The sequence below is a fragment of the Nitrospirota bacterium genome (assembly GCA_016235245.1).
GTDB lineage: Bacteria > Nitrospirota > Thermodesulfovibrionia > Thermodesulfovibrionales > UBA6898 > UBA6898.
Genome location: JACRLO010000032.1, coordinates 3,413 through 98,038, shown reverse-complemented (window position 1 = coordinate 98,038; position 94,626 = coordinate 3,413). Strand labels below are relative to the sequence as shown.

At 50.7% G+C, this 94,626-nt stretch carries 84 protein-coding genes and 2 pseudogenes; 61 read left to right on the top strand and 25 right to left on the bottom strand.

Features of this window, described 5'->3' with window-relative positions; genetic code table 11:
• Positions 1-87: 87 nt before the first annotated feature.
• The 4 genes from HZB31_13415 to HZB31_13400 form a co-directional block, all read right to left on the bottom strand.
• Positions 88-2,778: a PAS domain S-box protein gene (locus HZB31_13415; protein ID MBI5848918.1), complete on the bottom strand. Its 2,691-nt coding sequence runs from the start codon at positions 2,776-2,778 to the stop codon at positions 88-90.
• 153 nt (positions 2,779-2,931) lie between these two features.
• Positions 2,932-6,744 (bottom strand): PAS domain S-box protein, encoded by a 3,813-nt coding sequence (locus HZB31_13410; protein ID MBI5848917.1) that lies wholly within the window; start codon positions 6,742-6,744, stop codon positions 2,932-2,934.
• Positions 6,745-6,883: 139 nt separating this feature from the next.
• Complete coding sequence (locus HZB31_13405) at positions 6,884-7,564, bottom strand: response regulator (GenBank protein ID MBI5848916.1); 681 nt, start codon at positions 7,562-7,564, stop codon at positions 6,884-6,886.
• A gap of 23 nt (positions 7,565-7,587) precedes the next feature.
• Positions 7,588-10,332: a PAS domain S-box protein gene (locus tag HZB31_13400; GenBank protein MBI5848915.1), complete on the bottom strand. Its 2,745-nt coding sequence runs from the start codon at positions 10,330-10,332 to the stop codon at positions 7,588-7,590.
• Between the two features lie 99 nt (positions 10,333-10,431).
• Between HZB31_13400 and HZB31_13395 the strand changes: the two genes are divergently transcribed.
• Positions 10,432-11,472 (top strand): hypothetical protein, encoded by a 1,041-nt coding sequence (locus HZB31_13395; GenBank protein MBI5848914.1) that lies wholly within the window; start codon positions 10,432-10,434, stop codon positions 11,470-11,472.
• Positions 11,473-11,481: 9 nt separating this feature from the next.
• Positions 11,482-12,603 (top strand): FAD-dependent oxidoreductase, encoded by a 1,122-nt coding sequence (locus tag HZB31_13390; protein MBI5848913.1) that lies wholly within the window; start codon positions 11,482-11,484, stop codon positions 12,601-12,603.
• A 46-nt stretch (positions 12,604-12,649) separates the two neighbouring features.
• Here HZB31_13390 and HZB31_13385 read toward each other — a convergent pair whose 3' ends face one another.
• The 5 genes from HZB31_13385 to HZB31_13365 form a co-directional block, all read right to left on the bottom strand.
• Positions 12,650-13,639, bottom strand: a complete 990-nt coding sequence (locus tag HZB31_13385) for a HAMP domain-containing protein (protein ID MBI5848912.1) — start codon at positions 13,637-13,639, stop codon at positions 12,650-12,652.
• 7 nt (positions 13,640-13,646) lie between these two features.
• A complete protein-coding gene (phnD, locus tag HZB31_13380; protein ID MBI5848911.1) occupies positions 13,647-14,570 on the bottom strand; it encodes a phosphate/phosphite/phosphonate ABC transporter substrate-binding protein in 924 nt (307 codons plus the stop codon).
• 131 nt (positions 14,571-14,701) lie between these two features.
• Positions 14,702-15,304, bottom strand: a complete 603-nt coding sequence (locus HZB31_13375) for a TIGR04282 family arsenosugar biosynthesis glycosyltransferase (GenBank protein MBI5848910.1) — start codon at positions 15,302-15,304, stop codon at positions 14,702-14,704.
• Positions 15,301-15,975: a TIGR04283 family arsenosugar biosynthesis glycosyltransferase gene (locus HZB31_13370; protein MBI5848909.1), complete on the bottom strand. Its 675-nt coding sequence runs from the start codon at positions 15,973-15,975 to the stop codon at positions 15,301-15,303. The genes HZB31_13375 and HZB31_13370 overlap by 4 nt, the downstream gene beginning before the upstream one ends.
• Positions 15,972-16,772 (bottom strand): sterol desaturase family protein, encoded by an 801-nt coding sequence (locus HZB31_13365; protein MBI5848908.1) that lies wholly within the window; start codon positions 16,770-16,772, stop codon positions 15,972-15,974. Before HZB31_13365 ends, HZB31_13370 begins: the two co-directional genes overlap by 4 nt.
• 96 nt (positions 16,773-16,868) lie before the next feature.
• Between HZB31_13365 and arsS the strand changes: the two genes are divergently transcribed.
• Both arsS and HZB31_13355 read left to right on the top strand, forming a co-directional pair.
• On the top strand, positions 16,869-17,804 hold the full coding sequence (arsS, locus tag HZB31_13360) for an arsenosugar biosynthesis radical SAM protein ArsS (protein ID MBI5848907.1): 936 nt from the start codon (positions 16,869-16,871) through the stop codon (positions 17,802-17,804).
• Positions 17,805-17,879: 75 nt separating this feature from the next.
• Positions 17,880-18,584 (top strand): TVP38/TMEM64 family protein, encoded by a 705-nt coding sequence (locus tag HZB31_13355; GenBank protein ID MBI5848906.1) that lies wholly within the window; start codon positions 17,880-17,882, stop codon positions 18,582-18,584.
• A gap of 81 nt (positions 18,585-18,665) precedes the next feature.
• On the opposite strand, the gene HZB31_13350 is transcribed toward HZB31_13355, so the two are convergent.
• From HZB31_13350 to HZB31_13325, 6 genes are all read right to left on the bottom strand, one after another.
• The gene (locus HZB31_13350) at positions 18,666-20,186 is read right to left on the bottom strand and encodes a response regulator (protein MBI5848905.1); all 1,521 of its coding nucleotides are present in this window, start codon (positions 20,184-20,186) and stop codon (positions 18,666-18,668) included.
• Between the two features lie 33 nt (positions 20,187-20,219).
• Positions 20,220-21,428: a response regulator gene (locus tag HZB31_13345; GenBank protein MBI5848904.1), complete on the bottom strand. Its 1,209-nt coding sequence runs from the start codon at positions 21,426-21,428 to the stop codon at positions 20,220-20,222.
• A gap of 75 nt (positions 21,429-21,503) precedes the next feature.
• Positions 21,504-23,702, bottom strand: coding sequence for a PAS domain S-box protein (locus tag HZB31_13340; GenBank protein MBI5848903.1), 2,199 nt, complete (start codon positions 23,700-23,702; stop codon positions 21,504-21,506).
• Between the two features lie 254 nt (positions 23,703-23,956).
• The gene (locus tag HZB31_13335; GenBank protein ID MBI5848902.1) at positions 23,957-24,301 is read right to left on the bottom strand and encodes a response regulator; all 345 of its coding nucleotides are present in this window, start codon (positions 24,299-24,301) and stop codon (positions 23,957-23,959) included.
• Positions 24,302-24,303: 2 nt separating this feature from the next.
• Entirely contained in the window at positions 24,304-24,681 is a 378-nt protein-coding gene (locus HZB31_13330) for a response regulator (GenBank protein ID MBI5848901.1), read from the bottom strand.
• The gene (locus HZB31_13325) at positions 24,659-26,899 is read right to left on the bottom strand and encodes a PAS domain S-box protein (protein MBI5848900.1); all 2,241 of its coding nucleotides are present in this window, start codon (positions 26,897-26,899) and stop codon (positions 24,659-24,661) included. The genes HZB31_13330 and HZB31_13325 overlap by 23 nt, the downstream gene beginning before the upstream one ends.
• Before the next feature lie 250 nt (positions 26,900-27,149).
• Here HZB31_13325 and HZB31_13320 point away from each other — a divergent pair, with 250 nt between their 5' ends.
• From HZB31_13320 to HZB31_13290, 7 genes are all read left to right on the top strand, one after another.
• On the top strand, positions 27,150-28,598 hold the full coding sequence (locus HZB31_13320) for an FAD-dependent oxidoreductase (GenBank protein ID MBI5848899.1): 1,449 nt from the start codon (positions 27,150-27,152) through the stop codon (positions 28,596-28,598).
• Positions 28,599-28,796: 198 nt separating this feature from the next.
• Positions 28,797-29,660 carry a hypothetical protein gene (locus tag HZB31_13315; GenBank protein ID MBI5848898.1) on the top strand — a complete coding sequence of 288 codons (864 nt, stop codon included), beginning with the start codon at positions 28,797-28,799 and terminating at the stop codon, positions 29,658-29,660.
• Positions 29,661-29,781: 121 nt separating this feature from the next.
• A complete protein-coding gene (locus HZB31_13310) occupies positions 29,782-31,269 on the top strand; it encodes an RNB domain-containing ribonuclease (GenBank protein ID MBI5848897.1) in 1,488 nt (495 codons plus the stop codon).
• Between the two features lie 3 nt (positions 31,270-31,272).
• The gene (gene pgi / locus HZB31_13305) at positions 31,273-32,934 is read left to right on the top strand and encodes a glucose-6-phosphate isomerase (GenBank protein ID MBI5848896.1); all 1,662 of its coding nucleotides are present in this window, start codon (positions 31,273-31,275) and stop codon (positions 32,932-32,934) included.
• Positions 32,935-33,427: 493 nt separating this feature from the next.
• Positions 33,428-33,805 (top strand): hypothetical protein, encoded by a 378-nt coding sequence (locus tag HZB31_13300; GenBank protein ID MBI5848895.1) that lies wholly within the window; start codon positions 33,428-33,430, stop codon positions 33,803-33,805.
• 647 nt (positions 33,806-34,452) lie between these two features.
• Complete coding sequence (locus HZB31_13295; GenBank protein MBI5848894.1) at positions 34,453-34,953, top strand: hypothetical protein; 501 nt, start codon at positions 34,453-34,455, stop codon at positions 34,951-34,953.
• Positions 34,954-35,034: 81 nt separating this feature from the next.
• Positions 35,035-35,502: a stage II sporulation protein M gene (locus HZB31_13290; GenBank protein ID MBI5848893.1), complete on the top strand. Its 468-nt coding sequence runs from the start codon at positions 35,035-35,037 to the stop codon at positions 35,500-35,502.
• A 215-nt stretch (positions 35,503-35,717) separates the two neighbouring features.
• On the opposite strand, the gene HZB31_13285 is transcribed toward HZB31_13290, so the two are convergent.
• Positions 35,718-36,299, bottom strand: coding sequence for a hypothetical protein (locus HZB31_13285; GenBank protein MBI5848892.1), 582 nt, complete (start codon positions 36,297-36,299; stop codon positions 35,718-35,720).
• A 352-nt stretch (positions 36,300-36,651) separates the two neighbouring features.
• Between HZB31_13285 and HZB31_13280 the strand changes: the two genes are divergently transcribed.
• The 3 genes and pseudogenes from HZB31_13280 (at position 36,652) to HZB31_13270 (ending at position 37,656) form a co-directional block, all read left to right on the top strand.
• Entirely contained in the window at positions 36,652-36,930 is a 279-nt protein-coding gene (locus HZB31_13280; GenBank protein ID MBI5848891.1) for a DUF4258 domain-containing protein, read from the top strand.
• Entirely contained in the window at positions 36,927-37,202 is a 276-nt protein-coding gene (locus HZB31_13275; protein MBI5848890.1) for an antitoxin, read from the top strand. Before HZB31_13280 ends, HZB31_13275 begins: the two co-directional genes overlap by 4 nt.
• 119 nt (positions 37,203-37,321) lie before the next feature.
• Positions 37,322-37,656, top strand: a pseudogene (locus HZB31_13270) (type II toxin-antitoxin system HicB family antitoxin).
• A 118-nt stretch (positions 37,657-37,774) separates the two neighbouring features.
• On the opposite strand, the gene HZB31_13265 reads toward HZB31_13270, so the two are convergent.
• From HZB31_13265 to HZB31_13250, 4 genes are read right to left on the bottom strand one after another with little or no spacing between them, the layout of a single operon-like run.
• Entirely contained in the window at positions 37,775-38,797 is a 1,023-nt protein-coding gene (locus HZB31_13265) for an HlyD family secretion protein (GenBank protein MBI5848889.1), read from the bottom strand.
• Positions 38,794-39,468, bottom strand: coding sequence for an ABC transporter ATP-binding protein (locus HZB31_13260; protein MBI5848888.1), 675 nt, complete (start codon positions 39,466-39,468; stop codon positions 38,794-38,796). Before HZB31_13260 ends, HZB31_13265 begins: the two co-directional genes overlap by 4 nt.
• Before the next feature lies 1 nt (position 39,469).
• Entirely contained in the window at positions 39,470-40,600 is a 1,131-nt protein-coding gene (locus HZB31_13255; protein MBI5848887.1) for an ABC transporter permease, read from the bottom strand.
• Positions 40,600-41,253, bottom strand: a complete 654-nt coding sequence (locus HZB31_13250; protein ID MBI5848886.1) for a TetR/AcrR family transcriptional regulator — start codon at positions 41,251-41,253, stop codon at positions 40,600-40,602. The genes HZB31_13255 and HZB31_13250 overlap by 1 nt, the downstream gene beginning before the upstream one ends.
• 274 nt (positions 41,254-41,527) lie before the next feature.
• On the opposite strand from HZB31_13250, the gene HZB31_13245 reads away from it, so the two are divergent.
• The 4 genes and pseudogenes from HZB31_13245 (at position 41,528) to HZB31_13230 (ending at position 43,658) form a co-directional block, all read left to right on the top strand.
• Positions 41,528-42,304 carry a methyltransferase domain-containing protein gene (locus HZB31_13245; GenBank protein ID MBI5848885.1) on the top strand — a complete coding sequence of 259 codons (777 nt, stop codon included), beginning with the start codon at positions 41,528-41,530 and terminating at the stop codon, positions 42,302-42,304.
• A 5-nt stretch (positions 42,305-42,309) separates the two neighbouring features.
• Positions 42,310-43,032: a class I SAM-dependent methyltransferase gene (locus HZB31_13240; protein ID MBI5848884.1), complete on the top strand. Its 723-nt coding sequence runs from the start codon at positions 42,310-42,312 to the stop codon at positions 43,030-43,032.
• Positions 43,029-43,313 (top strand): annotated as a pseudogene (locus HZB31_13235) (chorismate mutase). Before HZB31_13240 ends, HZB31_13235 begins: the two are co-directional and overlap by 4 nt.
• Positions 43,314-43,658 carry a cupin domain-containing protein gene (locus HZB31_13230; protein ID MBI5848883.1) on the top strand — a complete coding sequence of 115 codons (345 nt, stop codon included), beginning with the start codon at positions 43,314-43,316 and terminating at the stop codon, positions 43,656-43,658.
• Here HZB31_13230 and HZB31_13225 read toward each other — a convergent pair.
• On the bottom strand, positions 43,653-43,862 hold the full coding sequence (locus HZB31_13225) for a hypothetical protein (GenBank protein MBI5848882.1): 210 nt from the start codon (positions 43,860-43,862) through the stop codon (positions 43,653-43,655). The genes HZB31_13230 and HZB31_13225 overlap by 6 nt on opposite strands.
• Before the next feature lie 280 nt (positions 43,863-44,142).
• On the opposite strand from HZB31_13225, the gene HZB31_13220 reads away from it, so the two are divergent.
• The 13 genes from HZB31_13220 (at position 44,143) to HZB31_13160 (ending at position 53,475) form a co-directional block, all read left to right on the top strand.
• On the top strand, positions 44,143-45,555 hold the full coding sequence (locus HZB31_13220) for a PLP-dependent aminotransferase family protein (GenBank protein ID MBI5848881.1): 1,413 nt from the start codon (positions 44,143-44,145) through the stop codon (positions 45,553-45,555).
• A 38-nt stretch (positions 45,556-45,593) separates the two neighbouring features.
• Positions 45,594-46,301 (top strand): epoxyqueuosine reductase, encoded by a 708-nt coding sequence (locus HZB31_13215; protein ID MBI5848880.1) that lies wholly within the window; start codon positions 45,594-45,596, stop codon positions 46,299-46,301.
• 79 nt (positions 46,302-46,380) lie between these two features.
• Entirely contained in the window at positions 46,381-46,728 is a 348-nt protein-coding gene (locus HZB31_13210; protein MBI5848879.1) for a diguanylate cyclase, read from the top strand.
• 38 nt (positions 46,729-46,766) lie between these two features.
• The gene (locus tag HZB31_13205; protein MBI5848878.1) at positions 46,767-47,312 is read left to right on the top strand and encodes a DUF3786 domain-containing protein; all 546 of its coding nucleotides are present in this window, start codon (positions 46,767-46,769) and stop codon (positions 47,310-47,312) included.
• Positions 47,313-47,454: 142 nt separating this feature from the next.
• A complete protein-coding gene (locus tag HZB31_13200) occupies positions 47,455-47,937 on the top strand; it encodes a hypothetical protein (protein ID MBI5848877.1) in 483 nt (160 codons plus the stop codon).
• A gap of 13 nt (positions 47,938-47,950) precedes the next feature.
• On the top strand, positions 47,951-48,307 hold the full coding sequence (locus HZB31_13195; GenBank protein MBI5848876.1) for a GIY-YIG nuclease family protein: 357 nt from the start codon (positions 47,951-47,953) through the stop codon (positions 48,305-48,307).
• A gap of 82 nt (positions 48,308-48,389) precedes the next feature.
• Positions 48,390-48,845, top strand: a complete 456-nt coding sequence (locus tag HZB31_13190; protein ID MBI5848875.1) for a YiiD C-terminal domain-containing protein — start codon at positions 48,390-48,392, stop codon at positions 48,843-48,845.
• A gap of 45 nt (positions 48,846-48,890) precedes the next feature.
• A complete protein-coding gene (locus HZB31_13185; protein ID MBI5848874.1) occupies positions 48,891-49,697 on the top strand; it encodes a methyltransferase domain-containing protein in 807 nt (268 codons plus the stop codon).
• Positions 49,698-49,702: 5 nt separating this feature from the next.
• Entirely contained in the window at positions 49,703-50,095 is a 393-nt protein-coding gene (locus tag HZB31_13180; protein ID MBI5848873.1) for a carboxymuconolactone decarboxylase family protein, read from the top strand.
• A 13-nt stretch (positions 50,096-50,108) separates the two neighbouring features.
• Positions 50,109-51,245, top strand: coding sequence for an AlkZ family DNA glycosylase (locus HZB31_13175; protein MBI5848872.1), 1,137 nt, complete (start codon positions 50,109-50,111; stop codon positions 51,243-51,245).
• A 1-nt stretch (position 51,246) separates the two neighbouring features.
• Positions 51,247-51,669 carry a GNAT family N-acetyltransferase gene (locus tag HZB31_13170; protein MBI5848871.1) on the top strand — a complete coding sequence of 141 codons (423 nt, stop codon included), beginning with the start codon at positions 51,247-51,249 and terminating at the stop codon, positions 51,667-51,669.
• A gap of 36 nt (positions 51,670-51,705) precedes the next feature.
• Positions 51,706-52,530 (top strand): methyltransferase domain-containing protein, encoded by an 825-nt coding sequence (locus HZB31_13165; GenBank protein ID MBI5848870.1) that lies wholly within the window; start codon positions 51,706-51,708, stop codon positions 52,528-52,530.
• 21 nt (positions 52,531-52,551) lie between these two features.
• Complete coding sequence (locus HZB31_13160) at positions 52,552-53,475, top strand: MBL fold metallo-hydrolase (GenBank protein ID MBI5848869.1); 924 nt, start codon at positions 52,552-52,554, stop codon at positions 53,473-53,475.
• A gap of 92 nt (positions 53,476-53,567) precedes the next feature.
• Here HZB31_13160 and HZB31_13155 read toward each other — a convergent pair whose 3' ends face one another.
• The 3 genes from HZB31_13155 to HZB31_13145 form a co-directional block, all read right to left on the bottom strand.
• The gene (locus HZB31_13155) at positions 53,568-54,011 is read right to left on the bottom strand and encodes a hypothetical protein (protein ID MBI5848868.1); all 444 of its coding nucleotides are present in this window, start codon (positions 54,009-54,011) and stop codon (positions 53,568-53,570) included.
• A gap of 36 nt (positions 54,012-54,047) precedes the next feature.
• Complete coding sequence (locus tag HZB31_13150; protein ID MBI5848867.1) at positions 54,048-56,183, bottom strand: PDZ domain-containing protein; 2,136 nt, start codon at positions 56,181-56,183, stop codon at positions 54,048-54,050.
• 79 nt (positions 56,184-56,262) lie between these two features.
• Positions 56,263-57,201: an RluA family pseudouridine synthase gene (locus tag HZB31_13145; protein ID MBI5848866.1), complete on the bottom strand. Its 939-nt coding sequence runs from the start codon at positions 57,199-57,201 to the stop codon at positions 56,263-56,265.
• A 118-nt stretch (positions 57,202-57,319) separates the two neighbouring features.
• On the opposite strand from HZB31_13145, the gene HZB31_13140 reads away from it, so the two are divergent.
• From HZB31_13140 to HZB31_13105, 8 genes are all read left to right on the top strand, one after another.
• Positions 57,320-57,859 carry a hypothetical protein gene (locus tag HZB31_13140; GenBank protein MBI5848865.1) on the top strand — a complete coding sequence of 180 codons (540 nt, stop codon included), beginning with the start codon at positions 57,320-57,322 and terminating at the stop codon, positions 57,857-57,859.
• A gap of 182 nt (positions 57,860-58,041) precedes the next feature.
• On the top strand, positions 58,042-58,461 hold the full coding sequence (locus HZB31_13135; GenBank protein ID MBI5848864.1) for a winged helix-turn-helix transcriptional regulator: 420 nt from the start codon (positions 58,042-58,044) through the stop codon (positions 58,459-58,461).
• A gap of 1 nt (position 58,462) precedes the next feature.
• Positions 58,463-59,809, top strand: coding sequence for a TolC family protein (locus tag HZB31_13130; protein ID MBI5848863.1), 1,347 nt, complete (start codon positions 58,463-58,465; stop codon positions 59,807-59,809).
• A gap of 11 nt (positions 59,810-59,820) precedes the next feature.
• On the top strand, positions 59,821-60,894 hold the full coding sequence (locus tag HZB31_13125; GenBank protein ID MBI5848862.1) for an efflux RND transporter periplasmic adaptor subunit: 1,074 nt from the start codon (positions 59,821-59,823) through the stop codon (positions 60,892-60,894).
• 37 nt (positions 60,895-60,931) lie between these two features.
• Entirely contained in the window at positions 60,932-64,183 is a 3,252-nt protein-coding gene (locus tag HZB31_13120; GenBank protein ID MBI5848861.1) for an efflux RND transporter permease subunit, read from the top strand.
• Between the two features lie 85 nt (positions 64,184-64,268).
• Positions 64,269-64,673, top strand: coding sequence for a thioredoxin family protein (locus HZB31_13115; GenBank protein MBI5848860.1), 405 nt, complete (start codon positions 64,269-64,271; stop codon positions 64,671-64,673).
• Complete coding sequence (locus HZB31_13110; protein MBI5848859.1) at positions 64,673-65,317, top strand: cytochrome c biogenesis protein CcdA; 645 nt, start codon at positions 64,673-64,675, stop codon at positions 65,315-65,317. The genes HZB31_13115 and HZB31_13110 overlap by 1 nt, the downstream gene beginning before the upstream one ends.
• A gap of 101 nt (positions 65,318-65,418) precedes the next feature.
• Positions 65,419-65,607 carry a hypothetical protein gene (locus tag HZB31_13105; protein ID MBI5848858.1) on the top strand — a complete coding sequence of 63 codons (189 nt, stop codon included), beginning with the start codon at positions 65,419-65,421 and terminating at the stop codon, positions 65,605-65,607.
• A gap of 84 nt (positions 65,608-65,691) precedes the next feature.
• Here HZB31_13105 and HZB31_13100 read toward each other — a convergent pair whose 3' ends face one another.
• Entirely contained in the window at positions 65,692-65,877 is a 186-nt protein-coding gene (locus HZB31_13100; protein MBI5848857.1) for a hypothetical protein, read from the bottom strand.
• 183 nt (positions 65,878-66,060) lie between these two features.
• Here HZB31_13100 and HZB31_13095 point away from each other — a divergent pair, with 183 nt between their 5' ends.
• From HZB31_13095 to HZB31_12990, 22 genes are all read left to right on the top strand, one after another.
• The gene (locus HZB31_13095; GenBank protein MBI5848856.1) at positions 66,061-66,789 is read left to right on the top strand and encodes a hypothetical protein; all 729 of its coding nucleotides are present in this window, start codon (positions 66,061-66,063) and stop codon (positions 66,787-66,789) included.
• Between the two features lie 85 nt (positions 66,790-66,874).
• Positions 66,875-67,435, top strand: a complete 561-nt coding sequence (locus HZB31_13090; GenBank protein MBI5848855.1) for a hypothetical protein — start codon at positions 66,875-66,877, stop codon at positions 67,433-67,435.
• Between the two features lie 332 nt (positions 67,436-67,767).
• Positions 67,768-67,917, top strand: coding sequence for a hypothetical protein (locus HZB31_13085; GenBank protein ID MBI5848854.1), 150 nt, complete (start codon positions 67,768-67,770; stop codon positions 67,915-67,917).
• Positions 67,910-68,440 carry a hypothetical protein gene (locus tag HZB31_13080; GenBank protein MBI5848853.1) on the top strand — a complete coding sequence of 177 codons (531 nt, stop codon included), beginning with the start codon at positions 67,910-67,912 and terminating at the stop codon, positions 68,438-68,440. Before HZB31_13085 ends, HZB31_13080 begins: the two co-directional genes overlap by 8 nt.
• Positions 68,441-68,499: 59 nt before the next feature.
• A complete protein-coding gene (locus HZB31_13075) occupies positions 68,500-69,960 on the top strand; it encodes a hypothetical protein (GenBank protein ID MBI5848852.1) in 1,461 nt (486 codons plus the stop codon).
• Positions 69,961-70,256: 296 nt separating this feature from the next.
• The gene (locus HZB31_13070; protein ID MBI5848851.1) at positions 70,257-70,571 is read left to right on the top strand and encodes a type II toxin-antitoxin system RelE/ParE family toxin; all 315 of its coding nucleotides are present in this window, start codon (positions 70,257-70,259) and stop codon (positions 70,569-70,571) included.
• A 4-nt stretch (positions 70,572-70,575) separates the two neighbouring features.
• Positions 70,576-70,860: an XRE family transcriptional regulator gene (locus HZB31_13065; GenBank protein MBI5848850.1), complete on the top strand. Its 285-nt coding sequence runs from the start codon at positions 70,576-70,578 to the stop codon at positions 70,858-70,860.
• 281 nt (positions 70,861-71,141) lie between these two features.
• The gene (locus tag HZB31_13060) at positions 71,142-72,011 is read left to right on the top strand and encodes a hypothetical protein (protein MBI5848849.1); all 870 of its coding nucleotides are present in this window, start codon (positions 71,142-71,144) and stop codon (positions 72,009-72,011) included.
• Between the two features lie 161 nt (positions 72,012-72,172).
• Complete coding sequence (locus HZB31_13055; GenBank protein ID MBI5848848.1) at positions 72,173-72,763, top strand: hypothetical protein; 591 nt, start codon at positions 72,173-72,175, stop codon at positions 72,761-72,763.
• A gap of 20 nt (positions 72,764-72,783) precedes the next feature.
• The gene (locus HZB31_13050; protein ID MBI5848847.1) at positions 72,784-75,888 is read left to right on the top strand and encodes a UvrD-helicase domain-containing protein; all 3,105 of its coding nucleotides are present in this window, start codon (positions 72,784-72,786) and stop codon (positions 75,886-75,888) included.
• Positions 75,885-78,728 carry a PD-(D/E)XK nuclease family protein gene (locus HZB31_13045; protein ID MBI5848846.1) on the top strand — a complete coding sequence of 948 codons (2,844 nt, stop codon included), beginning with the start codon at positions 75,885-75,887 and terminating at the stop codon, positions 78,726-78,728. The genes HZB31_13050 and HZB31_13045 overlap by 4 nt, the downstream gene beginning before the upstream one ends.
• Positions 78,729-78,839: 111 nt before the next feature.
• Entirely contained in the window at positions 78,840-79,757 is a 918-nt protein-coding gene (locus HZB31_13040; GenBank protein ID MBI5848845.1) for a phosphate/phosphite/phosphonate ABC transporter substrate-binding protein, read from the top strand.
• Positions 79,681-81,441, top strand: coding sequence for a PAS domain-containing protein (locus HZB31_13035; GenBank protein MBI5848844.1), 1,761 nt, complete (start codon positions 79,681-79,683; stop codon positions 81,439-81,441). Before HZB31_13040 ends, HZB31_13035 begins: the two co-directional genes overlap by 77 nt.
• Positions 81,438-82,754, top strand: a complete 1,317-nt coding sequence (locus HZB31_13030; protein MBI5848843.1) for a DUF4445 domain-containing protein — start codon at positions 81,438-81,440, stop codon at positions 82,752-82,754. Before HZB31_13035 ends, HZB31_13030 begins: the two co-directional genes overlap by 4 nt.
• Before the next feature lie 14 nt (positions 82,755-82,768).
• The gene (locus HZB31_13025; GenBank protein ID MBI5848842.1) at positions 82,769-83,434 is read left to right on the top strand and encodes a cobalamin B12-binding domain-containing protein; all 666 of its coding nucleotides are present in this window, start codon (positions 82,769-82,771) and stop codon (positions 83,432-83,434) included.
• Entirely contained in the window at positions 83,431-84,468 is a 1,038-nt protein-coding gene (locus HZB31_13020; protein MBI5848841.1) for a uroporphyrinogen decarboxylase family protein, read from the top strand. The genes HZB31_13025 and HZB31_13020 overlap by 4 nt, the downstream gene beginning before the upstream one ends.
• A 9-nt stretch (positions 84,469-84,477) precedes the next feature.
• The gene (locus tag HZB31_13015; protein ID MBI5848840.1) at positions 84,478-86,514 is read left to right on the top strand and encodes a PAS domain S-box protein; all 2,037 of its coding nucleotides are present in this window, start codon (positions 84,478-84,480) and stop codon (positions 86,512-86,514) included.
• Complete coding sequence (locus HZB31_13010; GenBank protein ID MBI5848839.1) at positions 86,511-88,598, top strand: TonB-dependent receptor; 2,088 nt, start codon at positions 86,511-86,513, stop codon at positions 88,596-88,598. Before HZB31_13015 ends, HZB31_13010 begins: the two co-directional genes overlap by 4 nt.
• 46 nt (positions 88,599-88,644) lie before the next feature.
• Positions 88,645-89,532 carry a hypothetical protein gene (locus HZB31_13005; protein ID MBI5848838.1) on the top strand — a complete coding sequence of 296 codons (888 nt, stop codon included), beginning with the start codon at positions 88,645-88,647 and terminating at the stop codon, positions 89,530-89,532.
• Complete coding sequence (locus HZB31_13000) at positions 89,529-90,722, top strand: HAMP domain-containing protein (protein MBI5848837.1); 1,194 nt, start codon at positions 89,529-89,531, stop codon at positions 90,720-90,722. The genes HZB31_13005 and HZB31_13000 overlap by 4 nt, the downstream gene beginning before the upstream one ends.
• Before the next feature lie 38 nt (positions 90,723-90,760).
• Positions 90,761-94,408, top strand: a complete 3,648-nt coding sequence (locus HZB31_12995; GenBank protein MBI5848836.1) for a response regulator — start codon at positions 90,761-90,763, stop codon at positions 94,406-94,408.
• Positions 94,409-94,430: 22 nt separating this feature from the next.
• Positions 94,431-94,626, top strand: a 196-nt coding sequence (locus HZB31_12990) for a response regulator (protein MBI5848835.1), incomplete at its 3' end; no start/stop codon positions are given.

The window sequence follows — 94,626 nt, the reverse complement described above, 5'->3', positions numbered from 1 at the left end:
CATCTCTAAGACTTCTGATTGGCGCGACATGCAGGGGAAGTTTGACCGTCGGGTCCTAGTGGAAATTCTCAAGCAACCGAAAAAATATCACCTTGAAGAATTCGAATATGAATTGGGGCTGCTGTCATCCTCAGCCAGAAGGATTGTTTCTGTTCCCCCTGTGATCGTGACGGATTCCTCCGCGATCTCCCCGGTCTCAGCGCTGCCTGCTGACAGCGGCAGATGTATCATAAAGGCAGTACCCCTGCCGGGCTCGCTATAAACGTCGATAAATCCTTCATGCTGCCTGATGATGCCGTAGACCATTGCGAGTCCAAGGCCAGTGCCTCTGCCCTGCTCCTTGGTCGTGAAAAAGGGCTCAAAAATCTTCTCGCGGGTCTTTGCATCCATGCCGTCACCCGTGTCAGAAACAGACAGAAGACCATACCTTCCGGTTTTGCCGTATCCGTGGTCATCAATGAACTTGCTGTCCATGAGTACTGCCTCGGTTTTGATCTCAATCCGTCCGCCTGTCGGCATGGCATCCCGGGCATTCGTAACAAGATTCATAAGCACCTGCTCGATCTGGCCGGCATCAGCAAAGACGGTCAAACCCTCCGGTGCATAGATTGTCGTAATATGAATATCTTCCCGGATAAGTCTTATCAGGAGTTTTTCGAGTTTTTTTACAATTTCGTTCAGGTTAACCGGCTTGGGGTTAATGATCTGTTTTCTGCTGAAGGCCAGAAGGCTCTGGGTAAGGGCAGTGGCCTTGTCCGAAGCCTGAAGTATCTGCTCCAGATTGATTCTGAGCGGTTCGTCCTGCGGCATCTTCATCAGTGTCAAATGGGCATAGCCTACAATGGCCGTAAGGATATTGTTAAAGTCATGAGCTACGCCGCCTGCAAGCTGCCCGATCGCCTCTATTTTCTGTGCCTGAAGGAGCTGCTCCTCCAGCCGTTTTTCTTCGGTAATATCCTGCAGTGTTTCGATAGACGCAATCAGTCTTCCGCTGTTATTAAAGATCGGTGAAGCCTCAAATGCGATGTAGCGGTCTTTGCCGCCCAGGTTTTTATACCAGCCCTCCGCCTTGATCGCGAGGGGGTTCAGTTTCGAACGGGAATAATGCTGGTACAGTTCAGCAAGATCGTCTGCCCTGTTGTCGATAATAATATCAGCGACTGTAGGTCTCTGTTCCGCGTAAAACGGTTTCCATTGGTTATCCGTCCCGATCATCTCTGCTGCGCTGCAGCCGGTAAGCTCTTCACATGCCTTATTCCAGAGCATTATGGTATGGCCGCTGTCCAGAACAAAGGTGGCTACAGTCAGGTTGTCAATAAGGTTGGAGGCGAAGTCCTGCTGCTCAGACAGGGCCTGTTCTGCTTTTTTTCTTTCCGTTATGTCCCGCACGATATGGATCACGCCGATCAATGCTCCGGATCTGTCAGCGCGGGGGAGCGCCTTAATCTCAAGATACTTGTTCAGATACGGCTCGAACAGCTCAATGACGGAAGGAGTGCCGTTTTGAAGGGTGAGGCAGCTGGGGCAGGCGTCGGGTGCCACGTCAGTTCCGTGGTATGATCTGAAACATTTCGAACCGACAATTTCCGCGGCGCTCTTTCCGAGCAGACGTTCTGCGGCCCGGTTTGTGCGAATGATATTGAAATTCCTGTCATGTATGGTGATGGCGTCGTTGATCGTATTGAAGGTGTCTTCCCAGTCGTCCTTTGCCTGACGAATGAGGTCATCAACCCGGCGGCGTTCGGTGATATCGTCAAAAGCGACGATGATCTTGTCGGCTGCCCTGGCAAACCTGAGTTCAAGTTCCTTGACGCTTCCGTCTTTGCAGACGATCTGCCGCTCCACATTTGGCATCCACTCTCCGCGAAAAAGACGGTCGGTCATGTTCTGCCATTGGCGCGCAACGCTCTGGCGAACCTCAGCATCAGGATATGCCAGAGACCACCAACGCTCAAGGGTAGGGATATCCTCCTGTGCATAACCCATAATCTCGGCATGTTTCGCGTTCACATACTCGATTGCGCCCTCTTTCGTGATCATGGAAATGGCAAGAGGGGCATCGTCCGCAATGTGGCGAAAGATCTCCTGGCTTTCGATCAGCTTCTCCTCGGCTTTTTCGCGGTCATGCACCTCCTGCTCAAGATGCATGATCGTAAGAGACAATTGATGCGTGCGGTCCCTGATCTGATCTTCAAGACCTGCCTTATACTGCTCGACGTCAAACTGGAGTTCAAACTCGTGCAAGAGCCTCCTGTTGGCAAAATATCGTATGATCAGCATGGCGCTTATGCAGGCGAATATGAGAATGCTCTCTGACGCAAAGTAGGGAACATTTATTATAGAGTCATACAGCAGGATCGGTATCAAATAACATGAATATACGATCAGTGACGAGATGAGACATATTCCGAAGTACAGGGGAATGATGCCGCTCACAAAAACACCGACCAGAATGAAGCCCGCTGCATAGGGTGACTGGTGACCGCCGAAGCGTGCGATCATCAGGGCAAGCATGGTTGAAACAGCGACTGCCGCCACGATGACAAAAAAATTCATGCGCCTCCTGGTCGAAGTCCGCCGGTTGAGAAGGTACAGCATAAAGAGAAATGCCGCCGTGCAGAGACGATAGGTAAGGAAGGCAGTAAAATTGCCCGGGGTTGCAAGATAATCGAGCGGTATGAGGGACAAAACGATGATCGGCCCGAAACCAAGTCCGATGCTTGTCCAATAGTGAAGATAGTCTTCGTAGCGTGAATTAATATACTGCTCTTTGGTCATTCTTATGATAAGGCCGGGATGTCCCCTTCCTCAGCCCAGATTGTCAATCAGATGTAAAAACATCGTATCACCTTTTGGATAATGCCGCAACCGTGATTTGTAGTTTCCGGAGTCTAAAAAATGCAGCTACGATAAGAGCTGAACGATGTACCCCTACTTAATGAAATCCCTCAGCAGTCTGTTCAGGCTCTCTACCTTGTATGGTTTTTTTAGAAATGCCTTAAAGCCCTTCGACTGGCAGTCAGACATGCTCGCATCATCAGAGTACCCGCTTGAAACCACTGCCGTTACCTCCGGGTCGATTTCCCGCAGTTTCTGCACGGTCTCGTGTCCTCCCATACCGCCCTTGATCGTCAGATCGAGAATCACCATATCAAATGGTCTGCCCCCGGCCATTGCTTCGCGGTACTGTCTGATTGCCGCCTCGCCATGTTCGGCAAACGCTACCTCATGACCGAGCGAAGAGATGAGTGCCCCGGCCACTTCCCTCACCATCTTTTCATCGTCCATAACCAGTATCCGACCTTTCCGAATATCAGCCTGCACCGGGAATTGCGAAGCCTTTTCCGCAGAGGCGGCGGCGGAGGCCGGAATATATATGGTAAAGGTAGAACCTTTTCCGAGCTCCGAGGAGACCTGTATCGTGCCGCCATGATTTCTGATAATAGAATATGAAGTCGCAAGACCGAGACCGCTGCCCTGTTTCTTTGTGGTGAAATACGGATCGAAAATTCGGCCGATATGTTCCGGCGGGATGCCGATACCCGGGTCCTGAACCGCTATGGCAACAAAATCTCCATACTCGCTGTTAATCAGCGGGGGGATGTCCGACCGATGCGCATTGCGTACGGCTATTGTTATCCGGCCTCCAAGCGCCATGGACTGTTCGGCATTCAGCACAATGTTCTGGATTACCTGGGATATCTGCCCCTCATCTCCATCGACCGGCCGGATGTCGTCATCGACCAGGAGAATGTGGTCAACGCTCGATCCGCTGAGAGAGAATCGTATGGCATTTTCGAGCACCGGGTGCAGGTTGAAAACCTTCTTTACCGGCTTGCCGCCTTTTGAGAAGGTGAGGAGCTGCGTTGTAAGATTTACGGATTGATGCAGCGCCTTCTCGGCCTCTTCAAGCATGGCCAGTGCCTTGTCTTTCTGCTCAATGGACATCTTTGCCAGGGATATATAGCCGAAGATCCCCTGAAGCAGATTGTTGAAGTCATGGGCAATACCTCCTGCCAGTGTGCCGACAGACTCGAGTTTCTGGGTCTTGATCAGCTCCTGCTCCAGTCTCTTTCTCTCCGAGATGTCCCTGATGATCGCCAGCGCATGCCATTTCCCTCCGATGTTCATTGCCGAGGTAGAGACCTCGATGGGGAACTCTGTCCCATCCTTTTTTATCGCATCCATCTCAACTGACCTGTTGATCACCGGGCCCTCTCCGGTAGCGACAAAATGAGAAAATCCTTTTCGATAGGCTTGCTGCAGTCTCGGAGGGGCGAGGAAAGCGTGGAGATCTCTGCCTACAGCCTCCTCAGAGGAGTACCCGAAGATCCGCTCAGCCGCAGGGTTCCAATTAACGATTTTCCCCAGATCATCCATAACCATGATCGCATCGGAGGCGGTCATGGTTATCGCTCTGAAGCGTTCTTCGCTTGCGCGCAGCGCAACATCAGCCTGCTTGCGCTCGGTGATGTCTCTCACGAGCGCAAGGGCATGCTTCCCTCCCCCGGCCAGCACGATGAGCGAAGTTGTTATTTCAACAGGGAACTCAGTGCCGTCTTTTCGCCTGTGTGCGGACTCAAACGATATCGGACTACCCACCTCCATCGATTGTAACGTCATGGTGAATCTGGCACTATCGAGCTTCGGATCGATATCGAATATTTTCATGCCGAGCAGTTCTTCCCGGGAATACCCCAGCTGTCTGCAGGAGGCACTGTTTACGTCAACAAACCGTCCCTCATCACTCAGCAGTTCAAACCCGTCGCCAGCCTGTTCAATGAGCGTTTTGAACCTTTTTTCGCTCTCTATCAGGGTTTCCTCAGTCTGTTTACGTGCCGTGATGTCGCGGGTCACGCCGAGCAGTGCGATAATCTCATCGTTTTCGTTGCGCAGGGGGACCGCATGGGTCTCAAGCCACAGCTGTCGACCCAGCATGCCGACCATTTGAAATTCCAGGCTGCCTGACCTCCCCTGGAAGACCTCTTTGGTGAGATCCATAAATTCTTGCCGGTGATCAGGAGCGACAAGAGGACAGACGAATTGTCCTTTGACCTGTTCCAGTGAGTCTGCCTGAATCATGTTGAGGCCGGCACGGTTCATCAAAATAAGCCTCGACTCCTCATCGATGACCTTGATGCAGTCCGGTTCCGTGTCGATAATCGTCTGGAGCATATGCTCACTCTTCTGCAGGGTCAGCTCAATCCGCTTTCGGTCGGTAATATCCTGGATAACCGCCTGTGAGTGGACAACGCTTCCGGCAGCATCCCGTTCGCCCGTGGCCGAAAGAAGCACATCAACCACATCCCCGTTTTTCTTGACGAACTGATACGACACATCTTTGACCACGCCGTCGCGAAAGAATGCGGGCTGAACAATCTCAAGGGCATATTTTTTCGATGCATCCGTATAGAAGTCGGTCACTTTTTTGCCGATGACCTCGTTCCGTTCATATCCCATGATTTTGAACCAGTAATCATTGGCCTCGACCACGACCCCGTTGCGGTCTATGGAATGCAGCAGGATGGGAGTTTCATTATAGAGCCGCCGGTATTTTGCTTCACTCTTTTGCAATGCCAATTCCGACTGTTTTCGCTCGGTTATATCAAAGCCTACAACCGCAATCCTCGAGACCTCTCCGCTGCTGTCGAGGATTGGCGCAATGAGCGAATCGTTCCATCTGCCCCCGCGTTCATCTTCGTAACGGACCATCTTCTTATCTTTCAGGACCTGCTCAAAATGTGCCCTTCGTCTCTCTGCAACCTCAGGAGGGAAAAGGTCCCAGACGACGAGCCCGATGACATCCGTCCGCGTTTTGCCGAACCGCTGGGCGAATGTTTCGTTTGCATCAAGGCATTTTCCATCCCGGTCAAGCAGGAACGCTGCCGCCACAGGAATATCCAGAAGCGTGCGTGCTGTCGCTTCGCTCTCTCGCAGCGCGGTTTCCGTCATCTTGCGCATAGTGATGTCAGTTATGACGCCGATCAGGCCGAGTTCATTGCCCCGGACATCATGAAAACGCCTGCCTGCAAGGTGTCCCCAGAACTCGGCCCCATCCTTTTTCAGGTAAAGGCGTTCGAGATCAACGGACGGTATTTTGCTCGCCAGCAACGCCAGCATTTTCTGCCTGCCAATCTCGCGCTCAAGCGGATGAACATGATCAACATATTCGCTTCCGATAAGCTCTTCCATCGGGCAGCCGAACATGTCTGCCATGCGGTTATTGGCAGTTGTGATATGGCCGGTCTTGTCTATGAGAAAGATCGCGACACTTGCCGTGTCCATAATCTGTCTCAACATGGCCTCACGTTCGGCAATTTCTTCTGCAGCCTTCGTGCGCTCCGAGATATCCCTGAGGATTACCAGCGTGTGGTTTTCACCATGTTCCGGGTAGAGCGAAACGCTCACCTCCATATCGAACTCTGTGCCGTCTGCCCGCAGCCCTCGCGTCTCATAAAGAGAGGTGACCGTTTCGCCATGAGAGCGGCGACGGATGTAATCGCTGATTTGAGCACGGCTGGCCGGAGCGATCAGGTCCAGGACCGGTCTGCCGGTGATATCGTAATCCCGGGGAAAACCGAACAGATCAAGATATGCATTATTCACCAGCAGATGAATTCCGGCTTTTGACACCCCGACAGCATCCCGTGAACTATCGAAGAGCGCGCGGTACATGGCTGTTCCGTCAAAAGATAATTTCTCGGTTTTCCGGAGGCCTTCAGGGTCTTTTTGTCTATCGTCCATGCCTCTAATTTTACGTTATGACAAGGCGAATGACAAATCAAATTTATGACAGCGAGTTGCGCCTGCAGCAGGAACATTGGGATCCGTTCCTCTGAATATGATGAGGTTGGAGATACCTGCGCGCTGACAAGACTGCAGACTACGAAAAGAATGGGTCCAGGCAGTTCTTCAGGGAATCAATCCTGTAGGGTTTGTTCAGAACCGCTGAAAAACCATAGGCAGGAAAGTCGGCTACGATAGGACTGTCTGCATATCCGCTCGATACAACTGCCTTGACCTCAGGGGCAATCTCCCGGATCTTTGCGATCGCCTCTTCTCCTCCCATCCCGCCCTTTACCGTAAGATCCAGGATCACCAGATCAAAGGGTCTGCCGGCATCCCTCGCCTGCCGGAACAGCTCTATCGCCCTCATACCGTCTTCTGCCCCTTCCACCTCATGGCCAAGGGCTGCGATCATCTCCCTTGCAACATTTCGCACCAGCTCTTCGTCGTCCATCAGCAGTACCCTGCCCTTCCTTGTCCCCGCAGCTGCTGTAGTGGCCGCTGCCGTTCCAATCTCTGTGCCCCTGGACGCCGGAAGATAAATGGTGAAGGTGGTGCCCCGGTTCACCTCTGATTTTACCTCAATAACTCCACCGTGGTTCTTTATGATCGAATACGATGTCGCCAGCCCCAGGCCGCTGCCTTTCTGCTTGGTCGTAAAGTAAGGATCGAAGATCTTTGCCAGGTTCGGCTCTGGTATGCCTGTGCCGGTGTCCTCGATAGCTATCCGCACAAACTGCCCTCCATCAGGCAGCAGCAGGTTGGCCCTTGAGGGCATCTCAACATTGCTGATTGCGATCGTTATCGTGCACTGCCTGCCATTGCCTCATTGGCATTGAGCACAATGTTCTGTATCACCTGCGCAAGCTGCCCTGCATCCGCCTCCACTGTCCAAAGATCGGAAAGTATGTCCAGCCGAAAGTCTGTATGGGAACCGCTCAGAGCGAACTTCACCGCATTTTCAATTACCGGCGCGATCCTGATCAGCTTCTTCAGCGGCTTGCCGCCCTTGGAAAACGTAAGCAGCTGGGTCGTGAGATTGACCGACAAATGAAGGGCTTCTTCTGCCTGATCGAGCATGGCAAGTGACTTTTCCTTCTGATCATGGGTGATCTTTGCCATCGAGATATACCCAAACACACCCTGAAGCAGATTATTACAGTCATGGGCTATGCCGCCGGCAAGCGTGCCGATCGATTCGAGCTTCTGGGTCCTGAGCCGCTCTTCTTCAAGCAGGTATTTTTCAGTGATGTTGTTGATTACCTCAATGACAGAGGTGACGTTGCCTTCTGTGTCTTTGATCGGAAAGGCCTTGGTCTCCACGTAGAGGATATTGCCGCCGGCATCTTTGTGGCGGTGCAGGGCTGTGTGGGGTATTCCTTTTTCAAATGCATGGCGTGCTGCACATTCTTCGCCCTCTTCGAAGCAGGGACGTTCAGTTTTATGCGATATCTCGTAACAGTGTCTGCCGATAATCTTCTCGTCGCATCCGCCCACCTGACTGCAATAGGCCTTGTTGGCCGTAAGTATACGGTAGTCCCGGTCGAGGACGATGAACCCTTCGTCCACGGTGTCGAGGATGCTCCTGATGAACTGCTCGCTCCGGCTGATCTTCTCCTCTGCCGCTTTCCGGGCAGTAACATCGCGCGTTACGCCCAGCGCAGCAAAGATCTCATTGCTATCGTTCAACAGAGGCACGGCATGGGTTTCCATCCAGAGGTGACGGCCCTTCAGACCTGTGATCTCAAACAGAAGCTTTCCGGCCTCTCCCTGAAAGACTCGCCTGGTCAGATCCATGAACGGCTGCCGGTATTCGGCCGTGATCAGGGGGGAGACGCTTTGACCTTTTACCTGTTCTAATGAGTCGGCCTCTATCATCTCAAGGCCCGCCCGGTTCATCATGATGAGGTTGGCATCCTTGTCGAGCAGCTTCACGCATTCCGGCTCGGTGTCAATGATCGTTTGGAGCATTCGCTCGCTCGCCCGCAGGGCATCTACCGCCCGCCTGCGGTCCGTGATGTCCTGCCAGATAGTGTGGAAGAACATTTGACCGGACAACTCCAAAGTCTGGATTATGACAAATACGTCCCGTATATCACCCTGTTTTGTTCTATGCTTCACTTCAAATCGGTCTTTTCCGTCCCTGAAAACTTTCTCAAAACGTAAACTGATGTCGGCCTGGCTTTCTACAGGGTCGATGTCCGCTATCTGCAGCGTGGAAAATTCCTCACGGGTGTATCCCAGCTGCTCGCAAACCGCATCGTTGAAACTGACTATTTCACCCTTTGCGTTCATCAGTAAGACGCCATCAGGCGATTGGTCGAAAAAGATCCTGTACCGTCGTTCGCTCTCACGCAGGGCTGCCTCGGTCTTTTTGCGCCTGGTAATGTCAACATGTGTTCCGATCAGACGGACGGGTTTGCCGCCATCGTCACGTACAAGGATGGCACGGGACAGGATATCAAGATAGTGGCCGCCCTTATGCTGCATGCGAAACTCGACCTCAAACTTGTCCATATGACCTTCAACGACTTCACCAACCAGCGCAAGGGTGGTATCCTGATCAACAGGGCTGACCAGCCGCTTCCAGGTGTCAAGGGTATTATCAAGCTCGTCCTCTGCATAGCCGAGCATCGATTTCCAGCGGGGAGAATAGTACACTTCGTCGGTCAGCAGATTCCAATCCCATAACCCGTCGTTTGCGCCCTGCATGGCTAACCGAAAACGCTCTTCGCTCTTTAAAAGCTTCTCCTCTGTCCTTCTCTGCTGAGTAATATCGCGGAAACTCCACACCCTGCCGACCGGACAGCCATTGATTTTCTGTGGTTGTGAATATCGTTCAAAGGTGCGGCCATCCTTAAATTCCAAAATATCAAAACTATTTGCTTCAGGTGTAGCGTACAAGGCCTTTACCTTGGCGACGAACTTGTCCGGATATTTCAATTGATCGAGTACAAAATCCAGGGCCTTCTGGTCGTCATGCGGGTCGAGGACCGTCTTGGGGATCTTCCACAGTCTGGCGAACTGTTCGTTGAAGCCGACAATTTTGCCATCCCTGTTTACAATGAGGATCCCGTCAGCTGTCGATTCGAGAGCCGCAGTCAGAAGGGACAGAGAATGGTTGAGTTGATCCTCTGTCTTCCTGCGGTCGGTGACATCCTGTGCAGTTCCCGTATAAGCGATCGGCTTTGCGTCACGGTCAGAATGAACCCTGACCTCCTCGTGAACGTATTTAACCGAGCCGTCAGGCAGGAGGATGCGGTAATCGGACCGGTAGGGCAGGCCGGATTCAATCTGTTTTTTCAGCTCCTCCCTGTCCTCAGGATGGACCCGGCCTAAAAAACGTTCCATAGTGACCGGGCCGTCCTCGCTGCGCAGGTCAAACATCCGGTAGAGTTCATCAGACCACCAGAGGCTTTCGCTTGAAACGTCATACCGCCAGCTTCCGATCTTTGCCAGCCTTTGAGCGTCTCTCAATTGCTCTTCACGTATTTTAAGCGCATCTTCAGTCAGGGCGCCCGATCGATCTTTCTGTAATTCATCCATGTCATTCTCATTTTACGCTACGATTTTGCAAATGACAAATATCGTCATTCGTTTCATACATCCTTTTGCAATTTTTAGACCGTGACGTTACGATACAGAATGGACGGCCGAAACCGGACAAAAACAATCCTTCAGGGTGAACGAAGTGACCGCATATGCTCTGCCCTGTTTGGTGGAGGACTCTGGTCGTACCGCCAGGCAGGGCTGCGGATCGAAGACATTGTTAAGGCGCCTGATGCGTTTGCCGAAGGACTTGCCGCTGTTTTTGGGGACCTGAAGACGGATATTGTCTTTGCAGGCTCCGGCCTGAACTCCTTTCCTGCCGAAGCGATCGGAGGCCATCTGGCCTTCCGTGGGGAGCAGGCCCCGCTTCTGTCGTTTCCCCTCATCCAGAGTGTTGAAGACGCCAGATACTTTGCCGACATCGATATTGCCCACTCGCCCCACAGCCTTGCTTTGGTGGAGATGATCGGAGGTCTGCGGTCCAGGCTTCCTGACCGGTACATCTGCGCTACCTCATGGGGACCCTTTACCTGGGCCATGATCCTCTGCGACTGGCATCTGTTGCAGGAAAAAGTGCTGAGCGACAGGGCGTTTGTCATGGAGGTCTGCGACCTGGGCGTCCGTCTTTCATTTGCACTCTATGAGCCTCTTATCGATCGGGGTCTCATTGACGGTATTTCGGTCCCTGACGGCGCTGTTTCGCTCATATCGGAGGATCTTTACCGGGAGGCTGTTATTCCGTATGAAAAAAAACTCTTTGAGCTGGTCAGGGCCCGCGGTGCCGGCTGTTTTCTTCATCAGTGCGGCAATATCAGTCAGCAGATTGCGCTCTATCCGGAGTCCGGGGCGGACTGTATAACAGTCGATGCGGGAGTCCCGATCGGCGATGTGTACCGTCTTTATCGCGATTGTCTTGTGACTGCAGGAAATGTAGATGTGATCAATACCATTTACGGAGGGGGGCAGGACAGTATCTGCCGCGCGGTTGCGCAATGCGTTGCAGGCATATCCGATCCGCTGTACCGCTATATCCTGATGCCGTCCTGCGATCCGCCTCCCGACACCGACCTGCAAAGAGTGCAGGAGTTCCTCTCCTGTGCAGAGCATATTGATGTATCGGGCTGCGAAAAACGGTAAAATATCAGCATGAAAAAAGATCTTGTTTTTGTCGGCGGCGGCCATGCGCATCTGACCGCTCTTTTCAAACTAAGGGATTACGTTGATCGGGGCCACAGGGTAACCGTAATCAGTTCTTCGGCATATCAATACTATTCAGGTATGGGGCCGGGCATGTTGTCCGGCATATACCGGCCGCAGGAGATACGCTTTAACATAAAAAAAATGACCGAAGACCGCGGCGGAGTCTTTATGGAAGACAGGGTATCCGGCATACAGCCCCAGACGAAGTCGCTTTCTCTGGTTTCGGGAACGAGTATTGGCTATGATGTGGTCTCTTTCAATACAGGCAGTGAGGTTTCATTGTCATCGACTGCAGGCCCTTCAGCCCGTATCTTCACGGTCAAACCTATTGGTAATCTGCTTAAGGCGAAGAAGGAGATCGAAGCGGGTGCAGGTCAAAAGACCCTTCGCATCACGGTTGTTGGCGGCGGCCCTGCCGGGGTTGAAATCACAGGCAATGTATGGCGGCTGCTACGGGGTCTGGACGGTAAGGCTGAGATTACCCTCGTTGCCGGAAGCAGGATGCTTCATGCCCTTCCGGATCGTGTGCGAAGGCTTGCAAGGGAATCATTTCTTGCAAGGGGTATCAGCGTAATGGAGGGCAGGCGTGTAAAGGCTGTCGAAGAGGATAGGGTGGTTTTCGATGACAACACTTCCCAGGGCTTTGATATTGCCCTGATCGCCACGGGGGTAAGGCCGTCAGCACTCTTCAGGGATTCCGGGTTGCCGGTCGGTCCTGACAACGGCCTCCTGGTGAACAGCCATCTTCAGAGTATTGCGTATCCCGGGATATTCGGCGGCGGCGATTGTATCAGTCTTGAAGGTCACAAACTGGCAAAGGTGGGTGTCTATGCGGTCCGGGAGAATATGGTCCTCTTCAACAATCTTATGGCATCCCTTGAAGGCGGCGAGTTGGAGACGTTCATACCGCAGCAGCAGTATATGCTTATCTTTAATCTTGGAAACGGCAGAGGGGTACTCTGGCGCGGGAAGTTCGTCTGGCATGGCAGAATTCCCTTTCTTCTGAAGGACTACATTGACCGAAGGTTCATGCGGACGTTTCAGGTATCGGGAGAGCAGCTTGAATAGGAATGGAACGCCCTATCAGCGCCGGCTATTCATGATGCAGTAATCATCAGTCGCATTCATGTATTGAAGAGTCCTCGGCGCATTTCTTCTCGTCTTCAAGTCGTTCATACGTTTCGGGGCTCACCTTTTTAAGGCATTCGGGACAGATGCCATGGGAGAATTCTGCGTCTGAATGCTCAGACACATAGACATCGAGCATTTTCCAGTAGCCCTTGTCATCGCGGATCTTTTTGCACCACGCACAGACCGGCAAGAGGCCGCTCAGTGTTTTAATCTCCTTCAGAGCTGTTTGCAGTTGGGTGATTATTAATTCCCTTTCGTCCTCTATCTGCTTACGGGCAGCTATCATAGTATTGAACGTGCGGGCAAGATGCCCGATTTCATCATCTGAAGATGAGTCAAAATTGAGGTTAAAATTGCCCTGCGATGCCTGTTCAGCAGTCTTTGCGAGCCCTAACAGAGGTTTTGTGATGATACGTGCAAGGACCGTGAAGACGACTCCTGCAAGGACCATGGTTGCCGAGATCAGCCAGGTGATCGACCAGATAATACTTCTCGTCTCCTTCTGTATTGATGTTTCCGAGAGGCCGATATGGAGCTGTCCGATCTCTCCCCTGAGAAGCGGAATGGAGATATCAATGAGCGAAGACTTCCCTGTCGAGAAACGCATAGTGGCATAGTTCTTTCCGGCCGGAACCGGATTTATACCCTTCAACTCTGTAGGAAATCCATTCTCAAAGGTATGGGCAATAACACTGCCGCTCTTATTGCTGACAAAGGCATATTCGATATCCTGTTCGTCACCGAGACGGTCCTTGAGCATCAGCTCAAGAGCAAGGAAATTTTCGGTAAGAACCCGGTTGATAACCTCAGGCGCCATCAGGTTTGCAATGGTGACGCCGCGAAGCTGAAGCCGTGCTTCAAGTTTATGGTAGACCGAGGTCATATTGAACGCAAGCAGTATTGCCCCCGAAACGATAAGAATGCCGAAGACAGCGATAAGCAGTTTTGATCGTATCGTGAGACGGATTTTCATTATGAGGCTATTTCACCCCTTTTTGTTTATCAATCCAGACCTTCATCTCCCGGATTGAATCATAGGCCTTATCCTCGATGGTGACAAAGCGGTCGATATGCATCTTCCTGAGAATTTCGGCCCCCTTCGGATCGGTATGGGATTCAAGAAAAATCTTGCGGAGCTGCTCTTTAAGCCCGGCGTTCAGTCCTTTTGGAACGACAACCGGAGGTATCCCATACGGCGGCGATTTCAGGATGATCCGCGTCTTTGACGTGAATTTGGGTGACGTCCTGTTTGCATATTCCCAGATAAGACTGTCAACGGCAGCGCCATCGACCACTCCCTCGGCAACGGCCTGAATTGCCTTGTCATGGGAGCCGAGATAGGAATATTTGCCGAAGAAAGAATCAGGTGTTTCCTGCATCTTTGCAAGCATGTATGTCGGCACCAGTTTTCCCGAATTGGAGAGCGGGTCGGTAAAGGCAAAGCGTTTCCCCCTGAGATCGTTCAGCTGCTGAAAAGGACTGTTCCTGTTGACGATGATATACGAGTAGTAAACCGTTTCACCGTAGGCGACCGGCGCAGCAAGGAGTTCCATATCAAACTCTTTCTTGCCGTCCACATAGGGGCCGCCGCAGACAAAGGCCAGATCAACCTGCCCAGTTGCGACCAGTTTGTTGATCTCGGCATAATCTTCGCGGTCCACAAATTCGACCGGTTTTTCCATCTTTTCGCCTATGTAATCAAGAAACTGCCGGTAATAGGCAAAACCCTCACGCGGGGTTATCATACCCCCTACCGCAATTCGTATTGCCTTGCCATTCTTTTTTTCAGCTACTACTGCCTTGCGTTTTTCCAGATTGATCTTTTGCGGGGGATTCTGGTTACAGCCGGCGATTAGCTGCAGCATAACGAAGATAAGAAGACATCTGAACAGGGACGGCAAGATCATGGTATCCTCCTTATGGCGTCTGCGCGCATCTCTGGTTATTACTTCGACAAATTCCGGTGAAAACTTTAGACTTATTGAAGCTCCCATCGATGAATATGCTCCTTTGACTTTTGATAGCTGACTGCCTGTCACGGACGAGGGAAATGTGCCAGGTCTTCGACCCTGTCCGTATCGGCGAGAACAGGCGTGTATGCAACAGTCAGGTGCAGCTCTTCTATTACCCCGACTGTCTGCTCAAGAACTTCTGCCGTGCTCCACGTAATATTTAGGAATATCTCCGGATGCGGCTTTTTCATGCCGATCAAATAATATCCGCCGTCTTTGGCCGGGCCGATCACGAGGTCCGCATGATCGAGTGCGGTAAAGGCACCGGCTATAACATCCGAGTTCAGGCCGGGAATATCGGCCCCGGTCAGGACAGCCCTTTCAGCGCCGTGGGTCAGCAATTCCCTGATCGCGTTGTCCATCCTTTCGCCAATGTCATTGCCCTGCTGCAGGACGAAATGATTCCCCGGCAGCCATTGTTCGAAGTCACCAAGCCGCTCCGGCGGATCGTAAAGAATGATACGTCTATAGTTCTGCCCGACCGGCAACGTGTTTATTATGACCAGCTCAGTGATATCCCGATAGATCTCCGCGGCCTTTTTATGGCCGACATCTCTTGCCAGACGCGTTTTCACCCGGCCCGGCTCAGGATATTTGATCATAATGCCGTACACATTCCTGTTCATCGGTAATAGAACCTCGCGAGCCGTTCTGGGCTGACGCCAAGCTGATAGAGCAGCATGGTAATCTGGTTTATGAGCGCGGTTTTCACCAGACCTTTGCCGATCCACCTGCGTCCTGACGTGACTGCCCTGCAACTGAGCAGGGCGATTTCTCCATTTGATTTCATGCGTTTGATTATATCAACATCCTCCATGAGCGGTATCTCCTTATACCCGCCGAGTTTCTGAAAGACGCTCTTTCTGATAAAGATCGCCTGATCGCCGTAGGGAAGCCGGAAGACCCGGCAGCGCATCCTGACCCATGCTTCAACAAACCGATATTTCGGAGAAGGATCATCTATGCTGAAGCTGAACGCCCCTCCGATGACGGATGGATCATCAAAAGCAGAACAGACCTCTTTTGACCAACCCTGTTCAAGAAGGGTATCAGCATGAAGAAAGAGAAGAAAGTCACCCGCTGCGACTGCACTGCCGGCGTTCATCTGAACCCCGCGTCCTTTCCCGGATTCCACCCATTGAACCCCGTGGCACTTCTCTGCGATCTCTTTTGACCTGTCCGTGCTGCCGCCATCGGCGACAATGAGCTCACCTGAAAAGGCCTCTTGCCTGAGGGATTCCATGCAGCGTGCGAGATGCATCTCTTCATTGAGCACCGGAATGATTACGGAGATCATCGCGCGCTACGGGTAAAGGGCATGAGAAGAAGGCTGAGTAGTCCAAGGCCCTCTGGCGTGCGGTATGAACCGAGACCGATCACGATCCCTTCCTGGGGTACATCGTGCCGCAGAGTTCCGAGAATCCGGTCCCAGATCGAGAGGATCGTACCGTAGTTCGTATTGCGCTCCGGAATCACGACCGAGTGATGGATCCGGTGCATGGATGGCGGCACAAAGAAAAGCCAGAAGAACTTCTCGAACCATAGCGGAACTTTGACGCTGCTGTGCTGGAACTGTGCCGTCAGTCCCAGGAGGCTTTCGAAGAGGATGACGCTCGCCACGTTTGCACCGATAAGATAGATCAGGCCGATCTTGATGCCGGAAGAAAGCGCAAGTTCACCGATATGAAAGCGGCTCGCGGTTGACACATCCATATTCAGATCACTGTGATGCACGCGGTGAAAACGCCAAAGGATAGGGAGCCGGTGATTTAAAATATGCCAGAAGTAAAATACGAAGTCCATGAATATGACCGCCAGAAAAACCCTCTGCCAGAAAGGCAGATTGAAGTTGTTCAATATGCCGATATGGTTTGCTGAGACATCAAGAGAGATATTGATCGTCGCCGTGGCAAAAAGAAGGCTGAGGACTACGCTGTTTAATATGGTGAGTGAGATGTTGGTTAAAAGCCTTTCGGTCTTCGGCACTGATGAGGGGCGATAGGGCCGCAAATACTCAAAACACAGAAAAACAAAAAAGCCTCCCCATGAGGCCAGTCCGCGAAAAAGGGCAATCGTTCTTATCGATAGTTCCATAGTCTGTTACTTAGTCAGCCTTATTATAAAAATTGTAGCAGAAAAATTGATAATGGCAGGATATTATTTCGGTTATGAACTTGGTAAGATAGAGCCATGAGGTTTCAGGATAAGGTCAGTGCACTCCAGTCAGGACCGCTCAGGGCAGTTTCCGTATCTACGCTCCAGATCAACCTCGGCTATGTCTGCAATATGACCTGCAGCCACTGTCATGTCGATGCCGGGCCGCTGCGCAGCGAAGCGATGAAGAGAGAGACCGCTGAAATGGTGCTCTCGGTTTTGAGGGATACTACGATCAGCATACTTGACATCACCGGCGGTGCTCCTGAGCTGAACCCGAACTTTATGTTTTTGGTTGAGGAGAGCAGGAGGCTCGGCAGGCAGGTGATTATCCGCAGCAATCTCACCGTGCTCGCTGACCCGCGTTATGAATATCTCTTTGACCTGTTTGGCCGCCATGATCTGGAGATTACCGGTTCCCTGCCCTGCTATACCGAGGGGAATGTGGACAGCATGCGGGGCAAGGGTGCCTTCCGACGGAGCGTTCAAGTCCTGAAGCGGCTGAACGCGATCGGATATGGAACAGGGAATTCAGCAAAACGGCTCCATCTGGCGTACAACCCTGGAGGGGCGTTTCTCCCTGCATCGCAGGCTCAGCTCGAAGGAGACTACAAAAGGGTTCTCATGGAGGAACACGGCATATCCTTCGATCATCTTTTCATGTTTGCCAACGTGGCTGTCGGCAGGTTCTCGAAGGTCCTTGAGGAGGCAGGCAAGGAAGAGCAGTATCACGATCTCCTAAAATGTTCCTTTAACGCAAATGCCCTGCCAGGGCTCATGTGCAGATACATGATCAGTGTGGGTTGGGATGGCAGGCTCTATGACTGCGATTTTAACCAGGTGCTGGATATCCCTCTTGATGAAACCTGTCCGCAGCATGTACGCACCTTTGACCTTGGCGCTCTCTCCGGGCGCGCTATTGCGGTGGGCGATCATTGTTTCGCATGCACTGCCGGCAAAGGATTCACGTGAGCAGGCTCGATTCGATAGCAGGCAGTTGGCCTGTTCAAAAGAGGCGAGAGCCTGTCATGGCGTCAGCTCTGTGATATGAGCCGCGATGCAGTCAGAAAAGTGGTGCTCGCGGCGCTGCTCATTGCGGTGGCAATGGTTCTGAGGATCTATGTCCTTGGTGATCTCCTGAGCCTTGCATTTGTGAAGGAATCCCAGCAGCGTTTTGTTTCACTCTATGCAGATCATGGCGTTGCGGTTATTGCCGCCTATATGGCGATGTATATCTCTGTCACTGCCCTTTCCCTGCCCGGCGCTACGGTTATGAGCCTTGCAGGCGGAGCCATTTTCGGTCTCTGGAGGGGCACCGTAATCATCTCGTTTGCAAGCAGCATCGGCGCAACCCTCGCCTGCTTCGGTTCTCGCTATATCCTGCGGGACTGGGTACAGAAGAAGTTCGGAGACCGGCTCTCTGTCATAGACAGGGGGATTGCGGAGGAGGGTGCCTTCTACCTTTTTACACTCCGACTGATACCGGTCTTTCCTTTCTTTATGATAAACCTTCTGATGGGTCTCACAAAGATACCGCTCAGGACCTTTTACTGGGTATCGCAGCTTGGCATGCTTGCCGGCACTATCGTCTATGTCAACGCCGGCCAGGAACTCGGCAAGATCGATTCTCTCAGTGGCATTCTCTCGCCGGGGTTGATCATCTCGTTCACCCTGCTGGGGCTCTTCCCTGTCTGTACAAAGAAGTTGTTTGACTGGTATCGAAAAAAACGGCAGAGGCAGAAAGCTGTCTGATATTCAGTAGATCGCTCAGCCGAGATGTTTCCTGATTGTTTTCGGGAGTTCCCATATCTCGAAATTTTCCTTGTCATGATATTATTCCTGCATTTTCCCGTATATCTCCTCAAAGCGCGAGGCTGTCTCCCTGAAGGCCTGTAGTATGGGGGGGTCAAAATGTGAAGGTAGTGTCCTGCCATCGCCTTCGGTGATTATCCTGTATGTTGTCTCGTGGTCAAAGGCCGGCTTGTATACCCTCTTGTTCCGGAGTGCATCGTATATATCGGCGATATTCAGGATACGACCGGTGAAAGGTATCTGGTTTCCTTGTAATCCATTTGGGTAGCCGCTTCCATCCCAGCGTTCATGGTGAGAAAGCGCAATCTCCTTTGCCATGGTAAGCCTGACGTGGTCGCCGATAATTTTGGCGCCATATAGCGGATGCTGCTTGACCAGTTCGAATTCCTCCTGCGTAAGTCTGCCCGGTTTTTTCAGGATTTCAGAAGGGATATGTAACTTCCCCACATCATGCATGAGGGCCTGAAGTTTAATGATGCCAGCGAACTTTTCCGGCATGCCGAGATGTTCAGCAATGAGGCCGCAGTATTCACCGACTCTCAGGATGTGATTGCCTGTATCCTCATCATTGACCTCAGATGCACGCGCCAATGCATGGACTGTATAGGCAAAGGCGTTGTCAGTATCGCTGACCTGATCTGACAGGGATTTCAGAAAAAGGCTCTGCATGACAATACTGTTTAAAATCGCAGCATCGTATTCAGTCACCTCTCTGCCATAATTAAACGCATGGATGCATATCTCCTCGCTGTGGTAACTGACCACATTCCTGACTTTTGTATACGCTGACTCGACCACGCTGATAAGTGGCCCGATGTCCGCAGCTTCAAGCTGTCCCTGATTTAAAAAGCCTGTTTGCGGTTCGCCACCTGGCGCAATAAGACAGCGCTTTAAGGGAAAGTCCAGGGAAACTCTTTTTTGCGCGTTGCCGTCAGCTTTGTACAATAACCACTGGCGTCCGTTTGTTTCATCCGAGATGCCGACGATAACCAAATCCGGCTTATCGTCATCCCCGTCAGAACGCCTGAGGATCTGACCTACAATGGCGTCTATCTTCGAAATCAGCTCAAAATTCAGCGGGTCAAAGGACGTTACCATCTCCTCTCCGAAGAATATGAGGTCATTGATATTGGCATAAGCACGATGGAGTCTGCTATGAAGCTCTCTTATCCTCAAAAGCATTCTTATTCGTGCCAATACTTCTGTATGATCAAAAGGCTTTGATATGAAATCTTCTGCTCCTGCTTCGATGCTCGCTATTCTGTCCTGCTTTGACTGCAGTGCGGTTATCATCACCACCGGGATCTCTCTGTATCGCGAATCCTCCTTGAGCATCCTGCAGACGTCAAACCCATTAAGATTCGGCATCATTACATCCAGAAGCACGAGGTCAATGGGATGTTCTTTAATCTTCTTGAGTGCCTCTGTTCCGTCAGATGCCTTAATGACTGCATACCCCCTCGGCAGCAGCATGGCCTCAAGGAGTTTGAGATTTGTCGGCTCGTCGTCAACGCATAAAATCACAGGATTTACGGGATTCATAATATCCCCTCATATATCGAAATAATGCGACCTTCAGGCATTCTTATCACCGTTATTGAGCGGTATCATGAATTTGAATTTGCTTCCCTTCCCATGCTCGCTCTCGACCCGTATCCGGCCGCCGAGTGCCTCGACAGCCATCTTGCAAAATGTCAGTCCCAGCCCCTTTGCAGCTCCTATCCCTTTTGTTTCGACCTGCATATATTTGTCGAATATCTTTTCATGATACTCCGGCAAAATGCCCAGTCCATTATCCTCAACCGTGAAAATGACGTTATCGTCAGCTTCATAAACCGACACGGTTATAATTCCTTTGCCCCTTGCGGTATAACGCAGGGCATTAGTCACAAGATTCTGGAGTATCCTCTCAATAAGCGCGCTATCTGAAGTTAATGAAATGTTGCTGCTCCTGTTTAAAACAAGACTCTTCTCTTCCAGTTCAACAGCAGCCCTGAACATATTCTCTATCCTGCCAAGCAATTCCCCGACACTGAAAGAAGTTTGTACTATGTTCATGGCGCCTTCTTCCATCCGTGAGATGTCGAGGATGGTTGATATCATGTTGGAAAGAGAGTATGCGCTGATATTTGCCTGACTCAGGTATTCAGCAACTTTATTATCACTGCCGTGCTTTAGGTCCATCGCCATCTGCAAGTAGCCCACGATGCACATAAGAGGACCTTTAAGATCGTGAACAATCATGGCAGTGAGGCTATCTTTTATCTTCTGAATCTTCTGAAGGTCATGGTTTTTTTGTTCAAGATCATCCCTGTACTGCTTCATCCTGAGCATATTTCTGCACTTAAGCAGCAGCTCCTCCTTATCCGCAGGCTTTGAAATGAAATCATCCGCGCCGGCCTCAATGCCCTTTATTCTGTCTTCTTTTGAACGTAATGCCGTGAGCATAATGATTGGGATATTTCCGTATCTTTCATCGCCTTTCATCGTCTTACAGGCATCAAAACCATTTATCTCCGGCATCATCACATCCAGGAGCACGAGATCCACACAGCTCTCCTTGATCATTTGGAGTGCCTCGGCTCCGTCAGATGCCTTTATCACCTCGTACCCCGCTGGAAGTAACATTGCCTCAAGGAGCTTGAGGTTTACCGGTTCGTCGTCGACGCAGAGAATGCAGTTGCCGTTTAACGCCTCAAGAACCTCATATCCCAGGTACTTAAGCACGTCTCGCATCAGACGCATGTTCGTAGGATTATCTTCAACAACGAGTATTTTTTTCATATTGTCCCCCTCCATAATAAGAGTTCAGGAGCCGGCATTCAGAATCCAGAATAAAGACATTATATCTTTTGCCGCTCATTCTGACTCCTGACTCCTGTATTCTGAATTCTGCTTAATCGGTATTACAAACGTAACCGTAGTTCCTTTACCTGATTCGCTCTCGATCCATACCCTGCCGCCGTGAAGCTCAATTAGCTTTTGGGCCAGCAAGAGACCGATGCCCGTGCCTTTGTATTTTTTGGTATAGACCGATTCAAGCTGCTGGAAGGACTTGAAGAGCCTTGGCATATCTTCCTGTTTGATGCCTATACCGGTGTCGGCGACAGAGATTTCGATAAAATCTCTGTCTTGTAGGGGCGAGGCGCTGCCCCGCCCTTTTTCCTGGGCGACCTGCCGGATCGCCCCTACATCAGAAATCAAAAGTGCTTGTACCCATACGCTCCCCCCTGAGGGCGTAAACTTTACGGCATTATCAAGGAGGCTGAACATGACCTGCGATAGTTTGCCTCGGTCTGCTTCTATCTGGATCTCAGACGGGAGATCTGTCTTGAGCGAAAGGGACACTCCTTTCAGATTGGCCTTCTCGTTGAACAGAAGAAGAGAAGATTTGAGAAGGTCATTAAGAAGAAACGTTTCCGTGATGACCTTCAGTTCGCCTGATTCCAGACTGGCAAACTGGAGGAGCTCACTATAGATTTCATTCAGTCTCTCTCCTCCTTGCTGGATTGCCTGCAGATATTCACGCTGTTGTTCGTTTAAAGCTCCGCTGATGTCGTCTAACATGACTTGCGAAAAGCCGATGATGGAATTCAGCGGTGTTGTCAGCTCATGGGACATGTTCGAAAGAAACTCCCCCCGTGCCTTGATGCCTGACTCAGCCATTAAAAGTGCCTGCCTCAGTTCATCTTCCTTCTGTTTCCGTTCAGTGATGTCCCGGCAGAGTGACAGTATCCGTGGCTTTCCATCCTTTATCAATACCGATGCGTTGATCTCAACCGATGTAACATTGCCTTGACTGTCAACGTAGCCGATTTCAAGATTTCTGATATAGCCATCTTTGATGCATGTTGCAACAGCCTTTTCATTCTTTTCGATTTCACAGGCTGCAGTCCATTCCACGACGCTTCTTCCGCATATTTCATCAAAATTATTGTGTCCTGAGAGCCGGATGTATATCTGATTCGCGTCAAGAACCCGGCCTTCGTGGTCAATAATTACATAACCGGTGCCTGTTGTTTCGACAAGCGAAATATACTTCTGCTCGCTTTCTTTCAGCTTCTCTTCTGTCATCTTGCGCTTGGTGATGTCCTGCCATGTGCCGACAATGTGGTCTGGTTCCCCGTTTGGTGTTCTTATGAGACGAAGGGTGTCTCCAAACCAGAGATATGTTCCCTCCGCACTTTTCCAGCGATACTCGTGATAATGTTCACCTTTCTCAAGCAATATCGGCAACACCTCGAATGCTCTCAGTTTGTCATCAGGATGGATATTGTTCGCCCAAAAGCCGGGATTGACGATAAAATCGTCCGACTGATACCCGCTGATGCGAGTTACGCTTTTGCCTATATATGTAGCGCAGAAATCTTCAGTAGCCCTGCAGGTGTAGGGGATGATCGGTAAAGAGTCCAGCATCAAGGAGATCTGATCAGTTGTCCTCGTCAGTTCGATAGTGCGCTCCTCGACCTTTTTTTCCAGCATTGCATTGTAGTTCAGCAGGGAATCCTGCGCCGTTTTTAAGTCTGACGTCATCCTGTTGAAGGATGCTGCCAATTCGCCGACCTCGTCCTTTGATCGTATATCGATAGCAACATTAAGATTTCCCTGGCCTATTTCCCGCGCGGCATTTTGCAACTGTTTGATTGGCTTTCTCACCAGGAACTCAAGGATAAGACCCGTTGTCAGAAAAAAAAGGGCCGATACAAGAGCAAGAATACTGAATAGCATGACCTGCTGCTTTCTGATTGCCATCAGCTTTTCAGTAAAACAGACTTTTACTGCAAGGTTGCCGAGATTTGCATCAAGATATCGAATATCCTGCTTAAAGGTCCTGACATCATCGTTTGTATGTCCCTTTGAAACCGTGACCTGATCCCCAGGATAAAGAAGCCTGCCTTGCGGATCGAACAGCTCTATGCCAACCCAGTTTTCATTTTTCATAAGCAGGGCGTCAAGATTGCCGTAGATTGCATCAGGCTGCCTGCTCAGAAGAAGGGGAACCAGACCTTCTGCTACGCTGTTGAGATGCGAATTGAGCGAAACCCGGTACGAATTCACGGCCCGTTCAAGAAATTGTGGCAGCCACAATGCGTATATATATAAGGCTAAGAGGAGGCCCGAAATTATCAGAGGCAGAAATATTTTTGTTCTCAGTCTCATCTCAATTATTCCTCAACCCAGAAAGTTTCACGTCTCCAATCTCACATCATGAAGAAGCCTGGAAAGATCGGTCCGCGCTATCAAGCCACAGGCAGACAGGATTTCTCTCAGCGCAGTCGCTCAAAGGTCCTGGCCGAGGAAAAAACGGATTCTCAACGCCAAATCAATACCCAGATCGGTTTTGTCAGGAACAGGCTGGTTCCGGCCTGGAGAGCAAGGTTCAGCGACTCCTTGTCGCTCAGGGCCGTAATGATGACTATTGGGATTGATGCTGTCGCAGGATCGCTCTTTAGGCTCCGGCAGACCTCAAAGCCGTCCATACCGGGCATCATTACATCAAGCAAAATGAGGTCGATCTTCTCTTTGCTGATCAGTTCAAGGGCCTCTGGGCCGTTCTCTGCTTTAATAACTTCAAACTCATTTGGCAACAGCATTGCTTCGTAGAGTTTAAGGTTTTTCGGTTCATCATCAAGGCAGAGAATTTGTGGTTTTGCAATATTCAATTAATTTCACCTGCTGCCAGCATCCTTCCCACCAGTTTTGGAAGTTCTCTCGTGTCTATCGGCTTGGAGATATAGTCGTCGGCCCCGGCTTCCAATATCCTGGCCCTGTCTCCTACCATGGCAAAGGAGGTCACGGCTATGATTTTCATGCTTTTTGTCTGCGGATTGTTTTTGAGTAACGTTATTGCAGTAAACCCGTCCATCACTGGCATCTGCATATCCATGAGGACCAGATCAGGACTTTGATCCTCCGCAAGCTTTATCCCTTGTTCGCCGTTTTCAGCCTCTATAACCTCATATTTATAAAACCGCAGAATATCCCGCAGCATCGTCCTATTATTATTATTGTCTTCAACAATCAATATCTTTTTCATCCTGTTCCCCCTTATCATTAGCCATATGCATTATCGGTATCACAAATACAAACCTGCTGCCCTTCCCGAATTCGCTCTCTATCCAGATACTGCCTCCGTGAAGTTCCACGAGTTTTTTTGTGAGCGCAAGCCCCAGGCCGGTCCCGGCATATTCCTTGGTATAGACTGATTCAAGCTGGGTGAACTCAGTGAACAATTTTGTAATATCTTCCGATTTTATGCCGATGCCGGTGTCTTCTACGGTGATTTCAATGTAATCGAAATCACTAAGTTCACAGTTATCAGTTCCGAGTTCGGAGACTTTTTCCCCTGAATTCTGGCTTCTTAATTCTGAATTCTGGCTTCGTCTCGCAGAGACCCGCACACTCCCCCCGTCAGGAGTGAACTTGATCGCGTTGCTCAGGAGGTTGAACATGATCTGCTTGAGTTTCCGTTCGTCAGTTTCGATCTCAATGTCTGCGTCCGGTTCTATATCAAGATTCAGTTTCAGGCAGTGCTTCATCGCCTTTTCCCTGAACATGGACAAGGCTGAATTGAGTGCATCCTTGAGCGGAAATGTGGACAATTCAAGCTCCAGTCTGCCTGCCTCGACTTTGGACAGGTCGAGGATGTCATTGATGAGATCCAACAGGTGCCTGCCGCTGCCAAGAATATCATTGATATATTCCTTCTGCTTGTCATTAAGATTGCCGAACATCTCGTCCTGGAGAACTTCAGAAAATCCGATGACTGAGTTTAGGGGCGTCCTGAGTTCATGAGACATGTTAGCTAAAAAGTCCGACTTTGCCTTGGTTGCAACATCTGCCTCCTGTCTCCGCAATTCGAGTTCTCTGTTGGCGGCTACAAGTTTGGCATTCATTGAATGAAGATCCTCTTCTGCCTTACGCTCCAGTGTTACATCACGAAATACAAGCACGACACCGAGGATTTCGCCGCCCTGGCCTCGAATTGGCGCAGCGCTGTCGGCTATAGGCCGCTCAGTTCCATCTCTTGAGATCAATGCCGTATGGTTCGCAAGACCCTTGATAAGTCCTGTGGCAAGAACGTCCTCAACCGGAATGACTGAGGGCCTGCGGGTCTCTTCGTTGATGATATGGAAGATTTCCTCTACTCTTTGCCCTCTGGCCTCTTCCTCTTTCCATCCGGTGAGCTGCTCTGCAATCGGGTTCAGCCGGACAATTCTCTGATCAACATCCACTACAAGAACTCCATCTCCGATTGACTTGAGCGTTACCGAGAGGTTCTCCTCTGCCGTTTTCACCGAAACCAACAGCGCTGATGCCCTATAAGCGAAAAAACCACCCAACAAAAGCATAAGTCCGGTAACAATAAAGAGTGCCAAACGTATCTTTCTTGCCGGTGCGAGAACAGCGTTAACCTGCTGTTCCACAACCACACCCCATCCCCAATTGGAAACAGGATGATAGGCGGCGATTACAGGCATTTTATGCACCGGACCTATCAATTTTTCGATGCCCTCCACACCTTTTAACACGTTCCTGACAGGCGGGAGATTCGAGAAATCTATTATTCTGTCCATAACATAATCAGGGTGATAGACGAGATTCCCCTTTTTATCCACCACATAGATATGACCCTCATGGATATGCTCTTTAAGTTCGTTGGCAATATTCAAGTTACCAATTGCATTTTTAATGAAATCTTCCCGGGGCTGCATCACGAGGCACCCTACAACATTTCCGTTATGGGTCATCGGAATTGCTATTGCAAAAAGATATCTCTGCGGCTCTGCAGTTCTCATGTAAAACTCGGACACATAGGGCGACCAATTTTTTGAGAGGCCCTTATACCAATCTCTGTGGGAGAAATCCTTGCCAATGGTTTCAGGTGTTAAGGGATAATTGTCGATCTGGACGCCTGCCGCGTCAGTTATGAATACCCGCTCAATGGTATTGGAATTTTCGATAAGGCTTAATAGATGCCTGTGCATCTCCTTTTTATCACCACGCAGCATACCTTCTAGGAAATAAGGCCTTGCTGCATACGATTTACCGAAGGATATTTCGCTCCTCAGTTTCTCCTCAATGGTGTGAGCCATGTATTGCGCAAGACGCTGGTTCTCTTTGAGCAGTCTTTCTTCAAAAACAGATGTTACTCCCGAGTAAATATATGCTGAAAGGACAAGAAGCGGTGTTGTTACAATCAATATCCCGGACAGCAGAATCCTCCATCGCTTCTGCAGCAGCCATTCCTTCATATAAGACCCCTGATCATACGGTTACCATTTTTCATATCCCCACAAAGATGCTCGCGGCCGCGTTACGTTCCCTTGAATGATTGATAATCAGGTCTGATGGTTGCGGTCCGCCATTATCCCCCTCCATTGCCGGTACTGTCTAATACATACCACCTTTCAAGCCGGATGTAAAGAGATATTAGAGTTCGTGTCGAGCCAAAGGATCGCTAATTTGCTATACTTCAGGAGAAAGCGGCATAGGGAAGGGTGCATGGCAAAATTCGATTTTGATATAGGAATTCTTGGCGGCGGCTCGGCCGGACTGACTGTTGCTGCAGGCGCAGCACAGTTCGGCGCAAAGACGCTGCTCATTGAAAAAGAAAAGGAGTTAGGCGGAGACTGTCTGCACTACGGCTGTGTGCCGTCCAAGACGCTGATCAAGACTGCCCATGTATATCATCTCATGAAGAATGCCCAACGATTCGGCCTTCCCCAGCCTGAGGTGATGCCTGTTGATTTCAAAGATGTATCGGGCAGAATCAGGTCTGTCATTGCACAGATCCAGAAGCACGATTCTGTTGAACGGTTCTGCGGTCTTGGCGCACAGGTTGAATTTGGAGATGCTGAATTTCTGGATGAACATCTGATCAGGGCAGGGGACAGAAAATTTTCAGCAAAGAACTGGGTTATCGCAACAGGATCGTCACCGGATATACCGAAGATAGAAGGGCTGGACAAGACGCCATATCGTACCAATAAAGACATCTACTATATCGAGTCACTTCCATCTTCGATGATCATCCTTGGCGGCGGACCGATTGCAATCGAGATGGCGCAGGCCTTCTGCAGGCTCGGCACAAAGGTCTCTGTAATCCAGAGGAGTGCTCAGATATTAACCCGGGAGGACAGGGACATGGCCGACGCGGTGATGCAGAACCTTGCTGCCGAAGGCGTAGCGTTTTATCTCGATCGGTCGATAATCTCAGTCCGAAATTCTGAGGCCGGGCGGGAAGTAGTGATGCGCAAAAATGACAGCAGGCAGGAAACGCTCATAGCTGATGAGATTCTGATTGCCATGGGCCGCGAGCCGAACCTGAAAGGTCTTGGCCTCGAAAACGCTGGCGTTGATTTTGACAACAGGGGGCTCACGCTCGACCACAGGCTCAGGACAACGCAGAAGCATATTTTTGGTGCAGGTGATGTGACCGGGGCATATCAGTTTACCCATGCAGCAGGGTACGAAGCCGGCGTGGTGCTTGCCAACGCTGTTCTTCATCTGCCGCGCAAGGCTGATTACACCTTCTTCCCCTGGTGCACATACACTGACCCTGAACTTGCAACCATAGGCATGAACGAAGCAGCAGCAAAAGAATCTGGCATTCAGCCTGCTGTATGGACAGAAGAGTTCAAAATGAATGACCGGGGCCTTACCGAAGGGGAGGGCTTAGGCAGGATCAAGCTGGTCCTTGATGCAAAGGAGAAGCCGCTTGGCGTGCAGATCCTCGGCCTCCATGCCGGGGAGCTGATAAGCGAATGGGTCGCTGCCCTAAACGGAGGCGTGAAGCTCTCTGCACTTGCCGGCGCAGTGCATCCCTATCCGACCCTGGCTGAGATCAATAAACGCGTTGTGGGTAATTACTTCTCCGGCAAGATATTTTCAGACAAGGTGAAGAAGACGCTCAAGTTCTTCTTTAATCTCAGGGGAAGGGCCTGCGGGTAATTATTGCATTATGAAGTCTGTCCGGAACCGCACGGTCGTCCGTTATGCAGATGTCGGATTTTTGGCTTTTATCAGCCCAAAATGGCCGGATGCGTGAAAATATTTCCGCCTCTTCAAGACCGTCAAAATCTAACCCCTTGATCTATTGGGAGTCTTATTGTGGCATAAATGATGCTGTATTATATGCGAAGGAATACCATGCAAAGACCGGTATCAGATATTAAGGCTGCACACCAGGAGGTCAGGGCACCGAAACCCCGTGCCTCTGTATCAGTCAGCAAGGGTTCATTCAGAGATCAACTTTCCGCTATCAGGAAAGATGACGCATTCCACACAGTCGTATCCCCTCTTCTTCGCAGCAAGGCTTACCACGCAGGAAAGAACCCGATGAAATTCGGCATTGTGCAGTCTACGCTTAAAGACTATGACCCTAACGGAAAGATAGCTCAGAACGTATCCGAATTGGACGAAAGCAAGGCGCAGCAAATTTACCGAATGATCTGGGAGCGGGCAGGCTGTAGCAGGCTCTCTCCTGAGCTGGCTTCTCAGCATTTTGCTGCCTATGTCAAACGGCCCAGGACAGCGAACGAGGCCCTGCAGAAATCCGGCGGAGATCCCGGGAATTACGCTGCTGCGGTCAAGGCAGCTAACAATAGAAGGCCATATGCAGATGGACACTCTATAAAACAGCCTCTGAGCGGATCTGCTGAAGTCTCAGGCTCAAATATGGATCTGCAGAAGAGCAGAGTGATAGCTTCTTTAAAGATAGCGGAGAATCCGGCAGTCAGGGAAGCAGCTATGGAAAGTTCCACAAAGAATGCAGGTACAGAGCCCGGCAGCTCCTCAAATGTTGCGCATCTCAAGCCCTTCAGGGCCTCTGAGGTTATTCAGAATATTCAATCTGATAACAGAAACGGTGCAGAGTTGCCAATCGCTGACAGTGCCATGGCAATATCGATCGAAAAGAGGGACTTTCAATCTGGAATGAATGCATACGAGCGGGCCAAATCAGGCAAGGCTCTGGCCGATGGTATGTTCGTCAAACTGAGAATACCGTTTTAACCGTATCTTCCGGGATTTCTGCTTTTTGAATCTGCAGTTTGTTCTTGACGACCCCATCTTTTGCCCATAAAATTAGAAACAGAACGTATGCTGCGTGATCGAACGCCCCAAAGGAAGGCAGATGGAACATACAGAACATTCAGAGAGGCAACACCGCATTATTCTGAAGAGGATTGCCCACCGGGTGATGCTTGAGAAGGGGCTTCTTCCTGAATTCTCGAAAGAAGCAGAAGAACAGCTTGCGGCCATCACCGCACCAGCAGCGGCTGACTATGATCAGGCCCGGAACCTCAGAGACCTTCTTTGGGCCTCTATTGACAATGACGATTCCCGTGACCTTGACCAGCTTACGGTTGCCGAAAAGATGCCGGATGGAGGCACCAAACTCCTGATCGCCGTGGCTGATGTGGACGCTATCATCAAAGTCGGCTCAGCCATTGATGCGCATGCAAAGCATAACACCACCTCTGTGTATACTGATGCCGAGATATTCCCGATGCTCCCTGAGAAGCTTTGTACTGACCTTTCCTCCCTGAACTTTCATGAGGACAGGCTTGCGATTGTGATCGAGATCACTATTTCGGGCGACGGGACACTCAAATCATCTGACCTCTATCGTGCAACGGTCAGGAACAAGGCAAAACTCGCGTATAACAGTGTTGCTGCCTGGCTGGAGGGTGACGGCCCTTTGCCTGAGGCCGCTGCAGCGGTTGAAGGTCTTGCGGAAAATCTTCAGTTGCAGGATCAGGCAGCGCAGAAGATGAAGGCATACCGGCATGAACATGGCGCATTGAACTTCGAGACCATCCAGACCCGGGCATTATTTGACAATGATGAGATACGGGACCTCGAAGAACGCAGGCGAAACCGTGCCATGGATATTATCGAAGATTTCATGGTTGCGGCAAACGGCGTAACGGCGCGGTATCTTGGCTCCAAAAAGTTTCCTTCCCTGCGGCGTGTTGTCCGTATTCCCAAGAGATGGGAGCGGATCGTTGAGGTTGCTGCTGAGCATGATTACACGCTTCCCCAAAGGCCGGATTCAAAGGCGCTTGAGCAGTTTCTGGTGAAGGCAAAGGCTGACGACCCTCTGAGGTTTCCGGACCTTTCACTCACCATCATCAAACTGATGGGTGCCGGCGAATATGTTGCCGAATTTCCCGGTCAGACTGCTCCCGGCCACTTTGGACTGGCAGTTAAGGACTATTCCCATTCTACCGCTCCCAATCGTCGTTATCCAGATCTGATAACCCACCGGCTTCTGAAGGCTGCCTTGTCAGCGGAAGCGGTCCCTTATCAGAAAGAGGATCTTGAGGCATTGGCTCAGCACTGCACAGAGCAGGAGGATGCTGCCAACAAGGTGGAGCGGCAGGTAGGCAAGTCGGCTGCCGCACTTCTGCTGGAATCAAGGGTCGGGGAAAAGTTCGATGCGATTGTGACGGGCGCTGCTGACAAGGGAACATGGGTACGCATATTCCATCCGCCTGTGGAGGGTAAGCTGATGGAGGGGTTTAAAGGCGTGGATGTAGGAGACAAGATTCGGGTGCAACTTGTGCGCACGGATGTTGACCGGGGCTTCATAGATTTCAGAAAAGTCAGGGGGAGGTAGAGCATGCTTGAAAAGCAGAACCCGGTAAAGACTGCTGCATGGAAAGAGCTGAAGGCGCATTTCAGTGTGATGAAAGACCGGCAGATGAAAGACCTGTTTGGCGAAGAACCCAACCGGTTTCAGAAGTATTCCCTTTGGTTTGAGGATATGCTCTTCGATTACTCGAAAAATATCATGAACGAGGAGACGCTGCCGCTCCTGGTTAATCTTGCCCGTGAAGCCGGCGTTACCGGCGCTGTTGAGAAGATGTTTTCAGGCGAACGGATCAACGAGACTGAAGATCGTGCGGCGCTTCATACCGCGCTTAGAAACCGCTCAAATACACCTGTTGTCATAAACAATAAAGATATCATGCCTGAGGTGAATGCTGTTTTGGGTCAGATCGAACGCTTTTCCTTGAAGGTCATTGACGGATCATGGAAGGGCTATACCAACAAGCCGGTGACCGATATCGTGAACATCGGCATCGGAGGCTCTGACCTGGGCCCGGTCATGGTTACCGAGGCGCTCATGCCGTACCGCAAGCCACATATCAGGACACACTTTGTCTCAAACATTGACGGCAGCCATATTGCTGAGACCCTGAAGGAGCTTTCCCCTGAAACGACCCTTTTTATGATCGCATCGAAGACTTTCACCACGCAGGAGACGATGACCAATGCCCACACGGCACGCAGATGGTTTCTTGAGGCTGCGAAGGATGAATCGCATATAAAAAAGCATTTCGTGGCGATCTCAACCAACGAGCCTGAAGTGCAGAAATTTGGCATAGCGCCTGAAAATATGTTTGTGTTTTGGGACTGGGTCGGCGGCAGATATTCCCTCTGGTCGGCCATCGGGCTTTCGATTGCCTGCTCAATCGGCTTCGACCATTTCCGGGAACTGCTTGAAGGCGGCCATGCCATGGACCGGCATTTCAGGGAGACACCTCTTGACCGGAACATACCGGTAATCCTCGCGCTGCTTGGCATCTGGTATAACAATTTTTTTGGCACAGAGACCCACGCGCTCCTGCCGTATGACCAGTATATGCACAGGTTCCCGGCCTATTTTCAGCAGGGAGATATGGAGAGCAGCGGCAAAAGCATCGACCGGAAGGGAAGGGAGGTATCGTATCAGACCGGGCCGGTGATCTGGGGAGAGCCCGGCACGAACGGCCAGCATGCCTTTTACCAGCTCATTCACCAGGGCACTAAAATGATACCCTGCGATTTTATTGCGCCTGCCATCAGCCATAACCCGTTGGGCGATCATCATGACATACTGCTTTCGAACTTCTTTGCCCAGACCGAGGCGCTCATGAAGGGCAAGACATACGACGAGGTGGCCGCTGAATTGGCTGCCTCAGGCAAGTCCGCAAAAGAGATTAAAAGGCTCGCGCCTTTCAGGGTTTTTAGCGGCAACCGGCCTACCAATTCGATTCTTCTGAAGAAGGTCACGCCCAGAACGCTCGGCAGCCTGATTGCGATGTACGAGCATAAGATCTTTGTTCAGGGCGTAATCTGGAACATCTTCAGCTTTGATCAGTGGGGCGTTGAACTCGGCAAGGTGCTCGCAAAGAAGATACTTGCGGAGATGCAGAGCGGTTCTGAGGTCACCTCCCACGACGCATCAACCAACGGCCTGATCAATGTCTGGAAAGAGATGAGAGGAGAGGGCAGATAGCAGGTGATTAGTTTGGAAGACATTCAATGAAACTTGACCTCAGAATATCAAGGTCAGTCTGCGAAAAGTACCCTGCTATAAGCCCATGTTTTGGCAAGTTGGCTTTTAGTCCGTAATAACAGCAAATACCTTTTGCCAGAAACATTACCCTTTGATTTTGCTTACTTTAGTCTTCCCAAGCTCAGAGGGCTATGCTATCATCTTGCGATGAGACCCAGTAAAAACCAAGTTGGTAGAGTAATTGAAGGGCGAGAGAAATAAAGATGTCCCTGCCCACAATAACAGATGATACAATGGGCAGTGACAATGAATACCAATAGGGAGGCCCCCGCCCTTCATAGGGCGCTGGGCTTGCTCCCAGCATCTCGCTGTCCGGCCTCTGATAGAGGCCGCCCATCAATCCGCTGGAGCGCACTGCTTCCTGCAGGCTACCGGACCTTCCGTCCTCCCGCCTCCGTCGCAGTCGCTCAGCGCCCTATGTTAGCGCAATAATATGAATAAAATATCACGGCATAAAACTGCAAAAATAACCTTAATCGCATTCTATTTAATGCAAGCTATATTTGCCTCAATACCAAGCTACAAGGATTTAACTTTCCGACTTTGTGGTCTCAGCGGGATATTATTGGCTACAACATTGATATTAATTCCAGCTCTAGTTGCATATGAAAAAAAGAAATATTCGGCTAGTACAGCTGCTGCCGTAGCATTATTGCCATTTGTAATATATGCAAACATTCCTGAATTTGTTTTGCCATATAGAGGTGGTGGTGCCTCCATGTCATACGTAATTGTCTTCCTTTTTGGATTGCCAATTTCCATTGTGATAGCAATTTCCTACAGCATGACAGAGAAATCTAATGAAAAATAAGACAGGCGCTAACACCAGCATCCAGCCGACCGCGAATAAGCGTGGCGCGTTTTTCATTCAAGCGTATGTGGCGCGCGTCGGCTGATGCACCTCGTTATCAGGTCGGACGAGCCCAGTCCCGAAATAGAGACAGAAGATAAATGTCAGATAATAGCGAACAAATAAAACTCCTAAAGAAGATTGGCATCATCTTGATCGGGCTTGCCGTTGTGGGATTTCTTTTTTTTGGTAATATCTGGTTGAATCCAAAGTCATGGGCATACATATTCGGTCAAAATCCTCCATCGGAGATTGCGATATGGTTCGTAACAATTAGTACAGCTTTTTATTTGATTGCGGGAATGGGAATATTGAGATTTTCGAAATGGGGTTATTTCTTGTTCAAATTTATTCTTTACACTCTTGTCCTAGCTTTTCCTGTCGGCACTATTATTTCATATAAGACTCTAAATTATTTAAAAAAACATCAGGTCAAAAAATATTTTGGCTTTGTCACAAGCTAGAAGCAGTCGATCCTAGTGTTACTAGCCCCATCCTATAAATTGAAAAGTGATAACGAATCGTTCCACGCCGACCGCTTCGCGGCGTGTGAACTCATTGTTCAGTGAATGATAACTGAAAATATTTATAATTTATGAGAGAAGCAAATGACCCTAAAAACTAAGAAAAACAAGAACGCAGTCGTTTATGGATCTTTAGGATTAATGATTTTGGGCTGGTTTTTGATTGGTGGTTTTTTTGCATTGCTTTTACTCCTCGGTATTACATTCGAGCGGAATATCCCTAATGCTTTATTCATCGGGATTCCCGCATTGGGTTGGGCACTTATTCCTATCCAGGTTTCACGATATATCAAACGACAAAATTATGGAACAAAGAAGCCGACCGCCTTGGCAAATCTGTCGGCAACTCTGTTTTCAACAGCATTTATGATATTAGCTTGTGTGATTTTACTAACTTTATTGGTCTTGTTTTTGTGGTATTCTAATGTCCTTGGGTGGTCTCCGTATGGTTATATTCCCATTGTGGTCGCCGTCATAGCATTGGTTCTTATTCCTGTGCAAGTGGTCCGATACTATCGTGGTCAAAAGGTTGGAACGCAAATAATAAATGCCACTGAACAATCAAATCAAGGCGACGGTGAATAAGCGCTTTTTAGTTTTCAATTTGGCCGGTTGCCACCTCGCCTTATCGCTGGCGTTCTGTCAATTGAAAATAATATATAGCACATGAAAAAACGTTACCAAGAATTAGGCGGCTTTATCGGACAGTCTGCAAAGTACATCTATGCTGCTATGACGCTGTTTTCAGTGGGGATCTTGATTGGATATATTAATCCCGATACATTCAAAGGCTTTTTGCTGGCTTTTGGTAAAATGGCCAAGGGGCTTCTCCATCAAAATATGTATGGCTTAATCCTCTCTATTTTTGTTAAAAATAGCATTTCTGCTTTGATTTCTATTTTGTTAGGTGCAGTGCTTGGAATTGTTCCGTCTTTGGCGGCTATTACCAATGGCATATTAATTGGAGCAACAATAGCATCTATAACTAAGCCAAATGCGGAGATAGAGCTACTGAGGCTATTGCCTCATGGCATTTTCGAATTGCCAGCCGTCTTTGCTGAAAAAATAGGGACACATCCCAATTTAGATCGAAGAAATCAGAATAAGCACTTGTTGCGGCATAGCTGGGAATAAAAACGAAACTTATTAGTTGAGATGTGTCCCTATTTTCTCTCAAGGAAGAAATCGAGTATTCATAGGCCGAGAGTGAGCGTCATCCTGGGGTTAATACAACTATCATCAAACGCCAGTTGAAGGGTCATAAGGAAGAAATCGCTATGCACTAAAAGCATCAACGTCTACAAACTCAGGCCCAGAAGGAGACAGTCAGAATTGAACCTGCATGGTGTTTACGCGCTGAGCTTTATGGGGAGCTGCTTCCACACCCGGTATCCGGCATGGAGCTGCCAAAGGCCGATCCCAGCGTAGTAGATTACGCCTGCGGCCAGCACGCGGTAGGGCTGCTCCACCCAGAGCCCTCTTTCGGCAAACCCCTGCCCCTGTATCACATCCGCAGTAATCCCCATCGCAGGCACGGGGGCATAAGTGGTCAGGAACACGGCGAAGAGATATATGACCAGACTTGCCACCCAGTTCAGAACGGCCGCCTGCATGGCATTCTCCGAAAGGGCCTGGCCGGCAAGCGTGGGCATTGACCTGTTGATCCACAGAAGCCAGAACGATATCAGCGCCGGCCACGAGCCGAAGCCAAAGCTGAACATCGAATAGACAGAGCTCATACAGATGAGAGCAATTACCTTCTTCCCCCTTCCAATATTCATGGCGATTACCCAGGCGAGGAAGACGGACGAATGGATCACGATGAATTCCTGCACCATGAGCGAGCCCGATCGATGCACCCACCGGGAGCCGTACAAAGACGGAAATAGCCATGTTGTGAGGCAGGCAAAGGCTATGAGTAAATCGGGCACGGCGCTCATGACCGAAGACACCACCGTATGTATGGCCGAACGGCTGCTGTTCGCCACTATAGCCTCGCACGAAAGAGATAATCGCTCATCCGGCATTATAAACCCTGATGTTGCACAAAATACAGATCACGGGAGACGGATATGCTGAAATAAATCCTTATATGCTTATTCCGTTGGTACATGTTTCTTTGATTTTTCCCTATCCCGCTTCTGTGAAGATACCGAAGAAATCAGCGACCTTAATAACGGCTTAATAACGGCCAGGACGAAATAACAAACAGAGACAAAAGCCTATTTGACAGGGCCATGCAGCCTTGATATTATAGGACATGAATACAAAAGGCATCCATTCATGAAATTCTTCGACTGGAATGATGAAAAGAATGAATTGCTCAAGAAAGAGCGCGGAGTTTCATTTGAACAGGTTGAGCTGGCAATTGCGTCCGGCGATTTGCTTGACCGAATGCGGCATCCCAATCCTGATAAATATCCAAATCAAAAAGTTTTTCTGGTTAGAATCGAAAATTATGTCTATTCCGTGCCGTATGTTGAAGACAGCGAAAAAATATTTTTAAAAACAATAATTCCAAACAGCAAAGAGACAAGGAAATATTTGGGAGGCAAGACATGAAAAAAACAGCACGCTTAGATAAAGATGAAATGGAATTGGAAAGATCGCTTGAAAAGGAAGAATGGGTTTCTGATCTAACTAAAAAGGACAAGAAACAATACGAGGAATACGCCCGCTATAGCCTGAACAAGCAAAAACGGATAAATATACGGATGACGGAACGAGACCTGAAAAAAATTCAGGCCAAGGCAATTGAGGAAGGACTGCCGTATCAATCTCTCATATCGATGCTGATTCATAAATTCAATGAAGGAAAATTAAGGATAAATTGAAGAAAAGACGCCTGCCAAACAGGGTCCACAACTCAACGGTTATCTTTTCTGGCACAGGTCATTAAGCAATGCTACCTGAGAGAAATTGAACAGCAGTTGAGAGACAGGGAGGTTATAAGATGAGCGATTCAATGACTTATAAAGGCTATATTGGTACGGTCCACTACAGCGAAGAGGACGAGGTTTTTCACGGCAAGATTGAAGCCATAAACGACCTTATTATGTTTGAAGGAACAAGCGTTAAGGAGCTTAAGAGGGCGTTCCATGAGGCGGTTGATGATTACCTTGAGACATGCAGGCAGATGTGCCGGGAGCCGCAGAAACCCTTTAAGGGAGTTTCAATGTAAGGATACCCACAGACCTACACAGGAAGGCAGCTGCAAAGGCTACAATGATGGGCGTTTTCCTGAATCAACTCGTACAGAAGGCACTTGAAGAAAAGGTAGCCGTCTAAGCATGGCTCCCTCATGTATCAATCTCTCATATCGATGCTGATTCATAAATTTAATGAAGGAAAATTAAGGATAAATTAAAGAAAAGAGCCTGCCAAAACAGGGGCAACAACGCAACGGTCAGCCTTTCTTTTCCGGCAGGACTTTTACATCCACGGTCATGCCGGGTTTCAGCGAGGTCTTCTCCTCAAGCCTGATCTTGACCTGCACCACCTTCATGTCGAGATTTTTTGCCTGGTCATTCGGTTTTACCTTTCTGATGCCTGCATAATCCGATATCTCCTCTACCCTGCCTCTGAAAACCTCGCCGGCAAAGGTATCTGATCTGACTTCTGCCCTATCTCCAATATGGACCATGCCGATATCGGTTTCATCCACCTCGGCGTTGATCCGCAGCTGCGCAATATCAGCGACCGCGGCAAGGGCCTTGTCCTTGGTGACGCTTTCGCCTTCCTGAAAATATTTTCTGATAACCTTGCCTGCAATCGGAGCGGTGATATAGGTTTTCTCGAGAAGCTTGCGATAATACTGCGCTGCCGCTCCGGCCCTGCCAATTTCTTCCTCATAGAACCTGAGCGTCTCTTTCTTCGGCCCCTTCTCAAGCAGGGTCTTGGTCTCTTCGGCCTTCTTAACGGCGGCTAACGCTACCTTGAGATTCTTCTCCTTTTCGTCGAGCAGTTCTCTGTGGACATACCCCTTGGCAAAGAGTTCCCTGTGACGGTCACGGCTTGCCTTTTCAAATTCCATGGCAGCCTTTGCGCTTTCCAAAGACGCGGCAGCCTCCCTGATCTCTTCCTCGCGTGCGCCAGAGGCAATCTCCTTCAACTTTGATCCGGCCACAGATAGTTCTGCCTCTGACTCCCGGAGTTTTGCCTTGATGTCACTGTTGGCCATCATGGCGATGAGATCACCTTTACGGACATTATCACCTTCTCTGAGCGGAAACGACTCTATTCTCCCTTCCAGTTCACTGCTGAGCTCCACCTCGAAGCCCGGTAATACCTCTACCTTGCCTTCGGCAGCGGCGTACCGCTCAAGCGGTCGCTTCACTTCTTCTTTCCTGGCATCGGACCCTGATAAAAAAAGATATCCCATACCGGCTATTACAACCATCGCAATGATAAATGCCAATCTGCGCTTCATTCTTTTATCCTCCCGTCTTCAAGAAATATTACCCTGTCAGCAGCAGCCTCTGCCTTGGGGTCATGGCTGACGACAGCTACGGCCCTGTTCTGCTCTGCAGCATGTCTTTTAAGCAGCTCAAGGACTTCCCTGCCCCGTTTTGAATCAAGGTTTGCGGTCGGCTCATCGGTGAGTATAATCGGCGGGTCTCCCACAAGAGCCCGGGCAAAGGCGATCCGCTGCTTCTGTCCGCCGCTGAGGTCTGCAGGATAAAAATCTGTCCGGTTTGAGAGCCCGACCTTTTCAAGCAGTCTCAGTGCCTCGGCCCTGAGCCCCTTCTTTTCATAGCCCTTCATCCTCAGCAGAAGTTCGATATTCTCTGCAGCGGTAAGGGAGGGGAAGAGATTGAACGATTGAAAGACAAAGCCGAAATGCTTTTTCCGGATATCAGGCAGTGTGGCCTCCTGGAGATGGTCTACGACTGCACCGTCTATCCTTATCTCGCCAGCAGTAGGGCGCAGGATGCAGCCCATCATCGAAAGAAGCGTGGTCTTGCCCGAGCCGGAAGGCCCCATCAAAAGCAGCAGCTCTCCCCTTCGAAGATCAAGAGAGACCGACTCAACCGCCGGCACTTCGTTTTTTCCCTCGCGATAGGTTTTGCTTACGCTGCGCAGTTGAAGGATTGTTCCCATCTTACCCCCTGAAGACCATTACCGGGTCAAGGGTCTTGATCTTTCTTACCGAGAAGTAGGCCGAAAACAGGCAGCTTGCGCAGATAATAATAAAGAGAGCTGCGATAAGCAGCGGGCTCAGCAACATCGGAACGCCAGCCGCCTCTATGGAGTGGCGCGACATCAGCATGACTGCCGTCCCCAGCGAGTAACCGACTGCCGCACTGATGAGCGCCTGACTGAAGATGGTCTTATAGATCTCCTCATTCCTTGCTCCCATTGCCTTGAGTGTCCCGTATTCCTTCATATGCTGGATGGTATTTGCGTAGATCGTCTGGCCCACGATGGCCCCGCCGATCATCAGGCCAAGAAGGGCGGTAAGAAAAAAGCTCATGCCTATGCCTGTCTGGATCGTCCAGTATTTGACTGTCCGCATCACAAATTCCTCTTTTGTCATTACATCGTTGTCTTTAAGAAGTACTCTGAGGGCCTTTACAATTTCGTCCTTTTTTGTTCCATCTTTGAGCTTTGCAAGGATATAGGAAGTGAGGCCGGGCTTAATCCATCCGATCGGCAGGTCCTGCGCCTGCGCATAGGACATGAAGAGTACTGGCGCGGTCGTAAAGCTCCTTATGTCCTGGGACACCCCAACCAGCCTGAACCTCGACTGGCTTAACTCCCACAGAGAGCCGGGCTTCAGGCTGCCGAGCCGCTTCTCCGATGTTCTATCCAGCACCATATACCTTCCGCCTTTTACATCCGAGGCTTGCCCCTCAATCATCAACCATGGCGCGCCGATGCCCTTGTCAGGATTAAAGCCCACGATCTGCACCTGCTCCTGTCCGCCATTGGCCAGTTTTAAGAACCCCCAGGTAAGGATAAGCGGCTCTGCCCAGAGCACCTCGGCAAGTGACTCTACACGGTTTTTTCTTGATTCCGGAAAGGCGTTTGCAAAATCGAAGCTCTGGATGTTCTTTGAAGCAATCCAGATATCGGCGTCGTTATGCCGGATGATGTCGGTTGCGCTGCCCATCATCCCAAGATAGATACCTACCTCAGTAAGCACGAGGATGGTCGAGAAGACGATGCCTGCGACCGTGACAATAAATCTGCCTTTTTCATGGTACAGCGTCTTCCATGCCAGCCAGAACATTATTTCTTCAGCCTCAGACCTTCCATAGCAAGGTCGAGGCTCTGCAGCAGCATCTGCTCCAGTTCCATGCCGACGATCTCCTCGCGGTAGATCGGGTCCTGCTCATAGGCCATAATGATCCCGTTGATTGTGGCCCAGAGGATGTTGGCCACTGCCCAGGCGTCTACCTGCCGGTAGCAGCGCGCATCGATGCCCTCCTGCACGAGGTCCCGGACAATGCCGAGACACTCCAGAGCGGCTTCCATGCAACCTCTGAGTGCTTCCTCAGGTACGCGTGAGCGCATGTCAGGCTGGCTGCTGAGGAACATGATGCGGAAGTATTTTCTGTTCCTTTTGAAAAAATGATAATAGGCCATGAAGGCGCTTTCGACGAACTCCTTGCTGCCGGGGGGGCGCTTTTTGAGGACTCCGAACTCCTTCCTCAGCCTCTGCATCCCCTCAGCCATGACCGACATATAGAGCTCTTCCTTGCTTATGAAATAAAGGTATATCGTCCCTTTTGCAGGCCCGCACCGGTCGGCTATTTCATCGACCGTTGCGCTCATAAACCCTTTTGCGAAGAATACCTCACGCGCAGCCTTAACAATGGCTGTCTTTCGCGCCAACTGCTCGTTCTTCCGCCGCTCTGTCTTCTTGCTATGACCAGTATTCATTTAATGACTATTGGTCATTATAAAACTGCATGCTGTTGCTGTCAAGCGCATATCCTGAACTGAACGCCTTTCCCTTGACATGCAAAACCGAAATTATCTATACTGCCGCATGTTTTACACAGGTCTGTTGACAGCGCGAGTAATTCTTAAGAGGGCGTGGCATATCAATGCCGTGGCCGGGAGGAGTTCCTATTAGCTGTTAGCAGAAGTCATAGAGAATATCCTGAAGGCCACGGAATAAACCCCGTGGCCTTTTTGTTTTTGGAGGTGTGCAGTGAGATGGGATGCTGAAAGATATGACCGGGTAAAGGCGCCTCAGATCGAGGCCGGGAAGGAGCTGACTGTCATGGCCGGCATACGTGAAGACTATTCGGTGCTTGATATCGGCTGCGGCACCGGCAAGCTCACGCTCGAACTCTCACGCCTTGCATCCGGAGGTGAAATAGTCGGCATCGACCCTTCCGAAGAGATGCAGCGCAAGGCAGAGGAAGTATCGGCGCAAGCCGGCAATATCAGGTTCATAAAAATAGCGGCTGAGTCGATGGATTTTATCGAACAATTCGACCTTGCGTTTTCCAACTCTGCCCTCCAGTGGGTAAAGGACCAGCCGCAGGCCATTGCCAGGACTCACCGGGCGCTGAAACCAGGAGGGAGAATTGCCTTTCAGCTTCCGGCAAGGAATTTCTGCAGAGAGTTCTTTGCGTATACCGAAAAGGCAATCGCAGCTCTGAAATTTGAGCGGTTCTATGAAAATATGGAGTTGCCCTGGTATCTGCCGTCAAAAGAGGAGTATGAGCGCCTCCTGCTTGAAGCCGGCTTCGCAGCGGTCAACGTCTCTTACCGGGACTACGCGATCTCGTTTGATAGCATTGGTGAGATTATGGACTGGTGGTCTTCAGCCGGTTTGCGGCCCTATCTCGCCGTGCTGCCCGATAAAGAGCAGGGATATTTCAGCTATGCAGTCGGAATGCAGTACGAGCAGAACTGGACAGGGAAGAAATATGAGTTCAATTTTCGCAGGCTTTTTGCCTTTGCAGAAAAGGAGAAATAACCCTTATGGGAAACCTGACTTCGTTTGAACTGGACCGCATCGCCTTCATCGGGCGGACCTATGAAGAATATATGAGGATATTCTCTCTTGACGAAGCACTGCTTCGCCAGGGGAGGATTCTCGACTGCCCCGGGGGCGCATCTTCCTTTGCGGCTGAGGCACACATGAAAGAAATCCGCGTTACCGCCTGCGATCTCCTTTATGGTCTTTCAGCCGATCATCTGTGGGAGAAGGGAAAAGCAGACACGGCGCTCGTATATCAAAGGGTCAGCGAAGTGCCACATCTTTTTCACTGGGATTATTACCGGGACAGAGATGGGCTCATGGCTTATCGAGACATGGCCCTCGCATTGTTTATGGCCGACTATCAGGAGGGATGCGCGGAGGGAAGATATGTCCAGGCCCGATTGCCTCTTCTGCCTTTTGCAGACAGGGCTTTTACGCTTGTCCTGTCGAGTCACTTTCTCTTCCTCTATGGGGACCGGCTGAGTCCGGATTTCCATGTCGCAAGCCTGAGGGAAATGCTTAGGGTTTGTGCCGGAGAAGTCAGGATCTATCCCCTGCAGGGGCTTGATGCAAAACCATACCCCCCTATGGATGAGGTGCTGAGGGGCCTGGAGAAGGAAGGCATCGATGTCGAAATGGTGCCTGTGCCGTTTGAGTTTCAGCGGGGCTCAAAAAAGATGTTGAGGCTGAGACGCCGGGCATACGAAAAGGAGGCATTATGACCGATGTATGGAGGAAGGCGATGAGCCTGAGGGAAATAAGAGACGAGATTGATACCCTGGATGCTGAACTCATCGGCTTGCTTTCAAAAAGAGGCAGGCTGGTGAATAAGGCCGGCAAATTGAAAAAAGATGAAAAGGATGTAAAGGCGCCTGACCGTGTGGCAGAGGTGATTCAAAAAGTGAGAAATGGGGCGGAAGCGGCCGGTCTGGACCCTGCAATTGCTGAAACGGTTTACCGGACGATAACAGACTGTTTTATCAATCAGGAAATGCGCGAATTCATGAAAACGCATGCCCCATCGGTGAGGGCTTACCGCAAGAAAGACCTGCCTTTGCGGACTCTCCTGCCGGGCGCTGACATGTGGGCCGTAGGCCTTGAAAAGAGCATGCTGACCTATTTTGAGATGGAGGGGAATACCACCTTTCCGGAACATAGTCATGAATCTGAGCAGATCACCATGGTGCTTGAAGGTGAACTGACCTTTACTGTTGATGCCGGACATATTACGCTAAAGCCGGGCGAGGTGATTGCCATTCCTTCAAATGTCGTGCATTCCGTGTCCACGGGAACTGCCCACTGCAGGGCGGTTGATGCCTGGTCACCCGTGAGAAAGGAATACCTATGATGGCGTGGTCAGCAGGTTCAGGTGCATGTTGGTGAGCGCGGTGATTGCAACGAGCCCCTTCTTATCGATGACAAATGTTTCCCCCGGGAGCAATATGTGGTCCTCAGGGTCGCTCGGCTGCGTCAGACAACCCGTCCCTTCTGTACATAGAACCGTAATACCTCTGCCATCGCCGTCTATCAGGAGCATTGCTCCGCTGTGCATCTCGGCTGCAGCGTTGTTCCCTGCGGCTGCGTCGATTAATGCTAGTGGGGAGGACTGCGTCCCGGACCGTATACGGCATTTTCTCTGTTTCATGGTAATAGTCTATCGTTGCGTATCAGGGAAAAACAGATGCAAAATATCGCTATTGATTGCATAACAGTTCTGCATTGTGGGAACTGTTATGCCTTGCGGAGAAGGGAATTGCATCTGGTAATTGGTGCTTCGGTCATATACCATTTAGTGGTATCCGATCAAAACAGGGAGGCTGCTCATGAAAGATATGACGCTTTATGAAAAGGTGGCAAATGATATGTCACACCTGATCGATTCGGGAACCTTCAGCCCCGGAGACCGCATTCCGTCTGTGCGCAGCCTTAACAGGCAGATGCAGGTGAGCATTGCTACGGTCATGGAGGCATATCGCCTGCTGGAAGACAAGGGGCTGATTGAGTGCCGCCCCCAGTCCGGATATTATGTGCTCTCGGCGACGCCACGCAAGGGTGCTGAAATAGAATTGTCCAATCCATCATCGAGGCCGTCAACGGTGAGTGTCAGCGACCTTGTGATGATGATCCTGAAGGACAGCGGCAACCCAAAGCTTGTTCAGCTTGGCGCAGCAGTTCCCAACCCTGAGCTGCTGCCGGTTGACAGGATCAACCGGGCCATGGCTGCAGTGACCCGGCGGTACAGGATAAAGAATATTTCGTATGAATTTGCGGCCGGGTTTGAGGGGCTTAGGACACAGATTGCCAGACGCGCCCTTACCGCAGGCTATACGATCACGCCTGATGACGTTATCATCACCTCCGGATGTCAGGAGGCGATAGTCCTTGCTTTAAGGGTGATCTGCAGGCCGGGGGACACGGTGGCGGTTGAATCGCCGACCTATTATAATTTTCTCCAGGCGATTGAGATGATGGGACTGAAGGCGCTCGAAATTCCGACCCATCCGCGTGACGGGATCTCTGTGGATACGCTCAAATATGCCATTGAGCAGAACCGGATAAGCGCATGCCTCTGCATCACGAGTTTTAACAACCCTCTGGGCAGCTGCATGCCGGACGTGAAAAAGAAGGAGTTGGTTGAATTGCTTGCGTCCCATAATATTCCGCTTATCGAAGACGATATTTACGGCGATATCTCTTTTTCCGGCCAGAGGCCGAAGGCTGCCAAGGCCTTTGACAAAAAGGACAGCGTTATTTTGTGCTCGTCCTTCTCAAAGACGATTGCGCCGGGATATCGCATCGGCTGGACGGTTGCGGGCCGCTTTACGCGCGATATCGAAAGGATGAAATCAATAACCAATATGGCCACCGCTACTCCGCCACAATTGGCAATCGCCGAATTTCTGGCAAACGGAGGCTATGACCATCACCTGAGAAAAATACGGAGGATCTATGCCCGGCATGTCCATCTGATGTCTGAGGCGGTCATCAGGCATTTCCCTGAGGGCACAAAGGTCTCTCGACCCGCAGGAGGCTACGTCCTATGGGTTGAGCTCCCCAGAGGGATTGATTGCCTTGAAATGTATGAACGGGCGGTCAAAAAAGGTATAAGTTTTGCGCCTGGACCCATATTTTCACCGAGACAGAAATACCGGCACTTCCTGCGCCTGAATGCAGCGACGTGGACTGATGTTGTTCAGGATGCAATAAAGGCCTTGGGGTCATTGGCAGGCAGAAAGGGCAGATGACAACACGTATAAGATGAGCATGACTGAAAGGAGGAACGATGAGACAGACCAGAGAACTTAAGGATTTGAGCCGTGCTGAAGGAGCAAACCTTGTCGGGGTGGCCGATCTTGCAGAATTCAAAAAAGGATGGAAGGTGATCCCTGATGATCTGCTGACGCCGTATTCTTCTGCCATATCTGTTGCCGTGCATCTGAATGACGAAATCCTGAATGTGATAACTGATGGTCCCACGATCGCATATGCCCAGCATTATCGTGAGATAAACGCGCGGCTGGATGGCATTACCGCAGCGCTTGTTCATTGGATAAAGGAACAGGGCTTTGCTGCGAAAGCAGTTCCGGCATCCTTTATAACCGATGAGGTCAACCTGTTGGGGAATGTTTCACACAAGGCGGTTGCGCGCATGGCCGGAATAGGATGGCAGGGGAAAAGTCTTCTGATTGTCAGTCCTCAATACGGACCTCGCATAAGGCTTGCGACCGTTCTGACGGACATGCCGCTTGTCCCTGACGTGCCTTTGAAAAACCGGTGCGGCAAATGCACTGAATGTACGAAGGCCTGTCCTGCATCAGCGATAAAAAACGTTTTGGCAGGCGACCGGTATGAAAGCCGCGACGAAGCGTTGTACTTCAGCAGGTGCGCTGACAAGACCCTGGAATTCAAGGCCAGAGACGGAATCGGTGCCCGCATATGCGGCGTATGTGTGAAGGTCTGCCCTTTCGGAAAGGGGAAACCGCAGCAGTGATATCTTCGAACTGCCGGGAATAATAACGTTAGAATTGCCCCTTTTGGGGCATTTAGTCGACACAGGAGGATTGTTGACCATGGAAAAATCTGCATGGGTGAAAGAATTTGCAGGATCGGTTGTTGTCTGCGATCCTGAGGGCATAATACTTGAGATGAATGAGAAGGCAATAAAGACGTTTGCGAAATCAGGAGGCATAAAGCTCATCGGCTCGAATCTGCTCGACTGCCACCCTGAGCCGTCACGTACGAAGCTTCAACAACTGATGCAACTGCGTCAGACGAATATTTATACTATCGAGAAAAAAGGAATCAAGAAGTTTATTTATCAGAGCCCCTGGTATCTGAAGGGGGAGTATCGCGGTTTTATCGAGATGGTGATAGAAGTCCCGGCCTCCATGCCGCACTTTATACGGGATGCTTCTTAAGAGGGAACGAATATATCATGGGCCTTGAGGCAGCGATAATGAAAGCCTGGGACAGCCTGTTACGTTCAGGTTTGCCTGAAAACGCATCTGTGAGATTTCTTGCCGATAAATACGTTGTTGATGTAAAAGACAAGCAGGTTCTGTCTTTATCACGTAATGCTCCGGCAGAGGATTATCTGACGGTATTAATTCTGCATTACCTTACGCGAAAGATAGCGGGCTTGCCTGTATTAACGGGAGAGCGGCTTGGTTTTAGCGGACTTTCAGCTGCCGGGAGTTTTGCTGAAGAGTTCAAGAGACGCTCCACTGATCTGATCGTAAGAACATATGGGAATAATCCTGACAATATTTTATCAGTCCTGGATCGTATGCCTGGCGAAAAGATAAATCGATCAGATGTGGCAATTGTGCTTGAGGCATTTGAAGGTGCCCCTGTTTTTATTGAGCTCTGGCGGGCAGATGAAGAATTTGGCCCTGAAGCAAACCTGCTTTTTGATAAAAGCATAACGCAGATATTTTGCACCGAGGACATAGTGGTCTTGGCAGAAGCAGTTGCGATTGCAATATCGCAGGAGGTCTATTAGGGTAAAAATTGAGGGAACGTGCAGAGTTGGCTCCCCTGAATAAAATGCAATATGCTTGACATCTTCACCATTAGAATCGTAATGTATCTACTAAAGCAGTAAATTACTATATTAGTAGATACATTATAAGGAGTCTAAAATCATGAAGATACCCGTATCACTAAAGCATAAGCCGGTTATTGTTTCCGAGAATTACGAAAATATTGATGGACGATATGCCTATAGTACCGATGCCAAGGGGCTTTCCCTTGGACTGGCTCAATGGAATGATAGGGGAAAAGTTGATATCTCGGCAAAAGTCTGGAGATATACAGGCGAAAAGTGGTCGAGACAATCTGAAGAACTGCCACTTCATCGTGTGCTCGACCTCGCGATTTTTGTTTGTAGGGCAAAGCAGTATTTCTCTGCAGAGGCATATCGCCATGAAAAATTATATGATTCGGCAAAATCCGTAATTGACAGGGTAGCAATGCAGGGCGATGCAATGACTATAGCGGTATGTACTGATAACCCCAAGATAGATGAAGACATAAAATTGTTTCAGCAGGCGTTAAGTAACGATGACGAACTGCTCGGCGAACGGCTGCAAAGACTTTCGTCAATATTAAAGGAATTGGGCTACTGAGAAGAGAAAAGATATGAACAGGAAAGAAATCATAAACAAATATAAGCAGACCATTCAGCCGATGGGCATTTATCAGATAAGGAACCTGGGAAACGGCAAGATATATATTGGAAGCGCCAAAGACCTGCGCGGCAGAATAAATAGCAATAAGTTTCAATTAAGAATGGGCAGCCACTTAAATAAAGAAATGCAAAGAGATTTCAATGAAATAGGCGAAGAAGGTTTTTCTTTCGATGTGTTAGACCAGTTAAAGCCAAAAGAAGATTTGTCTTATGATTATACCGAAGATTTGAAAATACTCGAAGAAATGTGGCTGGATAAGATTCAACCGTATAATGAAAAAGGATATAACTCAAAAAAGAAATCATAAATTCGCTTGGCTATGGAGGAGAACGAAGTGATTGCTGTAATTTTTGAGGTCTATCCAACAAAGGCAGGCAAGGCAGAATAACGTGACTAAAGATTCATTAAAGGCGATTCAGGATTACTTGCACGAACATATCCCTTTGTCCAAAGCAATGGGCGTTGAGGTGCGTAAAGCTGATGCGGAGGGCGTGGTGCTGTCAGCCCCGCTTGCCCCGAACATAAACCACCGAGAAACCGTGTTCGGCGGCAGCGCGTCGTCTCTTGCGATCCTTGCGGCATGGACCGCGGTGCATTTCAGACTGAAGCAGGAGGGGCTAACGTGTCGGCTGGTCATTCAGAGAAACTCCATGAGCTATGACAAGCCGATTGCGGGCGATTTTACCGCTCGTTGCGACGCACCAGAAACTGAAGCATGGCAGCATTTTGTAGCAATGTTGAAGCGCAAGAAAATCGCACGGGTCGAGTTGTCTTCCGTCATCGAATACGATCAACAGATCGCAGGAAGAATGGAAGGGGCCTTTGTTGCGATCAGAACAGACTGATAATTGAGTGAAACGCAGTATTAGCGTGGATGGGGGAAGACGGTAATGAATAACAGCTATGTTCACGGCTACGATCTGAGAGAGAATATTCGCCTTCAGGACCAGGCGTTAACACTGGTTGAGTTATTGCACTCTGACACTTTTTACCCTGCCGGAAGTAATGTTTTGGAGGCTGGCTGTGGTGTTGGCGCACAAACCGTCACGCTTGCCAAATACAGCCCCGAGGCCCTGATCACTTCTGTCGATATATCTGAAAAGTCCCTGACTGCAGCCAGAATGAATGCCGAGGCAGCGGGGATAACGAACGTCAGATTTCAGCAGGGCGACATCTTTCGCTTACCGTTCGGGCCAAACTCATTCGACCATATTTTTGTCTGTTTTGTCCTCGAACATCTGCCCCTCCCGGTTGAAGCGCTGACTATCCTGAAAAGCCATCTAAAGCCCGGCGGAACAATAACGGTTATCGAGGGTGATCACGGTTCAGCATATTTCTACCCTGACAGTGAATCTGCCCGTAAAGCCATTCTTTGCCAGGTTGAACTGCAGAGAAGGTCCGGCGGAAATGCGACTATCGGCAGAGAACTGTATCCGCTCCTCAGCCGTGCCGGTTTTGGCGCGATACATGTTTCCCCGCGTATGGTCTACGTTGATGACAGCAGACCTGAACTTGTTGATGGCTTCACAAAAAAGACCTTTACCGCCATGATCGAGGGTGTACGTGAATCTGCACTCACAGCTGGGTTAACTGATGAAAACACCTTTGACAAAGGCATTCAGGACCTCAATCGCACAACAGAATCCGACGGAGTATTTTGTTATACCTTTTTCAAGGCTGTTGCCAAAAAGGAGTAGTCATCATGAATTCGGATCGCTTTAAAAGAGGTTTGGAAAAGCTTAATGAAATTGACGGCTATGCCGGTGAAAGAGTGATTGAGGCGCTGAAGGATATTGCTCCGGATCTCGCCCGGTACACCATCGAATTTCCTTTTGGCGATGTTTATTCCCGCGGTGTGCTGTCGCTAAAGGAGCGTGAGATCGCAACGGTCGCAGCGCTTGCCGCCTTAGGCAATGCTCAGCCGCAACTCAAAGTTCATATTCACGGCGCCCTCAATGTCGGATGCACAAGGCAGGAAATTGTCGAGATCATGATCCAGATGGCTGTGTATGCCGGGTTTCCTGCTGCACTTAACGGCACCTTTGCAGCGAAGGAAGTCTTTGCTGAGCGTGACGCATCCGGACAGGAAAATTGATCACTCCAATCTTATGACTGTTCAGGATATAACCCGCTTTAGGCTTTATAACCAGCAGATCTCCTCTGCAAGGTTCAAGAAACCCGGCGAGGTTGTTAAATCGCTGGGTGCGATGCAGGCCCAGGACTATCCGGGCACACTCTGGGCCATTGGACTTCGTCTTCCCAATGCAACGATAACCAATATTGAGCAGGCAATAGTCGACGGATCAATAATCAGGACCTGGCCGATGCGCGGCACGTTGCATTTCGTTGCTGCAGCTGACATCCGATGGATGCTTGAGCTTCTGTCGCCGCGCATTATTGAGAGCAGCGCGTCCCGCTTCAGGGAATTGGAACTCGATGAGCGAACGTTTACACGTTGCAAGAACGTGTTTGAGAAGGCACTTGCAGGTGGCAAGCAACTTACCCGTGCTGAAATGTACGAGGCGCTGGAGCATGACGGTATCGCCGTGGACAAGCAGCGAGGCTACCATATCCTGAGGCGGGCCGGGCAGGACAGGCTCATCTGTTTCGGGCTGCCGCGCAGCAGGCAGGACACATTCAGACTGCTTGATGAATACTGTCCGACAACAAAGATATTAGCGCGGGATGAAGCAGTGTGCGAGCTCACAAAACGTTATTTCGTGAGCCACGGCCCTGCTACTTTGGAAGATTTTGTATGGTGGTCCGGGCTTAAGGTGTCTGATGCGAAAGCTGGCCTGGAAGAGGCCAAGACCTGGCTCACGCAGGAAAGCGTTGACGGTAATGTCTATTGGATGGCCATGAATATGCCTGTGTTTCGGCATGACCCGAAGGCTGTTTACCTCCTGCCCGGATTTGATGAATATATGCTCGGGTATAAAGACCGCAGCGCTGCGCTTGATCCACGCCACGTGCAAAAAATATGTCCCGGGAATAACGGGATGTTTGCCCCGACGGTTATTATGGACGGCCGGGTTGTCGGCACATGGAAGCGTATTATTAAAAAGAGCGTCATTAGCATAAAAGTTGATTTCTTTGGCCGTCAGGCAAAAAACAGCGATGCCTTAGTTGATGCAGCAGAGCGTTACGGCAAGTTTCTTGGCATGTCTGTGGAGATGCCTGTTTTCGATGCGGTTTCTGAGGCAATGCCGATAACTTCAGCAGGCCATAAAACAGTTGAGGGGTGAAATGGATATTCAATTGGCTGACGACGTTGAAAATATTTCCTGGGAAGAGCTTGCAAGGGTTATCGAACTGGCACCTCTTGGCAAAAGGGATATTGTAAAGCTTGAAACTGCCTTTCGAAACAGCGAAATGCGCTGTTTTGCATATCATGATGAGAAGCTGATAGGAGCAGGGCGAGGTATTTCGGACGGGGCCTTGCGTGCGGCTATTTACGACGTGGTCGTCCTTCCGCAATACCAGGGAAAAGGCATAGGGACCATGATCATGGAGTATCTGCTTGTAAGAGCGAATGCCGAGATAACCATGCTCTTTGCGAACCCCGGCAAGGAACCTTTCTACGGCAGGATAGGCTTCCATAAGATGAAGACTGCCATGGCGATCACGGATAATCCGGAATTGCTGCGAGCAAAGGGAATGATCGAATGAACACACGGTTTGAATTACATGAGAGGATGCCGAACGATGAACCATGATGAACAGAAGCAAAAGGTAAAGGCTGCCTTTGACATGGCAGGCGAAGGCTACGATTGTTCCGGTCTGCGCTTTTTTGCCGAAAGCGCCTCGTGGTTGATCAAGAGTATGCACTTAAACGGCAATGAGAATCTGCTTGATGTTGCTACCGGGACCGGGCATGTGGCGATAGCCGCTGCCCAGGAACTGGCGACTGGTCATGTTACCGGCATTGACATTTCGGAGAAGATGCTTCAGAGGGCTGTAATCAAGGCGCACAAAATGAATTTGCAAAATACGACATTCAAACGCTGTGATGTGGAAGATATGGGCTTTCAAAATAACACCTTTAATGCAGCCTGCTGTGCTTTCGGCCTCTTCTTTTTGCCGGACATGGAGAATGGATTAACCTGTATTTCAAGAGTCCTGAAGCCTGGCGGGAAGCTTGCCATAACGAGTTTTACCCCCACGTTGATGATGCCGTTACGGAAGATGTTGATAGACAGGATCAAAGAGTATGGCGTTGAAGAACCGAAACTGTCATGGATGCGGCTGGACAGCCAGGATAAAATCACCGTGCTTCTGAGCGGAGCAGGTTACCTGGACATTAATATCCAATCAAAACAGATGGGCTATTATTTAAGAAACAGTATGGAATGGCGGGATGTCCTCTGGAACAGCGGTTATCGAGGTCTGTTTAGCGGGCTTTCCGAGGAAGATTTGACGCGGTTTATGGATGAGCATTTAAAAGAGGTGGACAACGTTGCTGACGAAAAAGGCATCTGGCTTGAAGTCGAGGTCTTGCTGGCAGCGGCTGTTGCACCCCTCGAACGGTAAATCATAAAACAGGAGGCTGCAATGAAGAAGGTATTGTTGTTTGCAGGATTGATTTTTGCTTTTATGGCGTTGGGAGGTTTGGCCATAGGGGAAGATGCCACCCGCAATCCGGGGTTGACGAAGATTGCAGAGGGTATCTACTCCTACATCGATGCAAAAAATCCTGCTCCATCAAGCAGCTTTGGCGCAAACGCAGGGATCATTATCGGCAAAGATGGCATCGTCGTGGTCGATACCCTGATTTCGTCGAAAGAGGCCCAGCGTTTTATAAGGGACATCAGGGCTGTTTCAGATAAGCCGATCAAGTATGTAGTGAATACTCATGAACACCTCGATCACTCGCTGGGCAACGCTGATTTCATCAGGCTCGGCGCTGTCGTTGTCTCTCACACCAACGGCAGGAAAAACGCTGAGGCTGCTGCCGCTACCATCCTTCTGAAGGCGAAAAGCTACGGACTTACGGACGAACTACTTGCCGGAACTACCGTTGCGATGGCATCGCTGACCTTTAACAACAGGATGGAGATCGATCTCGGCGACAGGAAGGTGGAACTGATCTTTACCGGAGCGTCGCATACGGACGGGAGCCTATTGATGTACGTCCCTGACACTAAAACATTGTTTGCAGGTGACATTCTTTTTACGGATGTTCACCCTTACATGGGGGACGGACAGATAAAGGGCTGGACCGGCGTCCTTGATGATATATCGGCCATGGATGTCGTATCCATTATCCCTGGCCACGGGCCGCTTTCGACAAAAAAGGATCTGCAGGAGATGAAGCAGTACCTGCTGACATTTGAGCGGATCGGCAGGGAACTGTCCGCGCAGGGAAAAGATGCGAAGTTCATTGCCGCAGAGATAATCAAGGCTGTCCCCAAAAGGCAGTTTTTCGAGATGTTCGTTGCGGGCAATGTTACCGCGCTTTATCCTAAGCGGGATTGATAGAGAGGAATGTATTCCTGATCCAAAGGGAACCAAACTGCTAAGGATAGAGGCAGATATTATCTGGCGGGAGTGACACAGGACAAAGGACCTTAGGGCAGGACCTCGATCTTTTTGTATGAGGTCCAGGTTCCGCCTTCATCCCCTCTTACCGTGTAGCCCCTGATGCGTATCTCCATGCCCTTCTGCAGAAAGTTTCTGTCACGGTGATCGAGCTGCAGAAACATTGTGGAGTCCTTCCTGCCTTTAGACCTTTCTCCTGCAACGAAATAGGAGAGCCGTCCGGCTGTTTCGCGGTCTACGCCTTCTGCATTATTCAGTTCTACGATGAAGTGGGCAGGAAAGGTGCGGTCCTTCCCTGCACTGCCTGACATGCCGGGTGTACCCATAACCGACTTCTCAGGGAACCAGCGGACATCAGAGATGGTGCCGGAAAGATCCACAGGTTCGAACCGCGGCAGCGGGGCTGAAAAACTGTTTGATGCCATGAACAGAACAAAGCAGATGAGCAGTCCTGAGATGGCAGCTATTTTCATGCATACTCCTGTTGCTGAAGTCCGGTCCTGGCTGATTCAGTGCTTCTTTATTCCTGTCGTTATTGCGGCTGCATCGCTTCCGGGAGCCTTGCTGATCATCAGCCCGATGCTGTTTTCTTCCTGAGCGTAGGCCTGAGCGTTGCTGACAGACATCCTCTGCCCATTTTCGGACAGATCAATTAATATGCCGATGCTGCCATTTGTGGCTGCGCCCTGCACGAGGGTTCCTCCCCAAAAACGGTTGTTCCCGCCACTGTCTTCGAGAACGCCGATGCCGAAATCATGTCCCAGCCCCTGTGCTACGCCAAAGGAGGCATAATAAGAGTCATTGCCTCCTTCATCGAGAAGGAACCCGATGGAAGAATGAATCCCTGCTCCCTGTGAGTAGCGGCCGGATAGATACTGGTCGTCACCGGACAGATCGCGGAGTATGCCGAGACCATAGTAATACGACGCGCCCTGCGCAAAGTAATCCGCAATATATCGATCGTTTCCTTTCTGATCAATGAGCATACCGATACCGCCCGGCACACCCTCCTGAGTCTTGTCAGGACGCAGTCCCCTCCCGAACCCCTGGCCCATGCTCACGGTCGATTTTCCCGGGTCGCGGAAATCCGGTTCCAGGCCGCCCAACTGATACGTGTCGTCACCGGCTTGGTCTATCAGCAGTCCGGCACCGCCGAAAAGACCGAGCCCCTGTCCGCCGAATGAACAGCTGTAATGATCGTCGCCTCTTCCGCAGATAAGCATGCCTATTCCCATCTGTCCTGTGCCCTGCGAATATCTTCTCGCCTGATATGCTGCCTTGCCGCTGCCATGATAGAGAAGGCCAAGACCCCAAAAGCCTGCGCCCTGACTTCCGTCCAATGAACTGAACGTAGCATCCTGACCCAGATCGAGAAGAAGGCCGCCACCCAGCAATCCGGCGCCCTGCGAAAAATTCTCTCTGCTTATATACTGGTTGTTCCCTCCCCAGTCAATCACAAGTGCTACGGGCATGCCAGGCCGCGTACCTCCGGCATTATTAAGGTAGAGATCATCGCCCCCGAGGTCCAGTATTAAAGCTGCGTCCTCCGTATAAACGTTCGGCCCGATGCCGCCGACGATCACCCGGCCCAGGCTGGTCGTTGCATCGTACAGGATCGGACCGCTGCCGGCACCAAAACGCCTCATGAGATCTTCTTTAAGCAGCGGCAGATTCTCAGGTGTCAGGAAAGAGAGCAGGGGAGATAATGCCCCGAATAATCCTGCGCGGTCCACCTTTGCCGAGATCGCCAATGTCCTGCTCCACTGCTTGCTATTCCAAGGATCTATGGCCTTTTCCCTCAGCAGGGCCTTTTCTTCAGGAGAAAGATTGCTCAATGCCTTTTCAATGCCGCTTTTTGCCTCGTCCATAATCTGAAGCAGTATAGGAAAACTTATTTCAGCCTGCGGTTTTGAAAAAGGCAGTTCCATATCGAGCAGTGCGGCTGCTCCTTGCAGCAGTTGATTATTTCGGGCAGCATCGATAATTCGCTGCGACAACTCCCTGCCTGCAACTCCGACAGACAGCGGGTGGCGCAGGGCATACGTCACCTCTTTCAGCTGCAGCGGATCGGATTCACTGTTATGGGCTGAGCCGGGGTTGTGGTTAATGTTAGACCGGATGTACAGCTCATCAATAATATTGTTGAACATCGGCATGATATTTTTGGCATCTAATTGCTGCTGCAGCAGCGACGGTTGCGTCTGGCACTGCCCTATCTCAGGATGTTTCGCCTCAGGCTGCTGATGCATCGGTCTTGCCTCGGGTAGTGCAGTGATAGAAAACCGCTGGTCATTGCTCTGGATTTCCATTCGGACCGGAACCCCGATTGTCTGTTGTTCAACCGATCTTTTGAAGTCATCCGGAATCTGTCCTTCGTTATAACAGGCAGGAACGCCATTGAACGACAGAATTATATCCTTTTCTTTGATCCCTGCCTTTGCGGCAGGGCTCCCGGCGACTATGCCTGCGGCCTGTATAAAACGTTTTTCGGTGCAGGCGGGATACAGCGTCTGCTCAAATACTACGGATGCTATATGGATGCCGAGATACGGTTTTGGCTCTATGAGAGCATGGGGCCTTTGGGGTATATTGAGCATACTGCAATAAAGATTTGGTACGGTCTGCTCTGCTGCATCGTGCTGCACAATATACTGAGTGTTACATGAAACAACAAACAGAAACAGGAGTATGCCCAGGAAAGATTTTGAAGCCAGTCCTGTATTCTTATGACAACGATATTCCATTGCGCAACTCGCTGATCTTCTCCTCCATATCCTGTGGCACAGGTGTTCTGAATTCGAGCCATTCCTTTGTGACAGGGTGGGTGAAACCGAGGAGTTCGGCATGGAGCATCTGGCGGGGAAAGACTATCCTCTTTCTGCCGATTTCCAGTGAAATCTTCGAACCATAGGTCTTGTCGCCCAGCACAGGATGGCCGATGGATGCGAAATGCACACGGATCTGGTGGGTCCTTCCGGTGCCGAGCTTTGCCTCGATCAGCGAACCTGATCGATAACGCTCAACCACTCTCCAGGTCGTGACCGCCTCTTTACCTCTTTTTGAGTGCGTGGACATCTTTTTTCTGTCAGACTCTGACCTGCCGATCCTCAGGGATATCTCTCCGCTGTCTTCTTTAAGAGTGCCGAAGATGAGCGTTTTGTATCGCCTGCTCATGGTCCGTTTTCTGAACTGTTCAACAAGATCATAGTACGCCTTGTCGTCGAGCGCCACAACCATAACGCCTGAGGTCTCTTTGTCGAGTCTATGCACAACGCCCGGCCTGAGGGGGCCGCCGATTGTGGCGAGCTTCTTCGCATGGAATGCGATCGCATTCATAAGAGTGCCGCTGCTGTGGCCTGCTGCCGGGTACACGACCATGCCTGCCGGTTTGTTCACCACCATCAAAAAATCATCGCAATACAGAACCTCGACAGGCAGATTCTCCGGCAGCAGCTCTTCGTTCTCTTCAACAATGGAGACATGGATCAGATCATCTGTATGGGCCTTATAGTTGGCCCTGGAGGGGTTTCCGTTGACACTCAGCATCTCTTTTTCGATCAGTCTCTGCACCTGTGAACGGGTCAGTCCTGAAAGCTCCGACACCAGCAGATCAAGACGTTTTCCGGCGTCTTCTGCATTAATATGAAACGTAGTCTCAGCCATGATCGTAATTTTACCGTAAAAGGCAGGGCTTTGGCTCTCTTGCGACGCGCATATAATCCATTAGCTGGCGGGAGGTGATACAATAGTGGCATAGACTTGCATAGGGAGGTAACGTGTCATGACGGTAGATACTATTATCGAAGAAGTTCCGGGACTGTATAGAATCATGCCCCTTAAGATTTTTCGGAAGACGCAGAGCGTGACCTTTGACTTTGTTCCGATCGGCCTTCTTCCCCGTATCGATGCCATGGACCGTGTGATCCACGAAGGCAATGCGGTCTCTCCCGGTCCGGTCGGTCCTGTTGAACGGCCATGGTACATGCACCCCTTTCAGGACGACAACCTGATTGTGCTCTCTGGAACGCGGCATATGGAGATCTATACGCCGAAGCATGGCAGGATAGAGCAGTTCACCGTAACGCCTCATCAGGTCATGAAGAACGGGCAGGTGATCTATGTGGGCGGCGCAGTAATTTCATGGCCGCGCAATGTATTCCACCGCATCCAGTCAGGCAGCGAGGGCTCTGCCGCCATTAACCTTGCAGTGCATTATGAGGGCTTTGATATCCGGACGAACTTCAGTGTATACAACCTCAGTATTTCTACCGGAGAATACAAGGTGATCCGCGAGGGCCATCTCGACCAGCCGACTGGGTGAGGAAGTGAGGCTGCGGTGAAGTTTGCCTGCTGAATTATGCATGATTACGTCCATGCCCCTGAACCCCTCAGTTTTTTCGTAAAAACATAGCTGCTCGCAAATTACCCTCAGCATTGCAATTCAACAGTTGCAAGGTCAATAAATCGCTTGACAATCATATTAACGTATGTTTAACTATACATATGTTAAGCACGGCAAAATTTCTGAAGCTCCTTTCTGACGAGACCCGGCTGAGGATCCTGATGCTCATGGCGCGCAAAGAACTCTGCGTCTGCCAGATCATGGGTGTTCTCGGCATAGCCCAGCCCCTTGTGTCGCATAACCTCGCCATGCTGAACAGTGCCGGTCTTTTGAAAGAACGCAAAGACGGCAAACTGGTCTTTTATTCGCTGAATAAGGAGATGCATCAGTCCCAAAAGAAAGTGATAGAGCTGCTGCAGGAGTTGACCGGAGCTGATGAAACGTTCTCGGGTGATCTCCATTCCCTGAAAGACTGCGAGGAATTTCAGAAGAAGGCCGGGAAATGCGATATGAAGACGCTGAAGGAATTCATGCAGAGAAAGCCAAAGAGGTCAGCAAATGAATCGTGGAGGAAGGACTGAAATGCGCATGAGCAGAAAATGGATATGGATAATTGCTGTTCTTCTCCTGGGATTATATACAGAGGCTTTTGCAGAGGGGAAGGTTATTTCCCTTCACGATGCCCTGCAGCAGGCTTTGAAGGGCAATCCTGAGATCAGGGCCAATGAACATGCACTGTTTGCCGTAAAAGAGGACATACGTATTGCACGGAGTTTCCTGCTTCCCCGTATCGGCTTTGAAGAGCGGTTCATGCGGACCAATAATCCGACCTATGCGTTTATGGCAAAGCTGAATCAGGAGCGATTTGCGATGACGGACTTTGCCATACCATCACTCAACAACCCCCAGCCTGTGTCTGATTTTCAGTCAAGCGTATCTTTTGAACAGGCTGTTTTTGCACCAAAGGCGTATATCGGCCTGAAGATGAGCAGAAAGGAATTTGAGGCCAAAGGGCAGGACGTTGAGCGCAACAAAGATGAGGTTGTTTTCTCGGTTTTTAAGACCTATCTTGATTCGCAGACAGCGCGTGCTTATGTATCTGTCGCAGAAAAAGGGATTGAAGACGCAAAGGAGCATCTTCGGATATCGGAAAGCAGAAATAACGCCGGCCTTGGCCTGTACTCTGATATGCTGAGGGCCCAGGTAGCACTGAGAACTGCGGAAGAACGGAAGGTTTCTGCAGAAAAGAATATGAAGGTGGCAGGACGTGCGCTCGGGTTGATGCTCGGACTGACTTCGTCCATTAACGTGACAGACCAGCGGCCATCGCTTGAGCTGAAAGACCTTGCGTATTATGAGAATATGGCTCTGACACGAAAGGACCTGAAGGCCCTGGAAGCACGGCATACCAATGCAGAAAATAACCTGAAGATGGCAGATGCATCATATCTTCCCACAATCGGCATTGGCGGCTCATATCAGTTGAACAGCCATAGGGCCGTCCTTGGAGAAGAAGGTCAAAGCTGGCAGGTTATGGCATTCCTGCGGTGGGAAATTTTTGACGGTCTCAGGCGTGAAGCAGAACGGAGCAAGGCAAAGCACAAACTGGCAGAGGCCGGAGAATACCTCGATGGCATGAAAAAGCGGATATCGTTTGCAATATATGAGGCATATCTTTCTGTGGAGGAGGCTCGCAAAGGACTTGAGCTTGCAAAGGCAAATCTTGCCTCGGCAGAGGAGGGCAGAAGACTGGTGACGGTGCGCTATGAAAATAATCTTGCCGCTGCAGTCGATATGCTTGACGTGCAGAGCAGCCTTGATGCTGTGCGGGCTGATGTTGTGGCAAAAGAGGCATCCTATCTCACTGCTATTGCAAGGCTCAGCTATGAAAGCGGAACGATTATGAAAGACCTGGATATAGAAAGATGAGGAGAGACCATATGAAGCGTTTCGGTATTATCACAATGCTGCTGCTGTTTGCGCTGGCTGCAATGCTTTCGGGCTGCAAAGGTAAGGCAGGTAAGGAGTCAGTTGAGATCAAGCGGCCGCAGGTTGCAGGTGTAACAATCGAGACAGTGAAGCTGTCGCAGGCAGATGAATATATTGAGACATCAGCAACAGTGAAGGCAAAGACCACGAGCATTGTGGCCAGCCGTATGATGGGTACGATCACCTCACTCAGGGTAAAAGAGGGCGACAGGGTGCATGCCGGTCAGGTGCTGGCGACCGTTGATGACAGTGATCTGGTTCAGAGGGTCAGGGCGGCAGAGAAAGGTGTTGAGGCCGCAAAACAGCAGATGTCACTGGCGGATGTCACATATCAGAGGTACAAAAAACTCCATGACGACAGGGCGCTCACCGGACAGGAACTTGACCAGGTCGAGACGCAGAAGAAAGTGGCAGACCTGGAATATGAGAGGGCCCGGGCAATGCATCAGGAGGCCCGCGTGTATCAGGGATTTACCCGTGTGACTGCCCCTGTATCAGGCGTTGTTATGGAAAAGAAGATAGATCTTGGCAGTACAGCAGTGCCGGGAATGCCGCTCTTTACGATTGAAGATACCTCAGGATACAGGGTGGAGGCGAACCTTGATGAGAAGCTTGCAGGCAAGGTGAAGCAGGGAATGGAGGCAAGGATCTTCATCGAAACCATGGGCAGGGAAATACAAGGTGTTATCACCGAGGTTGTTCCCTCTGTCGATCCGATGACAAGGACATTTCCTGTAAAGATCGCAATCAGCGGCGAAGGCCTGAGGAACGGCTCCTATGGCAAGATTTCTATCCCTGTGGGGAAGAAAGAGGCCTTGCTGGTCAGTAAAAAGGCGATTGTCGGAAAAGGGCAGCTTACGGGTGTCTATGTTGTGGATGCCAATTCGATCGTGACGTACAGACTGATCCGCGCCGGCAGGGTATATGGCGAAATGGTCGAGGTCCTCTCAGGACTGAACCCCAATGAAAGAATCATCGTGGACAACGTTGAAAAGGCGATAGATGGCGGCATTGTTAAACAGTAGTGGGAAATCCTCTTTGGTTTCCCGGTAAGGAATGAATATGAAGGCTATAGGAATATCAGGGAAGATCGCAAAGGCTTTTATTCAGTCAAAGCTGACGCCGTTGATCGTTATGGCATCACTGCTCCTTGGCGTCTTTGCCGTTATGGTTACTCCGCGCGAAGAAGAGCCCCAGATTGTCGTTCCGATGATCGACGTGATGGTCACCTATCCCGGAGCATCGGCAAAAGAGGTTGAAGAACGGGTTACAAAGCCCATGGAGAAATTCCTTTGGGAGATCAAGGGCGTTGAGTATGTGTACTCCATAGCTAAGCCCGGAATGAACCTTACCATCGTGCGCTTCTATGTGGGCGAGGATATGGAAGCCAGTCTTGTGAAGCTGTATAACAAGCTGATGTCCAACTATGACAAGATCCCCCCGGGCGTTTCCCAGCCGCTGGTAAGACCGAAGTCTATTGACGATGTGCCTATTACGACATTTACGCTCTGGTCTGAACGCTATAACGGCTATGAGCTCAGGAGGGTTGCGCAGGAGATCTGCAATGAGATCAAGAAGGATAAGGACGTATCGGAAACAACAATTATAGGCGGACAGAAACGACAGGTAAGGATCAGCCTTGACCCTGCCCGCCTGCGTGCATACAGCCTCTCGGCACGGCAGATCATGGGCATGCTTCAGAAGGCTAATTTTCTGATGCCTTCAGGCGCCTTTTCCTCAGGCAACAGGGAATATCTTATTGATACCGGCACATTTCTCAAAAATGCGGAAGAGGTCGGTTCGGTCGTGGTGAGTATGAACAATAACAGGCCGGTGTACCTCAGGGATGTGGCTGTATTGACTGACGGGCCGGAAGAGCCCGCGGATTATGTCTTTATGGGACTTGGTCCTGCTGCCCAATCCCGGGGCATCGCGGCCAGCCATTCACGTGCCGGACAGTATGAAGCGGTTACGCTGACGGTCTCAAAAAAGAAAGGCGCAAATGCAAGTATGGTTGCCGAAGACGCCATACGCAAAATAGAAGCGCTGAAAGGCAAGGCCATACCGTCTGAGATAGAAATAACAACAACAAGAAACTATGGTGAGACTGCAAAGGAAAAATCCAACGAGCTGCTTGAGCATCTCCTTATCGCATCCCTGTCGGTTGTTATCCTCATCGCCCTTGCCCTTGGCTGGAGGGAGTCGATTGTTGTGGGCGTGGCCGTACCTGTTACGCTGTCTCTTACCCTGCTTATCAATTATCTCTATGGCTATACCCTGAACAGGGTTACGCTTTTTGCCCTGATCTTCTCTATCGGCATACTCGTTGACGATGCGATTGTCGTTGTCGAAAATATCCACCGTCACTTCAGGATGCACAAAATAGATCCGCTTACTGCGGCATATGCCGTCGATGAGGTCGGTAATCCGACGATCCTCGCCACCTTTGCGGTCATTGCAGCGCTTCTGCCAATGGCATTTGTTACCGGTCTGATGGGGCCCTATATGCGGCCGATACCGGTCGGCGCCTCTGCTGCCATGATCTTTTCGCTGCTCATTGCCTTTATCGTAAGCCCGTGGATGAGCTATAAGGTGCTGAGGAATCTCAAGCGCAATGAGTCGCACAGAAAAGGGCAGGAGGATGCCGGTGGCTTTGCCTCGTTGTACGAGCGCATGCTCAGACCGTTGATCGAGAAGAAGAAAAAACGCATCACTGCCCTTGCGGTTGTACTTCTGCTCCTTGCTCTTTCCCTGGTGCTGGTTCCGCTGAAGGCAGTGACGCTCAAGATGCTGCCCTTCGACAACAAAAGCGAGCTGCAGGTGATCGTGGATATGCCCGAGGGGGTAACGCTGGAACAGAGCGCAGCGCTTGGCAGGGAGATGGGCGAGTATCTCAAGACCGTGGTTGAGGTGACGGATTTTCAGACCTATGTCGGGACTGCAGCGCCCTACAATTTTAATGGGCTGGTCAGACACTATTTCATGAGATCTGGCAGCAATGTCGCCGATATTCAGGTCAATTTCGTTCCGAAGTCCGAGCGCAAGGCCCAAAGCCACGAGATCGCAAAACGGCTTCGGCCGGAGCTGAAAAAAATTGCCGACCGGTATCAGGCCCGCCTCAAGGTGGCAGAGATACCCCCGGGACCTCCTGTCCTGAGCACCCTTGTTGCCGAGGTGTATGGACCTGACCTGCAGCGGCAGACAGAGATTGCAAAAAGCATTCGCAGCATCTTTGAAAAGACCGAAGGTGTGGTCGATGTGGACTGGTATGTTGAGGATGACCAGCAGAAGATCACCTTTGATGTTGATCGTGAGAAGGCAGGCCAGCACGGCATTTCAACCGAGGCAGTGGCTCAGAGCCTCAGAATTGCCTTAAGCGGTATGTCTGCCGGTCTCGTACACATGGAAAGGGAAAAAGAGCCTGTTGAGCTTGTCCTGAGGATGCCAATAAGTGAGCGGTCAACGCTTGCATCACTCAGTGGAATTACCATGCCCTCGGCAGATGGCCGTCCAATATCCCTTTCAGAACTGGTGAAGATGCGGGAAGGGGTAGAAGACAAGACTATTTACCATAAGAACCTCAAGCGGGTTGTTTATGTTACCGGTGATGTTGCAGGCACAGCAGAAAGCCCTGCATACGCAATACTTACGATGAAGGAAAAGATCAAAGACCTTAAACTTGCCGAAGGGTATGAGCTGAAGCAGTATTCGTCTGAGCAGCCCTGGCTTGAAGACCGCTATTCCATGAAGTGGGACGGCGAGTGGCATATCACCTATGAGGTGTTCCGCGATCTGGGTATCGCATTTGGCGCTGTGCTGGTGCTTATCTATGTCCTTGTTGTCGCCTGGTTCAGAAACTTCGTGACTCCACTGATCATTATGGCCCCCATCCCCCTGACCCTTGTCGGCATACTGCCGGGTCATTGGATATTCGGCGCGTTTTTTACTGCAACCTCCATGATAGGGTTCATAGCACTTGCCGGCATTATCGTAAGGAACTCGATCCTGCTGATCGATTTTGTGCAGATGGAGTGGAGGGACAGCGGTGATCTCAATGCCGCACTGATCAAGGCCGTGGCAGTCAGGTTCAGGCCGATTGCAGTTACCGCGGCTGCTGTGGTCGTGGGCTCCTTTGTGATGCTTTTTGACCCCATCTTCCAGGGTCTTGCGATTGCGATGATGTTCGGTGCCCTGGCCGCTACGGCATTGACGCTTGTTGCGGTTCCGCTGCTCTATTATGAATATTTCAAGGACCGGCCATGTCCTCTGGGCTCCGGCAGTGATATTGAAAAGATTGACCCTGAAACGTTATAATGTGCATATGCACAGAATAGCATGTGCTGCCTCTAAACAGCATCAGGTGAACTAAGTAAGAACATTATCCATAAGGAGAACAGGTATGAAGAGAAGAGGTATTATTGTTTTGTTCGTTGTCTTTTGTCTCACGGTCTTTTTGGTCCAGATCAGCGCAGCGGCAAATGCTGCTCCCAAGAGCACCCCTGAACTGAAACAGCTTCTCGGAACAGGCAAGAAGACGGTCGTATTTTTCCAGAACCCCAATGGCGGCCCCTGCAAGGCCCAGACCGATATTCTCCAGAAGCTCCTGAAAGACAGGAAGGGAAATTTCACGATTGCCTATGTGAACTCCATGAAGCCAGAAGATCAGAAGGCTTTTTACGATTACGGCGTAAGAAATCTCCCTTCCCTTGTGCTTGTTGACGGAAGCGGTAATATCAGCCGCGTCTTTCCTCCCGGTATTCAGAGCTATGAGACCCTTTCACAGTCTCTCGACAGCATAAAATAATGGATATCAGCATCGCCAATATCCTGCTTTCAGCAGGGGCCGGTCTGGCCAGTGTGCTCTCTCCCTGCGTGCTGCCGGTAATCCCGGTGATCGCGGTCGGCGGCGCAGAAAAAAAAGACCGTCTGCGGCCTCTGCTTGTGGTTTTGGGACTTTCGATAACCTTCATGGCCATGGGCGCTGTTTCATCCCTTTTTGGGGAGCTGCTGGTTGGACGCACGCGGTTTATCGAGCAGATTGGCGGTGCGGTCATCCTTGCCATGGGTCTGATGGTCTTCTTCGACCTGAACGTCTTTAAGCGGTTGTACCGGCTTTCAAATATTCAGGTAAAGTCTGAAGGCAGATTCAGCGGGATCATCCTCGGAATGGCGCTTGGTATCGTCTGGGTTCCCTGTATCGGCCCGATGCTCTCGAGTATCCTTGCAATGGTCGGCACGAGCGGCGAACTGGTAAAAGGCGTTATGCTCCTCGGGTTTTATTCCCTGGGTCTGGCCATACCGCTGCTGACCATAGCCTATTCGTCGCATCTCCTGCAGCGCAGGCTTGTTGCGATGGCGAGGCATGAAGCGGTTGTTCGGTATATAACGGGCGGCATTCTTATCGCCTTTGGTCTGTACATTCTTGTTATTGGGAATTTCGCCTTTTAGCCGCCGATTGTATGATAGAAATCATGGAAAAAAGTCTGCGTATTATGTATAATCAATATATATTGCAACTACGAAACAAGTTTAAACGGAGGTGAATAATCATGGAAACAAGTGTACCAACCTACAATAGATGCTCCTGCGGCAAGTGCGGCAACCATTATGCAACGATCATCAATTCTGATGAGGAACTGCAGAAGGAAGCCTGCCCGAATTGCAGTGAGAAGAAGCTGAAGCTGGAAGGTCCTTTGAGCGCTGCCGAGATGAGCGGCATGTTTTCCGGCGGTGGTTGAAGCCCCAGAGGCTGCTAAGACCGGTCCGGTCTTAAAAGAACATAAAAAAGGGCGGCATGTCTAAGAGGCAGTCGCCCTTTTTTATTATGCATTGTAGCCCCTGAATATCTCTCCGATGATGTCTGTTACGTCGATCTGCTCGTCCCGCGAGCTCCTTACGCCGTCAATATTCTGCACGGCATCCAAAAGAGCGTCCAGTTTCTCTCCGGTCGTAAGCATATCCCAGAGCGGTGATTCCTTGATGATCTCCACGGTTTCTCTCATAGTCATGGCCTTCTGCCTCCTTTATTCCGGCCTCCTGCCGGTATTACTTCTTTATCGGAAAAAAGCCCGAAAACCTTAAGCATACAAAACGGTATTTGTATTGACGCTCCAAAAGCCTGCTTGCTATATTAGGTGCACGCTGCCGTCATGCCGTCAATAACGTATGTTTGCTGATAGAACGATACATATATGAGCCAGGCTCCTGCTCTGGAATTAAAGCAGAGAGAGTTTAACGCTGCAATGGAGCGCTACGAGAAGGTCGGCATCTATAAGGTAATCGGCAAGACAGTCTCGGTGGTCAATGTTTCGCTGCAGTGCTATCTGCTGTATCTGGTAATTCCTGTCTCCATAGGGCTGCCTTTACAGTTGCTCGCTATTTTCTCATCATATCTGGCAGCCGACTTTTTAAATGGGCTGGTCCATATGTTCATGGACAGCAACGACGACTATGATTCACTGGCAGGGCCGTTGATCGCCGCGTTCCATCTGCACCATAAGACCCCGCTTTATAGAAAGAACAACCTCCTGCTTGTCTATTTCAATGAATCCGGAGCGAAGATCTGGCTCGTGGGATATCTCCTGATAGCCGTGATCCTGATCAGTGCTACGTCTATCCAGCCCGTATTTTCCTATATCATTGTCTATATCGGGATCTTATCTTCTGCTGCGGAAGTCTCTCATTATTGCTGCCATGTGTCTGACTCAAAAATAGAACAGTATTTGCAATATCCCGGATTGTTGTTGTCGAAAAAACACCACGGACTCCACCATATTGCCGACAATGTCAATTATGCGTTTTTGAATGGTTTTACCGACCCGTTATTGAATTTCATTGCCCGAAACTATTCCCGCGGATACAAAAACACGACGGACAGACATTATACCGCCTATATGGGAAGCGGGACCGCAAACAGATGATTGTTCTCAAATACCTCTTATGCAGATCGCAGTAGCCATCGCTCTAACCGCCCTCTACGTTGGTCTCTCGCTTATGCTCGGCGGGGTGCATTCAAATAATGGCCCCTGGTGGTTCTTCCTGCCCTGCATCGTGGCGTTCTGCACCGGCCTGATAGCCTCGCGGATCATGGCCATCCTTCCGTTGCCCTGGATCAATAATGAGGGCTATAGCTCTCCACCTCGACGTGTTCACCTTTCCTGGAGGGCCGCTGTTCGGCTTCCTGTTTATGCGCCTTTCGTGCTTATTCTCTGGCACTTTCTCTCGATTCTGCGTATGCACTTTGATCTCGACTGGGTGTTGTACCTGCTGGTTTCGCTCGCCAGTGTAATACTGGCTCTGGTGGCGCGGAGGCGGTGGCGCGAGATCAGACTGCTCCGGGGCGGAGAAGTCGCGACAGCGTTAATCGATAGCAGGGAAAACACGGCAGAGTGGTCAGACGATCGGATCTCCTATCATTTCAGGACTGCCGGCGGGTCGGATGTCTCGGGTCGGGCAATGTATGTTGGCTATGACGTCCTCGAAGGCTCCAGTGTTCCCGTCTTCTACGATGCCGCCAATCCTTCGGATCATGTGGTCGCCTGCGCCTCATGGTTCGAGGCCGATTGACTGTCACTGAAGCAACACTCAAACAAAACATAAGATTAAAAAGCTCGTCCCGTCAGTTTGAAAAGAAAATAGCTAATCAAAAAAATCACCTCCTGCGGCTGTGTGTTATTGAGGCATGGTCAACGGCACGATCTCTACCTTAATCCTAAAACCGGCAAGAAACAGCCAGTTCCCCGTCATAACGAAATGGACGAAACTTTTCACGGCATATAATCAAAGAATTGTCATAACAATCGGTGCCTTGAGCTTCTTCTTTAGACAATGAAGCCATCAAGTTTGCATCCTCGTAATGGTATGATAGAGGCATTATTGTATGCCGATGAAACAGATCTATGGCTGACATTAATAATACCATTGCCAACGAGCTCAAATTTCCCCATTCCATTGTCCTGAAGGCCTCTGCCGGCTCAGGCAGGACCCATGCGCTTATGATAGGGAGGCTCGCTGCATTGCCTATAGGAAGGCAGGGAAATAATGCATAAGACTATCAAAACAGGAACTATCCCTGATGATTCATTAATGCCGCCTGGCTGGAACAAGACTCACGAAGACCTCATGACCGAGATGAAGAACGGCAAACGTGCTTCAATCGGACGCGCAGAGATGGATTGGGCCACGCAGTATGAACAGGGCCTTCTTCCGTCAAACATTCGCTTTCCCAGGGTTGGTGAGATCTATGAGGTAGCGCATGACATTGACGTGCAGTTCGAGATGTACTTCGCTGCTCCCCTCACAAACAGCGGCAGCGGCAGACTGCTCACCGGCGAGCGGGTGAGGATTACGCTTATTTCGCCCCAGCACAGGCCGATCTGGGCATTCGCTCGTCCACTGCAATACAGGACCATCGAGGAGCGCTTTGTGCAAAAAGAGCAACGCAAACCGCCCTATAGCCATTTCAGTATCATACTAAAGACAATGGAGCTGCACTCCTGTTTTCGGTTGGTAGACAAATGGACTGTTTTTAATCTGAAACTGATCGTAGCAGATGCCTGTCGGCGTCGCTGATCCTGCATTGACGTGACGATATGACAACCATATTCCTTCTTTTATTCATAAGTGCCGCAGTGGCCTCAGTTGGATATGCTGGTTTCAGGTTTCTCAGGAATATCATCTCCCGGCCGATATTTGAAATCAAGCTCTCGCCGGTCGATGAGCCAAAATGGTCGGACAGAAGGAAGATTACCGACCTTGCTGCCTCATTTCATCAAAAGGGTTTTGAATCAGCAGGAGAATATACCTGCCCTGAAATCCCCTCGTTGATTATCTCTGGTTTTGTCCGGCCCTCAGAGCAGATGGCTGGAGTAATCTACGACCATCCGGTTCAGGGTATATGGGTTGATCTATTTGCCCATTACAAAGATGGAGGGAGCCTTACTGTTTCAAGCGCTCCCATAGGAGATGAACTCGATCATATGCCGCAGCAGACCAAGATCTACTGCAAGGGAAGTTCTTTCGATGATCTTTTTCGTAGAATGCTGGCTGAAAATAGAGAGACAGGCCGCATAGTGATACCGATTGCAGAGTTCGCATCCCGATTTGAGGCCCAGTATCAAAAAGAAATGAAATGGCGCATGGACCGTGGCGGCCCGACGTATCTGGAAGTGCGACGCGTTGCGGAAGCGATGGGAGTTTCAACAGACAGGGAGCAGTTGGAATCTAAGACGCGTCAGATTCAACAAATCTGGAGGCAGGAACAAAGGACGCCTCCAGGGACCAGGCCCGCCAAGTCCCCGGCTGCCCTGCCAGGAGAGTTCCAGAGACCGGAAGAGTTCCGCAGGAAAATGGAACAGAATAGTGGGCCTGTCCCAAGCCTGAGTGTGCCTGCGATGCCGGTTTATCTGGTCCTCTTTTCAGCCATGACCTATTGGTGCTACTACGGCCTGCAATACAGCAGGACCAATGCCCCTGTCTCACTGAGTGCAGTGCTCGTCTTTTTCGGGGTATTTCTCGTGCCTTTCCTTATCACATTGGTCTTCAGGGATTTTAACCGGCGCGTGAAGATGTATCCTGTGCTGAAGCGCATGGCCGGTATGAACCCCGGAGCTTTCCTGGTCGTTGAGGGAGTCTCTCCCTCTCTGTACTATGCCAGGGAGGCATGGATCGGAAAAGTCTCTTTTGAAGAAGGAGGCGAAACCGAAAACGCGTTTACCCGTCTGGATGCGACAATACGAGGGCCGCTCAACCCGCTGGAGATACGCAGGAAGAACATACTGGATAAGATCAGCGGGCGGCCGGACAAGGATATCATCCCAATGCCGGAGAGCGAGTTCAGCAGGAAGTTCGTGGTATCGGGCAGTGATGTTGAATTTGCCAAAACACTCCTGAATCCATCGGTTGTGGATGCCATTATGCGAATCGCGAAAATCGGCAACGTGGTTGTAGATATAAACCGCAGCACGGTGAGGGTTGAAGTGGAGAACGACCTTTCCCGACCGCGCAAGGAGGAGGCGCTCAGGCAATTCCTGACAGACGCCGACACCATCATCGAGAAGGCGGCCAATGCAGACCAAGCAGCCGGTAGATAGTTGACTCTGCCAATTGTGGTGCCGGCAGCTTGTGGGGTCGTTCAGGGAGCAGAGGGCGACGGTTAACCCTGAAACAGATCTATGGTTGACATTAAAAATACCTTTATGCCTGGCACTGACAAGAGTGCGTCTGACAACCTCGGGCAGATTAGATCTGCAGACAGAGATAACATTGTATTGACGCGGAAAGAACCTGCTTGATATATTAGGCTCAGTTTTAAGGGAGGGGATGAAGTGCAAGGGGACATCAGAAAGCTTTTCAGAAGCGAAATCACTCAGTGTATAGTGCTTAGAGTATGAAACCTTTAAACTTCGTAGGATCGAGCCTGGACGATCTTCGGAACTTCCCGGACGAAGCGCGTAAGGCATCGGGCTTTGAATTATATTCCGTTCAGTGCGGCCTTGAACCGACCGATTGGAAACCCATGTTGAGCGTAGGACGCGGGGTCAAGGAAGTCCGTATACATGTTCTGGGAGAATGGCGCATCATTTACTTGGCGAAGTTCGAGAATGCCGTATATGTGCTCCACGCGTTTCAGAAAAAAAGTCGAAAGACGAATCAACATGACGTTGAAATTGCACGCAAGCGGTATAAACAGATTGGAGGATAGTATTATGAAAGAACCTATTATCAAATCTTCTGGCAACGTATTTCTCGACCTGGGTTTTTCCCCAGAAGAAGCTGCCATTCTTCAGATGCGTTCCGAAATAATGACTGATATCCGGAAAGTTATTAAGACAAAGAAACTGACTCAGGCAAGAGCAGCCGAGATGCTTGGTGTCAGTCAGTCACGGGTTTCTGACTTAATTCGCGGTAAATGGGAGAAGTTCAGCCTGGAGATGCTTATCGCGCTGGCAACAAAGGCCGGGATGCGTATCAGTCTTAAAAGGGCGGCATAGATAGGGCAATAAGGATACAGAATTATTATATTGACGCAGGGAGAAACTGATTGATATATTAGGCTCAATTCTTAGTGAGGGGATGAAGTGCAAGGGGAAATCAGAAGGCCTTTCAGAATAAAAATCAATCAGTCTACTATTCCCTCGGCTGTTTTCTCCGCAAATAAGCCTTATCCCGATAGCGACAGCATATCGCTCCGGAATATCTATCCTATCAAGAATGTAGACTTACATCTAATTGGCTTCTTTTCAAACGTTGATTCGTAAATAAGGAGAATACAATGAAAGAATTCGCAACTGGTAAAAAAGTTTTCTTGAGAAATATCGGAAAAGATGAAAAATGGTTGCAAGATATAATTGAAAAAGACCCATCATTATTGCCCTTTGAAAATCTTGTTGTTGTAGCGAAAGAAAGAAAACAATCATCTGGGGGCAGACTCGATTTCTTAATGAAATCAACGGAGGAAAAGTTATCATATGCAGTTGAAATTATGCTAGGCGATACAGATCCTTCACATATTATTAGATGTATAGAATATTGGGATATTGAAAAACGAAAAGCTCCTCTATGGCAACATTATGCAGTTTTAGTGGCAGAAAGTTTCAATAGAAGATATTTCAATGTTGTTCAGCTCTTAAGTCAAAGTATTCCTATGATTGCTGTTCAATTGGATATTATCGAATCAGAAAATAACTATACATTAAGTTTTACGAAAATAATGGATATTTATGAGGAAGAGGATGATGGAATTGAAAATGTAGAAGTAAAGGAAGAGGATTGGGAAAAAGATGCGCCATGGGTTATTGGGGCTGCGAGGAAAATATTGGAAAGACTTAATAAAAATGATACCGGTTTATCTTTGAAATATACGCAAAGCTATATCGCAATAACGAAGGATGGGATAAATCAATACTATATGAACAAAAGGGCTAAGCCGAGATTTAGAATAGCTCTTAGAGTATCAGACCAAGAATTATCCGAAAAAATAAAACTGTTATTGGAAAATAAAAGTGAAAGCTACGAATATAAAGGCAAAGAGTTTGTTTTTAGTAATGTTGAGGCAAAAGAAAACTTGATCAATACAATATGTGAACTGCAAGATGTAAGAAATAGACATAAGCAAATTGAAAAAGAAGAAAGCGAAGAATAAATGCTCATATCAATGGGTTTACAAATTGCAATTGACAAAGGAAGAAGTCAGATGAGCGCACCTTGATATGGGAAAAGGCAGACTTGTTGATTCCAACCAGTCGTTATAGCGGTTAAGCCGCTCATCTCAAGAGTGTTTTTTTCAAAAAAAGGAGTTAAGCGATGAGTGATTCCTTTGTATCACCAAGCAAAACAAGACTTTGTGTTATGCGTGGCGGTCAAGCCGTGGTCAGAGCGTGGAAGATACCAAAACCAATTGTGCTGGTAGATTCGCGTGAACAGATGCCACTCTATCTATTCGAAAATCACCCGAACTGGTTTGGCGGCGCACTGCGTGTTACGCTGCAAGCGGGAGACTATTCGATTGAGGGCATGGAAAATGTTCTGTCTCTTGAGCGCAAATCAATGGCAGATGCAATCGGCAGTACCGTAGCTGGCAGGGAGCGGTTCATACGTTCGTGTGCTTCTTTGGCCAAATTCCGCTGGAAAGCAATTCTGATCGAAGCAAGTTATGAGGAGCTGAAAACGCCGTACCATAGATTTGAAGACTTGATAACTGAAGCGCATCCCAATGCGGTTTGCGGAACACTGGATGCCATTGAGGCCAAGTTTGGTATTCCCATCTTGTATTCGTCACGAAATCGTCACCTGGCCTCAGAGAAAGCCGCCAGTTGGCTATCGAAACATTTTACATATTGGTGGTTGGAGCAAAACGGTCACGACCGTATATTGATTGACACTGATGGATTATAGCTTTTCTTTGTTATCAACCCATGACTGACATTGATACTACCTTTGCCGACAGACTAAAAATCCTGAAGGCCTCTGCAGGCGCAGGCAAGACCCATGAACTGACCCTCCGGTATGCTGCTTTTGTGCTTTCCGACCCGGAGAAGGTCCCCATGAACGACCTCAGGAACATCCTTGCCATAACCTTCTCAAACAATGCTGCCAAGGAGATGAAGGAGCGCATCCTCCAATGGCTGAAGGCGGCCTGTCTCGATGATCCAGCAAGTATTGATCAGCTTTGTGAAAAGCTCTCCCTTGACCGTGAAGCAGTGAGAGAGCGGTCAGCAGCCCTGCTCGAACATATACTCGACAACTATTCCGACTTTCAGGTCCGCACGATCGATAGCTTCATGACCACGGTCTTCAAGGCCTCTGCAATAGATTTCGGGTATAACCCTGACTTTGAGATCATCATGGACAGCAGTCCGCTCCTGGTCTATACCTTTGACCTCTTCCTCCGCCGCATACGCAGGGGCAGCCCTGATGCTGAAGTTTTGGGGTCTATCGTCTCCTATATCTCCGAACATAAGGACGGCAATTCTGCGTACCTCTGGGACCCGTCAGCCGCGATCCTCGAACAGATCAAGGGCATCTACCAGAAGCTCTCGGCCATGTCTGCCCAGCCTCTTATCGAAGATTGTTCAGCAGCAATGGCGGCCATGGCCACGCTGAAAAACAGGATCACTGCAGAGCTGAATGCGATCAATGAGCTGGTCATCAGGACAGGCTTTAAACTGAACGGTAATTCATCCTTTAAGAAGTCCAATCTGCCGCAGCTTGCAGAGGAGGGTCGCCATTCTGAACTGATCGGCAAAGAGTTCAAGACGGCTCCGGTCAGCAGCCTGAAGAAGGCTGACGAGGCATATAAAAAGGAATACGAAGAGATACTGGAGCGGTGGGAAGCGTTCAAACAGGTCGTTTGCGAGTATGCAGGCTGTTATGCCCGATCATTCTATATCCCGTATCTCAAGGTATATGACGGGTTCAGCCAGACGCTTGATATGGTCAAGAAGCGGCAGGAGAGGGTCTTTATCGGCGATATCAGCCGGACCCTTGCAGAGCATCTTAGAGAATTTAAAGTGCCTGATATCTATTTCAGGCTCGGCGAGACGATCTATCACTACCTGATTGATGAGTTCCAGGACACCTCGCCGGTGCAGTGGGATGATCTTCAGCCGCTTATTGAAAATTCCCTGAGCCAGGGAGGCAGCCTTTTCGTTGTGGGCGACACAAAGCAGGCGATCTACGGCTTCAGAAACGCAGACTACACGATCATGAAAAAACTGGAAAGCGGCTGCTATTTTGACACGTTTAAGCCGAAGATCGACAATCTCGACAAGAATTCCCGTAGCCTCAGAAGTATTCTCGACTTCAGCGAGGCGGTCTTCAAGAAGGCGGTGAAAGAGAGCACAGAATACAGCAGTTACGGGGAATTGAGCGGCCTGACCGATTACGTGCAGGAGGTTAGGGAGCCTTCGAGTGATTTCGGCCATGCCGAGGTGGTCCTGCTCTACCGGAATGACGAAGAGCCGCCTGAGAAAGAAGAGATCCAGCGGATCATAGAAGACCTGCGTGCCAGAAAATTCAGCTGCAGCGAGATCGCGGTGCTGACACAGAAGAACGAGGATGCGGTGCGGGTCTCAGGCTGGCTGAACGAAAAGGGGATCCCGTTCATCTCATACAGCAACCTCGATATCCGGAGAAGAAAGATAACCGGCGAAGTGATCAGCCTGCTGAATTTCCTCGATTCGCCGATTGACGACCATGCCTTTGCTTCATTTATCCTCGGCGGGATCTTTCTGCAGGCGCTTGGCAGTGATGGGTCAGGACCAGACCATAATAAATGGCAGGATAATTTTAGGCAGCTTATTTATACCACATCAGGAAAAGAGCCGCTGTACAAGGCATTTCAGAAGTCCTTTTCCGAGTTGTGGGAGCAGTACTTCGCAGTCCTCTTCAGGGTTGCAGGCTATTTCCCTCTGTACGATCTTGCGGTCGAGGCCTTCAGCACCTTCCGGCTTCTCGATACCTGCAGCGATGAGCAGGCGACTTTGGTGAAGATCCTTGAGGTGATCAAGGATTTTGAAGGCTCTGGCTTCAACAGTCTGCGTGACTTCCTCGATTTTGCCGAAGATGAGAATGCAGACACCTCTGCATGGAATATGGATGTACCGAAGAATATCGAGGCAGTCCGGGTCATGACCGTGCATAAGGCTAAAGGTCTCGGATTCCCCGCGGTCATTCTGCTTCTGTACCGCTCGAAGCCGCAGACATTTGACTATTTTGAGGAGGCGGTCGATGAAAGGATGCGCTTTCTCAAATGCACGAAGGATATCTGCATAAGCGCCCCTGAGCTGCAGCCGCTCTATGACAAGGCATCTGAAAAGGACTGGGTCTCCAGGCTGAACAGCCTCTATGTCGGATTCACCCGCGCAAAGGAGGAGATGTACGTTGTTGGCGTGAAGGCAGAGAAGGATACGTTCCCGTTTGACATCCTCCCGGCAGGTGATTTCCCAAAGACCGGCACAGTTAGAATACATAGGGCAAAGGAAGAGCAGCCTCTTGTCTGTTCAGTCCTGCACCATCAGAACAGGGTCCGGGATTCGCGTCAATCTGCTGACCTGATCAGCGTTGCAGAACGCAGGCGCGGAGAGTTTCTACATAACGTGCTCTCCCATATCGTGTATCTTGGCAGTGCGCCTGAGCTGGATGCCAGAACTGCTGTGCATGCAGCAATCAGGGAGACCGGAGCGGAATTTGGTGTTGAAGAGGCCGTCGCCTCAGTCCTTGGGATGCTTGAGCTGAGCGGGGTGAAGGCCCTTTTCAGTCCGATGCCTGGCAGAAAGGTGATGAACGAACAGGAGATCGTAGATGCTGACGGCGGGCTCTTCAGGATCGACCGGCTTGTCGTTGATGACGACTGCATCACGATCGTCGACTTCAAGACCGGCAGTGATATCGGCTCAGAGGAACGGCACGCTGATCAGGTGAGAAACTATATGAAGATCCTAAGCCCTGTGTACAGCGGCCGTCCTGTTGCCGGCATGCTTGTGTACATTGACCTCGGAAAGGTGGCCACGGTTCAATGAATAACGATCCGATGAATATCAGGGTCCTTTCCTCAGCAGAGAATTTGATCAGTGGGATCGTGTCGCTGCTGCCTGCTGAGTGCAGGGATTTTTCCGACTATATGATCGTCTTTCCGGGCAGGCGGCCGGGCCATTTTCTGCGCAAGGCCCTCGCAGAGCAGGCCGGCAGTTCCATCCTGCCGCCGGCCATCTATTCCATGGACGAATGCATTGACACCCTGTTTGAAGAACGGCAGCAGAAGCGGAAGATAGGCCCAATGGATGCTGTTGCGGTCCTGCATGACATCCATACCCGGACATCAGCGCGGATCGGCGGACAGAACTTCCTTTCTCTGGACAGCTTCTTCCCGATCGGCATGAAGATATTCCGGGATATCGAGGAACTGCTGATCGAGCAGGTCCCGCTGAACAGGGTAAAAGAGATCAACGATCTTGCTGCAGGCGCTGTGCCGGAGCGTTCTCTTGCGATGCTGCAATCCCTGGCCTATTTCTACGAGCGGTTCTATCAGCAACTGGATGAGCTGGGGTTCTCGACACGGTCTGTCAGATATCGTGCTGTGGCTGACGGAATAAGCCGTGCCGGTCTTTCAAAATTCAAAAGGATCATCTTTGCAGGCTTCTTTGCGCTCACAAGGTCAGAGCATCAGATATTCAAAGGTCTGCTCGATCGTCCTGACGTCTATTTCCTATTTCAGCAGGGCAGGGGGATAGAAGAACGGCTGCATGACCTCGGTATCGGCGAGGAGCATATCCCTGAAGATGCCGGTCCTTTGCCTGAGATCAGCTTCTACAGCAGCCCTGATACGCATGGCCAGATCTTTGCGCTGAATGCGGCCCTGCAGGGACAGGCGCTGCCTGACGAGAAGACCTCCATTGTCCTGCCTTCGTCTGACATGCTCTTTCCTCTGATCCGTCAGGGCCTGTCAGGCCTTGAGGACGGTGACTATAACATATCGATCGGGTACCCCCTTGAGCGGACGCCGCTCTTCGGTTTCCTGCAGAACCTCATGGACCTGATCGGGTCGATGGAGGGCGACCGGGTCTACCTTCCTGCGTACCTGAACTTTGTGCTTCATCCCTATACCAAGAACATCTATTACCAGTCCAATGCAGAGGTTACCAGAATACTCTTTCATACGATCGAGGAGTCCTTTTCGCGCACCTCGGTCCGGGCCTTCATTACGCTCAACGAGATAGAGACGAATGCAGAGGTTTTTCAGAAGATCGCGGAAAGGCTGAAAGGTGCAGGGCTGGCCCGGAGTGCTGACGAGATGCGGTCGCATCTCAGGAAGATCCATGACCAGACGATAAAACGCTTCCTTTCGTTCAGTTCGGTCGCTGACTTTGCGGCCGGATGCACGGGCCTGCTCACCTTCATCTTCAACAACAGCAGCGCAAAGCTCCACCCGCTCTTCAGCCGTTTTGCAGATGCCTTCCTGCAGACGATCAGCGATATGGAGTGTTCGCTCCTCTGCAACCGGTCCTTTAGAGAGCGGGACGGATACTTCGCGCTCTTAAGAAGATGTCTTGGGTCAGGCTCAGTGCCTTTTGAGGGAGCTCCGGTCCGGGGGCTCCAGGTGTTGGGCATGCTCGAGACGCGGAGCCTGAAGTTCGACCGGATATTCGTGCTGCATGCAAATGAAGAGGTGCTGCCCTCGGTAAAGAAGGAGGATTCACTGCTGCCGTTTAAGGCCCGCCGTCTGCTGGGGCTGCCGACCTATATCGAACGGGAGCAGCTTGCTGCTTACAATTTCGATATCCTTATAAAGGGTTCAAAGGAGGCGCATCTCTTCTTTATCGAGTCAGACTCAAAGGAGCGCTCGCGCTTTGTGGAGCGACTGCTCTGGCAGAAGCAGCAGAAGGAAAAAAAGAAGTCGGACAGGGACTATATCAGACCTGTCCAGTATCTTGTGAAGCTGAATAACCAGCTGCCCGAGGAAATAGGTAAAACCGCCGAAATTGTCCAGACCCTGAAGACTTTTCGATACAGTCCGTCAGCGCTCGACACGTATTTCCGCTGTCCGCTCAAATTCTATTACCAGTATCTCCTGCGCATCGGAAAACGGGATGAGATGACCGGTGAGATTGCGCGGACCGATATCGGCAACGTGGTCCATGCGATCCTCAGGAGATTTTTTGATACCAAAAGGGGCAGGCCCCTTGCAGCGACTGATATGGATCCTGCAGAGATCAGGGCCATGACCCACAGCTATTTTCAGGCTCAATACGGGAGCGATCTGGTCGGAGCGCACTATCTGCTTGAGCAGCAGGTGGCGGATCAGCTTGCTGCCTTCATAGAAGCCTATTATCTGCCGCTTGTCAGGGAAAACGAAATAGAGGTCCTTGCGACTGAATATAAGGAAGAGATCACGGTTGAGGGCTGCAGGCTTGAGGGCAGGATGGATATTCTCGAAAAACGCAACGGCAAGGTTCTGATCATTGACTATAAGACCGGTTCGGCTGTTTCCTATCTGAAGATCAATCATAAGAAGCTCGTTCCGGATGATCCTGAGACATGGCGCAGCTCCATCGGCAGTCTGCAGCTTCCCTGCTACGTGATGATCTATGCCGGGAAGAACAATATCGATCTGCGGTCAATGAACGCCGCATACCTGATGCTCGGCAGGTCTGTGATGAGCCGGGAAATCGAGGTCCCGCTCTTTGAGGCCCACAACGCAGGAGAGGTGTATGACAATCTGAGTTCAATTATCCGGTCGCTGCTTAGGGAGATCATTGATCCGGAGGTCCCGTTTGTGCCGGCGCATGATATCAAGCGGTCATGCCCTGACTGTGATTTCCGGTTCATCTGCGGCACCCAGTGGATTGTGAAAAAGAGATGATCTGCCCATAATTTTTCGGTCTTGCTCAGAAGCGGTTCCGGGCCGCACTTCCTGATAATAAAGCTAAAATCTTAGTTTGACAGTGGCTTCATAATGTCATACGATGATGGTATGAAGACCCGGGATTTGTTAAATCTTGGCGCTGCGCAGCGGCTTCTCAATGCCGTTATAACGTGGCGCCTGTATTCTCTGCGCTTGCCCCTGCTCCGGCTTTTTCTTATTTTCACGGCAGCGACCTGCTGCCAGATTTCCTATGCGGAGCAGCGTAATGATCCTTACACGATCGCTGTTATTCCTTCTGCCCCGCCGGTTGCCATACATACGCAATGGATGCCATTAGTGGAACGTCTCTCCCGGGAGACCGGTCTTGAGTTTCGTCTCAAGGTATACGATCAAATGGCAGAATTCGAACGGGATATCTGGAGCGGCGCTCCCGATTTCATCTTCTCCTCACCGATCCAGGTAATGGTTGCCCACAAATCAAGCGGCTACCTGCCACTGGTACGCGGCGGCAAGAATATCGCTATCGGTCTCTTTGTGCGCAGGGATTCCCCTGTTAAAGGCATTGATGATCTGGCCGGTAAAACGATTTCTTTTGTCGGCAACAAGAACCTTTGCAGCGTATTTGTCCAGCACCTGCTGGGAAAACATAAGGACAAATTGGCATTCACCAGGGAATATGCAGGCTCAACCAGAAACGTGATCATCAACGTTCTTCTGGGAAAAAGCGAAGCAGGAGCGGTGTTTATACCGGAACTGGAGAGGGAGACCGATGAGACCCGCAGGCAGCTCCGTCCGATTCTGACGACGCCGGAAATTGCCCCTCATCCGTTCAGCGCTCATCCTCGCGTGCCCAGGACCATACAGGAGGCGGTGAAGAAGGCCTCGCTTGCCATAGCAGTGACCGTAGAGGGTGCTGAACTGTTTAAGACGCTCAGGATGGCGGCCCCGGTTGCTGCGGACTACGAGCGGGATTATCGCGCCCTGGAAGAGATCGACGTCAGGGGTCTCACCAATTGGGGACAGTGATATGCCGTTTCTGCCCCGGCGGATTCATGCGCAGCTGATCCTCCTCGTTTCGTGCATCCTCTTTGCTACCGGAGCAATTTCGGCCTGGATAACGGCACAAAGGCAGTCAGAGACGCTCCTTACGACCATGCGGAGCAATTCTGCCGTCATGACCAGGAGCTTCTCAGAAAACGCTGCCCATTATCTTGTGCTCAGGGACTATGCAGGACTTGAATCGTTTCTTCTGAAATCTGCCGAACTGCCTGATGTCACACGGCTCCAGGTCTGCGAGCCTGACGGCGCTGTCGTCGGCGATATCGAGCGTCCTGCAGGCTCGAAGCCGCGCCTCATGCCTGGGATTAACCGTATTATCCCCCCCCCTCAGGCAGCCTCCCTGATAACCATTGAGAAGGGAGCATTGATCATCTGGCAGCCGATACAAGCCGGCAGCATGCTCGGATGGATCAAGGCGACCTTCAGCATGGCTTCAATCAGCGAAGTACAGGAGGAGACCTGGAAAAACAGCCTCATGCTCTCGCTTTTATGGGTCGTCTGCAGTGGATTTATGCTCCTTCTCGTGCTGCGACCGACAGTATTGGCTGTCGGTCGTCTCAGCTCTTTTGCGCGCAGTCTTGACGAACGCAAAGGCGACCAGATGGAGGTTGGGCATCAGGCCATCGAAATCGAAGAACTGGGGGCATCCCTGAACTATGCTTCGACCAGACTCTTCACAACGGAACATGACCTTATTCGCGAGAGGGAGGCGCTGAAAGAGCAATACTCGACCCTGCGGGGTATCATCGAGAGTGCCGATGCCCTTATTTTTTCCGTAGACCGGCACTACCGCTATACGAGTTTCAATGCCGGCCACGCTGCGGTCATGCAGGCGATCTACGGCCGGGAGATTCGGACCGGCGAGCGTCTGCTGGATTTTATGACCGTGCCGGAGGACCGGGAAAAAGCACAACGGAACCTTGATCGGGCGCTTGCGGGCGAGCGTTTCGTTGTATTGGCTTATTCCGGTGAAGACGCCCTCTCAAGGTTGTATTTCGAAGTATCACATAATCCCATTCTCGCGGAAGACAATTCGGTCATTGGCGTTGCCGTATTATCCCGGGATATGACTGAGCGCAGGAATGCAGAACTTAGGCTTCGCGCCAGTGAACAGGCATTCCGAGCGGTAGTTGAAAATACGCCCGATGTCATCGTTCGCTATGACCGGGAGGGCAGGCGTATGTATGTTAATCCGGAGTTTGAGCGGGTAAACCACCTTTCATCGCAGGAGGTCATCGGTAAAAAACCGACCGAGCTCTCGACCGAACTGGCGCCCATGGCGGACGTTTTCACGGAAAAGCTTATGGCTGCAATGGGATCATCCACGGTTGCCAGTGTCGACTTGAACTGGACCAAAGAGGGGAAGCAAATATATTGGTTTGTGCGCATTGTGCCGGAATTTGATGAAACCGGAAATGTCGTAAGTGCACTCACCATCTGGAGCGACATCACCGATCGCAAGCGCGCGGAGGGAGAGCTTCGGAGGCTGAACGAAGAGCTCGAACAGCGGGTGAAGGACAGAACTGCTGAACTGCAGGAGAAGAACCAGGAACTGGAGCGCATGAACAAGCTTTTTGTCGGCAGGGAATTGCGCATGGTGCAACTGAAGGAAAAGATTGCCGTGCTGGAATCGAAGCCGGATGTTTTATGAGCGGAGATCGTCTTGACAAGGTGCCGTACTGCGGCGTCTCGACAATTACACAGAACTGCACAGAAATGACCGGCTATGGCGCGGCAATAGATCTGGGGACCACGGAGGTCCGTGTCAGTCTCTGGGACCTGGCCGGGAAGCAGTGCATCGGAAGGCGAAGCCTCCGGAACCCGCAGGCCGAGTTCGGGGCTGATGTGCTGTCGAGGCTTACCGCTGCGTCGGAGTCGGCAGCATCGGCCGGGGAGCTCAGCGGTTCTGCTCGAGAGACCATAGGTTTGCTGATCCGGGGCCTCTGCACTGACCATGCAGTCTCTGTTTCTGACATAAGAAAGGTGTCGGTTGTCGGAAATACTGCCATGCTTGCGCTCCTGACCGGTCAGGGATATGACGCTCTGCTTAGGCCCGGGATGTGGAACCAGGTGATTGAATGCAGGTTTCCGGATTTGCAGGGCATACGTGAAAACTGGGGCGTCAATTCGGCCTGCAGGATCGAAGTTGTTCAGCCGATGGCAGGGTTTGTCGGCTCGGATCTTTATGCCGGGATTATTGCAACAGGACTTGCCGGGGGGCAGGTCGGCTCTCTGCTGCTCGATTTTGGCGCGAATACGGAGATCGCGCTATGGGATGGCAGCCGCCTCTGGGCTACATCGGCTGCGGGCGGTCCTGCCTTTGAAGGCAGCGGGATCAGGTGCGGCATGGCTGCAGAGCCGGGGGCCATCTGCCGCGTGCAGTGTGATCCGGTTCATTCAGTCTTTATACCTGACGTAATAGGCGGCGGGGCTCCTGAAGGGATATGCGGCTCGGGTCTTATTGATATCTCTGCCTGTATGCTGCGGTCCGGGCTCCTCTCAGAATCGGGCAGGTTAAAGGGGGATGCAGGGAAAAAAGGTTTTGTGCCGATAAGTAAAGAGGAGAACATTATCGTGACTGCTCAGGACATTGACGCTCTGCAGCGTGCAAAGGCCGGAGTCTCTGCGTCTGCTCAGTGCCTGATCAGAAAGGCCGGACTGCGCTTGAGTGAAATCAGGCGAGTCTGCGTCAGCGGCGCCTTTGGGAGTTATCTGGATGCGGCAAACGCTATTGCGATCGGACTGCTTCCGCCGGTTGACCTTCAGCATGTTGAGTTGTGCGGCAATACGGCCCTGGCAGGCGCTGAGAAGCTGCTGACTGAATGCCGCAATCCCGGAGCCTCCGGGGGGCCGCACAAAGGGAGCGTTGTTATCAATATGTCATATCTTCCTGAATATGAAGATGTTTTTATCCGGGATCTCCGTTTGCGGCCCTGGAGCGGAGATTCCGAAGCCACAGGATAAAACAGGAGGCTGCAATGCTGGACCGCGTTATCAGAGAATATAGCGAGGCGATCTTCGATACCGACCGCGAAAGGGCGCTTCGCATTGTCCATGAAGCCGTAGACAGGGGGATGTCGCCGGAGGATATTGTTTTCAGAGTGGTCCTGCCTGCAATGGAGGGCATGATAAGGTCGATCAGCGAAAACTTTGACTCTAATCTGGCACAGCACTTCATGACTGCCCAGATCGCCTCTGAAGTTGCGGATGAGATGATCCCAAAATTTACCGTATCGCCTTCGGTAGCAGGGCATGTGGTGATCGGGACGGCGCAGGGCGATATGCATTCTCTTGGCAAGAGGATTGTGATCGGCTGCCTCAAGGCCCGTATGATCGAAGTGACTGATCTGGGCGTCAATGTCACGCCCGAACGCTTTGTGGATGAGGCCGTCGCACGCAACGCCGAGGTGATCGCCATATCGGCCATGATGGTCCATACTGCCAAGGGTGATAACGGCTGCCTTCGGGTCCGGCAGATACTGAAAGAACGCGGACTCGAAGACACGATCAGGATCGTGGTCGGCGGAGCTCCGTTTCATTTTGCCCATGACCTCTATAAGGCTGTGCTTGCAGATGCATGGGCTGAAGACGGCGTTACGGCTGGCCGGGTTATTGAAGATTGTATCCGGGAGGTGGGGAAATGATCACGGGGATGGACAGGCTGATTGCTGCAATCAAGGGTGAACCGTCGGACCGCATACCGGTATTCTGCAACATGAGCGACCAGGGCGCGAAGGTGCTCGGCATGTCGATCGAAGAATATTTTTCCAAAGGAGAACATGTGGCTGAGGCCCAGCTCCGGATGCGCGAAAAATATGGGTATGACAACCTTTGGAGTCTTTTCTATGTCGGCAAGGAAGCCGAACTGCTGGGCTGCAAAAAAATTCTCTTTGCCAAGGACGGACCTCCGAATGTGCAGGACTTTGTAATAAAGTCCTATGACGATGTCCATAACCTGCTTGTGCCTGAGTCTGTCACTGATCATCCGGTCTTTCAGGAGGAATTGAATTGTCTGCGGATACTGAAGCAGGAGTCGGCTGGCAGGTATCCGATCTGCGCCTATGTGACCGCATCGATGACCCTGCCTGCTCTGTTGATGGGCATGGAAAAGTGGCTGGAACTGCTGCTCATCGGACCGGTTGCCGTGCGGGATGAGCTCCTCGGCAAGTGCTCGGACTTTTTCAGAAAAGAGATCGCAGCGTACCGCGCAGCCGGCGTGGATGTTTTCGTCTATGCAAACGCCTTCGGCTCAACTGATTTCGTCACGAAGAAAATATTCGATGGGGTATCCCTGCCCTGGATGGAAAAGGACCTTAATCCTGGCGGCACGCAGGGCGTCGTTTTTTACTGCGGTATGGCGCGGCTGACGGCATCCATAGAGGCGGTCATGGAAAAGACAGGCATCGGGACGTATTATCTCAGCCCGCTCGATGACATAGCGGAGGGCAAAAGGATCATTAACAGCCGGGCGCTGACCTGTGGCGTTATCAATGATATTAAACTGATCGACTGGACCACGGAAGAAATAAGGGCGGAGGTCAGGAGAATAATCGGGGCCGGAATGCCGGGAGGACGCTTTTTGTTCGGTACAGGGGTGATGCCCTACGCGATTCCTGAGGAGAATATCAGGACCATGCTTGAGGCTGCATATGAATTCGGCAGTTATGAAACGCGGTGACAGACTGACATGAGCGAGATGATACGCATAGCGAAAGACGAACTTTCGAATCTGCAGGAGCGAACCACACGGCTTGCGCAGGAAAAGTCCTGCCTCCAGATTATCAACCACATGATGATGAAACTGAGTGAGACGCCGGGCCTCGAAAATACCATCGAGAATATGCTCAGGGCTGTTCTCGATACCATTGGCGGGACGAACCTCATCGTCTATGCAATCAACAGGGATATCTATTATGCGGATGTTTTCGGCAGAGCAAAGAAGGTCGAAGCAATTGACGACCCACAGGTGAATGCGGTGCTGCAGAAACGCGCTGCCATGGAATATGAACATGACTTCAGCAACACGCTGATGAATACGCCCGAGTTTACCAGGGCATGGACCTGGGTTGTTCCGCTTGTAGTCGGCAGCGACATTGTCGGCGTTATCAAAATGGAAAATCTGCATATGGATATGAGGGAGTTGAGGGCCTATCTTCCGGCCTTTTTTAATTATGCTGCAGTCATACTGAAAAATGAGATGCTCAGGCAAAGTACGCTAAAAAGGGCATATGACGAATTGAGTAAATCGAATGAAGTGTTGGAGAAGGAGATTATTGAGCACAAGAGGGCTGAGATGGCGTTAATCGGGGAGCGCGAGTTCAGCCGCTCTCTGCTTGAGAGTATGGCAGACGGCGTGGTAGCCTGCGACGCTGAAGGCAGTCTTACCCTTTTCAACCGCACCGCCAGGCAGTGGCATGGTATGGACCCCAGGAAGCTCCCACCCGAAGAATGGGCGAAACATTATGACCTCTACCGCTCTGATGGGGTCACCCCCCTGTTGACAGAGGAGATACCTCTTGCCAGGGCCTTTAAGGGTGAAATCGTTGTAGATGCCGGCATGGCGATCGTTGTCAAGGGCAGGACTGCACGCTTTATACTCGCCAATGGGAGCGTGATCAGGGATGAGAGCGGCAGGAAGATTGGTGCAGTTGTGGTCATGCGCGACGTTACCGAACTCAGGCGCGTTGAAGAGAAACTCCGCAGGGCGAATGAGGAACTCGAAAAAAGGGTCATTGAGCGGACCGCAGAACTGCATAAAGCCAACGAAGATTTGCAGCTTGAGCTCGAAGAACGCAAGCGCATCGAAGCCAGACTCCTGGTCACACAGTTTTCGGTCGACCGATCGGCCGATATAATTTTCTGGATCAGGCCGGACGGATCGTATTCATACTGGAACAGGGCGGCCTGTGAATTGCTCGGATATTCTGACGATGATTTTTTGCATCTGAAGACGTGTGATCTCAATCCTGAACATACAGGCGTTGCCTGGCAGGAGCATTGGGAAGAGCTCAGGAGATGCAGGTTTCTCAGGTTCGAGACGTTGCTTACAGGGAAAGACGGCCGGCGGATTCCGGTCGAAATAACCGCCAACCATGTCGAATTCAACGAAAAGGAATACAACTGCGCATATGTCCGCGATATTACCGGGCGCAGGCGGGCTGAAGAGGCGCTGAAAAAGAGCGAGGAGCGGTTCCGTCGACTTGCGGAGAACGCCCGCGACGTCATCTATCGTATGTCGCTTCCTGACGGCAGATATGAGTACATGAGTCCTGCTGCTGCGGAGTTGTCGGGATATGCTCCTGAGGAATTCTACGCCTCGCCGCAATTGATACGTAAGATCATCCCTCCGGACTGGCATGGGTATTTTGAAGAACAGTGGTCGGGACTGCTGCAGGGGGATATGCCCCCCACCTATGAGTTCCCGATCATCCATAAGTCTGGGGAGATTCGCTGGATAAACCAGCGGAACATCCTGATCCGTGATGAGGGGGGTAGCATCATAGCCATTGAAGGGATAATCACCGACATCTCCGAACGCAAACGGGTGGAGGATGAGCTGCACAAGCTCAATGATGAGCTCGAGCAGCGTGTAAAGGAGCGGACTGCGGAACTGCAGCAGAAGAACGCGGAACTCGGAAAGATGAACAAACTCTTTGTTGGCAGGGAGCTGCGCATGAAGGAATTAAAGGAGAAGATAAAGGAACTGGAAGGAGGCAAGGCATGAAAGTCCAATCGTTATTTGTTGTGCTGTTTCTGTTCTGTCTGTTACTCCCCAGTTGGCAGGCGGAGGCAGTTGAGACCGTGACCCAGACCCCTCAGGCGACTGCGGCAGCGGCTCCTGACGAAACAGCCGAGCTTCAGCTCCTGTATGAAGAAAAAGACCTTGTCACCGCCACTAAACGCTCAACTCCGCTGCGCAAGGCCCCTGCCGTTGCCACCGTCATCACCGCTGATGAAATCAGGGATATGGGTGCGCGCAATCTGCTTGACGTACTGAAGATGGTGCCTGGAGTCGGCATCTCGATGAATGAATATGGTGTAAATATGATTGAGGTGCGCGGGATAAGAACGACGTTCAATGAAAAAATCCTGATTATGATCGACGGGCACTCCATTAATAAGAATTCATTTGGCAGCGGTCTTCATCTCTTGGCCGATACACTTCCGGTCGAGAATATAAAACAGGTGGAGGTGGTACGCGGCCCGGGTTCCGCACTCTATGGCAGCAGCGCCTTCATGGCCACGATCAATATCATCACCCGTGATGCCGAAGAGATTGACGGTCTGGAGACAAAGATAAGCGGCGGCAGTTTTGATACCTTTAAGGGCAATCTGGTTGGAGCTGCTGTCCATGGCGACAAGCTGGCAGCCTCGGGGAGTATAGACTACTACCGCAGCAGCGGCCCCAATCTGCGTGTAGCGTCAGACGTCCTCAGGAGCACGCCTTTTTCAGCTGCGCCGGGTGCACCGCATCTTGATGTCAAACAGACTGATGCCTTCCTGAAGGTAGTCTACGGCGACTTCTCCTTCAGGGGGCACTATCTCACTTCGCGTAAAGGGTACTATATCGGCTTCGGTTTTGCAGTCACGGACAGAACCAACCATTATTGTGATATCGAAAACTACTGGGGTGAGCTTGCCTGGAACCGGCGCATCAGTGAGAATCTTGACGCCACGATCAAGCTCTATTACGATCACTACAGCCAGGACCCGCTTGTCAAGTCTCTCCCCAACGGATTCAATAACAGCTTCCCCGAGGGAAGGATAGGCGAGCCTATAATGCAAAATGGGACTATCGGCACAGAGTGGCAGATCGCTTGGGAGCCTTTCAAAGGGAACCGCCTGAGCACGGGTCTGGTCTACGAGGATTTCCAGCAGTACGGGGTCAAACGACTTGCCAACTTCAATCCATTGACAGGAGCTTATGTTGGTCCGCTCCAGGAGGTGGCCAACTGGAACCGGGAGGTGGGGAGGCAGAATGCATCGTTTTACCTTCAGGACGAGTGGCAGTTGTCAAAGAGTATCAATCTGACCGTAGGCGCCCGTTATGACCACTATAGTGACTTTGGCGATGCCATCAGCCCGCGGGCAGGTCTGGTATGGACTGTTCTGGAAAACGCCGATTTGAAACTGCTCTATGGCCGGGCCTTCCGCGCCCCCAATTTCCAGGAGCTGTACAACATAAACACGGTATCAAATGCAGGCAACCCAAATCTCAAGCCGGAAAGGATCGAGACTCTTGAGGCGGGGGTGGCATATCGTATTTCACGAACACTACAGCTTGAACTCAACTACTTCCATAGCGACATTGACGATTTGATCACGAGAGACGGCAGCGTGACCCCTACCAGCTTTATCAATGCAGGCAGGGCCGATATTCAGGGAGTGGAGGCGGGGCTGCAAGGCAGGGCCTTTGATTCCATCCGCTGGAAAACGACCTATGCCTGGCAGGACCCGCGTGACGGCGTCACCGGCCAGCGTTTGCCATACGTCCCCTCCCATCGGGCAACTGCCAGTCTGAATTACGGTCTGAGCCGATATCTGAATCTGCATGGCGATATCCAGTGGACAGGCGCACGGCCCCGCGCCCAGGGTGACATCCGGTCTGAGATGCCTTCATATACAACAGTGGATATTGCCTTAACAGCCCATGGGTTATACAAGGGCCTGGAGTTTCAGCTGGTCGGCCACAACCTGTTTAACAAGCATTACCATGATCCGGACACCTCCGGAGGTGCCAACAAGATTCCGGATGATTTCCCTCGCGAAGGCATTTCGGTATTGGTAAATATCGTGTATAAATTTTAAGGGAAAGGGCATTGCTGCAAGACGCTTACATACAACCTTTGAGGTTATGGTGAAAAGAAGCGGTCTCTTCATACTGATTACGCTCTTTGCCGCACTTGCCCCGGTGATGCTTATATCGAGGGCTGAGGCGGCAGAGGTCGTTATCATAGGCGATACGCAACTCAAACTGGTTGCTGAGGTCATTTCCGGAATCAGGAAGACGCTGAGGAGCTCCATCAGTATCTATTCTCCGGACGAGACAAAAGGGACGCTCCGCCGCATTGTCGGAAAGGAGCAGTGCAGGATCGTGATAGCGCTTGGCCGGGATGCTCTTGCCGAGGCCCAAACCCTGCCGACAGACATTCCGGTTATTTACGGTTTAATTCTCACCCCCCCTGCCATCAGCAGGCAGAACCTAACCGGTATTTATATGGCAACCCCGGTCAGGGAATACGCAGATCTGGTTAAGAAATATCTCAATTCCATTAAGACTGTGGCTGTTATAGGCAGCCGCGAACAAATTAATATCCTGGATGGGCACAGCCTTCCGCGCTGGAACGACTACAGCGTAAAAAACAGCGTTGAATTTGTCGACACGCTTAAACAGCTTGGCAATATGGATGCTATCCTGTTCCTTCCTAATGTCTCTATCCTGACACCAACTGCCATGGAAGAGACCTATCTTCTCTCTTTCAGAAAGAGTATCCCCCTTCTGGGCATTTCAGAACGACAGGTCAGGGATGGTGCCCTGCTTGCCCTGGTAGTGGACCTCCTCAGTCATGGCAGGATGATAGGCGAGTATGCGTCAGCAGTGCTCAACGGCACGCAGGTCGAGCAACTCCCCCCTGCAGCGTCCAGGCGTTTCGACCTCTATCTGAATACGGAAACCGCCGGAAAGATGGGCATCCGCATACCTGATGAGATGCTGAAAATGGCCAGGAGGATCTATCCATGAAAATGATCCTTAAAACAAAGGCGCTTCTATCCATGATATCGGTCATCGCAGTCATCTCACTCGTATATACCTGGGAGTCAATCAACACCGAGAAGAACATCATACGAATGGAGATCATCAAGAGGGCAGAAACCATAACGTCTTTGGCGACCAAGAATGGTGAATTGCCGATCCTCTCAGGAAGCCCCCGGCTTCTGAAAGATATCGTCTTATTCCTGAAAGCCAGATCAGATATATATTCAGTCACATTTTATGACAGCAGCATGAAGGAATTGATGCACGATGGCCCCCCGAGGTCAGGGCCGACGCCTGCCCTGAATTCAAACGGACAGATTTACAGTTCAGAGGAAAGCGGCTTCTTTGTCTTTTATGCCCCTGTTTTTGCGCTGAGGATGCAGGACGAGACAGACGTCCTCTATGAGACCGACAGTGTAAAAACGCTCAGGGAACATATCGGCTGGGTCCGGTTGGTCTTCTCAAAAGCCTCCATGAAGGAAACAGAAAGGAAGATCGTTGAGCGGAGCATGCTGCTTCTCCTCTTTTTTACCATCTGCGGCAGTGTCTTTGCGTATTTCCTGATCGGTCTGGTGTTACAGCCTCTCTCCAAAATCCTGGATATTGCCAATCAAATTGCGGACGGTGACTTCAGCCAGGAGGCAGATACCCGGAGGCATGATGAAATCGGTGTGCTGTCTAATACCTTTCAGCGGATGAAAACCATTATTCAGCAGGTGCTGAGCGAGACGGACGGCCTTATTCTGGCTGTTAAGGAAGGCAAGCTCGACAGTCGCGGCAATGCGGGTCTCTTCAGCGGAAAATGGCGGGAACTGGTGAATGGCGTGAACCTTCTGACCGACGCCTTTGCCAAAGTTGCACTGGAGCTGCAGGAGTCGAAAGCAACACTCGAACATAGGGTTGAGCAGCGGACTGCCGAGTTGGCTCAGGCCAACAGCGAACTTCTGGCGGAGATTTCTGAACGCAAAAAGGCCGAAGATGATATCCGCAAACTGAACGAAGAGTTGGAACAGCGTGTAAAGGAGCGAACTGCCGAGCTTGTGGAGAAAAACGCTGAACTCGAAAAATTCAATAAGTTATTCGTCGGCAGGGAACTGAAGATGATCGAATTGAAGAACAGGATACAGGAACTGGAGAAACAGACAGGATCAGGCAGCACAGGGCAGTTGGGATGAACGCATTATTATCTTTTCAAACAGGCGGAGGTTGATAAATGGGCTGGTACGGAAATATGAAGATAAGAAATAAACTGATCTCGGGATATGCGGTTGTGGTAGTTATTGCCCTTGCGCTTGGGCTGTTCAGCTATGTTCAGATCAACAAAATGCGGGAATCTGACACCAGACTCTACGAAAAAGGTGTCCTTGCGATAAATCTGGTTGGCGATGTCAGTTCAAATTTCCAGCGGGTACGCGCAAATCTTCGTGAGAGTATCCTTGAAAATGACCTCAAGAAGATCGAGTATTATGAAGGCCGCGTAATAAAATTTCGCGGAATTGTTACAAAGACCGCGAAGGATCTGGAAAAGACCCTTCCCGATGTCGAAGCAAAGCAGCTGTTTGACGCCTTGATGGATGTCCACAATGAATATATCCGACACCAGGAAAAAGTCCTGGAACTGGCCAAGCAGAATAAAGACAGGGAGGCTTTTGAATACCTGACGGTGACTGCCTACGAGAATGAAAAGGAAATAATCGAAGCTATTGAGAAATTGTCGGCTCATTTGACCAAGATTGCCGGAGAGACTTCGACTGCTGATATCGCCAATGCGGCGGAAACCGGCAGGATCATGCTGATTCTTGCATTAAGCGCCTCGCTGCTTGCGGCTGTTATATCCATACTGATCAGCCGCAGTATCGTCAACCCCTTGCGTCTGGTGCTCGATTCGGTCCAGCTGCAGCAGGCAGGGGGAAAAGAAAAGGCCCAACTGCTGGAGGCTATTGCAAACGGAGATCTCGGACGGGACGTGACTATTACAAAGCCATTGACGTTTGAAGAGGAACGGTTCAGTCGGGACGAAGCCGGTTTGCTGCTTAAGGCTATCATAGGCATGAGCGAAGTACAGTTTTCGTTTGATCAGGCATTTGCGCGGATGACCGAATCGCTGCGGAAGAGCCGGCATGAGGAACAGGGACGCGACTGGTTAAAGACAGGCCTTAACGAATTAAATGCCCTGATGAGAGGAGAGCAGAAGACCGAGGAGATGGCGGACAAGGTCCTGACCTTCCTGTCTGAGTACCTCAAGGCAGGCGCAGGCGCTTTTTATCTCTATGACGAAAGGGGAGCGGCCCTTGTACTTGCTGCCACCTACGCCTTTACTCACCGTAAGCATCTGGGGGACCGCTTTAAGCCCGGAGAAGGTCTCATCGGACAGGCGGCCCTTGAAAAAAAGACGATATGCCTTTCAAATATTCCACCTGACTACGTGAAGATCGGCTCCGCCCTTGGCGAGTCGGTGCCGCAAAATATTGTTGCCCTGCCGCTGCTGCATAACGGACAGCTCGTGGCTGCCATGGAACTCGGCACCTTCAGGCCTTTCAGCGATAACGAGCTCGATTTCCTGAGTCAGGCTATGGAGGGCATTGCCATTGGGCTTGGGGTATCGCACTCCCGCCAGCGTATAAACGAGCTCCTTGAGCAGACCCAGCAGCAGACAGAGGAACTCAGGGTGCAGCAGGAGGAACTGCAGCAGACCAACGAAGAACTTGAAGAGCGGGCCGAGATGCTCGAACAGCAGGGCAAGCAGATCCAGATAAAGAACCGGGAAATCGAGGCAGCAAGCACAGAACTAAAGCGCAAGGCGGCTGAGCTGGAGAAGACGAGCTCGTATAAATCAGAATTTCTCGCCAATATGTCCCACGAGCTCCGCACGCCCCTAAACAGTATGATGATCCTGTCGAGCCTGCTTATAGAGAACAAGGAGGGCACCCTGACAGACAGACAGCAGGAGTTTGCCGCGACCATACACAGTGCAGGCAAGGACCTCCTGAACCTGATCAATGATATCCTTGACCTCTCGAAGGTGGAGGCCGGCCGGCTTGAACTGCTTTATGAAGATGTCGAGACTGGTGCCTTTTGTAGAAACCTCGAAGAGATGTTCAGGCCACAGGCCGGGCAGAAGGGCCTTGACTTCAGCGTTATCGTCCAGGAGAGCACACCGAAAAAGCTCAGGATAGATGAGCAGCGCACCGAGCAGATATTGAAAAACCTGCTTTCAAATGCCTTCAAGTTTACGGAAAAAGGCTCTGTCGAACTCAGTATAGCTGCCCCTGCCGGGGCAAACCCTTTGTCAATGCCTGCGGTCTCCTTCATGGTAAGGGACACCGGGATCGGGATTGAGAAGGACAAGCATGACCTCGTATTTCAGGCCTTTCAGCAGGCAGACGGCAGCACGAGCCGCAAGTTTGGAGGAACCGGGCTGGGGTTGTCCATATCACTGCAGCTGGCCCGCAGGATGGGAGGCGACATTACGCTTGAAAGCGAAAGAGGCAAGGGCAGTACGTTCACCCTTTATCTCCCTGTTTCCGGGAAAGCCGCTGACGGCCCACCGGCCCCGACTCTTCTGAATGCCCCCCAAACAGGGATGCCTGCGGTTGCAGCTCAGGCTGATAGTGCTGAAACTGCCGGACTGCTTCAGATTATGAGGCCTCTGCCGGACGACAGGGACAGACTTAAAAAGGATGATAAGAGCATATTGATTATCGAGGACGACCTGAATTTTGCCCGGACCCTGATGACCATGGTCAGGGATAAAGGGTTCGGCTGTATTGTGGCTGCAGACGGCACAAGCGGCATTCATCTGGTTGAAACGTATCTGCCGTCTGCGGTCATACTCGATGTGATGCTGCCTGGCATGGATGGCTGGAGTGTCATGCGGAGCCTCAAGGACAATCCTGCTACCCGTCATATCCCGGTCCATTTCATTACCTGTCTTGACGAACGCTTGAAGGGCATGGCAATGGGCGCTGTCGGGTTTTTCACAAAACCGGTCACGCCTGCCCAGCTGGAAGAGGTATTCAGCAGCATAGAGAAAAGTGTCACAAAGACCATGAGAAGACTGCTTATCATCGAGGACAATGCGGGCGAGGCCCAGAGCATGACGAGTCTCCTGCAGGACCGCAGCCTTGAGATCAGTGTTGCCGGCACCGGCAGAGAGGCAATCGATATCCTCGGCCAAAGGCAGATTGACTGCATTGTCCTTGATATCGGCCTGCCGGACATGTCCGGCTTTGATCTGCTTGAACATATACACCGGGATGAGAAGCTCAGGAGCATCCCGGTCATAATACATACCGGCCGCGACCTTTCCCATGAGGAGGAGCTGAAACTGCAGCATTACGCACGCAGTATCATTATCAAGGGGGCAAAGGGTCCGGAACGGCTTTTAAATGAAGTGACCCTCTTTCTCCATATGGTCGAAAACGATCTGCCCCGGGAAAAGCAGAAGATGATACGGGCTGCGCTCGACCGGGAGGCCATGCTTGAGGGGAAAAAAGTGCTGCTGGTGGATGACGATATGCGCAACGTCTTTTCCCTCTCGAGCATCCTGTCAGACAAAAACATGGTCATCATCGAGGCTGAAAACGGGAAGGAGGCCCTGGCCAGAATACGGGAGCATCAGGATATTAATATCGTTCTCATGGACATCATGATGCCCGAGATGGACGGGTACGAGGCGATCCGCGCGATCCGCCTCGACCCTCGCTGCCGGAATCTGCCTATTATTGCCATGACCGCCAAGGCAATGGCAGGGGACCAGGAAAAATGCATTCAGGCCGGGGCAAGCGACTATATATCCAAGCCGCTCGATATTGAAAAGCTCCTTTCGCTCCTGCGGGTCTGGCTCTACCGGCAGACGTAACCTGAAGAGGGAATAAACGGAAATGACTGAACCCGAAAAGATACCGGTATTGCTGGTAGACGACCGGCCTGAGAACCTGGTTGCGCTTGAAGGACTTCTGGAGGATATGGGGCTTGCCATATACAAGGCTGGCTCGGGCAATGAAGCGCTGGGCCTCTCTTTGAAGCATGACTTTGCGATCGTGCTGATGGATGTGCGTATGCCGGAAATGGACGGGT

Bases quoted from the DNA above. Each gene is read 5' to 3' on its own strand.
- HZB31_13320 (MBI5848899.1), top strand. From the start codon at position 27,150: ATGGCAAAATTCGATTTTGATATAGGAATTCTTGGCGGCGGCTCGGCC.
- HZB31_13395 (MBI5848914.1), top strand. From the start codon at position 10,432: ATGGACGGCCGAAACCGGACAAAAACAATCCTTCAGGGTGAACGAAGT.
- HZB31_13130 (MBI5848863.1), top strand. From the start codon at position 58,463: ATGCGCATGAGCAGAAAATGGATATGGATAATTGCTGTTCTTCTCCTG.
- HZB31_13310 (MBI5848897.1), top strand. From the start codon at position 29,782: ATGGAACATACAGAACATTCAGAGAGGCAACACCGCATTATTCTGAAG.
- HZB31_12995 (MBI5848836.1), top strand. From the start codon at position 90,761: ATGGGCTGGTACGGAAATATGAAGATAAGAAATAAACTGATCTCGGGA.
- HZB31_13050 (MBI5848847.1), top strand. From the start codon at position 72,784: ATGACTGACATTGATACTACCTTTGCCGACAGACTAAAAATCCTGAAG.
- HZB31_13095 (MBI5848856.1), top strand. From the start codon at position 66,061: ATGAGCCAGGCTCCTGCTCTGGAATTAAAGCAGAGAGAGTTTAACGCT.
- HZB31_13070 (MBI5848851.1), top strand. From the start codon at position 70,257: ATGAAACCTTTAAACTTCGTAGGATCGAGCCTGGACGATCTTCGGAAC.
- HZB31_13400 (MBI5848915.1), bottom strand. From the start codon at position 10,332: ATGGATGAATTACAGAAAGATCGATCGGGCGCCCTGACTGAAGATGCG.
- HZB31_13010 (MBI5848839.1), top strand. From the start codon at position 86,511: ATGAAAGTCCAATCGTTATTTGTTGTGCTGTTTCTGTTCTGTCTGTTA.
- HZB31_13365 (MBI5848908.1), bottom strand. From the start codon at position 16,772: ATGGAACTATCGATAAGAACGATTGCCCTTTTTCGCGGACTGGCCTCA.
- pgi (MBI5848896.1), top strand. From the start codon at position 31,273: ATGCTTGAAAAGCAGAACCCGGTAAAGACTGCTGCATGGAAAGAGCTG.
- HZB31_13125 (MBI5848862.1), top strand. From the start codon at position 59,821: ATGAAGCGTTTCGGTATTATCACAATGCTGCTGCTGTTTGCGCTGGCT.
- HZB31_13375 (MBI5848910.1), bottom strand. From the start codon at position 15,304: ATGAACAGGAATGTGTACGGCATTATGATCAAATATCCTGAGCCGGGC.
- HZB31_13300 (MBI5848895.1), top strand. From the start codon at position 33,428: ATGAATAAAATATCACGGCATAAAACTGCAAAAATAACCTTAATCGCA.
- HZB31_13240 (MBI5848884.1), top strand. From the start codon at position 42,310: ATGGGAAACCTGACTTCGTTTGAACTGGACCGCATCGCCTTCATCGGG.
- HZB31_13280 (MBI5848891.1), top strand. From the start codon at position 36,652: ATGAAATTCTTCGACTGGAATGATGAAAAGAATGAATTGCTCAAGAAA.
- HZB31_13045 (MBI5848846.1), top strand. From the start codon at position 75,885: ATGAATAACGATCCGATGAATATCAGGGTCCTTTCCTCAGCAGAGAAT.
- HZB31_13200 (MBI5848877.1), top strand. From the start codon at position 47,455: ATGAAGATACCCGTATCACTAAAGCATAAGCCGGTTATTGTTTCCGAG.
- HZB31_13315 (MBI5848898.1), top strand. From the start codon at position 28,797: ATGCAAAGACCGGTATCAGATATTAAGGCTGCACACCAGGAGGTCAGG.
- HZB31_13135 (MBI5848864.1), top strand. From the start codon at position 58,042: ATGTTAAGCACGGCAAAATTTCTGAAGCTCCTTTCTGACGAGACCCGG.
- HZB31_13185 (MBI5848874.1), top strand. From the start codon at position 48,891: ATGAATAACAGCTATGTTCACGGCTACGATCTGAGAGAGAATATTCGC.
- HZB31_13025 (MBI5848842.1), top strand. From the start codon at position 82,769: ATGCTGGACCGCGTTATCAGAGAATATAGCGAGGCGATCTTCGATACC.
- HZB31_13260 (MBI5848888.1), bottom strand. From the start codon at position 39,468: ATGGGAACAATCCTTCAACTGCGCAGCGTAAGCAAAACCTATCGCGAG.
- HZB31_13205 (MBI5848878.1), top strand. From the start codon at position 46,767: ATGAAAGCCTGGGACAGCCTGTTACGTTCAGGTTTGCCTGAAAACGCA.
- HZB31_13405 (MBI5848916.1), bottom strand. From the start codon at position 7,564: ATGCCCTCAAGGGCCAACCTGCTGCTGCCTGATGGAGGGCAGTTTGTG.
- HZB31_13210 (MBI5848879.1), top strand. From the start codon at position 46,381: ATGGAAAAATCTGCATGGGTGAAAGAATTTGCAGGATCGGTTGTTGTC.
- HZB31_13000 (MBI5848837.1), top strand. From the start codon at position 89,529: ATGAAAATGATCCTTAAAACAAAGGCGCTTCTATCCATGATATCGGTC.
- HZB31_13230 (MBI5848883.1), top strand. From the start codon at position 43,314: ATGAAAACGCATGCCCCATCGGTGAGGGCTTACCGCAAGAAAGACCTG.
- HZB31_13030 (MBI5848843.1), top strand. From the start codon at position 81,438: ATGAGCGGAGATCGTCTTGACAAGGTGCCGTACTGCGGCGTCTCGACA.
- HZB31_13220 (MBI5848881.1), top strand. From the start codon at position 44,143: ATGACGCTTTATGAAAAGGTGGCAAATGATATGTCACACCTGATCGAT.
- HZB31_13225 (MBI5848882.1), bottom strand. From the start codon at position 43,862: ATGCACAGCGGAGCAATGCTCCTGATAGACGGCGATGGCAGAGGTATT.
- HZB31_13065 (MBI5848850.1), top strand. From the start codon at position 70,576: ATGAAAGAACCTATTATCAAATCTTCTGGCAACGTATTTCTCGACCTG.
- HZB31_13160 (MBI5848869.1), top strand. From the start codon at position 52,552: ATGAAGAAGGTATTGTTGTTTGCAGGATTGATTTTTGCTTTTATGGCG.
- HZB31_13175 (MBI5848872.1), top strand. From the start codon at position 50,109: ATGACTGTTCAGGATATAACCCGCTTTAGGCTTTATAACCAGCAGATC.
- HZB31_13195 (MBI5848876.1), top strand. From the start codon at position 47,951: ATGAACAGGAAAGAAATCATAAACAAATATAAGCAGACCATTCAGCCG.
- HZB31_13100 (MBI5848857.1), bottom strand. From the start codon at position 65,877: ATGACTATGAGAGAAACCGTGGAGATCATCAAGGAATCACCGCTCTGG.
- HZB31_13265 (MBI5848889.1), bottom strand. From the start codon at position 38,797: ATGAAGCGCAGATTGGCATTTATCATTGCGATGGTTGTAATAGCCGGT.
- HZB31_13415 (MBI5848918.1), bottom strand. From the start codon at position 2,778: ATGACCAAAGAGCAGTATATTAATTCACGCTACGAAGACTATCTTCAC.
- HZB31_13105 (MBI5848858.1), top strand. From the start codon at position 65,419: ATGGAAACAAGTGTACCAACCTACAATAGATGCTCCTGCGGCAAGTGC.
- HZB31_13085 (MBI5848854.1), top strand. From the start codon at position 67,768: ATGGCTGACATTAATAATACCATTGCCAACGAGCTCAAATTTCCCCAT.
- HZB31_13145 (MBI5848866.1), bottom strand. From the start codon at position 57,201: ATGGCTGAGACTACGTTTCATATTAATGCAGAAGACGCCGGAAAACGT.
- HZB31_13215 (MBI5848880.1), top strand. From the start codon at position 45,594: ATGAGACAGACCAGAGAACTTAAGGATTTGAGCCGTGCTGAAGGAGCA.
- HZB31_13180 (MBI5848873.1), top strand. From the start codon at position 49,703: ATGAATTCGGATCGCTTTAAAAGAGGTTTGGAAAAGCTTAATGAAATT.
- HZB31_13040 (MBI5848845.1), top strand. From the start codon at position 78,840: ATGAAGACCCGGGATTTGTTAAATCTTGGCGCTGCGCAGCGGCTTCTC.
- HZB31_13370 (MBI5848909.1), bottom strand. From the start codon at position 15,975: ATGATCTCCGTAATCATTCCGGTGCTCAATGAAGAGATGCATCTCGCA.
- HZB31_13355 (MBI5848906.1), top strand. From the start codon at position 17,880: ATGAGCCGCGATGCAGTCAGAAAAGTGGTGCTCGCGGCGCTGCTCATT.
- HZB31_13055 (MBI5848848.1), top strand. From the start codon at position 72,173: ATGAGTGATTCCTTTGTATCACCAAGCAAAACAAGACTTTGTGTTATG.
- HZB31_13385 (MBI5848912.1), bottom strand. From the start codon at position 13,639: ATGAAAATCCGTCTCACGATACGATCAAAACTGCTTATCGCTGTCTTC.
- HZB31_13060 (MBI5848849.1), top strand. From the start codon at position 71,142: ATGAAAGAATTCGCAACTGGTAAAAAAGTTTTCTTGAGAAATATCGGA.
- HZB31_13325 (MBI5848900.1), bottom strand. From the start codon at position 26,899: ATGAAGGAATGGCTGCTGCAGAAGCGATGGAGGATTCTGCTGTCCGGG.
- HZB31_13295 (MBI5848894.1), top strand. From the start codon at position 34,453: ATGACCCTAAAAACTAAGAAAAACAAGAACGCAGTCGTTTATGGATCT.
- HZB31_13155 (MBI5848868.1), bottom strand. From the start codon at position 54,011: ATGAAAATAGCTGCCATCTCAGGACTGCTCATCTGCTTTGTTCTGTTC.
- HZB31_13250 (MBI5848886.1), bottom strand. From the start codon at position 41,253: ATGAATACTGGTCATAGCAAGAAGACAGAGCGGCGGAAGAACGAGCAG.
- HZB31_13255 (MBI5848887.1), bottom strand. From the start codon at position 40,600: ATGTTCTGGCTGGCATGGAAGACGCTGTACCATGAAAAAGGCAGATTT.
- HZB31_13005 (MBI5848838.1), top strand. From the start codon at position 88,645: ATGGTGAAAAGAAGCGGTCTCTTCATACTGATTACGCTCTTTGCCGCA.
- HZB31_13350 (MBI5848905.1), bottom strand. From the start codon at position 20,186: ATGAATCCCGTAAATCCTGTGATTTTATGCGTTGACGACGAGCCGACA.
- HZB31_13410 (MBI5848917.1), bottom strand. From the start codon at position 6,744: ATGGACGATAGACAAAAAGACCCTGAAGGCCTCCGGAAAACCGAGAAA.
- HZB31_13110 (MBI5848859.1), top strand. From the start codon at position 64,673: ATGGATATCAGCATCGCCAATATCCTGCTTTCAGCAGGGGCCGGTCTG.
- HZB31_13275 (MBI5848890.1), top strand. From the start codon at position 36,927: ATGAAAAAAACAGCACGCTTAGATAAAGATGAAATGGAATTGGAAAGA.
- HZB31_13115 (MBI5848860.1), top strand. From the start codon at position 64,269: ATGAAGAGAAGAGGTATTATTGTTTTGTTCGTTGTCTTTTGTCTCACG.
- HZB31_13345 (MBI5848904.1), bottom strand. From the start codon at position 21,428: ATGAAAAAAATACTCGTTGTTGAAGATAATCCTACGAACATGCGTCTG.
- HZB31_13015 (MBI5848840.1), top strand. From the start codon at position 84,478: ATGAGCGAGATGATACGCATAGCGAAAGACGAACTTTCGAATCTGCAG.
- HZB31_13330 (MBI5848901.1), bottom strand. From the start codon at position 24,681: ATGAAAAAGATATTGATTGTTGAAGACAATAATAATAATAGGACGATG.
- HZB31_13080 (MBI5848853.1), top strand. From the start codon at position 67,910: ATGCATAAGACTATCAAAACAGGAACTATCCCTGATGATTCATTAATG.
- HZB31_13020 (MBI5848841.1), top strand. From the start codon at position 83,431: ATGATCACGGGGATGGACAGGCTGATTGCTGCAATCAAGGGTGAACCG.
- HZB31_13140 (MBI5848865.1), top strand. From the start codon at position 57,320: ATGACGGTAGATACTATTATCGAAGAAGTTCCGGGACTGTATAGAATC.
- HZB31_13165 (MBI5848870.1), top strand. From the start codon at position 51,706: ATGAACCATGATGAACAGAAGCAAAAGGTAAAGGCTGCCTTTGACATG.
- HZB31_13170 (MBI5848871.1), top strand. From the start codon at position 51,247: ATGGATATTCAATTGGCTGACGACGTTGAAAATATTTCCTGGGAAGAG.
- HZB31_13390 (MBI5848913.1), top strand. From the start codon at position 11,482: ATGAAAAAAGATCTTGTTTTTGTCGGCGGCGGCCATGCGCATCTGACC.
- HZB31_13290 (MBI5848893.1), top strand. From the start codon at position 35,035: ATGAAAAAACGTTACCAAGAATTAGGCGGCTTTATCGGACAGTCTGCA.
- arsS (MBI5848907.1), top strand. From the start codon at position 16,869: ATGAGGTTTCAGGATAAGGTCAGTGCACTCCAGTCAGGACCGCTCAGG.
- HZB31_13120 (MBI5848861.1), top strand. From the start codon at position 60,932: ATGAAGGCTATAGGAATATCAGGGAAGATCGCAAAGGCTTTTATTCAG.